The 115,343-nt window shown below is 47.6% G+C and carries 115 protein-coding genes and 1 other annotated feature (1 of these 116 running past the window's edge); of the genes, 62 read left to right on the top strand and 53 right to left on the bottom strand.

The window, feature by feature from the left end:
- The 22 genes from K6G33_RS07240 to ruvC form a co-directional block, all read right to left on the bottom strand.
- On the bottom strand, positions 1-378 hold the beginning of the coding sequence (locus tag K6G33_RS07240) for a hypothetical protein (protein WP_296777803.1). It extends 903 nt beyond the left edge of the window; 378 of the gene's 1,281 nt are visible here — the first part of the coding sequence; its start codon is at positions 376-378; the stop codon falls past the left edge of the window.
- 181 nt (positions 379-559) lie between these two features.
- On the bottom strand, positions 560-1,519 hold the full coding sequence (locus K6G33_RS07235) for a SprB repeat-containing protein (protein WP_296777802.1): 960 nt from the start codon (positions 1,517-1,519) through the stop codon (positions 560-562).
- Entirely contained in the window at positions 1,507-1,974 is a 468-nt protein-coding gene (locus K6G33_RS07230; RefSeq protein ID WP_296777800.1) for an immunoglobulin domain-containing protein, read from the bottom strand. Before K6G33_RS07230 ends, K6G33_RS07235 begins: the two co-directional genes overlap by 13 nt.
- A gap of 365 nt (positions 1,975-2,339) precedes the next feature.
- A complete protein-coding gene (locus K6G33_RS07225; protein ID WP_296777798.1) occupies positions 2,340-3,467 on the bottom strand; it encodes a DUF4317 domain-containing protein in 1,128 nt (375 codons plus the stop codon).
- Positions 3,468-3,545: 78 nt separating this feature from the next.
- Entirely contained in the window at positions 3,546-4,241 is a 696-nt protein-coding gene (locus K6G33_RS07220) for a cohesin domain-containing protein (RefSeq protein WP_296777795.1), read from the bottom strand.
- The gene (locus tag K6G33_RS07215) at positions 4,231-6,582 is read right to left on the bottom strand and encodes an ATP-dependent Clp protease ATP-binding subunit (protein ID WP_296777794.1); all 2,352 of its coding nucleotides are present in this window, start codon (positions 6,580-6,582) and stop codon (positions 4,231-4,233) included. The genes K6G33_RS07220 and K6G33_RS07215 overlap by 11 nt, the downstream gene beginning before the upstream one ends.
- An 83-nt stretch (positions 6,583-6,665) precedes the next feature.
- Positions 6,666-7,562, bottom strand: coding sequence for a hypothetical protein (locus K6G33_RS07210; RefSeq protein WP_296777792.1), 897 nt, complete (start codon positions 7,560-7,562; stop codon positions 6,666-6,668).
- Positions 7,563-7,630: 68 nt separating this feature from the next.
- Positions 7,631-8,794, bottom strand: coding sequence for a DUF5711 family protein (locus tag K6G33_RS07205; RefSeq protein WP_296777846.1), 1,164 nt, complete (start codon positions 8,792-8,794; stop codon positions 7,631-7,633).
- Positions 8,795-8,815: 21 nt separating this feature from the next.
- Positions 8,816-9,589: a tRNA pseudouridine(38-40) synthase TruA gene (truA, locus tag K6G33_RS07200; protein WP_296777790.1), complete on the bottom strand. Its 774-nt coding sequence runs from the start codon at positions 9,587-9,589 to the stop codon at positions 8,816-8,818.
- Entirely contained in the window at positions 9,582-12,461 is a 2,880-nt protein-coding gene (locus tag K6G33_RS07195; protein ID WP_296777789.1) for a YfhO family protein, read from the bottom strand. Before K6G33_RS07195 ends, truA begins: the two co-directional genes overlap by 8 nt.
- A gap of 23 nt (positions 12,462-12,484) precedes the next feature.
- A complete protein-coding gene (locus K6G33_RS07190) occupies positions 12,485-13,288 on the bottom strand; it encodes an energy-coupling factor transporter transmembrane protein EcfT (RefSeq protein ID WP_296777787.1) in 804 nt (267 codons plus the stop codon).
- Entirely contained in the window at positions 13,282-14,154 is an 873-nt protein-coding gene (locus tag K6G33_RS07185; RefSeq protein ID WP_296777786.1) for an energy-coupling factor transporter ATPase, read from the bottom strand. Before K6G33_RS07185 ends, K6G33_RS07190 begins: the two co-directional genes overlap by 7 nt.
- A gap of 40 nt (positions 14,155-14,194) precedes the next feature.
- On the bottom strand, positions 14,195-15,046 hold the full coding sequence (locus tag K6G33_RS07180; RefSeq protein WP_296777784.1) for an energy-coupling factor transporter ATPase: 852 nt from the start codon (positions 15,044-15,046) through the stop codon (positions 14,195-14,197).
- Between the two features lie 15 nt (positions 15,047-15,061).
- Positions 15,062-15,892 (bottom strand): hypothetical protein, encoded by an 831-nt coding sequence (locus K6G33_RS07175; RefSeq protein WP_296777783.1) that lies wholly within the window; start codon positions 15,890-15,892, stop codon positions 15,062-15,064.
- 48 nt (positions 15,893-15,940) lie between these two features.
- Entirely contained in the window at positions 15,941-16,138 is a 198-nt protein-coding gene (locus K6G33_RS07170) for a DUF6440 family protein (protein ID WP_296777781.1), read from the bottom strand.
- A 117-nt stretch (positions 16,139-16,255) separates the two neighbouring features.
- Positions 16,256-17,128: a class I SAM-dependent methyltransferase gene (locus tag K6G33_RS07165; RefSeq protein ID WP_296777779.1), complete on the bottom strand. Its 873-nt coding sequence runs from the start codon at positions 17,126-17,128 to the stop codon at positions 16,256-16,258.
- Positions 17,129-17,164: 36 nt separating this feature from the next.
- Entirely contained in the window at positions 17,165-18,517 is a 1,353-nt protein-coding gene (gene glmM, locus K6G33_RS07160) for a phosphoglucosamine mutase (RefSeq protein WP_296777778.1), read from the bottom strand.
- 109 nt (positions 18,518-18,626) lie between these two features.
- Entirely contained in the window at positions 18,627-19,154 is a 528-nt protein-coding gene (locus tag K6G33_RS07155; RefSeq protein WP_296777776.1) for a hypothetical protein, read from the bottom strand.
- A 34-nt stretch (positions 19,155-19,188) separates the two neighbouring features.
- A complete protein-coding gene (gene ruvB, locus K6G33_RS07150; RefSeq protein ID WP_296777774.1) occupies positions 19,189-20,247 on the bottom strand; it encodes a Holliday junction branch migration DNA helicase RuvB in 1,059 nt (352 codons plus the stop codon).
- Between the two features lie 34 nt (positions 20,248-20,281).
- Positions 20,282-21,016, bottom strand: coding sequence for an enhanced serine sensitivity protein SseB (locus K6G33_RS07145; protein WP_296777773.1), 735 nt, complete (start codon positions 21,014-21,016; stop codon positions 20,282-20,284).
- Positions 21,017-21,046: 30 nt separating this feature from the next.
- Positions 21,047-21,670: a Holliday junction branch migration protein RuvA gene (ruvA, locus tag K6G33_RS07140; protein WP_173449978.1), complete on the bottom strand. Its 624-nt coding sequence runs from the start codon at positions 21,668-21,670 to the stop codon at positions 21,047-21,049.
- Between the two features lie 28 nt (positions 21,671-21,698).
- Positions 21,699-22,187 carry a crossover junction endodeoxyribonuclease RuvC gene (ruvC, locus tag K6G33_RS07135; protein WP_296777771.1) on the bottom strand — a complete coding sequence of 163 codons (489 nt, stop codon included), beginning with the start codon at positions 22,185-22,187 and terminating at the stop codon, positions 21,699-21,701.
- Between the two features lie 239 nt (positions 22,188-22,426).
- On the opposite strand from ruvC, the gene K6G33_RS07130 reads away from it, so the two are divergent.
- The 3 genes from K6G33_RS07130 (at position 22,427) to K6G33_RS07120 (ending at position 26,237) form a co-directional block, all read left to right on the top strand.
- On the top strand, positions 22,427-23,542 hold the full coding sequence (locus tag K6G33_RS07130) for a bifunctional chorismate mutase/prephenate dehydratase (protein ID WP_296777769.1): 1,116 nt from the start codon (positions 22,427-22,429) through the stop codon (positions 23,540-23,542).
- A gap of 16 nt (positions 23,543-23,558) precedes the next feature.
- Positions 23,559-25,934, top strand: coding sequence for a homocysteine S-methyltransferase family protein (locus tag K6G33_RS07125; protein ID WP_296777768.1), 2,376 nt, complete (start codon positions 23,559-23,561; stop codon positions 25,932-25,934).
- A gap of 78 nt (positions 25,935-26,012) precedes the next feature.
- Positions 26,013-26,237 carry a hypothetical protein gene (locus tag K6G33_RS07120; protein ID WP_296777766.1) on the top strand — a complete coding sequence of 75 codons (225 nt, stop codon included), beginning with the start codon at positions 26,013-26,015 and terminating at the stop codon, positions 26,235-26,237.
- Between the two features lie 172 nt (positions 26,238-26,409).
- On the opposite strand, the gene K6G33_RS07115 is transcribed toward K6G33_RS07120, so the two are convergent.
- The 15 genes from K6G33_RS07115 to K6G33_RS07045 all read right to left on the bottom strand — a co-directional run bounded on the left by K6G33_RS07115 (position 26,410) and on the right by K6G33_RS07045 (position 42,636).
- Positions 26,410-27,357 carry a lysylphosphatidylglycerol synthase domain-containing protein gene (locus tag K6G33_RS07115; protein WP_296777765.1) on the bottom strand — a complete coding sequence of 316 codons (948 nt, stop codon included), beginning with the start codon at positions 27,355-27,357 and terminating at the stop codon, positions 26,410-26,412.
- The gene (locus K6G33_RS07110; RefSeq protein ID WP_296777763.1) at positions 27,347-28,501 is read right to left on the bottom strand and encodes a glycosyltransferase family 4 protein; all 1,155 of its coding nucleotides are present in this window, start codon (positions 28,499-28,501) and stop codon (positions 27,347-27,349) included. Before K6G33_RS07110 ends, K6G33_RS07115 begins: the two co-directional genes overlap by 11 nt.
- Positions 28,491-29,459, bottom strand: coding sequence for a glycosyltransferase family 2 protein (locus K6G33_RS07105; RefSeq protein ID WP_173449971.1), 969 nt, complete (start codon positions 29,457-29,459; stop codon positions 28,491-28,493). The genes K6G33_RS07110 and K6G33_RS07105 overlap by 11 nt, the downstream gene beginning before the upstream one ends.
- A 39-nt stretch (positions 29,460-29,498) precedes the next feature.
- Positions 29,499-31,967: a hypothetical protein gene (locus K6G33_RS07100; protein WP_296777761.1), complete on the bottom strand. Its 2,469-nt coding sequence runs from the start codon at positions 31,965-31,967 to the stop codon at positions 29,499-29,501.
- A gap of 9 nt (positions 31,968-31,976) precedes the next feature.
- A complete protein-coding gene (locus tag K6G33_RS07095) occupies positions 31,977-33,155 on the bottom strand; it encodes a glycosyltransferase family 4 protein (RefSeq protein ID WP_296777759.1) in 1,179 nt (392 codons plus the stop codon).
- Complete coding sequence (locus K6G33_RS07090; RefSeq protein ID WP_296777758.1) at positions 33,155-34,354, bottom strand: glycosyltransferase family 4 protein; 1,200 nt, start codon at positions 34,352-34,354, stop codon at positions 33,155-33,157. Before K6G33_RS07090 ends, K6G33_RS07095 begins: the two co-directional genes overlap by 1 nt.
- 11 nt (positions 34,355-34,365) lie before the next feature.
- Positions 34,366-35,451, bottom strand: coding sequence for a glycosyltransferase (locus K6G33_RS07085; protein ID WP_296777755.1), 1,086 nt, complete (start codon positions 35,449-35,451; stop codon positions 34,366-34,368).
- Positions 35,451-35,906 (bottom strand): hypothetical protein, encoded by a 456-nt coding sequence (locus K6G33_RS07080; protein WP_296777752.1) that lies wholly within the window; start codon positions 35,904-35,906, stop codon positions 35,451-35,453. Before K6G33_RS07080 ends, K6G33_RS07085 begins: the two co-directional genes overlap by 1 nt.
- 3 nt (positions 35,907-35,909) lie before the next feature.
- On the bottom strand, positions 35,910-36,926 hold the full coding sequence (locus tag K6G33_RS07075) for a class I SAM-dependent methyltransferase (RefSeq protein ID WP_296777749.1): 1,017 nt from the start codon (positions 36,924-36,926) through the stop codon (positions 35,910-35,912).
- A 3-nt stretch (positions 36,927-36,929) separates the two neighbouring features.
- The gene (locus tag K6G33_RS07070; protein ID WP_296777747.1) at positions 36,930-38,165 is read right to left on the bottom strand and encodes an ABC transporter ATP-binding protein; all 1,236 of its coding nucleotides are present in this window, start codon (positions 38,163-38,165) and stop codon (positions 36,930-36,932) included.
- Entirely contained in the window at positions 38,165-38,941 is a 777-nt protein-coding gene (locus tag K6G33_RS07065; RefSeq protein ID WP_296777745.1) for an ABC transporter permease, read from the bottom strand. Before K6G33_RS07065 ends, K6G33_RS07070 begins: the two co-directional genes overlap by 1 nt.
- A 171-nt stretch (positions 38,942-39,112) precedes the next feature.
- A complete protein-coding gene (gene rlmH, locus K6G33_RS07060) occupies positions 39,113-39,589 on the bottom strand; it encodes a 23S rRNA (pseudouridine(1915)-N(3))-methyltransferase RlmH (protein ID WP_296777844.1) in 477 nt (158 codons plus the stop codon).
- Entirely contained in the window at positions 39,586-40,371 is a 786-nt protein-coding gene (locus K6G33_RS07055) for an MBL fold metallo-hydrolase (protein WP_296777744.1), read from the bottom strand. The genes rlmH and K6G33_RS07055 overlap by 4 nt, the downstream gene beginning before the upstream one ends.
- A 330-nt stretch (positions 40,372-40,701) precedes the next feature.
- The gene (gene cysS, locus K6G33_RS07050; protein ID WP_296777743.1) at positions 40,702-42,120 is read right to left on the bottom strand and encodes a cysteine--tRNA ligase; all 1,419 of its coding nucleotides are present in this window, start codon (positions 42,118-42,120) and stop codon (positions 40,702-40,704) included.
- Positions 42,121-42,258: 138 nt separating this feature from the next.
- Positions 42,259-42,636, bottom strand: a complete 378-nt coding sequence (locus K6G33_RS07045; protein ID WP_296777742.1) for a hypothetical protein — start codon at positions 42,634-42,636, stop codon at positions 42,259-42,261.
- 492 nt (positions 42,637-43,128) lie between these two features.
- Here K6G33_RS07045 and htpG point away from each other — a divergent pair, with 492 nt between their 5' ends.
- Positions 43,129-45,030, top strand: a complete 1,902-nt coding sequence (gene htpG, locus K6G33_RS07040; RefSeq protein ID WP_296777740.1) for a molecular chaperone HtpG — start codon at positions 43,129-43,131, stop codon at positions 45,028-45,030.
- A gap of 123 nt (positions 45,031-45,153) precedes the next feature.
- Here the strand turns inward: htpG and K6G33_RS07035 are convergent, their stop codons facing one another.
- From K6G33_RS07035 to K6G33_RS06980, 12 genes are all read right to left on the bottom strand, one after another.
- Positions 45,154-45,873 (bottom strand): dockerin type I domain-containing protein, encoded by a 720-nt coding sequence (locus tag K6G33_RS07035; RefSeq protein WP_296777739.1) that lies wholly within the window; start codon positions 45,871-45,873, stop codon positions 45,154-45,156.
- 259 nt (positions 45,874-46,132) lie between these two features.
- A complete protein-coding gene (locus K6G33_RS07030; RefSeq protein ID WP_296777736.1) occupies positions 46,133-46,516 on the bottom strand; it encodes a metal-dependent transcriptional regulator in 384 nt (127 codons plus the stop codon).
- Between the two features lie 23 nt (positions 46,517-46,539).
- Positions 46,540-47,124, bottom strand: coding sequence for a CDP-diacylglycerol--glycerol-3-phosphate 3-phosphatidyltransferase (gene pgsA / locus K6G33_RS07025; protein ID WP_296777735.1), 585 nt, complete (start codon positions 47,122-47,124; stop codon positions 46,540-46,542).
- Positions 47,124-48,452, bottom strand: a complete 1,329-nt coding sequence (gene rimO, locus K6G33_RS07020) for a 30S ribosomal protein S12 methylthiotransferase RimO (protein ID WP_296777732.1) — start codon at positions 48,450-48,452, stop codon at positions 47,124-47,126. Before rimO ends, pgsA begins: the two co-directional genes overlap by 1 nt.
- 1 nt (position 48,453) lies before the next feature.
- Complete coding sequence (locus tag K6G33_RS07015) at positions 48,454-49,095, bottom strand: RecX family transcriptional regulator (protein ID WP_296777729.1); 642 nt, start codon at positions 49,093-49,095, stop codon at positions 48,454-48,456.
- Positions 49,095-50,273 (bottom strand): recombinase RecA, encoded by a 1,179-nt coding sequence (gene recA / locus K6G33_RS07010; protein ID WP_296777726.1) that lies wholly within the window; start codon positions 50,271-50,273, stop codon positions 49,095-49,097. Before recA ends, K6G33_RS07015 begins: the two co-directional genes overlap by 1 nt.
- Before the next feature lie 58 nt (positions 50,274-50,331).
- The gene (gene prmC, locus K6G33_RS07005) at positions 50,332-51,204 is read right to left on the bottom strand and encodes a peptide chain release factor N(5)-glutamine methyltransferase (RefSeq protein WP_296777724.1); all 873 of its coding nucleotides are present in this window, start codon (positions 51,202-51,204) and stop codon (positions 50,332-50,334) included.
- Entirely contained in the window at positions 51,198-52,217 is a 1,020-nt protein-coding gene (locus K6G33_RS07000) for a DUF1385 domain-containing protein (protein ID WP_173449127.1), read from the bottom strand. Before K6G33_RS07000 ends, prmC begins: the two co-directional genes overlap by 7 nt.
- A gap of 24 nt (positions 52,218-52,241) precedes the next feature.
- The gene (locus K6G33_RS06995) at positions 52,242-53,645 is read right to left on the bottom strand and encodes a HAMP domain-containing sensor histidine kinase (protein WP_173449126.1); all 1,404 of its coding nucleotides are present in this window, start codon (positions 53,643-53,645) and stop codon (positions 52,242-52,244) included.
- On the bottom strand, positions 53,645-54,346 hold the full coding sequence (locus K6G33_RS06990; protein ID WP_173449125.1) for a response regulator transcription factor: 702 nt from the start codon (positions 54,344-54,346) through the stop codon (positions 53,645-53,647). Before K6G33_RS06990 ends, K6G33_RS06995 begins: the two co-directional genes overlap by 1 nt.
- A gap of 53 nt (positions 54,347-54,399) precedes the next feature.
- Entirely contained in the window at positions 54,400-55,716 is a 1,317-nt protein-coding gene (locus K6G33_RS06985; RefSeq protein WP_296777718.1) for a hypothetical protein, read from the bottom strand.
- 18 nt (positions 55,717-55,734) lie between these two features.
- Entirely contained in the window at positions 55,735-57,093 is a 1,359-nt protein-coding gene (locus K6G33_RS06980) for a citrate synthase (protein WP_296777715.1), read from the bottom strand.
- A gap of 110 nt (positions 57,094-57,203) precedes the next feature.
- Between K6G33_RS06980 and spoIID the strand changes: the two genes are divergently transcribed.
- The 34 genes from spoIID to K6G33_RS06810 all read left to right on the top strand — a co-directional run bounded on the left by spoIID (position 57,204) and on the right by K6G33_RS06810 (position 87,210).
- Positions 57,204-58,226 (top strand): stage II sporulation protein D, encoded by a 1,023-nt coding sequence (gene spoIID, locus K6G33_RS06975; protein WP_296777713.1) that lies wholly within the window; start codon positions 57,204-57,206, stop codon positions 58,224-58,226.
- Between the two features lie 174 nt (positions 58,227-58,400).
- Positions 58,401-59,789, top strand: coding sequence for a sugar transferase (locus K6G33_RS06970; protein WP_296777711.1), 1,389 nt, complete (start codon positions 58,401-58,403; stop codon positions 59,787-59,789).
- Positions 59,786-60,850 carry a mannose-1-phosphate guanylyltransferase gene (locus K6G33_RS06965; protein WP_296777708.1) on the top strand — a complete coding sequence of 355 codons (1,065 nt, stop codon included), beginning with the start codon at positions 59,786-59,788 and terminating at the stop codon, positions 60,848-60,850. Before K6G33_RS06970 ends, K6G33_RS06965 begins: the two co-directional genes overlap by 4 nt.
- Before the next feature lie 31 nt (positions 60,851-60,881).
- Positions 60,882-61,919, top strand: a complete 1,038-nt coding sequence (gmd, locus tag K6G33_RS06960; RefSeq protein ID WP_296777705.1) for a GDP-mannose 4,6-dehydratase — start codon at positions 60,882-60,884, stop codon at positions 61,917-61,919.
- A gap of 85 nt (positions 61,920-62,004) precedes the next feature.
- Positions 62,005-62,277, top strand: a complete 273-nt coding sequence (locus K6G33_RS06955) for a hypothetical protein (RefSeq protein WP_296777702.1) — start codon at positions 62,005-62,007, stop codon at positions 62,275-62,277.
- Positions 62,278-62,455: 178 nt separating this feature from the next.
- Complete coding sequence (locus K6G33_RS06950; protein ID WP_296777699.1) at positions 62,456-62,719, top strand: hypothetical protein; 264 nt, start codon at positions 62,456-62,458, stop codon at positions 62,717-62,719.
- Between the two features lie 12 nt (positions 62,720-62,731).
- A complete protein-coding gene (locus K6G33_RS06945; protein WP_296777696.1) occupies positions 62,732-63,238 on the top strand; it encodes a hypothetical protein in 507 nt (168 codons plus the stop codon).
- A gap of 64 nt (positions 63,239-63,302) precedes the next feature.
- Entirely contained in the window at positions 63,303-64,451 is a 1,149-nt protein-coding gene (locus K6G33_RS06940) for a glycosyltransferase family 1 protein (protein WP_296777694.1), read from the top strand.
- The gene (locus K6G33_RS06935; RefSeq protein WP_296777691.1) at positions 64,448-65,569 is read left to right on the top strand and encodes a glycosyltransferase; all 1,122 of its coding nucleotides are present in this window, start codon (positions 64,448-64,450) and stop codon (positions 65,567-65,569) included. Before K6G33_RS06940 ends, K6G33_RS06935 begins: the two co-directional genes overlap by 4 nt.
- Positions 65,570-65,590: 21 nt before the next feature.
- Entirely contained in the window at positions 65,591-66,532 is a 942-nt protein-coding gene (locus tag K6G33_RS06930; protein WP_296777688.1) for a GDP-mannose 4,6-dehydratase, read from the top strand.
- A gap of 56 nt (positions 66,533-66,588) precedes the next feature.
- Positions 66,589-66,924, top strand: a complete 336-nt coding sequence (locus K6G33_RS06925) for a hypothetical protein (protein ID WP_173449112.1) — start codon at positions 66,589-66,591, stop codon at positions 66,922-66,924.
- Between the two features lie 234 nt (positions 66,925-67,158).
- On the top strand, positions 67,159-67,821 hold the full coding sequence (locus tag K6G33_RS06920) for a F0F1 ATP synthase subunit A (protein ID WP_296777685.1): 663 nt from the start codon (positions 67,159-67,161) through the stop codon (positions 67,819-67,821).
- Between the two features lie 26 nt (positions 67,822-67,847).
- Complete coding sequence (gene atpE, locus K6G33_RS06915; RefSeq protein WP_024861074.1) at positions 67,848-68,066, top strand: ATP synthase F0 subunit C; 219 nt, start codon at positions 67,848-67,850, stop codon at positions 68,064-68,066.
- Positions 68,067-68,091: 25 nt separating this feature from the next.
- Entirely contained in the window at positions 68,092-68,310 is a 219-nt protein-coding gene (atpE, locus tag K6G33_RS06910; protein WP_024861074.1) for an ATP synthase F0 subunit C, read from the top strand.
- 28 nt (positions 68,311-68,338) lie between these two features.
- On the top strand, positions 68,339-68,827 hold the full coding sequence (gene atpF / locus K6G33_RS06905) for a F0F1 ATP synthase subunit B (protein WP_296777681.1): 489 nt from the start codon (positions 68,339-68,341) through the stop codon (positions 68,825-68,827).
- Entirely contained in the window at positions 68,824-70,854 is a 2,031-nt protein-coding gene (atpA, locus tag K6G33_RS06900; RefSeq protein WP_296777680.1) for a F0F1 ATP synthase subunit alpha, read from the top strand. The genes atpF and atpA overlap by 4 nt, the downstream gene beginning before the upstream one ends.
- A gap of 14 nt (positions 70,855-70,868) precedes the next feature.
- Positions 70,869-71,777 carry an ATP synthase F1 subunit gamma gene (atpG, locus tag K6G33_RS06895; protein WP_296777677.1) on the top strand — a complete coding sequence of 303 codons (909 nt, stop codon included), beginning with the start codon at positions 70,869-70,871 and terminating at the stop codon, positions 71,775-71,777.
- A gap of 206 nt (positions 71,778-71,983) precedes the next feature.
- Positions 71,984-73,378, top strand: coding sequence for a F0F1 ATP synthase subunit beta (gene atpD, locus K6G33_RS06890; protein ID WP_173450575.1), 1,395 nt, complete (start codon positions 71,984-71,986; stop codon positions 73,376-73,378).
- A 15-nt stretch (positions 73,379-73,393) separates the two neighbouring features.
- Entirely contained in the window at positions 73,394-73,804 is a 411-nt protein-coding gene (gene atpC, locus K6G33_RS06885) for an ATP synthase F1 subunit epsilon (RefSeq protein ID WP_296777674.1), read from the top strand.
- A 316-nt stretch (positions 73,805-74,120) separates the two neighbouring features.
- Positions 74,121-75,530 (top strand): protein translocase subunit SecD, encoded by a 1,410-nt coding sequence (gene secD / locus K6G33_RS06880; protein ID WP_296777671.1) that lies wholly within the window; start codon positions 74,121-74,123, stop codon positions 75,528-75,530.
- A complete protein-coding gene (gene secF, locus K6G33_RS06875) occupies positions 75,527-76,498 on the top strand; it encodes a protein translocase subunit SecF (RefSeq protein ID WP_296777668.1) in 972 nt (323 codons plus the stop codon). The genes secD and secF overlap by 4 nt, the downstream gene beginning before the upstream one ends.
- Positions 76,499-76,737: 239 nt before the next feature.
- Positions 76,738-77,844: an FHA domain-containing protein gene (locus K6G33_RS06870; protein WP_296777665.1), complete on the top strand. Its 1,107-nt coding sequence runs from the start codon at positions 76,738-76,740 to the stop codon at positions 77,842-77,844.
- Between the two features lie 23 nt (positions 77,845-77,867).
- Positions 77,868-78,635, top strand: a complete 768-nt coding sequence (locus K6G33_RS06865) for a protein phosphatase 2C domain-containing protein (protein ID WP_296777663.1) — start codon at positions 77,868-77,870, stop codon at positions 78,633-78,635.
- Between the two features lie 64 nt (positions 78,636-78,699).
- Positions 78,700-79,293 (top strand): hypothetical protein, encoded by a 594-nt coding sequence (locus K6G33_RS06860; protein ID WP_296777660.1) that lies wholly within the window; start codon positions 78,700-78,702, stop codon positions 79,291-79,293.
- Positions 79,294-79,376: 83 nt separating this feature from the next.
- On the top strand, positions 79,377-79,616 hold the full coding sequence (locus tag K6G33_RS06855; protein WP_296777658.1) for a hypothetical protein: 240 nt from the start codon (positions 79,377-79,379) through the stop codon (positions 79,614-79,616).
- Positions 79,617-79,651: 35 nt separating this feature from the next.
- Entirely contained in the window at positions 79,652-80,314 is a 663-nt protein-coding gene (locus K6G33_RS06850) for a hypothetical protein (protein ID WP_296777656.1), read from the top strand.
- A gap of 6 nt (positions 80,315-80,320) precedes the next feature.
- On the top strand, positions 80,321-81,073 hold the full coding sequence (locus K6G33_RS06845) for a CPBP family intramembrane glutamic endopeptidase (protein WP_296777655.1): 753 nt from the start codon (positions 80,321-80,323) through the stop codon (positions 81,071-81,073).
- Between the two features lie 194 nt (positions 81,074-81,267).
- A complete protein-coding gene (gene purB, locus K6G33_RS06840) occupies positions 81,268-82,707 on the top strand; it encodes an adenylosuccinate lyase (RefSeq protein ID WP_028517789.1) in 1,440 nt (479 codons plus the stop codon).
- A gap of 312 nt (positions 82,708-83,019) precedes the next feature.
- Positions 83,020-83,625, top strand: coding sequence for a helix-turn-helix transcriptional regulator (locus K6G33_RS06835; RefSeq protein ID WP_296777651.1), 606 nt, complete (start codon positions 83,020-83,022; stop codon positions 83,623-83,625).
- A gap of 72 nt (positions 83,626-83,697) precedes the next feature.
- Positions 83,698-84,483 carry a hypothetical protein gene (locus K6G33_RS06830; protein WP_296777649.1) on the top strand — a complete coding sequence of 262 codons (786 nt, stop codon included), beginning with the start codon at positions 83,698-83,700 and terminating at the stop codon, positions 84,481-84,483.
- Between the two features lie 13 nt (positions 84,484-84,496).
- Entirely contained in the window at positions 84,497-85,000 is a 504-nt protein-coding gene (rimM, locus tag K6G33_RS06825) for a ribosome maturation factor RimM (RefSeq protein ID WP_296777648.1), read from the top strand.
- Positions 85,001-85,098: 98 nt separating this feature from the next.
- Positions 85,099-85,821, top strand: a complete 723-nt coding sequence (locus tag K6G33_RS06820) for a hypothetical protein (RefSeq protein WP_296777646.1) — start codon at positions 85,099-85,101, stop codon at positions 85,819-85,821.
- Positions 85,822-85,875: 54 nt separating this feature from the next.
- A complete protein-coding gene (trmD, locus tag K6G33_RS06815) occupies positions 85,876-86,574 on the top strand; it encodes a tRNA (guanosine(37)-N1)-methyltransferase TrmD (protein ID WP_296777643.1) in 699 nt (232 codons plus the stop codon).
- 363 nt (positions 86,575-86,937) lie between these two features.
- Positions 86,938-87,210, top strand: a complete 273-nt coding sequence (locus tag K6G33_RS06810; protein ID WP_173450498.1) for an HPr family phosphocarrier protein — start codon at positions 86,938-86,940, stop codon at positions 87,208-87,210.
- 56 nt (positions 87,211-87,266) lie between these two features.
- On the opposite strand, the gene spoIVB is transcribed toward K6G33_RS06810, so the two are convergent.
- Positions 87,267-88,493, bottom strand: coding sequence for a SpoIVB peptidase (gene spoIVB, locus K6G33_RS06805; protein ID WP_296777640.1), 1,227 nt, complete (start codon positions 88,491-88,493; stop codon positions 87,267-87,269).
- A gap of 107 nt (positions 88,494-88,600) precedes the next feature.
- Here spoIVB and K6G33_RS06800 point away from each other — a divergent pair, with 107 nt between their 5' ends.
- The 24 genes from K6G33_RS06800 to K6G33_RS06685 all read left to right on the top strand — a co-directional run bounded on the left by K6G33_RS06800 (position 88,601) and on the right by K6G33_RS06685 (position 110,560).
- Positions 88,601-89,062 (top strand): hypothetical protein, encoded by a 462-nt coding sequence (locus K6G33_RS06800; RefSeq protein WP_296777638.1) that lies wholly within the window; start codon positions 88,601-88,603, stop codon positions 89,060-89,062.
- A gap of 336 nt (positions 89,063-89,398) precedes the next feature.
- Complete coding sequence (locus K6G33_RS06795) at positions 89,399-90,382, top strand: biotin--[acetyl-CoA-carboxylase] ligase (protein ID WP_296777636.1); 984 nt, start codon at positions 89,399-89,401, stop codon at positions 90,380-90,382.
- Positions 90,383-90,432: 50 nt separating this feature from the next.
- Positions 90,433-91,107, top strand: coding sequence for a TIGR00266 family protein (locus K6G33_RS06790; RefSeq protein ID WP_296777634.1), 675 nt, complete (start codon positions 90,433-90,435; stop codon positions 91,105-91,107).
- Positions 91,104-91,247 (top strand): hypothetical protein, encoded by a 144-nt coding sequence (locus tag K6G33_RS06785; protein ID WP_296777630.1) that lies wholly within the window; start codon positions 91,104-91,106, stop codon positions 91,245-91,247. The genes K6G33_RS06790 and K6G33_RS06785 overlap by 4 nt, the downstream gene beginning before the upstream one ends.
- Positions 91,248-91,356: 109 nt before the next feature.
- The gene (locus tag K6G33_RS06780; protein ID WP_296777628.1) at positions 91,357-91,614 is read left to right on the top strand and encodes a hypothetical protein; all 258 of its coding nucleotides are present in this window, start codon (positions 91,357-91,359) and stop codon (positions 91,612-91,614) included.
- Between the two features lie 151 nt (positions 91,615-91,765).
- Positions 91,766-92,015 (top strand) — a binding site (T-box leader).
- Positions 92,016-92,088: 73 nt separating this feature from the next.
- Positions 92,089-93,753, top strand: a complete 1,665-nt coding sequence (locus K6G33_RS06775) for a 2-isopropylmalate synthase (protein WP_296777626.1) — start codon at positions 92,089-92,091, stop codon at positions 93,751-93,753.
- An 18-nt stretch (positions 93,754-93,771) separates the two neighbouring features.
- Positions 93,772-95,040, top strand: a complete 1,269-nt coding sequence (gene leuC, locus K6G33_RS06770) for a 3-isopropylmalate dehydratase large subunit (protein WP_296777624.1) — start codon at positions 93,772-93,774, stop codon at positions 95,038-95,040.
- On the top strand, positions 95,037-95,528 hold the full coding sequence (gene leuD, locus K6G33_RS06765; protein WP_296777621.1) for a 3-isopropylmalate dehydratase small subunit: 492 nt from the start codon (positions 95,037-95,039) through the stop codon (positions 95,526-95,528). Before leuC ends, leuD begins: the two co-directional genes overlap by 4 nt.
- 72 nt (positions 95,529-95,600) lie before the next feature.
- On the top strand, positions 95,601-97,301 hold the full coding sequence (gene ilvB / locus K6G33_RS06760) for a biosynthetic-type acetolactate synthase large subunit (RefSeq protein ID WP_296777619.1): 1,701 nt from the start codon (positions 95,601-95,603) through the stop codon (positions 97,299-97,301).
- Between the two features lie 10 nt (positions 97,302-97,311).
- Positions 97,312-97,812, top strand: a complete 501-nt coding sequence (gene ilvN / locus K6G33_RS06755; RefSeq protein WP_173450313.1) for an acetolactate synthase small subunit — start codon at positions 97,312-97,314, stop codon at positions 97,810-97,812.
- A 77-nt stretch (positions 97,813-97,889) separates the two neighbouring features.
- Positions 97,890-98,963 carry a 3-isopropylmalate dehydrogenase gene (leuB, locus tag K6G33_RS06750; protein ID WP_296777614.1) on the top strand — a complete coding sequence of 358 codons (1,074 nt, stop codon included), beginning with the start codon at positions 97,890-97,892 and terminating at the stop codon, positions 98,961-98,963.
- Positions 98,964-99,330: 367 nt separating this feature from the next.
- The gene (locus tag K6G33_RS06745) at positions 99,331-100,047 is read left to right on the top strand and encodes a hypothetical protein (RefSeq protein ID WP_296777612.1); all 717 of its coding nucleotides are present in this window, start codon (positions 99,331-99,333) and stop codon (positions 100,045-100,047) included.
- Between the two features lie 50 nt (positions 100,048-100,097).
- Positions 100,098-100,814, top strand: coding sequence for a hypothetical protein (locus tag K6G33_RS06740; protein WP_296777610.1), 717 nt, complete (start codon positions 100,098-100,100; stop codon positions 100,812-100,814).
- Entirely contained in the window at positions 100,811-101,188 is a 378-nt protein-coding gene (locus K6G33_RS06735; RefSeq protein WP_296777609.1) for a RidA family protein, read from the top strand. The genes K6G33_RS06740 and K6G33_RS06735 overlap by 4 nt, the downstream gene beginning before the upstream one ends.
- An 81-nt stretch (positions 101,189-101,269) precedes the next feature.
- Complete coding sequence (locus K6G33_RS06730; RefSeq protein ID WP_296777607.1) at positions 101,270-101,605, top strand: SdpI family protein; 336 nt, start codon at positions 101,270-101,272, stop codon at positions 101,603-101,605.
- 18 nt (positions 101,606-101,623) lie between these two features.
- Entirely contained in the window at positions 101,624-102,109 is a 486-nt protein-coding gene (locus tag K6G33_RS06725; RefSeq protein ID WP_296777604.1) for a hypothetical protein, read from the top strand.
- A gap of 175 nt (positions 102,110-102,284) precedes the next feature.
- Entirely contained in the window at positions 102,285-103,217 is a 933-nt protein-coding gene (gene nadA, locus K6G33_RS06720; protein ID WP_296777602.1) for a quinolinate synthase NadA, read from the top strand.
- A gap of 1 nt (position 103,218) precedes the next feature.
- Positions 103,219-104,256 carry a [FeFe] hydrogenase H-cluster radical SAM maturase HydE gene (gene hydE / locus K6G33_RS06715; protein ID WP_296777601.1) on the top strand — a complete coding sequence of 346 codons (1,038 nt, stop codon included), beginning with the start codon at positions 103,219-103,221 and terminating at the stop codon, positions 104,254-104,256.
- Between the two features lie 142 nt (positions 104,257-104,398).
- Positions 104,399-105,343, top strand: coding sequence for a hypothetical protein (locus K6G33_RS06710; RefSeq protein ID WP_296777598.1), 945 nt, complete (start codon positions 104,399-104,401; stop codon positions 105,341-105,343).
- 13 nt (positions 105,344-105,356) lie between these two features.
- Positions 105,357-106,325, top strand: a complete 969-nt coding sequence (locus tag K6G33_RS06705) for a hypothetical protein (protein ID WP_296777597.1) — start codon at positions 105,357-105,359, stop codon at positions 106,323-106,325.
- Entirely contained in the window at positions 106,322-107,278 is a 957-nt protein-coding gene (locus K6G33_RS06700) for a hypothetical protein (protein WP_296777595.1), read from the top strand. The genes K6G33_RS06705 and K6G33_RS06700 overlap by 4 nt, the downstream gene beginning before the upstream one ends.
- A gap of 13 nt (positions 107,279-107,291) precedes the next feature.
- Positions 107,292-108,230, top strand: coding sequence for a hypothetical protein (locus K6G33_RS06695; protein WP_296777593.1), 939 nt, complete (start codon positions 107,292-107,294; stop codon positions 108,228-108,230).
- A gap of 12 nt (positions 108,231-108,242) precedes the next feature.
- Positions 108,243-109,769, top strand: a complete 1,527-nt coding sequence (locus K6G33_RS06690; RefSeq protein WP_296777590.1) for a sialate O-acetylesterase — start codon at positions 108,243-108,245, stop codon at positions 109,767-109,769.
- 20 nt (positions 109,770-109,789) lie between these two features.
- Positions 109,790-110,560 (top strand): type III pantothenate kinase, encoded by a 771-nt coding sequence (locus tag K6G33_RS06685; RefSeq protein ID WP_296777588.1) that lies wholly within the window; start codon positions 109,790-109,792, stop codon positions 110,558-110,560.
- A gap of 270 nt (positions 110,561-110,830) precedes the next feature.
- Here K6G33_RS06685 and K6G33_RS06680 read toward each other — a convergent pair whose 3' ends face one another.
- From K6G33_RS06680 to K6G33_RS06670, 3 genes are read right to left on the bottom strand one after another with little or no spacing between them, the layout of a single operon-like run.
- The gene (locus K6G33_RS06680; protein WP_296777586.1) at positions 110,831-111,682 is read right to left on the bottom strand and encodes a hypothetical protein; all 852 of its coding nucleotides are present in this window, start codon (positions 111,680-111,682) and stop codon (positions 110,831-110,833) included.
- On the bottom strand, positions 111,654-112,946 hold the full coding sequence (locus K6G33_RS06675) for an AAA family ATPase (RefSeq protein WP_296777584.1): 1,293 nt from the start codon (positions 112,944-112,946) through the stop codon (positions 111,654-111,656). Before K6G33_RS06675 ends, K6G33_RS06680 begins: the two co-directional genes overlap by 29 nt.
- Positions 112,947-112,976: 30 nt before the next feature.
- Entirely contained in the window at positions 112,977-114,413 is a 1,437-nt protein-coding gene (locus K6G33_RS06670) for a restriction endonuclease (RefSeq protein WP_296777582.1), read from the bottom strand.
- Positions 114,414-115,343: the final 930 nt, after the last annotated feature.

Raw genomic sequence — 115,343 nt, 5'->3', positions numbered from 1 at the left:
ATCATATAAACGGCAGAAGTATTTTCCTGCTTTGGTTACTTCAATAGTAGGCTCTGTTTCACCTTTTATAATAGTGTTATCTCTATACCACTGGAACGCATACTTTTTCTTTTGTTCGTCAGTGATCTGCTTGAATAACTTGATTTCATTTTTCTTACCTGCCTGCACATACGTTCCAACTTTGAGAGTTACGGACTCAGATGATGTTATTTCGACATTGGTTTTATTGAGCTGGAATGAAGGTGCAACTTTTATATTTGCAAATCCCGGTATCTTGTCCCCCGGGAATGGTGTCGCACTTGCTGTCATAGTTGAAGCACCGCAGAGAAGGATCGCACTTGAAAGTAAACATAAAAGCTTTTTTGATACATTTTTCATAATATTACCTCCGTATAGTTATTTTGGGAATTTGGGGTTTATTCAAATCATTCAGCGCTGAATATCATTGACCTGTTTGGTATGGTCTTATTATATCATGCATTTTCGTGATTTATAAGGTGTCATTTGTCACTTCCACGGTTACATATGTAATTTCCTCGGTGACAAATGTAACTCGGGCTCAATGTCTGCTGCTACTAGATGAAGAAGACCAACTTTGTTCGGCTCTACTTACCTTTTTGATCTCCATTTCATTTGTGGTCCTATAATATCCCGATTTACCCTCATCGTCCACACAATATATCCTGCAACGATACTTTTTATCGGTCGAATACAGGTATATGTCGTAATTATAAGCTGGTGCATTTGTAGTCACGTCATCCATAGTGACCCAGTTATCGCTGCCCTTATCTGCTATCTGCCATACGTATCTGTAGGTTCCTGTACCGCCGCTTACTCTGACTTTAAAGTATTCAGTATAATTCAAATTATAGGTATAATAAATGCTTGGCAGCCCCTTATCAATGTTGAAGTAGTTTATCTTAACGTAAGCTTTTCTGCTTGTCGCTGTATCTCCGTACCTGTCTTTTACGACGCAATAATAATTACCTGGGTCATATACAGTTATCTCAGAATCCCTGCCAACGATCTTGCTTCCGTAATACCATGTATACGTATACGGAGAGCTGCCGCCGCTTACTCCGACAGAAAGACCAGCACCATATTTTGCGCTGCAAATAACAGCGTCCTTCGGCTGCTTATCTATACGCACCTTGACAGGTCTTACGTTAACTACTCCGCTGGTCTTCACACGTCCCCTGCTGTCCGTTACGATGCAATAATACTGATCGGGCGAAGTTACAGTTGTTGCCGCACTTGTTCCTACTACATTGCCGCTTGAATTTTTCCACTGGTACGAATACGGGGCACTTCCGCCGCTTACAGACACTTTAAGCTCAAATTTGCCATTGTCGTCGAGTGGTCCGCTGTTTGACAGTACTCTAACATTAAGATCGCTCACTCTCTTTACATAGGCTTCTTCCGTATTATAAACAGTTGGTTCGGATTCTTGTTCGCTGGGCTTATATTCACATACTTGCGAGAATGAACGATTTGATTCTGAGACAGTTACAGTTCCCAACTGATTTTTTCCCTTAATGCATCTATAAGTTCTTGGCATATATCAGCATTTTTTGCCGCAGTATTATTTGACGTACCCTCAAAACTGCTTTTTAAGATAGATTTGACAGTTACCTCGCAGGAATACCGTCCTTCTTCAGATGCCTCGTAGAATGAAGATGTTGCACCATTGATGATACTGCCGTTGCGATACCACTGATATGATTGGGCGATAAAATTTCTTCCGGCAACATGAGACATAGGAGTTCTGACCTCTATCCTTGCTTTTTCAGACCTTGTTATCTCGAAATAATCCTCATTCAGAGTATATTCCGTTGTTCCTAAATCAATAGTATTACCTGAAAACGCATCAGCAGGGAGCTGAAGCGGTTTAGCACTTGCAGGGATAGCAGAAGCACCGCAGAGAAGTATTGCGCTTGAAAGGGCGCACAAAAGCTTTTTTGATACATTTTTCATAATAACTACCTCCGTTTAATAAAATAATGGATAATTGGGGCGTAGGATCATAGTATTAAAAAAGTTCGGCGCCTGAACGTTTTTCCTGTTTGGTATGATCTTATTCTATCATGTTTTTGCATGATTTATAAGGTGTCATTTGTCACTTTCCCGATGACAAACGTCCTCTCCTAAATGACAAATGTAACGTCAGCAGCTATTATTGGCACAGCCAAATAAATTAGCCCCTGCGTATGCAAGGAGCTTATACAGAAGTTTTTACGTGAGATATTGAGGGGGGGAAACCTTTCATCAGAAAGGTTTCCCCCGATAATTTCGTGTAAAATTTCTATATGAGCACCCTGCCTATGCAGAGGCTTCTCTCATTATAAAGTAACAGGCAGTCCGTTTATCTCAATAGTAGGGTCGTCGATATCTATAAGGAGACATCTTCTGCCGTCAACTACGCTGGTACGGACTTTATCAGCAGCTGAGGGTTTGATATTGACAGTAATACCGGGAGAAGTGAGCACTGTCTTTGTTTCCACAAGATTAGCAGCTGTAAGGGGAGCGGTTCCGCAGACCTTCTCATAGACAGGCTCGACCATATTCACGCGCTCCTCGGGAAGTCCCACGTCCACGAGGATATCCTTCAGCTTTGCATTGTCGATGACCACCTTATCGGTATCGTCCTTGTTGTCATCAACGACCTCCTGTATCTTCTCGTTCACGGTCTTGATGAGCATATAATCGAGGTCGTCGCCCATAACGTTCTTGAGTATGCTCTGAAAGCTGCTTTTCTCGCTCTCGGCAGACATAACGAAGGTGCAGCCGAGGACGTTCTCAACCACCGATACGTTAGGGTCTTTCACGTTCTTTGTGTAGTACATAACGTGATTGATATCGGAGCTTCTGTTACTGAAAACAGGATACAGGAAGCCGTCCGACGGAGCTTTGCTGATGATAAGCTCTGTATTCAGCTTCTTTGTTATCTCGTTGTTGAAGCTGTCGAACACGAAACCGTCCTTGCTCGTATTCACAGGACAGATAGCCGTCAGGATATAGCGGTATATCTCGTCCTCACCGTCTGCGAACTCGTCATTCTTGTCCTTTTTGCGGATAGTATAGGTGCAGTAAGATGTGATAACTGCAAAAGGGCCTGTATAGGCGATATTATTTGCGATATGGTTGAGGAACTCCTCACATACCAAGTCGTCTTTAAGCTCGGAAGTGAGAAGCGTATAGAGAATATTCTGGGGCTGTCCCTCGTCGTAAGCCTCGTTCGGGAACTCATACTCGATAAAAGCCTTGCCCACATTGGTATTGAGCACCTTCTTCAAGGTCTCGTCGTACACATCATGCTCCTCGACGGGCATGGTGAGACATGAGTTCACATGGTGGTAGCGGAGGTTCTTTTCAGCGTCGATGAACGCTGTAAGAACTCTCTCCATTATGAAAAATCCGCTCTTGTCGGAAAAATTCTTTTTTATCTCTGCTGTTTCTTTTTTATTCATTATGTAACGTCCTTTCAATTATTCTGCCGAAATATATGGAGCTACAGCTCTTACCGCCGCAGCTCCCATATAATAGTTTTATCTTACAGTTATGCTGCCGTTTTTCAGGTGCTCGAAGGCATACTTTTCAAACGACATATCGTTCTCATAGTTGCGGAACATATCCGATTCCATATAGAAATACCCAAGCTTATAAACAGTACCGGGCTGAGCGTCGTCAGGAACTTTAAAGAAGAAAGTAGCTATATCGCCGTCCCTGCCCTCGTTTTCCTTGAACAGCGTAGTAAAGAACAGCGAGCGCTTTTTCTGTCTTACAAGCTCGTCGGCAAGGTTTTTCTGCCAGTCCATAGCCACAAACCCCGAGTTTTTAGCCGAAGCATCGCCCAGCTCATAATCAGCTGTAAGCTCATCTTCATCAAGGAGCCTGCATTCCAGAACATCGGGATATGTGATATGGATACCGCACATATTCCACTTTTTGTCCGCACCTGTCACAGATACCGTAACTTCCGCAGTACCGCCTGGTTTTGCCTCGGTATCGCTTATTTTTATAACAGGACCGTCATCTATATCAGGAACGTCCTGAAACTTTATGCGCATAAGCTCCATGCTCTCGGATATCTCATCGCCGTCCTCGTTAGTCACAGGCTCAACAGAAGCAGCAGTAGTAGGCTGAGGCTCACTCTTTTTGACTTTTCCTGAATCAAGGCAGCCTGTAGTGCCAACAGCTGCTATAAGCATTGCTGCAACAGCTGCTGCGAACTTACGCTTCATCTTCGGTATTCTCCTTTCTGCCCTCCACGACGAGCTCGCCGCTTCTTGCAGATATCTTGATATTATTTATTTCGGAAGCCTTCTCGATGATGATATCAGCTACCTTATCCTCGATCTCCTGACGGATAACACGGCGGATATCTCTTGCGCCGTAGGGCTTGCCGAATGACTTCTCGGCAATAAGCTCCAGAGCAGCCTTTGTATAATCAAGGGTGATATTCTTCTCGCCGAGAGGTTCCTTCATCTCGTCAAGGTTAAGGGCAGCTATCTTAGCGTAGTCCTCCTTGCTGAGCTCCTTGAATACAACTATCTCGTCGATACGGCTGATGAATTCAGGGCGCAGGAAGTCTCTCAGGCCCTTCATAGCCTTATCCTTTGTTATCTCCTCAGCGGTACGGTTGAAGCCGACACCGATGCTCTTATCGGTAGAACCTGCGTTAGATGTCATACAGATTATGGTATTCTCAAAGTTTACTGTTCTGCCCTGAGCGTCGTCCACCTTACCCTCGTCGAGTATCTGCATGAGAATATTCATAACATCAGGGTGAGCCTTTTCGATCTCGTCGAAGAGTATTACCGAGTAAGGCTTGCGGCGAACCTTTTCAGTGAGCTGTCCTGCTTCCTCGTAGCCTACATATCCCGGAGGCGAACCTATCATACGTGCAACAGAGTGCTTTTCCATATACTCTGTCATATCAAGTCTTATGAGCGGATCAGGCGAGTCGAAAAGCTCCTCGGAGAGCACCTTTACCAACTCCGTCTTACCCACACCTGTAGGGCCTACGAATATGAACGAAGCAGGTCTGCGGCGCTTACTGAGCTGTACTCTTGTACGCTTGATAGCCTTAGTGAGCACGCCCACAGCCTCGTCCTGACCGATAACACGCTTCTTGAGCGATTCCTCAAGTCTTGCTATCTTCAGGAACTCATTCTCTGCTATCTTGCTTGCAGGTATACCCGTCCAGCGCTCGATAACCTTTGTAACGTCTGACTCCTGAACCTCTACGCTCTCAGCCTTTTCCTTCAATGCAGGCTCATTTTCACGTATGTGTATGAGCTTGCCCTTGACCTCGGCAAGAGCCTTATAGTCGATCTCCTCCTGCTCGGAGATGGACTTCTCCATATCTTCAAGTACTTTTATTTCCTTTTTGAGCTTCTCGTACTCGCCTATTTCGGGGGAACGTATGGAAGCATAGGCGCAGCTCTCGTCAAGAAGGTCGATAGCCTTATCGGGCAGGAAACGGTCTGAAATGTATCTCTCTGAGAGAACAGCACAGGCTCTTACCAGATAATCGGAGATATGCACCTTATGGAATGCCTCATAGTATTTCTTTATGCCGACAAGGACATCAACTGTATCCTCGATAGTAGGCTCATTTACAGTAACAGGCTGGAAACGGCGCTCCAGAGCGGAGTCCTTTTCGATATACTTGCGGTACTCGCCGAAGGTCGTTGCACCTATCACCTGTACCTCGCCTCTTGAAAGGGCAGGCTTCAAGATATTAGCGGCATTCATGGAGCCCTCCGAATCGCCTGCGCCAACGAGGTTATGCACCTCATCAATAAAGAGTATGATATTTCCCTCTTTCTTAACCTCATCAACGAGACCCTTTACACGGCTCTCGAACTGTCCGCGGAACTGAGTACCCGCAACCAGTGCAGTGAGGTCAAGGAGGTATATCTTCTTGTCAGCAAGATTGAACGGTACATCTCCCGAGTTTATACGCAGAGCTATACCCTCAGCGATAGCGGTCTTGCCGACACCGGGCTCACCGATAAGACATGGATTATTCTTTGTACGTCTTGAGAGTATCTGTATTACTCTTGCGATCTCATTATCTCTGCCGATTATATTGTCGATCTTTCCGTCTGCTGCTTTCTGTGAAAGATTTGTGCAGTAGCTTCCGAGGAATTTGAGCTCCTTTGCCTTCTTATCCTTATTGCGTCCGAAAAGACCGCCTTTTTTCTCCTTGTTGTCGGTAGAGCTTTCATCTGACGAGCTGCTGCGGCTGCTGAAGATACTTCTCGGGTCGAAGTCGCCCTTGCTGTCATCGCTTTCATTGCTTTCGTTTCCGCCGAACATATTTGTGATGAAGTCAGGCAATACTCCCGAGCCGCCCATTTCAAAGCTGTCGCCGTCGAGCATACCCATCATCTGGTCAGAGAGCTGGTCGATCTCTTCGTCGGTTATACCGAGCTTATCCATATATTCCTTGATCTGCGGGATATTCTGCGCTCTCGCACATGAAAGGCAGAGTCCCTCGTTTTTCTTTTCGTTGCCCTGAACAGAGGTGATAAATACCACCGCTGGTCTCTTTTTGCATTTACTGCACATTATCATCAGGCAGTTCCTCCTGTCGGTTAGTTTATATATCGCTCCCCCGCATAACACGGGGGAACGCAAGGTATCATCATTCAGGAGCGTTACATATCCGCTACGAAGCTGTAAACGTACTTGAAGATGTAAGAATTGTCGATTGCCTCATGGTTGAAGAAAAGCATCTTGTTGCTTCCGAGAACAACATACAGACGTACCATTACTGCAATAAGGAATACTACAACGGCTCCCTTTGCGATTCCGATAAGTCCGCTTATCACATTGGTAACAAGGCTCGCTTCGATATGATCTCTTCTGTTTGCGATCGTTTCAACAAATATCGTGATAACAATGAAAACCACAAGCAGGAATATCAGGCAGACAAGTCTGACCTGTGTCTTGTAAGGCTTTTCAAGGTATGTATCAACGAGAAGCTCAGCAGCAGGTGTTTTATAATCAGGATCCTTTACAAGCTTCATATACTTGTAAATAGCTGTTGGCTTATTTCTTATCTGTTCTGCTGCATATTCAGCAGAATACTCACTTAGCTGTTTTTTTATCAGGTCGCTTATTACCGCAGCATAGCCCTCATGGAGCTTCTCCATGAATATGCCCTCGGGAGCGACCACTCTGTTATTGATATTATTCAGGTAAGTGTAGATCTGATTGTCGATATCCTCATCTGACCCGCCTATTGCCTCAAGTCTGAACTGATCGACATAAACGTCGTATCCGAGATTGTTGAGATAGGTGGCGAGGTCGCCGTAAAAATCACCATTTGATATATTATAGTCAAGTTTTTTGATATTGTTCGTTCTGACCGAACCCTCATAGAATGAATTTGCCACCGATGAACTTGCTGATAGTGCTATAACAACTGCAAGCACATATCCCACAAGGGATATGGCCGCTTTCATCAGACCTCTCTTTACGGTCAGAAACACACATACGAGCACCGCTGCAACAGCGATAACATCGTAAAACCACCAGAATTGTACTCCCATATATGTTGCGCCGCATCATGCTCTGCGACGCAGCCTCCTTTCGACTTGTAAATAATATGTATCAAAAGTCAGCTTTCATAATCTATACGATCTATTTTATTATAACCTTTCAGGAAAATATGATCTTCGCTTCTTACAAAACCTGTGTAGGAATCGCTTACATCAGCAACTGAACGCAGTCCGCCGTTGAAGTCATAAGCTTTTATTCTTCCCTCACACAGTACATAAGCAAGCTCATCATAGATAATAACGTCTATCGACGGTTCTTCAAGGTCAATGATAAGGGCTTCCGAGCTTCCGCCGCTGAACAGTGCCATGACGTATTTTCTTCTGTCATCGTTATTTATGATGACAGCCGATTTTCCGTCCTCACTTGCGCCTGCTGCGAGCACGCCGTCATAAGTATAGAATGAACTTATCTGACCGCTGCCGTCAACATATCCGCAAGCGTCATCGCCAAGCACAAAAGCGCCATTTCCAAAACCGTAAACGTCAAGACCAACAGTATTCAGCCCCGGAGAAGTCCAATGATCTCCTTCCTCGCTGAAGCTTATTTCCTGAACATTTGTAACGAGCTGACCGTTTTCGGCTGAGATAAAGCTCAGCACACATCCCTTGCTTCCGTTTATGAAGCTAAGGTCGCAGACTCTTTCGATACATTTCCTTTTGTATATGCCCTTTCCCCATTTATCATATACTTCAAGTTCGCAGCTATAGCTGTCTGAGGTAGTAACCACAGCAGTATAGCCCTGTTCACTTATTCTCGCAAATAGTATGAGCTTATCTGCATAAGTTTTAGTGAAGTAGACTTGTTCTTCGTCCTCAACACTAAGCTCTTTTCCGTTGTGCTCATACAGCAATGCACGTCCGCCTGCTGCACGGAGCACTGTATTTTTGTAGGTATGCTGACGGCGTTTCAGTCTCTTGCCGTCTGCATCGTAAAAGTAAGCATACGTATCACTTAGAACGATCACCCTCCTGTCCGTAAGTTCAAGCTGATAATCCGAACCTCCGCTTACCTCGATAGGGAAATTTCCCTCTGCGAGCTCACCGGAGTTAACGATAGTTCTGTACTGTTCTCCTATTCCCCTGAGTTTATTATACCAACTGTCACGGGTAAAATATAGCCCCGTGGCAAGTGCGGCTGTAAGCAGTATCGTAAGAAACCGTCTCAGCCTTTTGCGCCGCCTTTTTCGATTTTTAAGATCGACGATATCATCGGCGTCATACATTTTCGGCACGCTGATACCTCCTTAGCTTTGTTCTGCCGTCTCACCGAACATTTCTTCCTCGCTGTAGAATACGCGATTGAGATACAATCCGTGAGCCATTGCTGTTCTGCCTGCCTTCAGGCGGTCTTTTGCGTCCAGGATAGCGGGGATATCATCGGGAGCGAGCCGCTTCTCACTCACGTCGATAAGAGTGCCCACCATTATCCTAATCATATTATACAAAAAACCGTTGCCTTTTACAAGCATTATCACAGAATCTCCACTTTTTTCTATTTTGAAAGAATAAATAGTTCTTACCGTTGTTGAAACATTTGTACAATCGGCACAAAATGATGAAAAATCATGCGTTCCCACGAAATACTGTGCAGCCTTTCTCGCTGCTTCCACGTCGAATTTCCTTCTGTAATGCAGCATAAGGTCTGCTGCAAAGGGATTTTTTGATTCGCTGCAATGCATTTTGTAAACATACTCCTTGCCTTTGCAGTCGAATCTTGCGTGAAAATCAAGCGGTACGTCCTCACAGCTCAATACAGATACATCATCGGGCAGTTCTCCGTTCACTCCCCTGCAAAAGCCGAGGCAGTTTATTTTGCTGTTCGTTTTCACATTGAAGCAGAACTGATTGGCATGGACACCTGTATCCGTCCGTGAACAGCCCGTTATGGTTATCGGCTCATTGAGCACCTTTGAAAGTGCTTTTTCAAGCACCTCCTGAACCGTTACTGCGTTGCTCTGCCGCTGAAAGCCATGGTAAGCAGTTCCTCTGTAAGCTGCCATTACTTTCAGATTACGCATCTTCCGCCTCCTTTTCATCTGATTTGGTTCCGTCATAAAGAACGACCTCTGAGTCCTCTACCCTGCCGATATCCTCGGCGAGGAGCGACTCGCTGACCTGATCGTATATCTCTGCTTTATTGCCATACGGGAATTTCGGATAATTCTCTTCTGCCTGCCGCGCCTCAGCAGCTGCCTGAGCTGCCTGTCTGCGTCTGAGCTGCCTGCGCTTTCTTTCGCATACCATAAGAAGTACGATAAACAACAGGCTCAAAAATGTGAATGTAACACCCAGCCAGAAGCCTTCAGGCGTATACTCTATCCTTATGTCATGTTCGCCGCTTCCGACCCTGAATCCCAGCAGTGACTGCATGAGCTTGAAGGTCTCCGCCTTTTCGCCGTCAACATATACCTTCCAGCCCTTTTCGTAAGGCATGGAAAGCATCATGATGCCGTCCTTCTTTGCATTTACCTTTCCGCATATCTTGGTATCAGAAAAGCTTGATATTTCGAGCTGTTCATCTGCAAGTGCGTCATAGGCTCTCTCAAAGACATCTTTATTCAAAGCGTAGATCATGAGCTTAAAATTGCCTGACTTATTTTTTTCGTTAGACGTTAATCTGACAGTAGAGGTGCTGCCCTCCTGTCCGTTGCCCATGGGGAACACTAAAGGATAGCTTTCGATAAGCTTTCCCGAATCGACAAGATTGCCGTCGCATCTTATCTCAAGGGAATCGCAGGTGCCGCCTGTGCCGTTAGCATAACCGTAGAGGTAGCTTCCGTCGATGCAGCTGTATGAATAGGTAGCGCTTCCTGTTACTCTGTTTTCCTCAGTCTGGAAGGTGTAATTTCCGTAACCGTTCTTGGTCACTTCAAGTCCTTCGTACTCGACCAGTGCCACAGGCTGCGGAATGAAGAGGCTGTCTTCAACGCCTGTTGCACGGCGGACGAGGTCGTTCTGGTACTCAAAGGGATTAGCGCCGCCGTTGTCTTCCATCATAAGTATCTTCTCATTGACCATATAGCCCAGCGACAATGGGTAGCGGTTCTTATACAGCTGAGAATCATCGGCTGTATGAACATTGTCGAATACCCATTCCTCTGTGTTGAGGTCGCCGTTCTTTTTGATGAGGTACTTTATTCCGAAAAGTGAATTAACTACAGGAGTAGATGTTCTGTAGTAATATCTGTTTCCTGCCTCTGAAGCGTATAGACCAAGTCTCTTGCACAGCGTCGTCACGGAGACATTTGCTGCTGAGGAGAACTGTGACAGACCGCGGTAGCCGTAAAGGGCGCTGTCATTGAGAGTATATGTCTGTGTCATCTCACTTCTGTAGAACAGGTCTTTGTCTGTGTTCCTTTCGTATTCAAGGAGCTCCTGGACCTCTGCGTTTTCGGCAGGGTAATCACTGTAGCCGGTGGTATCAACTGTCTTGACACCCATCTGAGCATTGCTTATGAACTCGCTGAAAACAGCTGCCGCAAGGGCAAAAGTCATGAGCACGTTGCGCTTGTTCTGGGTCCTGAAGGGGAATATCTTCGCCGCTATGAATACCAGCCAGTACGCTCCCGTGATTATTGCGGAGCTCTTTACTGCTCCTTCAAATTCGTAATCCACACCGCCTGTCATACGATTAAGTACGAATACTGCCGCAGGAACTATGAGCATCAGCACCAGCTGGTACACCTTTATACCCTTTGACAGGATAATGTCGTATGCCCTGAAAGCCGCTGCTGCGAGCACAAAGCTGAATATGAACGCAAAGCGGTACGGTATCTGGTTGGTGAAATGGAAGCCGTGCCAGATGTAGTTGAGGATATTCATGTTGCAGCTCACAACTATGAGTGCAAGCATGAGCAGTGAAGCGATCTTCTCCCTTATCTTTATGCCGAATGAGAACAGGAACACGCCGAAAAGCAGCACTGCAAGCATTCCGCAGGCGTAGTTCGGGAGTCCGTCCACCTTTGTAGGCGCATCGTAAGAAAGTACATGGGAGATTATCTTCTTCCAGTCCTCGTAGAAGGTCACAACAGTCGGCATGGTGTTGTTTGCGCTGTATGTGAGTTTCAGTCCGAAGTATGCGGGCAGGAGTATGAATCCGCCCAGCCATATTCCGAGTATAGATGAACGCAGCATAAGGAACAGCTTTTTGAACCAGTCCTTGATGCCCTTGCACTCGATAATGCTTGCCGCAGCAAACATGAATATCGAGAACACACAAGTGAAGTAGCCGATGTAGTAGTTGGATATGAGGGAAAATGCCAGTGCAAAGGTGAATACCTTCCATTTCCCTTCGCGGCATATAGCCACAATGCCCATCATTACCAACGGGAACAGTGCTATAGTATCGAACCACATTACGTTCCAGTAGTATCCCAGCGTATAGCTGCAAAGAGCATACATCACCGAGAACATACATATCGAAAAGTCCTTGCGCTTGTAGGTATATCGCAGGAATGTGCTGAAAAACGCTCCCGCAAAGCCTATCTTTGCCGCAAGTATGAACGTGAGCGCATCACGCTCGTTCCCCTCGCCGAAAAATACCGACAGCAGGTTCAGCGGACTTGCTGCGTAATAAGATATCAACGACAGGAAATTCGTACCAAGTCCGTTTTCCCACGAATACAGCATCGAGCCGCCTGTGGTGAGCTTTTCGCGCAGCACCCTGAAAAACGGATAGTACTGATGCCAGAGGTCAACGACAAGTATCTGCCTGTCTCCGAAAGGGTGTATCCCGTACTGACCAAAGGCATAAAGTATTATCGAAAATGGGATAAGGAACGAAAGGATAAAATAGAATACTCCCTTTTCGTACATTATCCGATAGAATTTACCTTTCCTGAACCGCTCCATACGACTGTGTGCAGCGGTCACTTTTTCCTCATTGTTCATTTTTTCCCTCTCTTTTGTTCTGCTCAGGCGATCTTGCCGAGCACGATCACTCCCACAAGGAAAAGAACCGTTATCGCAAGTGCGATATAGTCCCTCGGAGCAGATCTGAGTTGTCTTAATCTTGTTCTTCCGTCTCCGCCGTGATAACAACGGCACTCCATTGCTGTTGCGAGCTCATCTGCGCGTCTGAATGCTGATATGAACAGCGGCACCAGTATGGAGATGAGATTCTTAGCTCTTGTTGTAAAGCTGCCTGTGTCTATTTCAGCTCCGCGAGCTTTCTGTGCAGACATTATCTTGTCGGTCTCCTCAATGAGTGTCGGTATGAAGCGAAGTGCGATCGACATCATCATTGCCAGCTCATGCACCGGGAATTTCACCTTGCGCAGCGGCGAAAGGAGCCTTTCAATAGCGTCTGTAAGTGTTATTGGTGAGGTGGTATATGTCAAGAGAGAGCTTCCCATGATGAGGAGCACTATCCTTATGACCATGAATAAGCTGGTGTTCAGACCGCTTTCGGTTATTTTCAGAAATTTCCACTGCCAGATCACATCGCCTGTGTTCATGAGCAGCAGGTTCAGCACCGCCGTTATTATCAGGAACGGCAGCAGCGGTTTTACACTCTTCCAGAACATCCTGACGGGTATCCTCGAAAGCAGGATAGCTCCGAAAGTATAGACAGCTCCTACAACGAGGCAAAGGTAACTGCCTCCCGAAAAGAGCATTACGATGTAAAGGAGCGTTATCACGATCTTGAATCTTGGATCGAGCTTATGGATAATGCTGTCCCCGGGGAAGTACTGTCCGATAGTTATATCTCTCAGCAATTCAGCGTACCTCCCTTTGCGTTCAGGTGCTTCAGAAGCAGGTCGCGGGCATATCCCACGGTATAGACTTCCTTGCCGAAATCAAGTCCCCTGCGCCTTAGCTCTCCGAAGACCTTGGTTATCTGAGGTACATCAAGACCTATGTCCGATATCTCATCAGCTCTTGCGAACACATTCACTGTCTCATCATAGCAGAAGAGCTTAGCCTTGCTCATGACAAGTATCTTGTCGGCAAATGTGGCAATGTCCTCCATGCTGTGGGAGACTATGAGTATGGTATTCTTTGTGCGCTCGTGATAGCGCTTGATATGGGAGAGTATCTTATCTCTGCCGGCAGGGTCGAGACCTGCGGTAGGCTCGTCCAGTATGAGCACTCTCGGCTCCATAGCCATTACGCCTGCAATAGCAACGCGGCGCTTCTGACCGCCTGAGAGCTCAAAGGGCGAACGCTCCATAAGCTCCTCTTTAAGTCCGATATCACGGGCTGTTTCGTATACACGGCGCTTTATCTCGGCTTCGTCAAGTCCCATATTCTTAGGTCCGAAGGCGATGTCCTTGAATACAGTCTCCTCGAATATCTGATATTCGGGGTACTGGAAAACAAGTCCCACCTTGAAGCGGACATCTCTTATCTTGTCCTTGTCTGCCCATATGTCCTTGCCGTCAAGGAGCACCTTGCCCGAAGTCGGTCTGAGCAGTCCGTTGAAATGCTGTATGAGCGTGGACTTGCCTGAGCCTGTGTGACCCATTACGCCCACCATCTCACCCTCGTCTATTTTAAGGCTCACATGGTCTACAGCGGTCTTCTCAAAGGGAGTTCCCATGCTGTAGGTGTATGTAAGCTCCTGTGTTTCAAGGATAGCCAATTCTATTCTCCTTTTCTTTCTTGTGCGAGTACGTCCGTACTCAGTCTGCAAAAAGCTTCTGTATAGCTGCCACGCACTCTTCCTCCGAGATTATCTCGGGGGATATGTCGCAGCCTGCCTTGCGAAGCTCCCATGCAAGCTCTGTGACCTGCGGTACATCAAGCCCGATAGCTTTCAGCTTGTCCACCTGCGAGAACACCTTCTCAGGCACATTGTCAAGGACTACCTGCCCCTTGTCCATGACCACAACGCGGTCACAGTTTGCGGCTTCGTCCATATAATGAGTTATGAGCACTATTGTTATGCCCTGCTCTCGGTTCATGCGGTGTATCGTCGCAAGGACTTCCTTGCGTCCCTGGGGGTCGAGCATAGCCGTCGGCTCGTCAAGGATTATGCACTTTGGCTGCATTGCGATAACGCCTGCGATAGCCACTCGCTGCTTCTGTCCGCCCGAGAGCTGGCTGGGCGAATGGAGTCTGTACTCGTACATTCCCACGGCTTTAAGGCTCTCGTCCACTCGTTTGCGCATCTCCTCATAGGGTACGCCGAGATTTTCCAGAGCGAAGGCTACGTCCTCCTCGACTATCGAGGAAACTATCTGGTTGTCCGGATTCTGGAATACCATTCCCGCGCGCTGACGCAGCTCGAACAGCTTTTCCTCGTCCTTTGTATCTATCCCGTCCACCGTGACCGTTCCCTCAGTGGGGAGCAGTATGGCGTTCAGGTGCTTTGCGAGGGTAGATTTTCCGCAGCCGTTATGCCCAAGCACTGCTACGAACTCACCCTGCTTTATGTCAAGGTCTATTCCTTTGAGTACTTCCACGGGCTTTTTGTCCTCGCCGTCGGACTCATAGGCAAAGTGCAGACCTCTTATTTCGATTATATTTTCCATATTTATACCTGTTCTTTAACTAAAGGATAAAGTTGAGCAAATCATGAGTAACTCTTCCTTTGTAGGAGCCTCTACTCTTACACTATACTCCTTGTTGCTGTCGGCGAAAATGAGCGCATAGGCAACTCTCATCTCGTCCTCATTCATGTATTCGCCGAATCCTCCTTCTATATAAACATCATGTCCGTCTGACAAATTATGAAAGAGCGATCCATAATATCCTAATTCGATTCCCTTTTCGATCGAAGCTATTCTGAAGGCTTTCTCATTTTCAGCTGTCTTATCGTCACTTGTGAAAGAGGATATAGCCTTCAGGAATGAAGCTCTTGAACCGTCGTAATCAACTCCAAGCTCTGAAAAAGCTGCCTTAACGTCCTCTCCTGTAAGATCCGGGTAGGATGGATGATAAACCCAGCCCTCATCCCATTCGTCCAAATAATGGAAGATTATATGTACGCTGTTATCTTCATTCTGATACTCATTTTCAACAGATACCGAATCCGTCTTTTCCTTTTCCGTTTCCGATACTTCGGGCGGCACAAGCATTTTAAGTGTTCCGTTATTTATTTCTTTCCAGTCAGTTGGAATATCATACTTGGGAAGCTCCTGCAAAGTGATATCGACACATCTTTCGATATTCTCCTCCAGCTTTTCTCTGAGGTGTTTTGTCAGTTCGTCCTCAGTTTCTTCCTCTGTTGCCGCCTCATCAGTAACATCTTCCGTTGAAACAGCTTCGGAAGCCGTTGTGTTCTCGGTTTCCGAAGGTTTGTCTTCCTTTTTATCACTGCATGACACTGCGGCAAATGTCATTGCAGCCAAAACTGCTGCTATAATAGTATTTTTCATTCTATTATCCTTTCCTTCAAACAGAAGAAAATTTCCGCCTGTAATATATTATTTCTTTAAAGCTTCTATCTCCGCAGGAGATGATATAACAGGCTTGCCGTCCTTGTCGAGAAGAACTGTCATTCCGCCTGCGTAGCCGTCCTCATGGAAGAAATAGTTCACACCTGTAACTGTGTCTACCCATATCTGTGAAACGGTGAGCTTTCCCTGTGAATATACTTTTATGAATCTTTCGTCTTTTGCCATAATTATTACTCCTTTTTTAGTGTATCACGGGCGGATGATATCCGCCCTTACATGGTTGATCACACGGAACGCCGAAGGCGGCGTTCCCTATAAGCGGCGCAGTCGCGCCCTAACAGCTTAAACGTCACGCTGCTGCCAGATAGCAGTCGAGCCGCATGGCAGCGTCATTCCCGTGGACTTTACGGGAAGTCCTATCTCGTCGAAGCTTACGCTGCCGCCGAATTTATCCGTGAGAACTGTTCCCAGTATATAGCCCATTACCGAGGGAGAAAGTCCTGTGGTATAGCTGTTTATCAGGAAGAACAGCGGATCGTCGGAGAGAACTCCCGAGCAGAGCTTAACGAGGTCGTAAACGCAGTTTTCCAGCTTCCATACCTCTCCTCCGGGCCCTCTGCCGTAGCTGGGCGGATCCATGATAACTGCGTCGTACTTACGTCCGCGGCGTATCTCACGGGCGATGAACTTCTCGCAGTCGTCCACTATCCAGCGGACAGGCTTCTCGGTAAGTCCCGAAGCTGCGGCGTTTTCACGCGCCCACTGCACCATGCCCTTTGAAGCGTCAACATGGCACACCGAAGCACCTGCTGCTGCACAGGCAAGGGTAGCTCCGCCCGTATAAGCAAACAGGTTCAGTACATTTATCTCTCTGCCCGCACTGCGTATCTTATCCGCCATAAAGTCCCAGTTTACAGCCTGTTCGGGGAAAAGTCCCGTATGCTTGAAGCCTGTGGGGCGGATATTGAACGTCAGGTCGCCGTAGCTTATATTCCATGATTCGGGAAGCTTTTTGCGGAACTCCCACTGTCCGCCGCCCTGATTTGAGCGGTGATAGTGTCCGTCTGCATTCTTCCAGAGCGGATCTTTACGCTCGGTCTTCCAGATTATCTGCGGATCGGGGCGCACGAGGCTGACATCGCCCCATGTTTCCAGCTTTTCTCCGTCAGAGGTATCTATTATCTTGTAATCCTTCCAGTTATTTGCTGTTCTCAAAGTAAATACTCCTTATAAGAATTCTCCTGCGCAGGTTCAGTATGCGCAGCTATCCTTGATACACTGTGCTATTGCAACAGCCATATCATTTATCCTGCCGAAGTCGCTTCCCTCGGTCATAATGCGAACTATTGGCTCTTTGCCGCTCTCGCGGACAAATATCCTGCCCTCGCTGCCAAGCTCCTTCTGATATCGCTCTATCAGCTCCGTGACAGCCTTCTCGTTTTTCCACAGTTCCCTGAACTTTGGCGGTATCCTCACATTGAGCTTGACCTGCGGATATGCAGGCATATCTCCTGCGAGCTCGCTGAGCTTTCTGCTGCCTGACTTTAATATTTCCAGCAGCCGAACTCCTGCAAGCTGTCCGTCGCCCGTCTTACACTCATCAAGGAAGATGATATGTCCGTTCGGTTCGCCGCCCAGCTTGTAGCCGCTTTCGAGCATACGCTCCAGCACATACCGCGCTCCTGCGCCTGCGCTGACCAGCTTTATACCAACAGAATCCGCATACTTCCGCAGTCCAAGACTGCTCATGACAGTTATCACGGCTGTATCGCCTTCAAGCCTGCCCCGAGCTTTCATATTCTCGGCGAATATGGCTATTAGCCTGTCGCCGTCGATTATGCAGCCCTTTTCGTCAACTGCTATGCACCTGTCTGCATCGCCGTCAAAGGCAAGTCCGCAGTCGCAGCCCTGCTCCACTACGTACTCCATGAGGTGGTGGATATGGGTGCTTCCGCAGTCTTTGTTGATATTCGTACCGTCGGGCTTGTCGGCTATGACAAGCACCTCCGCGCCAAGTGCTGTAAACAGCTTTTCGGCTGTATACGAAGCGCAGCCGTTGGCACAGTCTATTGCGACCTTCAGACCGCTCAGGTCTGTTTCAGCCGCTTCCTTTAAGCTTTCAATATATTCATCAGCAGCATTTTCGCCGTGTATGACCCGTCCCACTTCATCATGGGAGCAGAGCTTCATCTCCTCGGGAGAAGTGAGCACCAGTCTTTCTATCTCGTCCTCGGCTTCTTCCATGAGCTTATGTCCCTTTGCGGAAAAGAGCTTCAGACCGTTATACTCGGCGCTGTTGTGGCTGCCTGATATCATTATACCGCCGTCTGCACCGTATTTCACGATAAGCCGCGCAAGTGCAGGCGTGGGGACTACTCCGAGCAGTTCAACGTCCGCGCCCACAGAGCATATCCCCGCACATACAGCTGCTTCCAGTGCGTCCGAGGAAAGTCTCGTGTCCTTGCCGATGAGTATTTTAGTTTTTCCGCCGTCCTTCTTCGCAAGCACAAGAGCAGCAGCTCTTCCCGTCTGCATCGCAAGCTCGCAGGTGAGGTCGGTCACCGCAATACCTCTCGGACCGTCGGTCCCGAACAGTTTTGCCATCAGTAGTCTCCTTCTTAGTAAGTTCAGAGTTAAAAGTTGAGGATATTAAAGGGGACGGCGTTATCGACGTCCCGACAAATGCCAACTCTCAACTCTGAACTCACAACTCTCAGCTTATTTTGTATATCGCTATGGGTCGGCGCTTTCCTGCGACCTCCTCAAAGCTTCTGCACATCTGCGCAGCCGAACAGCCGTTATACCTGTTGTACACCTTTATGCTGCTGCCCTCGCGGACGCAGAATACAGTGTGTATAGACGACAGGAACGGTCTTTTCGTCCAGAATGTGACAATGAACGCCTTTGCGTCAGTTATATCATTCACTCGCTCATACTCCGCACCGAAGTATGCAAGCGCTTTCCCTATTTTATACGCATTGCAGCCGAAAAATCCCAGCAGCATACGGAAGCGCTCCATGTAAAAAGCTATCTCGCCAAGCGGGTGCGGCTTTTTCAGGTAAACCAGCGCGTTGTGAACAGCTATGACCTCACAGCCGTTGAAACTCATACGGCATATCCCGTATCTCAGCTGCGAGACCTTTCCCACGCCCTGTCCGTTTATCATTCTGCCGAATTCGGGCTGCTCAGTCCTCTCGGTGTTATGTCTGAGATTATATCTCCTCGAACCCTTTATCAACATCTTTTATCCCTCGTGTCCGCTTTTCGGGAAGGTTTCAGAAGGTCATCTGCCCGTCATCTGATGCCGAAGACTGCTCGGGAGCGGCTATGCCAAGATGCTCATACGCCAGCCTTGTGGCAACTCTGCCGCGTGGAGTTCTTCCGAGGAAGCCCAGCTGCATGAGAAACGGCTCGCAGATATCCTCAAGGGTAACGCTTTCCTCGTTTATGGCCGAAGCAAGCGTTTCAAGCCCTACAGGTCCGCCGCCGTATCCTTTGATTATCATTTCAAGCATACGTCTGTCAAGTCCGTCAAGACCGAGATCGTCTATATCGAGCCTGCTCAGTGCGATAGAGGCTATCTCCTTCGTTATCTGACCATTGCCCATTACATCTGCGAAATCGCGGACACGTTTGAGCAGACGGTTGGCGATACGCGGAGTACCTCTTGCTCTGCCTGCTATCTCGGCAGCTCCGTCAGATGTACAGGGGATACCGAGTATCATAGCACTTCTTCTCACGATATCCGTGAGCTGTTCCTTAGTATAAAGTTCAAGGCGCTGTATAACGCCGAAACGGTCGCGGAGCGGTGCAGAGAGTTGTCCTGCTCTGGTGGTGGCTCCGATAAGTGTGAACGGCTTCAGATCCATGCGTATGGAACGCGCCGAAGGGCCCTTGCCTATGATGATATCAATAACTCTGTCCTCCAATGCGGGGTAGAGTATCTCCTCGACCGCTCTTGACAGGCGGTGTATCTCGTCGATGAAAAGCACATCGTTGTCCGAAAGGCTGGTCAGGAGCGAAACGAGGTCGCCGGGCTTTTCAATGGCAGGACCTGTTGTAACGCGGAGATTCACTCCCAGCTCATGGGCGATTATCGAAGAAAGGGTAGTCTTTCCAAGTCCCGGAGGGCCGTACAGAAGCACATGGTCGAGAGGTTCGCTCCTGCGCTTTGCAGCCTCGATATATATGGCAAGATTCTCCTTCACCTTGTCCTGTCCGATATACTCATGGAGGGTCTGCGGTCGGAGACTTATCTCCACATCGCTGTCCTCTGTGGTATTCTCGGGCGAAATTATTCTCGGAGCGAACTCCATATCCTCTGTCTGTATCAAATAAACACCTCTTGAATCATGTTGATATTACGAATTATTTCTCGAAGAATCGCTTCTTGCGGACATAGAACGGCTCAACGGTCGACGCTGCCTTCTTGCCCATGTCCTGCTCATAGCTTATGAAGCAAAGATGCTCGTTAGCCTTTACGGTCTTTGAGAGGTACTTTGACAGCGGCACAAAGAGCTTCCTTGTGCTGCCCATCATATCGAGAACTATGAGTATCTGCGGCTTTTCGCAGCCTTTTATCATCTCCATAATATAAGCTCGGTCAACATTCGGCTGTTTGGACAGGAACTTTGTCGCTGCCTTTATCAGGTGGTCAACAGAATGCTCGGCAGGGCGATAGGAGATGATATCCGCTTCGTTATACGAAATAGCCTTTATCTTCAGGTTTCTGGCTATCATCAGTATGCTCTTTATCTCATGGGACGAGAATTCCTTGCCGTAGGAATTGGGATTAAGCACCGCAGATACGGACTGTATAAGGTCAAAAAGTCTCAGACAGTTGATCTTATAGCAGTCAACATAGCGCTTTGCAAACTGCTGGAGCGCACGATAGCTGGTAAAAAACGGGATAAAAATATCACCGTCGGGGTTCTGGGTAGTGACCAGTTCCAGCTGAACTCCTCCCTCTGACCTGTCGCGCTCCTGCTTGACGGGATTTTTGCATATGACGTAAACGTCGCTCTTTATCAGTGTCTGTAAGAACGTTGAACGATAGGAGGGGTCTTTTATAGCCGCTTTCAGCAATTCGTCAAGATTCATCATAACAGTAACCATCCTTATAAAAAATTATTTTCAACGCAAATTCTTCGCTGCCATCAGTCTCAATGTTTCTTTTATAAGATCCTGTGTACTCAGTGAAGGATCAAGCTTCCCGAGTATGGGAGCAGCCTCGCCCTGCGAATATCCCAGTACCATAAGGGCTTCGAGCGCTTCCGATACAGATGAAGATGCCGCTCCGTCAACTGTACGGGAAAACTCGGCAGCGTCACTGCTTATGCTGCCGCTTATGGACTCAGAGGATATCTTGTCCTTCAGCTCAAGAACGAGTCTCTGGGCAGTTTTTGCTCCGATGCCCTTTGTCTTGGTGAACGCCTTGCTGTCGCCTGACGCTACAAGAAACGCGAATTTTTCGGGCGTTACGTCCGAGAGTATCGCCGTTGCAGCCTTCGGGCCTACTCCCGATACGGATATGAGCAGCTTGAAGCAGCTCAGTTCCTGCAATGTAGCAAAGCCGAAAAGCTCCACAACGTCCTCTCTCACATAGAGGTACGTATAGAGCATAGCTTCGCTGCCTATATCTCCGAGCTGTGCCACTGTATTGTAGGAGGTCTTGCAGCCGTAGCCGACCCCTCCGCATTCTATTACCGCAAATCCCAGCTCTTTTACTATAAGCTTTCCTTTTACGCTGTATATCATTGTATTTATTACCTCTTCTGCTCCGATGCTACAGATTGAAGCGTGTGCTGTGCCCGTGGCAGATAGCTATTGCAAGGGCATCTGCTGCGTCGTCGGGCTTTGGTATCTGCGCAAGCCCGAGGAGCTGCTTCGTCATTTCCATGACCTGTTTCTTTTCAGCCTTTCCGTAGCCTACCACAGACTGCTTTACCTGAAGCGGGGTATACTCAGATACGGGGATATTCCTTGTTGCTGCCGACAGGACTGTTATTCCGCGAGCCTGTGCGACATCTATCGCCGTTTTCTGGTTGGTCGTGAAGTAAAGCCGCTCTATCGCCATACAGTCGGGTGCGAACTTGTTGAATATAAATTCTATGTCCTCATGGATAGCCTTGAGCCTTTCCGGAAAAGGCGTTCCTGCTTCTGTGAGTACCGCGCCGTATTCTATCGGAGTGAACCTTATGCCGTCATAATCAAGTACTCCGAAACCAACTATGGCATAACCAGGGTCTATGCCCAATATTCTGACTTTTTTCACTGTTTTTTACCCTTTTGTCCGTTAAAAAGTTCATGTGGATATAGTTACTCACTATATACTGTATTATTATAACATAAAACAAGTGCCGTTTGCAATATATTTCCCCCTTTTTTATTGATTTCTACAAAAAAAAATGATATAATATGTAAGGTATATCAATATGAGCCTTTAGCCCTCAGCAATTAGCCTTTACAAGCTAACGGCTGACACCTGACGGCTCAAATCGGAGGTTATTTTTTATGGATATTAAACAGCTGCGTGACGGTATAGATGAAATCGACAGCGATATTCTAAAGTTCTTTATGGAGCGCATGAAGCTCTGCAAGGGCGTTGCGGATTACAAGAAAGAGCACGATATGCCTGTCTTTCAGGGCGGACGTGAACAGGAGATCATCGACCGCATCACAGAGCTGACTGCTGATAAAAGGCTGGAAAAAGGCACAGCTGCGCTCTTTACGACTATCATGGATATCAGCAAGATATTGCAGAATCGTCTGATACTCGCGGATACAACAGAGCACGATTATCCTGCCCCCGACTTTGCAGGCGCTAAAAGCGTGGGCTGTCAGGGTACTTCGGGCGCTAACTCCGAGGTGGCTGCACGTTCCATATTCGGCGACAGAGAGTTCACCTTCTTCCGCTCCTTCGAGGACGTTTTCAAGGCTGTCCATGAAGGCGTTATCGACTACGGCGTTCTCCCCGTTCAGAACTCCACCGCAGGCTCTGTCAGCAGCACCTACGATCTCATGGCTAAGTACCCCGTTTACATAGTCAAAGAGGTCATCATCGAAATAAACCACTGTCTCGCGGCTAAAAACGATATCCCTCTCTCCGAGGTGAAAAAGGTCTACTCTCACCCTCAGGCTCTTGCTCAGTGCGATTCTTTCCTGCGTGACAACGGTCTGAAGACCTCGGAGTACGGAAACACCGCAACAGCTGCCGTAAAGGTCATGGAGAGCGATGAGAATATCGCCGCTATCTGCTCGGTACAGTGCGCACAGCAGATGGGTATGAAGATACTCGCTACGGATATCGCAGACGTTTCCGTAAACCGCACTCAGTTCATCGTTATTTCCAAGGAGATGCAGGTAGCCCCCGAGTCCGATTCAGTATCGGTAATGCTCTCTATCCCTCATAAAGAGGGTAGTCTTTACCGTCTTCTTACAAAATTCTACGTCAACGATATGAACCTTATCCGTATCGAGAGCCGCCCTATCCGCGACGGAAGCTTCAATGTAATGTTCTTCCTCGATTTCAGCGGCAAGCTCACCGATCCGACAGTACAGGCAGTTATGCGCGATCTCAGTGAGAATCTCGAAACATTCAGGTGTATCGGCACATTCAAGTCCGAATGACGATAAGGAGTTAATTATGTCCCAAAAATTCTTTTCCCTGCTTGAAAACAACAATTTCGTGTTCCTCGACGGCGGCATGGGCACTATGCTGCAATCTCACGGCATCAAGACCGAACACGTCCCCGAGCTGCTGAACCTCACCGACCCCGAGGCTATAATGAAGATCCACCGCCTTTACGTTGAGAGCGGTGCTGACATAATCTACGCCAACACCTTCGGCGCTAACCGCTATAAGCTCGCAAACAGCGGTCATACCGTCGAAGAGATAGTCTCCGCAGGCGTTGAGAACGCTAAAAAAGCTGCCGCAGGAAAGGCTCTTACGGCACTCGATCTGGGACCTATAGGTCAGCTTCTCGAACCTGCCGGCACACTTAAATTCGAGGAGGCATATGAGGTATACAAGGAACTCGTACTCGCAGGAAAGGACGCCGATGTTATCGTCATCGAGACCATGACCGACCTCTACGAAGTCAAAGCCGCTATCCTCGCAGCTAAGGAGAATTCCGACAAGCCCGTTCTCGTCACCATGACCTTTGAGGAGAATATGCGTACATTCACAGGCGTTTCCCCTGAGTGTATGGTAGCCGTTCTGGAGGGTCTGGGCGCGGACGCTATCGGCGTAAACTGCTCCCTCGGCCCTGACGAGCTCTTCCCTGTACTGGACAGGATATGCTCCCTTACATCTCTCCCCGTTATTGCTAAGCCTAACGCAGGTCTTCCCGACCCTGTTACCAATGAATACAACGTTGATGCTCACGACTTCGCTGCAAGCGCCGTGAAACTTGCTGAAGCAGGCGTTACCGTATTCGGCGGCTGCTGCGGAACAACTCCCGAGCATATCTCCGCTATGATCGAAGCTCTTTCGGGCATGGAAAGAAAACCACGTAAAATCGTCCGCGCAAGTATCGCTTGTTCCGCAGTGAACTGCGTAAACATAAACCAGCCCCGTGTTATCGGCGAACGTATCAACCCTACAGGCAAAAAGCGCTTCAAGGAGGCTCTCCTTGCTCATGACGTGGACTATATTCTCGGTCAGGCTGTCGAGCAGATACACGCAGGCGCGGAGATACTCGACGTAAACGTCGGACTTCCGGGCATAGACGAAAAGGAAATGATGGTAACAGCTGTAAAGGCTATCCAGAGCATATGCGACACCCCCTTGCAGCTGGATTCAACTATACCAGAGGTACTGGAAGCAGGTCTGAGAGTATACAACGGCAAGCCTATCGTAAACTCGGTAAACGGCGAGGACGATTCCCTCGAAAGCATACTCCCCCTCGTCAAAAAGTACGGCGCTGCTGTTGTGGGACTCGCTCTCGACAAGGGCGGTATCCCGAAAACTGCCGACGGACGTTTCGCTATCGCAGAAAAGATACTCCGCCGCGCTATGGAGTACGGCATACCAAAAGAGGACGTTTTCATCGACTGTCTTACGCTGACGGCTTCTGCCGAACAGGACGGCGTTATGGAGACCCTCAATGCTCTCCACAGAGTCAAAACAGAACTGGGACTTAACACAGTCCTCGGTGTATCGAACATCTCCTTCGGTCTGCCGAACCGCGAGCTCATCACACGTACTTTCCTTACTATGGCACTTCACAGCGGTCTTACGCTGCCTATCATAAACCCAAATATCGAAGGCATCATAGGAGCTGTCCGCGCTTACAGGCTGCTTGCGGGCATCGACCGAAATTCCGCAGACTTCATCAGCATATACGCAAATGACGACAGTGCGCCGAAAGCTCCTGCTCCTGCGCAGGACAAGGGAGCTCCCGATATAATGTACGCAGTGGAGAACGGTCTGAAAAATCAAGCCGTGAAAGCTGCCGAGGAGCTTATGAACACTGTTGGCCCTATGGAGATCATCAACAGCTACCTCATACCAGCTCTGGACAACGCAGGCGCTAAGTTTGAAAAGGGCAAGATATTCCTGCCTCAGCTCATTCTCACAGCCGAAGCTGCTCAGGCTTGCTTCGAGGTCATAAAAACAAAGCTCTCGGCTTCAAACGGCGAGAGCGTATCAAAAGGAAAAGTCGTGCTTGCTACTGTTCACGGAGATATCCACGATATCGGAAAGAATATCGTAAAAGTTCTGCTTGACAGCTACGGCTTCACAGTTATCGACCTCGGTAAGGACGTGCCGCCGGAGACTATCGTCGAAGCCGCTATCCAGCACAAGGTCAGTCTTGTGGGACTCTCCGCGCTTATGACTACTACCCTCGGCGCTATGGCTGAAACTATACGTCAGCTCAACGAGAAGTACCCCGAGTGCAAGACCGTCGTCGGCGGAGCTGTCCTCACCGCTTCATACGCCGAGCAGATAAACGCTACATACTATGCTAAGGACGCTAAACAGACCGTGGATATAGCTTCACAGGTATACGGCGCGTGATGAGCCGTTAGCTTGTAGGGGCTGCCTTTGGAAGTCTGCGCCATAAAAACTAAATTTCTGATTTATGAGGATAAACTCATGGAAAAGATCACACTACACGAACTTGATATGCACTCCCGAAGTGAAGTACTCACCTTTCTGAAAAAGCTATGGAACGGCGAGGGGGCTCCATGTCCGCTATGCGGCAGTGCTCTTGAATTGCTCCATAAGAAGACAAAAAAGAGCGACTGTGACTGGCAGTGCAAGAAATGCGAAAAGATATTCAGGACACTCGACCTTCTGAATGAACTAAACGAACAATAACACAAAAAGCAGTCCACTCGGACTGCTTTTTCATATCATTATTACGGGCGAACAATGTTCGCCCGTACATTTTGTTTCATGCTACGTGCTTTGTATAACACGGGCGGCGAAACGCCGCCCCTACATGGCTAATGGCTGTGAACTTGCGGAACGACGAGGAGACGTTCCCTGCTTAATTCTTAGCTCTTACATATTTTGCAGCGTAAAGCTTACCGATGATAAATGCCGCTACGTCAGCAAATACCGATGCTATGCGCATTACCAGCACGAACAGCACTATCCTGTCTGCATATTGGTCGCCGCACACGAAAAGCATTACTCCCTCACGTATGCCGATGCCGCCCGGAGCTCCCGGAGTTACAAAGCCGATTATCCACGCAAACAGAAACGCTCCCGTAAGCGCGAAAAGCTCCTTTGTTCCCGCCTGCGGAACTATGAGGGCTACACAGCCGAGGTACATGGCTGCCGACACGCAGTTGTGTGCAAAATAGTAGAATATGCCGCTTAAAAGCTGCGGGCGGTTGCTCTTTTCAAAAGCCTTTGAATACCGCGAAAGATAGCCTTTTACCTTGTCGCTGAATTTAAGCTTTACGATCATGACCGCCGCTATCAGGAAAAGTACTCCTGCTGCTCCCACGATGAGAAGGTTCCTGCCGTATTTTCCGAGAAGCTCCGCTATCTTGCCGCCGAGGAGTATAACAGACACAACTCCCGTCCAGAACACGCAGAAAAACACGTCGAGAATGGTCGCGCAGGCTACGTCCACATGGCTTATGTCCATATCAGCCGCAAGCTTGTTGCGTCCCACGTACTGGAACACGTTTCCGGGAAGATACTTGTATATATTGGACTGAGTATACACGGGCATCGCCGCCGAGTAGGGTATCTTTCTCCCCGAAAGCGACCTCGTGAACATCAGCCACGGATAGCAGGCTATGATTATCTGCGCAGCCTGTATTACAAGGCTCAGTGCAAAAGCTCCTATGACACGCGGCGAACTCAGGTCGCTCAGCTTAATGTCCATGTCGATGATCTTCTTGACCACAAATGCCAGAGCTGCGATAACTACAAGGTGTCCTGCCAGCTTCAGCAGCTTCTTTAAGTTAAGTTTATCTTTCATGAGCACCCGTCTTTTCTGTAAGGCGCTGAACTACCTCGTTCATTCTGTCCCATGAATACCTGTAGGCTTCCCTGCGCACGTTCTCGGTGAACTCCTCCGCTTTTTCCTCTCGGAAGAAGCGGCATACAGCCTCAGCAAGTGCATGGTGATCCTTCGGCGGAACGATATATCCTGTCTTTCCGTCGAGCACCACCTCGGGAAGTCCACCGACCCTCGTAGCGATAACAGGCTTCTCGAAGCCGTATGCTATCTGAACGATACCGCTCTGTGTTGCGGATTCATAGGGAAGAACAACTATGTCCGCAGCCGCAAAATACTTCTCGATGCCGCTGTCGGGGATATAGCCGTCAACCAGTCTGATATTTCCCGATACTCCGCACTTTTTGATCTGCTCAAGGTAGCTGTCCTTGTCATTTCTGAACTCGCCTACCACCCACAGCTCGATATTCGGGTCGTACTTAACTATCTCGGGCATTGCGCTGATAATATGGCGAAGTCCCTTATAATCACGGATAAAACCGAAAAACAGGAGCATTTTCTTCTCGGGAGCTGCACCTGCCTCACGTTTAGCCTGCTCCTTGCTCATATTCTGTATCTTGAATGCATTATGCACGGGCAGGACTGTCGTTTCGTATACGGGCGACTTCGTTACCTGTTTCAGGTCAGCAGCATCTTTCTCCGAGTGAGTAATATATGCCGCGCCTCTTTTCAGCACCAGCTTCGTGAGAAAGCGATCCATAGGGAAACGCTCGTGTGGAAAGACATTATGACATACAAATATCTTCGGTATCTTCCTCAGCATAAGCGATAATGCCGTATAACACGGCGAAAAATAAGGATGCCACCACTGCACGATGATACGGTCGGGGTGCATCTTCTTGATCTTATATGCAGATATTATCCAGTTCAGCGGATTTGCCGTATTGATAAGGAACTGTGTTTCGGGTATCTTGAAAAGGTCGTTGTCGAAGTCCTTTTGCTCATTCTTGAACAGAAGCTTCGGGTACTGCATCTTGTAGGATACTGTCTCAACATCGAAATCCTTTTTCAGGCTTTTGACCATTGCGCCCGTATAATGCGATATTCCGCCTTTATACGGGTACACAGGCCCTATTACGACGATCTTTTTCTTCTTATTCTTCATTGCGCTTTTCCTCGTCGCTCTTGCCGCACTCCATCTTTCTCACTCTGTACTGAACGTCTTCAAGGAGTTTCCTGTTGGCGGATATAGTATCGCCAAGGAGTCCTATGGTTATGGTCTGGAAGCCCATCATTATCAATATCGCAGTGAGTATAAGGGACTGTACGTGTCCGTCGCCTTCGCCCATTCCCATGAGCACAAGGAATCTCACGCCGAGTACAGCTCCCAGCAGAAGCAGTACCGCACCGATAGTCATGAAGAATTTCAGCGGCTTGTACATTACGAAGGAACGTGTGATAACAGTCGATGAACGCTTCATATAGCGCCACATACTCGAAAACAGGCGCGAAGGTCTGGTCTCGGGATTTGTCCTTATCGGCACCGAAGTCATGGCAGTCTTGTTATTTCCTGCCTGTATTATAGTCTCAAGGGTATAGGTGTACTCGTTCACTACATTGAGCCTGAGTGCAGCCTCACGGGAATACGCTCTGAATCCGCTGGGAGCATCAGGGATATCTGTCCCCGAAGCCACGCGGACTACCCAGCTTCCGAGGTGCTGGAACTTTTTCTTCTTCCATGAGAAGTGCTCTGTCTCGTCTATGGGACGCTCGCCGATGACGATATCCGCCTTCTGGTCGAGTATCGGGCGGACTATCTTCTCGATATCCGCGCCGCAGTACTGATTGTCGGCATCGGTATTGACGATGATATCAGCTCCCAGGTGCAGACAGGCATCTATTCCTGCCATAAAGCCCTTTGCAAGGCCCTTGTTGCGCTTGAACGAAACTATATGATGAAATCCCAGCTCTCTCGCACGGGCAACAGTGTTATCCTGGCTTCCGTCGTTGATTATCAGGTATTCTATGGTGTCGATACCGTCAATATGTCTGGGCAGGTCGTTGTAGGCGAGCTCCAGCGTCTTTTCCTCGTTATAACATGGTATCTGTATGATAAGCTTCATATTTCAGTTCCTTTCAAATACTTTTCCTCGTGAGAGGCTTCATGACGCAGGCGAAAAACGCACTGACTTTATCGGTATGCCCAGTGTACGGGTATCGGCAGGATTCAGTACAGCCGCTTTCCATAAAGGTGTCTGTATCTCCAGAACATTTTCTCCGTCCTTTATCTTGTCTTCATCAACTCTGTAGTGCAGCTTTCCGCCGTTGTTATCGGCTGTTATGAACTGTGTTCCCACTTTCTCGCCGTCAAGAAGCAGTGTGACCTCAAAGCTGTCCGTACCTATCATATCCAGCGGAAGTGCGCCGCCCAGCTCCAGGGTGATGTTGTAATCATCGGGATAGAGCAGACATTCCACCTGAGCTTCTTCACTGTCTGTCCAGCAGAAGCTGCTTTCCAGTCCCGAAACGCCGCTCATTCTGTCGTAGTCCTCCGCGGCTGTATACATGAAGCGGTATTTATCGTAGAAATATATCCTTATGTCCTCATCTACCGACCAGTAGCCCAGCGACATGGGAGCTATCTTTCCCGTGGTATTGAGGTCGTCCTCGATATGGTGGAGCACATTGGAGTAAACAAGGGTATAGTCCTCGGCATAAAGGCTCTTATCTGTCAGCACAAGTACTCCGCCGTATCTTGCCGCAAGTCTTTCGATCTGTTCGGGATCGTTCTCGTCCTCGGGAACGATCTTTGCGCCTGTCATGCTGCGCATCGGCAGCCATAGTCTCGAAACATAGCCGCGTGATATTACGATACAGTCATTTTCGTCCACAAAGTCTGTAAGGTCGGAAAGTATGCTCCATTCGATGCGTGAATCGTCCTTGTTCTGCATCAGGAACGTATCATACGGCACAAGATATATTATGCCTGCCGCTGTGACAGGTATAAGGAGCTTTCCGCCGAAGCGGTCCAGCACTGCCGCACAGAATATCATAGCTATCGGGATAAACGGTGCAAGATAGCGCGAATAGTAGTAGTAGTGCTGTATCTCTAAGCGCAGGAACATGGAATAGAACAGTATACAGTAGAAGAACATGATGAACAGCACCAGCTTCTGGGGACGCTCAGCAAAGAACTTCGGCGATATACAAGCGAATACGACACCCAGTGGGAAGAGTATGAGCCCTGTATTTACCGCAAAGCCAACCAGTGTAAGGTGACTTGCTTCGCTCCAGCCGCTGTACTTCAATACAGCTCTTACGATGATAAATGCGGTCGGAAGTATCAGCATGAGCCTGAGAAGCATATTGAACACCTTTGAATCTCCTGCTCCTCTTGCGAACTTCGTTGCACTGAAGTTACTGGGAGTACGCTTATTTACAATGAACACAAACAGGAGAACTGCCGCAAATGCTGCTGCGGATACTATAGTAATGACTGTTGTGATATTGTTGACGTTTACTCCTGCAAAGAACACAGGACTGTAATTGTTCATGGTGTACATGGGCTGTATCTGACGCATCATGAAGTAGCTTCCGAGATAGCCTGCCACTGTTACGGGCATCAGCACTGCATACTGACGTTCTCTTGTGAATACGTACATACCGCCGTATATCAGCACGAACATTGGCAGCATGGTATACAGCGAAACATGATAGCAGCCGAACACTGCTATGGGTATTACCGAAAGCCACTTGCTGTCGGGAGCTTCGTCGTCCGTAAGGAAGTAGAGGAACAGCACGGGTATGAGTGAGAGGATCATCTCCGTAAGCGATGACTTTGCGACCCATATCACTACAGGTGCAGCAGCTGTACCCACACAGGCACAGAACGAAGTAACGTCTTTGAGTTTAAGGTTGCGGCATATAAAATGCACAAGGAAAATAAGGCAGATGTAAATTATTGTCTCAAAGCCCTGCATATTTTCCATGCCGAAAAGCGTTCCCCACATGGCAAGGAGTGCCGAATATGTGGGTATTCCGTGGATAATGCCCGATACATCGCTGACACTTCTGTCGTATACTGTATCAGAATAATCCTCATTGGGAATATCGTATCCGCGGAGCTCCTCCTCCACGTCATGTCTGAACATTTCGCGCTCATGGTCTGTTTCAAGGTCGGAATACTCGGAAAGATCCTTCTGACGCTTGGTATCGCCGTTCATAAACAGTATTGCCTGGGTCTGGTATACGCCCTGATCCTGTCCCATGCCGAAGAACTCGTTCTTCGCGGAAACGAACGGTACTGCGATAAGACTTATGAGTATAGGTATGAGCATATTCCTGATAGAATACTTATCCTTTATCATGTGATGCAGGCGGAAGGGCTTGCCGTTATACCTAAACAGCATAACTGCGAAGACCGCCGCACTTATGGCTGCTGCTCCGCAGCCTGCACGGAATATGGTGTATCTGTCGATGACGAAAAGTCCCATGCTCGCAACAATATGTGCAAAGAACCACATGATGACTCCCATGACAAAAGCTTCAAGAAAGTTCTTCTTTCTGAACCATGCCAATGTACTAAGAACTGAAAATATTACTCCGACTAAGCAGACCAACGCAAATATCATTCTTTATGCTCACTCCCCGCAGATTTTATGGATAAGATCACTGAAATTACGCATTATTACTTCCCAGCGGTAATTTTTCTCTACGTATGCCTCCGCATTTTTACGCAGCTGTGCATACTCCGCGTCGTGTGAGAAGATATAATCGAGGATACCCTCGAATTCAAAATAATTCATGTAGTAAAGTCCGCCGTTGCTCTTTATGCAGTGTCCTTTCAGGACTTCACATATGCCGTTTACGATAACAGGCACGGAAAGGGTCATTGCTTCGAGCACGGATATGGACAGGCTCTCGAACTTTGACGGCAGTATAAGGCATTTTGCACCTGATATGCCGCTGAACTTGTCCTCCTCGCTGACGAAGCCGAGGCTGATTATGTCCTTGTGCGCAGGTATCTCGCAGACAGGCTTGCCCATGAGCACCAACTTCAGCTTATCGTCGGGACGGCGCTTCTTGTATTCAAGGAAATACTTGAACATGGTCGGACAGTCCTTGCCCTCGTCGATACGTCCCACATAGATGATGTAGTCGCCCTCTATGCCGAATTTGCTGCGGAAGCCTGCTTCATCGGGCTCGCAGGGCACTTCAACGCCCGTACCCATTACGCGGCAGGGGATGTCCTCACAGTGAAAAAGTCCCTGTACAAGGGCTTTTTCCTCATCGGTAAGGAACACATAAGCCTTCGGGAGCTTGAAAAATGTCTCATAGGTCTTGAAATGTATAAAGGGCTCTTCGTGAGCTGTGGGTATGAATACCGCCTTGTCAGCCACCTCGGGAAGTCCCTTTACTGTAAGATAATAGAGGTAGGTAACGAAGATAAAAACGTCATACTTGTCCTTGTTCTCGCGGATATAATTTATAGCCGCAGGAGAGTACGGCCCCTGCTTCTCGAACCACTTTTCCTCTGTTTCAACGTTATAGCTGCCTGAACTGAGGTATTTTCCGTTGAAGTCGTTGAAGTCCTTCGCACGGGGCTTTTCAACGGGGAAACGCAACACGCGCACTCCGTTTATCACCTCTTCGTCTTCCTTGTAGTGATTTTCCCACGTTGTATATTCAAGAGCCTTTGTAGTTATGACATCGACTTCAAACTCTCCTGTGAGCCTTTCCGCGATGAGCCGCGTATAGTACTCCGAGCCGCCGTTTACTTCAAGTCCGTATCTCTGATTGACGAGCGCTATCCTCTTCATTATTCCTTATCTCCGCTTACTTCTCTGAAAAACTTCATATATTTATCAACGATAACGTCCCATGCAAAGTTGCTGCGGACGTAATTTCTGCCATTCTGTCCCATCTGTGCAGCCTTTTCCTTATTGTTCAGGAACCAGTCCGTGCAGCCCTCGAACTCGAAATAGTCGCCGAAATAAAGTCCGCCGTTGGACTCTGATGCGAAATTCCGAGTTACTGCACAGCCGCTGTGTACCAGCACAGGTCTGCCGCACAGCCAGCTCTCCATGATAACAAGCGAGAAGCTCTCGTTCTTTGACGGCTGACAGAGGAATTCCGCTGCTGCCTGAGCGTTATACTTGTCCTGAAGGTCGATGAAGCCCAAGTCGATGATGCGCTTCTGCTTCACAAGGTCATCGGGGAGGTCGATATTTCCGCCGCCGATGAGTAAGAGCTTCAGGTCGGTATCGTGTCGCTTGACGTACTCGGAATAGTACTTCACGAGGGTGTGGACGTTCTTTCCCTCGTCCTTGCGTCCCGCGTAGATGATAAAGGGACTGTCGATGCCGAATTTGCTGCGGAAAGCAGCCGCATCGCTGGTAAGATCGGTATATACGCCCTCTCCGAGGCAGCCCTGCTTCACACGGCTCATGTCGAACACGCGGTTAGCAAGCTCGTACTCGGGCTTTGCATGGTATATGATACCGCCTATGTTCTCGAAAACAGGCTTGAATACGTCCATATACACATAGGATTCGTCATGGAAACACGGTATGAGCACCGATTTTTCGGGACACACCTGCAATCCGTGGTAGGTGGTGCCGAACATATACGGAATGAACACGAAAAGGCTGTACTCGTCGCTGTGAGTTTTAATATACTCGCAGAGGTCGGGACTGTTCACCATTTCCTCAACATATGTGCGCTGCTCATCTGCCGACACGGGCATATTCTTCATGAGCTTTGCATTTACCGCGTCAAACGCCTGTACATTGCGCTTTCTCACCTTGAAACGCCTTATGGGGAAGCCGTGGACCGTATCTGTTCCCTCGCTGAAATAGTTCTCGTTCCAGTCCGCAGAGAACTCCTTTACACAGGTACTGAGCATTTCTATCTCGATGCCTGCTTCATGCAGATGTGTGGTCAGTCCGCGAAGCTCCATTTCAGCGCCTCCCGGTATCTTTTCACTGTACCACGGAATAACAAATCCTATCTTTTTCATTTCAGTATCCTTTATTCAGTAGCTTTTTTTCCGTTTATATAATCTGTGAGCTGCTTATCGAACGTCGCCTTGATGCGCTCATAGGAGAAGTCTTCCAGTCTCCTGCGCTGTCCTGCGATGATGCTCTCGCGGAGCTTCTCATCAGTGAGCACACGGTCGATGACAGCTGCTGCAAACACAGGATCGTTGTTGTCAAGGAGCACTCCGCTGCCGCCGAGAGTGTCTGATATGGCACTGGTATCGTATGCGATAACGGGAACGTTGAAAAACATAGCCTCCACAAGAGGTACGCAGAAGCCCTCGTGCTCGCTCATACAGACGAAAGCGTCTGCAAGGCGGTAATACGCCAGTATCTCGCTGAACTTTATATGTCCGGGGAAGATAACGTCGTCGCCTATACCGAGAGCGTTGGCATACTTCACAAGGCGCTCGTGGTAATTCTCCATACCAGTCGGAGAGCCCACAAGTATCAGCCTTGAATCGGGATTGAGCTTCTTGTAGCAGAAAAAGGCGCTTATAACGTTCTCCTGCTTCTTGTTGGGAGCTATCCTGCCCACGAAAACAAGGTTCTTCTTGCCGTCGCTGTACTTCTTTATGGTAGCTTCGTCGGGAGCCTGATTGTAGTCCTCGAACTTTATGAGTATGGGTCTTACGTCTATGGGACAGCTGTAGCCCATTTTCAGCAGCTCGCCCTTATTGAATGATGAATCCGCAAGAACGTAGTCCACCTTGTCGCGCAGGAACTTTACGCCCTTGTAGCCGTGCTCGGTGAGCTGTGTTGCAGCCGTGCTGTAGGGGCGGAAGAACTCGGGCGGCGTGATATTGTGGTATACCATTATCCTGCGGCATTTGAATTCCTCTATCCTGAAGGTGAGGTCTGTGCCTGTGGACTTGTGATATATGAGCACATCGTCCTTTTTCAGGTCGCGGAGCTTGTCCACCTTCTTTGCAATGCCCTCGGGGAGCCTTTTGTCGATATTCTCGGCGTATATCTCCGTAGAATATCCCAGTTCCTTTATCGCTCCCATAAGAGCGATAGTGTCATTGCCTATTGCGTCGCCGAATGAAAGAGTTGGAAGAAGCTGTATAACGCGCATTATGCATTCTCCCCCGAAAGCTTGCTGCGAAGCTCGTTATTCTCGCGCTCAAGCTTGTCGAGACGGATCATCAGCTCCTTCTGTGCGAGCTCCAGTGTCTCGACCTTGCTTGTGAGGTCGGCTGTCTTTCCGTCGGAAAGTGATCTCATGACAGTTACCGCATTTGCGTTGAAGTCGTTCTGCTCAAACACAACAGGCTCTATATAGAACTTCATGAGCTTGCGCAGGGTCTTTTTGATGAAAACCTTTATGGGATTGCCCTTCAGCTCCTTGTATGGCTGTATATAATAATGAGATGTGAGATAATCCATTGCCTCGGCAGCAGAGCCGCCCTGCGCAGTCTTTCTATAGGGGACATCTTCAAAGCTGAGCATATTCGCTGTAAGTCCCTGTTCCTTGATATTGCGCTTTATTTCAGCCATTATCTCCTCAATATTGATACTTCCGTTTTCCATATTTTAACCTTCCTTTATGGCAACTATCGCATAATCCTGACTTCCGAATATCATGTCGGATACTTGCTTCATAGCTGCATTGAATTCCTCCGTATTCTCGGCGCTTTCACATTTCAGCGCAGGTATCCTGAACGGAGGTCTGCTGTTCTCAGTAAAAATGATCTCTATATTGGTAAAGCCTGCCTTTTCGAGGTAATACTGCATCGTCAGCGGATGCACAGGCTTTATATGCGACGGGTCGATGTAAAATGCATTGGTATATATCGACAGCGATGTGGGATTAGGAGTCTCGATAACTATGCAGCCGCCGTTTTCAAGGCGCTCATAAGCCGTATTGCAGAGCTGTATTATCTGATACGGTTTGAGGTGCTCCACGACCTGTCCGACGAATATGCCGTCCACGCCCTCCGTCTTTGCAAGGAATTCCGAGCCGTCGCCGCAGGTCGCTTTCAGCCCCTTCATATTGCAGTAATCCGTGTACGGCTCGTAGATATCCACTCCCTCAGCCGTTATACCGTTCTCCTGCATGAGCAGGAGAAATTCTCCTCTGCCGCAGCCGACATCAACGACCTTTTTCTTGCCGCTGAAGAATTTCAGGTAGAACTCCTGAGACTTCTTTACGCTGTCTATCGAACCTCGGAAATGGTTCTCGAAGTCGAAATAATCTATATCATCGTAGTCCGAACCGCTGCTGTCAGCAGGAGCTGCCGACGCTGCGGGCTGATCTGCCGACGGCGCAGCAGGCTGCATCGGCGCTGATCTCAGTTTCTTCTCCATGCCCGAGAGCTTTGTTTTTATAAGCTCATCATCGCTTGTCAGCCGTTCTATGCGAGCGTTATTGTTTCTAAGGTTTATGCAGGCATTCTCAAGGTCATCTCTCACGCTTTTTTCCAAAGCCCCGATATCCTTTTCCACAGCTTCGAGCCCTTCAAATATCAAGCCGAAAAGCTTGCGCTTCACCGCGCCCTTCAAGCCCTGCTGTTTCTTTAATTTATCTAAAAACTGCGATATATTGCTCATTTTTTACCTCTGCAAATTCCATGTATGTTCGATACGCGCTATGCCCGCATCACCGTAAGCCGATAACATCTGTATTTTATAAGCCTGCCTGTAGTAGTCCACAGGTATGCCCTCTCCGCGTTCTATCGCAACGTCGATCATATATTCACCTGCAAGAAGCTTTACGTCCTTCAGCAGTATCTCTGCGGTACCGCTTTTGCTCAGATCAAAATCCGAGACTTTGTCTATCCTTGTATTGGTACCGTAGCACTGAACGCCGTTCATATCGAAGACTCCGAAGCCAAATACCGCGTCATGAACAGGCTTGTTCACGTTATAGTCAAGGACGAGCTTTATATCCTCGCCTGTCCTGAAGGTATTCTGCTCGCTGCCGTCCGCAGACAGAGTGCGCACACGCTTGATACGCGCCTCACCGCTGCCCCAGCGCTTGCCGCTCTGTGCAGCAGCCTCCTCGTCCTCAGCACCGCCGTCATCGGACTTCTTGTTCTTGTCCTGCATTTTGCGGCTCATATAGTCAAGGTATTCAAGGTCTATCTCCTTCGGAGCGCCCTCAGCTTTTATAAGGCCCTCATGTATCCATATGGAGCGGTCGCATATCTGCTCTATCTGTCCCAGAGAGTGGGAAACGATAACTATAGTAGTTCCCTGAGCCTTGATCTCTCTCAGCTTGTTGAAGCACTTCGACTGGAAGTTGGCATCGCCTACTGCGAGTATCTCGTCGATAAGAAGTATATCCGCGTCAACGTTTATAGCTACGGAGAAAGCCAGTCTCATATACATTCCCGAAGAATAGGTTCGGACAGGATTGTCGATGAACTCAGCAAGCTCGGAGAATTCCACGATGCTGTCAAGACGCGCATCTATCTCCTTTTTGGTAAGACCGAATATAGCTGCATTGGTGTAGATATTCTCCCTGCCGCTCATATCGGGGTGAAAGCCTGCTCCCAGCTCGATAAGGCTGGATATCCTGCCGTTCATCTTTATTGTTCCGCTGTCGGGGTACATTATCCTCGTCAGCAGCTTCAATGTAGTGCTCTTGCCGCAGCCGTTGTGACCGATAAGTCCTATGGCTTCGCCCTTCTTCACATTAAAGCTTATGCCGCGGAGCACCTTGCGCTCCTCATATCGGCAGCGCTTGCGGAAAAGCAGGCGTTCCTTCAGCTGTGCGCCCTTGTCGAGATATACCTTGAAGCTTTTGGTAACATCTCTGACTTCTATTGCATTTTCTATTTCTGCCATTACAGTTCCTCCGCAAAGTGCTTTTGCAGCTTATTGAATATGACTGCACCGAATATCAGGAAAAATACGCCCAGTCCCGCTGCCCAGAGCAGTGTTGTGAGATCAGGTACCTGCTTCTCATAGAGGACCGTTCTGTAGCACTCGATTATTGGTGTCATCGGGTTGAGGTCATAAAGCTTATGGTATTTCACAGGAACTATATCCTTTGAGTATACTATAGGCGTAAGGTACATCCACGCCATGGATACGATGCCGAGGATATGTTCAAGGTCTCTGAAATAGACCGTTACAGCCGAAGCTATCATAGCCATGCCAAGTGAGAAGATATACTCCACTATCATTATTACAGGTAGCGTCAGCACCGCAAGGAAGTTGATCCCCGTGCCCGTCACTATTATTACCGAAAATATTACTATGAAACACAGCAGCATATTCACAAAGCAGCTGGTCACATAGGATATCGGTATCACCATTCGTGGGAAGTATATCTTTTTGACAAGGTCTTTCTGCGCCACAATGGACGATGCACCGACCGTTATGGACGATGAGAAGAATATCCACGGTATCAGCGCCACAAACAGATACAGGTAAAACTGCGGTATATCATTATGCAGTATCTTCGAGAAAACTATCGTATAGACTATCAGCTGGAAAAGCGGATTGATGAACGTCCACAGAAAGCCCAGCACCGAGCCTTTATAGCGTCCGCGCAGGTCTTTTTTCACAAGGCTGAATATCATCTGTCTGTAAGCATAAAGCTCTTTTATCGTACTCATTTATTACTCCTTGTACGTCGCAAAAGCGGTATTTTCCGCTAAATGCGCATAAAAATCCATAGTACCTTACATTATACCACAGGTGCTATTTACTGTCAAGTACAATGCTGCTATTCATCGGTATGAAGCAAAAAAACGGACATTTCAGTCCGCTTTTTTGTTAACTATATTTTACTTATGATACTTTCCGCCCTCGGCTATCTGGAATGCGCGGTATATCTGCTCCAGCAGCATTACTCTTGCCAGCTGGTGAGGGAATGTCATTTTCGACATCGAGAGCTTCAGCGCTCCCATCGCCTTTATCTCGGGGTCAAGTCCGAAAGAGCTGCCGATTATGAATGTAACGGTACTCTGTCCGCTGACACCCGCAGAAGTTATCTTCTCCGACAGTTCGGGACTTGTGAGCTGCTTTCCCTCTATACACATTGGTACTATCATGCCCTTTGCATACTTCTTTATCTGATCGGCTTCCTTTTTCAGTGCAGCAGATATCTCCTTATCCGACGGAGAATCGCTGAGCCTGCACTCGTCGAGCTCATGCAGCTCAAATGTGCAGTACCTCCCGAGCCGCTTTATGTACTCTGCACAAGCGCTGCGGAGATACTCCTCTTTGAGCTTGCCTATGACTATAAGATTGATATTCATCAGAAAATAACAGCTCCTCCCTTTGTTTCCACGGGAGCTACTCCGAGGAGATAGTCCCTTCCGCGCGTGAACTGCGGCAGACCGTTCTGAACTGTCCTGTCCGCGATATCGGGGCGATTGTTGTCCTGACTGAGATGTCCCAGCAGGAAATGCGTAGTTCCGCGCTCTATGAGCTTTCCCACCTGCACGGCGCAGTCGTCGTTGGAGAGATGACCGTTCATGGAGAGTATACGCTCCTTGAGATACAGGGGATACGGACCTGTGCGCAGCATATACTCATCGTAATTTGCTTCGATAAGCACCATTCGGCAGCCCGTCAGCGCTTCGTCCACCTCTGGGGTAATGTGTCCGAGGTCGGTGCATATGGCGCAGTACTTGTCGTCCTCGGTATGTATGCGGTAGCCGCAGCTCTGTATAGCGTCGTGAGGCGTATTGAAGCAGCTCACCTCGCTGCCGCCGCAGCTTATGGTCTTGCCCGTGATGTCGATGACGTGAGAGCTTACTGCTATCTTTCCGCTGTCGCAAAGCCTTTGCAGAGTGCGCTTCTGTCCGTACACGGGAAGTCCCGTCTTTTTTGTGAGCATTGCAAGTCCTGCAACGTGATCGGAGTGCTCATGGGTTATGAATACTCCCTGTATCGCACTCAGGGGGATGCGGTTGACTTCGAGGGCTTCGCTGAGCCGCTTGAAGCTTACTCCGCAGTCTATGAGTATACCGCCTTTTTCGGTGCCTATGAATGAGGAATTCCCCTTGCTGGAGCTAAAAAGGGGATAAAGTCGTGCCATTGGATATTCTCCGTTCTATATATATTGACAAATAACGATAATGCAGATATAATGATAAAAGAGCATACTGTAACGGTAGGCGGTCAATTCCTGCTCCCCGAAAGGGGGGAGTCTGACCATGACATGGAATGATTTCTTTCAATTCATTATTGCATTATCCAATGTACTTCTGGTATATAAGGCTTTTAGCAATTGTGATAACACAAGGAAATAACCGCCCTGCTTGCCATTAGGACGGTTATTTCAATAACTAACTAATTGGGAGCGACCGTCTATCGGTATGCTCTTTCTTTTATTATATGCCTTTTTTCAGCTTTTGTCAAGATTCTCTCAAAGCTTGTTTATTTCAGTTCCCTGTCTTGTTTCCTTGACTTCATAGCCGAGAGCCGCTATCTTGTCGCGGAGCTCGTCTGCAAGTGCGAAATTCTTGTCCTTACGTGCAGCCTTGCGCTGTTCAACAAGTTCGAGGACCTCAGCAGGGATATCAGCAGAAGCCGCACCGACATTGTCAGCAAGCTCCTTAGCATTTGCGATAAGGTCAAGTCCGAGAACCTTGTCGAACTCTGTGATAAGCGCGAGCTTTGTTGCAGCATTTGCCTTTGATTTCAGCACGTCATATATAACAGTGATACCCATAGCGGTATTCACATCATTGCCGAGAGCTTCGTTGAAATCTCCCATAAGACGGTCATACTCAGCCTTGTCGATATCTCCGCCGTTCTCCTTTGTGAGAGAAGCTATCTTCTCGATGAGCTTGTCGTATGCAGTCTTTGCATTGTCGAGGTTCTCCCATGAGAATACCAGCGACTTTCTGTAGTGGGACTGCAAGCAGAAGAAGCGGTATATAACAGGCTTGTAGCCCTTCTCTTCAAGGAGAGATACTGTCAGGAACTCGCCCTTGCTCTTGCTCATCTTGCCGCTGTTGGTGTTGAGGTGGAGTATGTGGAACCAGTAATTGCACCACTTATGTCCGAGATAAGCCTCAGACTGAGCAATTTCATTGGTATGGTGCGGGAAAGCGTTGTCGATACCGCCGCAATGGATATCAAGGTACTCGCCTAAGTTCTTCATACTGATGCATGAGCACTCGATGTGCCAGCCAGGGTAGCCAACTCCCCATGGTGAATCCCATTTGAGCTCCTGATCGTCGAACTTTGACTTTGTGAACCAGAGCACGAAGTCTGCCTTGTTGCGCTTGTTCTCGTCAGCCTCTACGCCCTCACGAACTCCGACAGCGAGGTCTTCCTCGTTGAAGTCGTTGAATACATAGTACTTTTCCAGCTTAGAGGTATCAAAGTAGATATTTCCGCCTGCTTCGTATGCGTAGCCCTTTTCCATAAGGCTGCTGATAACGCGGATAAATTCGTCGATATATGTAGTTGCAGGCACTACAACGTCAGGCTTCTTGATGTTGAGCTTTCTGCAATCCTCGAAAAATGCGTCTGTGTAGAACTTTGCTATCTCCATTACTGTCTTGTGCTCACGCTTTGCGCCCTTGAGCATCTTGTCGTCACCTGTGTCGCCGTCGCTGGTAAGGTGTCCCACATCTGTGATGTTCATTACACGCTTAACGTCATAGCCTGTGAAGCGCAGGTACTTTTCGAGAACATCTTCCATGATGTAGCTTCTGAGGTTGCCTATGTGTGCGAAGTGGTACACAGTAGGTCCGCAGGTGTACATACTTACCTTGCCCTCCTCATGGGGAACGAACTCTTCTTTCTTGTGTGACAATGAATTGTATAACTGCATATTTTTCCTCCAGAATATATTTTTACAGGGACGTACACTGTGCGTCCACAATTTTTTTTACGTATTTATCGGGCGGATAATATCCGTCCCTACAAAGCTGACAGCTTTCGGAACAGCGGTAACGGCGTTCCCTACATATCAGAACTCCCATATTTCAGGGGGAGCATTCTTTATTTTAAGCTTTGAAAAATATCCGAACATCACCAGAAACTCGGGGATCAGCCGCAATCCGTCGCGGTAGTATATGTCCATGCGCTCTTTTTCTGAGAATATCCCGTTATAATTGCGCGGACATGAGAATATCCACTCGGCAGTCAGACTGTCAAAGCTGAGTCTGAAAAAGCCTGCGGGACTGAACTCGTCAAAGGCTTCAAGCAGCGAGATATGATCGCCTACGGTCTCGGCTGCTCCGACATAAGCGGTCACGCCGTCAAGACTTACAGCTCCGAGAAGCTTTTTGTCTGCTTTTACAGCTTCATTTACAGCCTCGTCCGAGGGATACTTTATTATATTCATGCAAGCCTCCTTAATAATAAAAGCCTCCGAGGGTATACCTCGGAGGCGCAAATGCTCGTTTCCACTCCGTCTTGAACTCATCTTATCCTTAACGCGGACGATACGCCGACAGATACTCACGCTTATGCGCTTCCCTGCCGAAGCTGACAGCCGCACTTCACTTTTCCCGACTATGTGCTCACACCGCCCGCACACTCTCTGTAAGTCCGCAAAAAAGCTACTCTGACTGCTATGCTTTTGAGTTATTAACTGTTAGTGCATAGTGCTTAGTCCTGATCACTATGCGCCGATCACTAAAAACTATTATATACTATCGTCGGTGGGGTTGTCAATACTATTAACGGCGATTTTTATGCCTTTCGCTCCACTGCACAAATATGAACAAATTGTAAACATTTCTTTTCGCACTTGACTTTGTACATCTAAAAGTTATATACTTGTTTTAGCACTCTAAGTGAGAGAGTGCTAAAAACTACTACGGAGATGTTTTATATGGAAACAAAACAGTTCAAAGCAGAGTCCAAAAGACTGCTGGATATGATGATCCACTCTATCTATACTCATAAGGAGATCTTCCTCCGCGAGCTTATCTCCAATGCAAGTGACGCTATTGATAAGCTTTACTTCAAATCCCTTACCGACGACAAGGTCGGACTCAATAAAGATGATTTCGCTATATGGATTTCAGCCGACAAGGACAGCCGTACCCTTAAAATTACCGATAACGGTATCGGCATGACCGAGGAGGAACTCGAAAACAACCTCGGTACTATCGCTAACAGCGGCTCATTCAAGTTCAAGAACGAAAACAAACTCGAAGAAGACACCCAGATAATCGGTCAGTTCGGTGTCGGCTTCTACTCGGCATTCATGGTAGCTAAGAAGGTCACTGTCATCTCCAAGGCTTACGGCAGCGATAAGGCTTATCAGTGGGAGTCCGAGGGCGTTGACGGATATACTATCACTGAGACCGAAAAGAAGAACGCAGGTACCGAGATAATCCTCGAACTTCTCGACGACACAGGCGACGAGAATTACGGCGAATTCCTCGACCAGTACAGAATAAAGTCACTCATCACCAAGTACTCCGACTATATCCGCTTCCCTATCAAGATGGAAGTTTCCCACAGCCGTCCAAAGGAGCAGACCGAGGAGGAAAAGGAAGCTAAAAAGCCCCTTGAATACGAGGATTACATCGAAGTTGAAACTCTCAACAGCATGACTCCTCTCTGGAAGAAGAACAAGAACGAGCTCAAAGAGGAAGATTACAAGCACTTCTACACAGAGAAGTTCTTCGATTATAACGCTCCTCTCAAATATTCACACATCAGCAACGAGATGCCTGCATACAATGCATTGCTCTATATACCGTCAAAAGCTCCTTTCGACTACTACTCAAAGGAGTACGAAAAGGGCTTGCAGCTCTACTCAAACGGTGTCCTCATCATGGACAAGTGCGCAGACCTGCTCCCTGACTATTTCAGCTTCGTAAAGGGTCTTGTTGACAGCGAGGATCTGTCCCTCAACATCTCCCGTGAGATGCTCCAGCACGACAGACAGCTCAAAACTATCGCAAAGAGCATCGAAAAGACTATCAGCAACGAGCTGAAAAAGATGCTCAAGAACGAGCGTGAGAAGTACGAGGAGTTCTGGAAGGCTTTCGGTTTACAGCTCAAATACGGTATCTACAGCGACTTCGGCATGAACAAGGAAAAATTACAGGATCTGCTCATGTTCACTTCTTCAAACGAGCAGAAGCTGGTAACTCTTGACGAGTACGTTACAGGTATGCGTGAGGATCAGAAGTACATCTACTACGCTACAGGCGAGAGCGCTGCACGTATAGAGCAGCTCCCGCAGACCGAGCTCGTAAAGGAGAACGGCTTCGAGATACTCTACCTCACAGACAATATCGACGAGTTCGCTGTAAAGTCTCTCGGTCAGTACAAGGAAAAGGAATTCAAGTCTGTATCTGCTGACGATCTCGGTCTTGAAACTCCTGAAAAGAAGGAGGAGATCAAGGCTAAGGAGGAGGAGAGTGCAGACCTTCTCGGCGAGCTCAAAGAAGCTCTCGACGGCAAGGTAACTAAGGTTACGCTCTCACAGAGACTCAAATCCCACCCTGTATGCCTTACAAGCGAGGGCGAGATATCTCTCGAAATGGAAAAGGTTCTCAATTCTATGCCTACCGACCAGAAGATACACGCACAGCGCGTACTTGAGATCAACCCCGATCACGAGATCTTCGGCAAGCTTCAGGCTCTCAGCAAGGACGGCGACAAGGACAAGCTCGGTAAGTATGCTAAGCTCCTCTACGATCAGGCTCTCCTTATCGAGGGTATGAGCATCGAGAATCCTGTTGAATTCTCAAACCTCATCTGCGAGCTTATGTAATTAATATGTATACAAAAAGGGACTGCAAATGCAGTCCCTTTTTTCACATAAATATCCCCCTCATCGGGATAAGACCCGATAGGGGGTATATTTTTATATGAGAAACGAATCCAATGTTATGGATCAGCAGTTCCAGTCGAAGTAATGACGTCCTTCATATCTTACAAGCCATAATACATCATCAGTATCAACATTGCCGCTAAGATTGAGATCTGCTCTTCTGAATTCAGCATCTGTGAAGCGAACTGATGAATCTTCTGCACATAATCTTGCGAGCTTCTGTGTGTCAGCTTCGTTTATAACGCCGTTGCTGTCAACATCGCCCCATCTTACATAAAGAGTAGGAATCATGTCCTGATCGTAACGAGCAATAAGAACATGGTCAACAGTATTTACCTTACCGTCGCCGTTAACATCTGCTGCAACGAGATTGATCTGACCAACATAGCTGCCACTGTGAACATACTCATACACCATGTATGCGTCTGACATATTTACTCTGCCATCGCCGTTAGCATCGCCATAGACCTTATTATGACATACAACTTCATCTGTATAATATGCAAGAATCTTATTTGCATCAGCAACAGAGATATTTCCGTCACCGTCAACATCTGCGCGCTTCTTCTTATCTGCGCTTACGCCAACTACGCCGTTGTTTGCCCATCTGAGAACAGTCTGAGCGTCTAATGATGTGATTTTTCCGTCAAGATTTACGTCACCGAAATAGTATTTTACCGTATCATCTGCAAGTGTTCTTGATGCTGCATTTGCTGTGAGAGAACCTGTCATAGGGAGTGCGCCGAGGATAGATGCTGAAATAACAGCTGCGATTTTTTTCATAGAGTTTTTCATTTTTATTATTCCTTTATCATTTCATATTTTTTAGTCATTAGCGAGAGTGCGCAATCTCTATAAAAAATTATAGCTTTAATATGTCAATATTGAACAGATGTTGCACGCGGTTAACATTTTTTTGTTCAACAAGCTATACGGCGTTATACTATATTCAGCAATTTAACTAAAAATCATCGTATATGATGTGTTTTGACTCACTTTTGTTAACAAAAAGTAAGAGGTACACTTATGTGTACCTCTTTGTTTACTTATTCTTATTGAGTGTACGCTTTACGAGCGCTTTAAGACGGTCGCAGGTATCATGCGGAAAATCGGTAATAAACTTTATAGCCTGTTCACGAGCTTCCTCCTTGGGCAGCTTCAGGAACTTATTGAAGAATATATTTACCTCTCTGAATGATGAGAATATCTCATCTACTGCCGCTTCACCCTCCGGTGTAAGGACTACACTGTTGCAGAAATCCTCATACACATAGCCGCTGTTCACCAGACAGCGCAGCATCTTGCTCACGCTCGGTCTTGATACGCCGAGATGACGTGATATATTCACACAGCGAACGTACTCGTCCTTATCCGAAAGCTCCTTTATCGCTATCAGATATCTTATCTGACCGGAACAATGTGTCATACTTTTCTCCTTTCGGGAATGTCTTACTTATCCGAATCAATAAGGTGCCAGTAGCCTTTGAGGTATACACCGCCTGAGATTATGGTAAGAACTGTGGATATCCATATAAGAACAGGCACTGCCACGTTATCTACTGCCGACTTTACCGAATCAGCTATTGAATAATCAAAGTCATAGCATACCGACAGCCAGAGGAGTATCACAACTATAGCCACCATGGTAAATGCTGTTTTGAGCTTGCCCCAGATGCCTGCCGCTACTACTATGCCGCTGTTTGCAGCAAGAAGGCGCAGTCCGGAGACCATGAACTCTCTTGCGATGATTATGATGAGCGGTATCGCGCTCATATTTACTTCCGAAAACTCAACACACACTGTCAGGGCTGCGATAACCAGCACCTTGTCAGCCAGCGGATCGAGGAATTTTCCGAAATTCGTTACAAGATTCCTTGCTCTTGCGATCTTTCCGTCAAGTGCGTCTGTTATTGAAGCCGCCGAGAATATGAGCAGCGCTATCAAAAAGTGGTACGGGATATCCAGATACATAAAGAGCAGAAAAAACGGTATCAATACAACTCTCAGTAATGTTAATTTATTTGGCAGGTTCATTAGCCGATCACCTCTCCTATCAAGTCATAATCAAGTGTATCTGTTATTCTGATCTGAACGTATTCGCCTATTTCAAGAGGCTTTTCTGATGTAAAGAACACTTTTCCATCTATGTCGGGGGCATCGAGGACTGTACGTCCGAACCAGCATTCGCCGAACTTGTCAAAGCCCTCGACTACTGCGGTGAACTCACTGCCCATGAGCTTTTCGTTATTCTCACAGCTTATGAGCATCTGCTGCTCCATGATTATATCAGCACGGTGTGCTGCAACTTCTTCCTCGATCTGATCGGGATAATCGTATGCCTTTGTGCCTTCCTCGCGTGAATACGCAAAGCAGCCCAGTCTGTCGAAGCGGACTCTCTTGACGAATTCCGCAAGCTCCTCGAACTGTTCCTCTGTCTCCCCGGGGAAGCCTGTGATGAGGGTAGTTCTGAGGGTTATGCCCGGCACTTTCTCGCGGATATGAGCAAAGAGCGCTTCAAGCTTTTCGGTATCTCCCCAGCGGTTCATGCGTGAGAGTATCTCGCCGTTACAGTGCTGTATCGGTATTTCGAGGTACTTCACCAGCTTTTCCTCGCGGGCGATGACATCAAGAAGCTCGTCGGTGATACGCTCGGGGTAGCAGTAAAGTGTGCGTATCCAGCGCAGACCGTCTATCTTGCACAGTTCGGTGAGAAGCTCGGCAAGCTTCGGCTCGCCGTAGAGATCATTGCCGTAAAGTGCGGTATCCTGTGCTATGACCACAAGCTCTGTAACGCCGTGCTCGGCAAGGAAACGCGCTTCCTTCAGAACGTCCTCCATGGGGACGCTGCGGAACTTTCCTCTGATAAGAGGTATCGCGCAGTAGGTGCAGCAGTTGGAGCAGCCCTCTGCCACCTTCAGGTATGTGAAGAACGGCAGTGTGGAGATTATCCTTTCGCCGCAGAGCTCCGCATCGAGCTTAGGTGCAAAGCGCACAACTCTCTCGTTTGCAAGAACATGGTCAAGGACATCAACGATATCCTTTGTATCACCTATGCCGATAACGGCATCAGCTTCGGGAAACTGCTCGGCTGCCTCCTCCTTGTATCGCTCCACAAGACAACCTGTGATTATGATCTTTTTAAGAGTACCTTCCTCCTTGAGCTTACCCAGTTCAAGGATAGTGTCTATCGCTTCTTCCTTTGCAGCCTTTATAAAGCCGCAGGTATTGACTACCGCAACATCGGCAAGTCCGGGTTCGGTAACAAGCTTGTAGCCGTGGCTTTTCAGCTTGTGGAGCATACGCTCCGAATCTACCAGATTCTTCGAGCAGCCAAGGGATACCATACCCACCTTGATCGCCATGTCAGTTTTCCTCCTCAAGCTCCTCTGCGTTCTCGAAATAGTCCTTAACGGCACGGTTTATCTCTGTGAATTCATAACCGTAACGCACAAGAGCACTTTTTACTTTTTCTATTGACCTTTTATCTTCGCGGTCTGTTAAATATCGGGAATGTTTTGTCCTGAGAAGCTCCATGAGGTTCTCCTCAAAGACTTCGGAATAAGGTGCAAGAGCGTCCTCTGCGATGAAATCGCTTATGCCCTTCTGCATGAGCTCGCGCTTTGAACGCCTCCTGCCGAAACGCTTTATCTCCACGAGTTTACGCGCCATACGCTCGGCATACCGCACATCGTCGATGAAGCCGTGCTCCGTGAGCCGCTTCATGACGGCAGTACACAGAGCCTCGCTCTTGTAGTTTTCGACAAGCTTTTTGAACATTTCCGAATATGTGTAATCTCTGTAATCCAGCAGGTAGAGTGCCCGCTGATAGGCTCTGCGGAAATTAGAGGCATATATTATCTTTCTGAGCGTTTCACGGTCGGTCTCCATACCTGCGTGTATGCCGAAATCGGTGATGATATCCGCATGGAGGTACAGCTTCCGTCCGTCGTCCAGCTCCGCCTCATAGGTCGAGCCTTTATATCGGGTGACCGATGTTATCTTCATTATTCCTCAGCAGGAGTGAACTCGTCAAAGTCCTCGTCAAAGCTTGCAAGAACGTCCTCGCTTTCTGCTTCTCCGCTGTTTTCGGCAGCAGTCTTTTCGGCAGGAGCTTCCTCCTTCTTGCTCTTCTTTGGTGCAGCAGCCTTCAGCTCATCCTTATGAGCGAGTATCTGCTCCTCTATCTCCTTCATGAGTGCTTCGTCATTCTGGAGAAGCTCCTTGACGTTATCGCGTCCCTGTCCCAGCTTCTGATCCTTGTAGCTGAACCATGAACCGCCCTTCTTTATGATATCAAGGTCTACAGCAAGGTCGAGCACCTCGCCTGTACGGGAAATGCCCGTACCGTACATCAGGTCGAACTGGCACTCCTTGAACGGCGGAGCTACTTTGTTCTTGACTATCTTGCACTTTGTGGTAGCACCGATAACGTCTGTGCCTGATTTGAGTATCTCGCCCTTTCTGACCTCGATACGTACCGATGAGTAGAACTTCAGAGCGCGACCGCCCGGAGTAGTCTCGGGATTGCCGTACATAACGCCGATCTTCTCACGTATCTGGTTGATGAAGATAGCAACACAGTTGGACTTTGATATAGCTGCCGTGAGCTTTCTCATAGCCTGAGACATAAGTCTTGCAAGCTGTCCTACGTGGAGATCGCCCATTTCGCCGTCTATCTCTGCACGGGTAGTCATAGCTGCAATGGAGTCAAGAACGATAACGTCGATAGCTCCCGAACGTATAAGAGCTTCGGCAATTTCGAGAGCCTGCTCGCCGCTGTCAGGCTGTGATACCAGCAGATCGTCGATGTTTACGCCAAGAGCCTGCGCATATACAGGATCAAGAGCGTGTTCAACGTCGATGAATGCAGCTTCGCCGCCTGCCTTCTGAGCCTGTGCAACAATGGAAAGAGCTACAGTAGTCTTACCTGAGCTTTCAGGTCCGTATACCTCAACGATACGGCCTCTCGGAACTCCGCCGATACCCAGAGCCATATCCAGTGTCATAGAACCGGTAGGTATAGCGTCCACATTCAGCGTCTTTGTCTGTCCGAGGCGCATTACCGCACCTGCACCGTATTTCTTCTCTATCTGCTTGAGAGCACCGTCGAGGGCTGTTTTCTTGTCTTCCTTTGTTGTTACCCTCACAACAGTTGGTTTCTTAGCAAGTTCCTTTTTTGCCATTAGGTTTTTCCTCCGTCCTGTACTTATATATTGATATCAGGTTTACATAGTTATTGTATCAGGAACCGAAACTGCTCCTGATGATATTTTTCGCTGCGGCTGTCCTGATTATGCCGCCGCCGTCCCTGCGAAGCTCCACATCTGTGAAGCCGCTGCTTTCGAGTATAGCTTTGACAGCATCGTGCTGTCCCATACCGTATTCATAAGCGATATAGCCGCCGTCCTTTACGGAAGTTTTCCACAGCTCGGTGATAGCTCTGTAGAATCCCAGACCGTCCTCGCCGCCGAAAAGCGCTGAAGCAGGTTCGTGTCTGACCTCGGTCATAAGCTCGCTCATATCCTGAGAAGTAAGATACGGAGGGTTGCTGACAAGGATATCAAGTCCCATGACAGCACGGGCAGTTTCCTGCCGAAGCACATCGCCGCTTATAATATGTATGTCACCGCAGCCGTTGAGCACGGTATTCTGCCTGAGATAATAAAGTGCCTTGTCCGAGAGCTCTACCGCCCAGACATCAGCCTGCGGCAGTTCCTTTTTCAGGGCAACTGCGATACAGCCGCTGCCGCTGCACAGGTCTGCTATCTTCGGCGCTGTGAGATGCTCACGGCGGCAGATATCCAGCACCTGCTCCACAAGAGTCTCGGTATCGGGACGGGGTATGAGCACGCCCTCTCCCACCTTGAAATTGCAGCCCCAGAACTCCCACTGTCCCAGGAGATACTGCAACGGATAGCCCTCCGAGCGTCTTTTCGCAAGGGAGCGTATCTCTGCTGCCTTATCATCGGGAACAGGCTCTTTCGGTGCAAACATGGGAAATTTATCCCCAAGCAGATCCTGAAAGATGCAGGTGGTATCGAATTCTGCTGTCTCGTCATCGCGCTGTGCGATAAGTTCGCGGCACTCCGCAAAGAGTTCGCCCCGACTTACCACTTGTCCTCCTCCTTATCCTGAGGGATACACGGAGTCATTGCTGCGATGGCTATTTCTATCATACTATCGTCAGGTTCACGGGTAGTTATGCGCTGCATAGCAAGTCCGGGAGCTGACAGTATACGTGTGAATGCGTTATCGTTATTGCCCGCAAGTCTTATGAACTCATAGGAAATGCCGACTATAAGCGGGAGCAGTATCAGCGAAGCCACTATACGCTGCCATGTAACTGTGAACGGAACGAAGCACATCACAAATATGCTTACAAGAAGCACTATGAATATGAAGCTCGTTCCACAGCGCTTGTGGAAGCGTGACTGCTTGCGGATATTCTCCACAGTAAGGGGAAGCTCCGCTTCATGGCAGGCAATGGTCTTGTGCTCTGCACCATGATACATAAATTGTCTGCGTATGTCCTTCATAAGGCTTGTGAGGTACATATACAGCACAAAGAGAACTATCTTTACTACGCCTTCAAGAAGCGAGCGCAGGATATTATGTGATTTTATGTTGGGGATAAAAGCAACTATCCACTTCGGCAGCATTACGAAAAGTCCGACCGCCATGACAACTCCGATAAGGATACCGAGATACATAGCTATATCATAGCCCGAGCTTTCCTTTTTCTTCTCGTCGGGAGCTTCCTTGCTGCTTGTCTCTGCTGCGTTCACTTTTTCCTCAGCAGCCGCACCGTCCTGAGTCTGCTCCTTTTTCTTGTCCTTATCGTCTTCCTCGTCCTCGGGCATCTGCTTCTCAGCAGACTTCATCATATACTTATAGCCCTTGACGAGGGATATAGCAAAGTTGGTACAGCCTCTTACCAGCGGCACTTTTCTGTACCACGGAGCGCTCTTGCCGTTATTCTCCTCCCATGTTTCCAGGTCGATAGTACCGTCGGGGAGTCTGCAAGCCATTGCGCCCTTGCTCGGCCCGAGCATCATTATTCCCTCAATGAGAGCCTGACCGCCTATTTTTGATTTAAATTTTTCCTGTGAAGTATCGCTTTTTCCCATTTTTTCACCTTATAGAATATAATATTACTGCTTAACGGCAGGCAGGGTTATGATAACAGTTGTTCCCATGCCTTCGCCCTCACTGGTGATCTCCATAGTACCGCCGTGCATACTGATTATCTCATCAGCCACGGCAAGACCTATGCCTGATCCTCTGCGCGTATGATTAGCCTTGTAAAACTTGGTCTTTACCTTTGAAAGATCCGACTGCTTGATGCCGCAGCCCGTATCCTTCACCGTTATAACGACGCTTTCGCCGTTTTCGTATGCTTTTATGGTAACGGTATCCCCTGCCGAGGAATACTTTACCGCATTGTCGATAACATTTATGAATACCTGACGTATACGGTTCTTGTCGCCGTAAACGAAGGGCAGCATCTCCGGCTCATTGTAGATTATCGCCTTCTCCTCACGCCTTGCCTTGTCGCTGTATATGAGCACCGCATCGCCCAGTTCGGCAAGTATGTCCATATTTGCGTTCTGGAGGGTGAAGTGACCGTTCTGCATACGCGAGAAATCGAGGAGCTCCTCAACCATCTGCGAAAGTCTTTCAGTCTCGTTGACGATAACGCCTACGCCCTTTTTCATGGTATCGGGACTTCCGCCGCCGTCTATCATGAGAGTTTCTGCCCAGCCCTTTATAGCTGTGAGCGGCGTTCTCAGCTCATGGGAGACTGAGGATATGAACTCATTCTTCATAGCCTCGGCAGTTGAAAGCTCGTCCGCCATATTATTTATAGCTGTACACAGCTCGCCTATCTCGTCATCGCTCTCGCTGTCGATACGTGTAGAGAAGTCTCCCATTGCGAATTTATGGGCGATACCGCTTATCTGACGTATCGGGCGGACTATAGAGCCTGCAAAGTACAGACCCGTTATTACGATAATGAGGATAATGATGACGCATACCAGCGTTACAGCTGCTGTATAACCTTTTATGGTATTGTCGATCTCGGTCAGTGATGTGACCATTCTTACGGCACTGTACTCGTTGCTCATTGAAGAAATGGGCACGGACACTGCCATAATTTTCTCGCCGCCGCCTATTTTTCTTACATCATAGCCCTCATTCTGCTCCATAGCCTCTTCATAGTCAGGCATCGGCACGTCCTCGTCGGGAGAGAATCCCGATGAAGTCAGCACTACTCTGCCCTTTGAGTTGATAGCCATGAGCTCTATCTTGTCCTTCTCATTGAAGTTTTCGAGCATTTTTCTCATCTCTGCGGAGAAATTTGCGGAGCTGTCCTGAGAATGCATACTCAGAACACTTGTTACTGCGTTTATCTTCGAGATAAGGTACTGCTTTGCGGAACTGTAGAAGTAATTCTGTATAGCATAGACGATCGCCATATCTATAACCAGCAGCGCAAGTACAACAACGCCGAGATTGTTGAATATCCAGCGCTTGGTGATACTCTTTTTAGCCATTACTGCATATCATTCCATTTATAGCCGTAACCCCATATAGTAATGATGTATTTGGGGTTAGAAGGTTCTTCCTCTATCTTCATACGGATACGTCTGATATTTACATCGACGATCTTATCGTCGCCGTAATAGCTCTCGCCCCATATGTGGTTGAGTATGCTTGCACGGTCAAGAGCCGTATTCTTATTGTTCATGAAGAATTCGAGTATCTGGTACTCGACCTGTGTAAGCTCTATAGGTGTACCGTCCTTGGTGACAGTCCTGCTTTTCAGGTTGAGGACGAAAGGGCCGCTCTCTATAAGCGACTGCTTCTCGGTCTTGATAAAGCTCATGCACACACGGCGGTATATCGCATCGACGCGGGCAGTAAGCTCAGAGGGTGAGAAGGGCTTTGTGATGTAGTCATCAGCACCTATCATAAGACCGCTTACCTTGTCCATTTCCTGGGTCCTCGCGGTGAGCATTATGATACCGATGGTAGAGCTTTTTTCACGTATCTTTTTGCAGACCGTAAAGCCGTCTATACCCGGCATCATTATATCAAGGAGAACGATATCGAAGTTGCCGTGTTCGGTCTCAAAGGTCTTGAGAGCCGCTTCGCCGCAGTTGACATCAACTACATCATAGCCTGCACGTTTCAGGTTTATGACAACGAATTCACGGATAGTATCCTCGTCCTCACATATGAGTATACGTTTCATCAGAGTTTCACTCCTTATGTATGGATTTGTATGTATTATAAGCAGCCGCAGTATCAGTCTCTTGTCCTGAAGCCTATGGCTGCATCGCCTGCTGTTATTGAAAGTCCGTCGGGGTCGTTATCGGCGGGGATAAACGCCAGATAAGACGCTTCGCCCTTGGTATGCATGAGCATATATCCGCCGGATATCCTGTCCTCGCGTGAAGGAAGATCCTCGGCGCAGAAGATACGCAGGAGCTCGCGCCCCATGCCCTCATCGCTGTACTTGCAGAACACGATCTCATCGTTGACGATATCACGCATTACCGAGACTTTTCCCACCCACTTTTCGGGAAATATGAAAATATAGCCGTTATTGACGCTGTAATACGAGGTATACCGCTTTTCGAGCCTGTAATCGTCGGTCACCTGCATCCAGTCCGTGAGCCTGAGCTGTTCGCTCTCGCCCTTTGCCTCATATCCCGGAGCTGTGGTCTGTATAGGTATCTCTATACTTCCGTCGCCGTCAACATCAAAGGACATACAACCTGCGGGACGGATAGTTCTTGCCGACTCCTCGGGAGTCTGAAAGACCTTTTCCATGCCTTTTTCGTCCATATAAACGATATCGGACTGTACGTAGCCTGTTCCCGAAACTGCATCTATATACAGTCCCTTGCGGCTGCCCACCATGCCGTAGCTTATACTGTCGAAATCGGTAAAGCTGCCGCTGAGGGACTGTGCCAGCTTATGATACATACCCTCGCTGTCCAGCTTATAGGCTTCTGCGGCGGCAGGTTCACCGTTCGATGCACCTTTCAGGCGCAGGAACTCATTTTCGCCGTCATTGTCAAGGTCGGAAACTCCGATGAAGGAGTATGACTCGGAAAAAGTAGGATTTTCCAGTATACCGTTGGCATAGTTGTATATATATACGTTCTTTTCCGAACGGTTGATAAGGCTGGTACCGATTATGATATTTATACGGTCATTGGAGCCGAGCTTCGATATCATTACTTCTTCAAGCTCGCTTCCGAAAACCGCGTCGTCAACTACCGAACGCCAGCGTCCGCCCTCTTTGTCAAGAATGTTTATACGCAGCGGATTTTCGTCAGCCGAATGATTCCTTCGCTCATAGAACACTATTGCCTCGTTGCCGCCGTCGCCGTCTATATCCTCGATTATGAATGCCGAGAGATACTTTCCCGATTTCGGATATTTAAGGCTGATGTTCGATGCTCCGAGAGAATCTGTCAGCTTTGTATATATCTGTTCCTGCTCCAGACCGAGCTTAGGCGGAGTCATCAGTGTGTCGATGCTCGCGCCGAAGGTGCAGCCCGTAAGTGCGGCTGTCGTACAGACAGCCGCAGCAAGCTTTAATAGTTTTTCCATATCAGCATGATCTGAGCATCATTCACGCTCAGAGAGCTTTATATAAGCCTTTTCCTTTGCAATAGCCTTATATGCGGGACGGATTATCCTGCCGCCTGTGAGTATCTCCTCCATACGGTGAGCAGCCCAGCCCGACATACGAGCGATAGCAAACAGAGGTGTGAACAACTCATCGGGGATACCGAGCATACGGTAAACAAGTCCCGAATACATATCCACGTTTGCGCACATAGCCTTTGTGCTGCCCTTCATTTCGAGGAATATCTCAGGTGTAAGGCGCTCTATGGTCTCAAGGAGACGGAATTCAGCTTCGATATCCTTGCCGTGAGCAAGCTCGAAAGCCTTCTTCTTGAGTATCACTGCACGGGGGTCGGAGATAGTATATACTGCGTGGCCCATGCCGTAGATAAGACCCGAATGGTCGTTAGTCTCCTTGCGTATCGTCTTGCGCATATAATCAGCGACTTCGCCCTCGTTATCCCAGTTCTTGATATTAGCCTTGAAGTCATCGAGCATATGTATGACCGCAAGGTTCGCACCGCCGTGACGGGGACCTTTCAGTGAGCATATAGCCGATGAATAAGCAGAATACGGATCTGTGCCCGATGATGTGAGTACACGGCAGGTAAATGTTGAGTTGTTTCCGCCGCCGTGCTCAGCCTGTAACATGAGCAGTCTGTCCAGCATCTGTGCCTCTTCCTTGGTGTACTGTCTGTCGGGACGAAGCAGTGAAAGGATACACTGTGCGGTGTTCTCCTCATAGTTGATAGGGTGCATTATCATGCTCTGGTTATCGAAAACTCGGCGCTTTACCTGATAAGCGTTCGCCATGATGACAGGCATCTTTGCGATAAGGCTCACAGCCGTGCGCATCTCGTTTTCAAGCCCCTTGTTCTCGCACTCGTCATCGTAGGAATACAGAGCCAGTACCGAACGTGCCAGCTTGTTCATGATATTCTTCGACGGAGCTTTGAGTATCATATCCTCAACGAAGCCGTTGGGGAGGTCTCTTTTTACCGAAATATAGGAACTGAAAGTCTTGAGCTCCTTATCATTCGGAAGATGTCCGAAAAGCAGAAGAAATGCAGTTTCCTCATAGCCGTAGCGGTCATCAGCTTCAACATTCTCAACGAGGTCGTTGATATTGTAGCCTCTGTAGATGAGCTGACCCGGAATAGGCTCCTTTTCGCCCTCATTCACCACGTATCCGTGAACATTGCAGATATTTGTGATACCTGCCATGACACCTGTGCCATCACTGTTGCGAAGACCTCTCTTAACGTGATATTTCTCATAGAGTTTTGGATCTATTGCGGTATTATCTGCAAGTCTCCCGCATAAATCTGTAATATTAGCGCCTGAAATGAATGACGGCATTGCGATCACACTCCTAAAACATATTCATATCCAATTATACACCAAATCACGCTTAATGTCAAATATAATTTAAAATATAAAATAAGCAGTTCAAACGAAAGGAGAAATCTATGAAAAAACTAATTGCTGCCGCATTATTGCTTGCGGCTTCCGTTACCGTACTGCCCGCTGTTCCTGCCTGTATATCGGGAGATTCACACATTTCGGCAGCTTCGCGTTCACCCGAGGACGAAGCTGCCGCCCCTGCGCTGAAGGTAAAAAATCCGAAAGAGAGCTTTTCCCCAAAGCCGTACAAAGTGCTCGATACTGTGAGCGGACAGGTGATAGAAGTGCCTGTACGTGACTACGTGATAGGGGCAGTCTGTGCGGAAATGCCTGCTTCATTCGAGCCCGAAGCCCTGAAAGCACAAGCCGTCGCAGCTCATACCTACGCTGAAAGACAGCGTATGCGCAGAGGAGACAGCTCTGCCGCTGAGCTGAATGGCGCCGATTTTTCCAACGATCCATCAAAGTATCAGGGCTATTACACGAAGGAACAGGCAAGAGAACATCTCGGAGACAGCTTTGCCGAAAGCTACCAAAAAATCGCCGCAGCTGTGGACGAAGTTCTCCCGTACATAATAACCTACGACGATACGCCTATTATCGCCGCTTTCCACTCCATGTCATCAGGCTTTACGGAAAGCGCCGAGAACGCATGGGGCGCACCCGTGGAATACCTTGTGGAAGTGGACAGCCGCTCCGACCTCACTGCTCCGAAATTCCGCGAGGAAAAGCGCTTCACCATAGACGAGATGAAGACCTCTCTCGAAGCCGCCTTCCCCGATGTCACCCTGAGCGAGGATACGGACGCATGGCTCGTACCGCAGACCATTTCCGACGCAGGAACAGTCCTGACCGCTTCCGTGGGAGACCGTACCGTCACGGGAAACGATATCAGAACTGCTCTTTCCCTTCGGTCTGCTGCCTTTGATGTGCGCTGCGAGTGCGGAGAATTCGTCATAACCACAAAGGGCTTCGGACACGGCGTGGGCATGAGCCAGTACGGTGCCAATGCAATGGCTGCCGACGGCAGGAACTGGCGGGAGATACTTCAGCACTATTACCCCTCCTGCACCATATCCGAATGCTGATATTTTTGTGCAAAACGCTACAAACTCCTTTCATTTATTGCCAAATACGTCAATTTATATTGACAGAGCGATATTGATTTGTTATAATGATTTTGTGCCGCTATTTGCGGAATTCACAGAGGAAACAAACAAAACACACAAAGGAGACTGTCCGCCGTCAGGCGGATAACAACTATGAATAAAAACAGAGACTTATATAAAAGATTCGTAACTTTCGTCTCGGGCATATTCCTTCTCGCAATGCTCACGGGTATTTTCGCCTATGTCTGGTACAAGGAATACAGCAAGGAGATCATATTCCCGTACTACAGGCGCGGAAACTGGGTCCTCATCGCTATATACTGCCTTCTCGTGCTCCTGTTTTTCAGAGCATACGGCGGCTTCAAGCTGGGCTACCTGAAAAAAACGGATATGCTGTACTCGCAGATGCTGTCCATGGCTTGCGTAAATGCTGTATCCTACTTCGTTATCAGCCTTATCGGACGACATTTCATGGCTTTTATGCCCGTAGTGTATATGACCTGCTTCGATTTCGGCATCATCGCCCTGTGGACGCTGTTTGCCGGCAGGCTTTACTTCATGATATACCCTCCGCGAAAACTGGTCATCATCTACGGAAGCCATCAGGCTGCCTCGCTTGTCCTGAAAATGAGCCAGCGCGTTGACAAGTACATGATATGCGAATCCATAAGCATAAACGAGCCCGAGGATAAGGTCAAGGAGCTTATAATGAAATACGAGGGCGTTATAATATGCGATACTCCTGCCGAGCTGCGAAACGATTACCTGAAATTCTGCTTTGCACACTCAAAACGTGCGTATATAGCTCCTAAAATATCCGATATTATAATAAGAGGAGCAGATGATATCCGTCTGTTCGATACTCCTCTCATGCTCTGCCGCAACTACGGCCTCGACTTTGAACAGCAGCTTTTCAAGCGCGTCTTTGACGTCGTATTCTCGCTGATCGCACTTATCCCTGCTGCTCCGTTCATGATAATATCCGCCATCGCGGTAAAGCTCTACGACGGCGGCCCCGTGCTGTACAAGCAGAAGCGCCTGACCCTCAACGGCAGGGAATTCTTCGTGTACAAGTTCCGCAGCATGATAGTCGACGCGGAAAAGGACGGCAAAGCCCGTCTTGCTTCCGAGGAGGACGACCGTATAACTCCCGTGGGAAAAATACTGAGAAAATTCCGCGTGGACGAGTTCCCACAGCTTCTCAATATCCTCAAAGGAGATATGTCAGTGGTAGGTCCGCGCCCCGAACGCCCCGAGCTTACGGCTGAATACGAAAAGGATATGCCTGAATTCGGCTTCCGCCTTAAAGTAAAGGCTGGTCTTACAGGCTATGCGCAGGTAACGGGTGCTTACGACACCACCCCCTATGACAAGCTGAAAATGGATCTGATGTATATAGAAAATTACTCTATACGTCTTGACCTTCAGATAATTCTAATGACTTTAAAGACCATGTTCTTCCCACCAAAGAATAACGCAGAAATTGAAGAAGCTCTGCTCGTGCCGAAGAACAGCGATAAAAAAGGAGAACACAGCAAATGAAGACCACAGCAGTTATCATGGCCGGCGGACGCGGTGAACGTTTCTGGCCCAAGAGCAGAAATGCCACACCAAAACAGTTTCTCTCGCTCACAAAAGACGGCGAGACCATGATACAGAAAACCGTAAAACGACTCCTCCCCTTAGTGGAAGCCGAGGACATTTTCATCGTTACCAATGCAGCTTACATTGATCTCGTGCTCGAACAGCTCCCGAACATCCCCCGCGAGAATATCCTCGCAGAGCCATGCGCAAGGAACACAGCTCCGTGTATTGCCTTTGCGGCAGCTGTTATCGGCAGGAAGTATGAAGATGCGATCATGATGGTGCTCCCGTCAGACCACCTCATCGGCTATGAGGATATATATATAAATACCCTCAAAAAGGCTATCAAGGCTGCCGAAAAAGGCAAGCGCCTCGTTACTATCGGTATCACTCCCGAGTATCCCGAAACAGGCTACGGCTATATCAATTTCGGCGAGGAAAAGGGCGATGTCTACGCCGTTGAACGCTTCGTCGAGAAGCCCGATCTCCCTACAGCCAAGGAGTACCTCGCTTCGGGCAAGTACCTCTGGAACAGCGGTATGTTCGTATGGAAGGTTTCCTCCATCATGTTCAACCTCCAGAACCTCATGCCCGATATCTATGAGGGCGCTGTACGCATAGGACAGGCTTTCGGCACACCTGAGTTCACGGATATACTCGTCAAGGAGTTCACTGCCTTCAGAAGCGAGTCCGTTGACTTCGGCATCATGGAAAAGGCTAAACACATATATACTATCCCAGGCAGCTTCGGCTGGGACGACGTGGGAAGCTGGCTCGCTGTCGAGCGCATCAACGAGACCGACGACGACAAGAACTTCATCGACGGCGACGTTATCACCGTAGACTCAAAGCGCACGACTGTCTGCGGCGGAAAACGCCTTATCGCTGCTGTCGGAACACGCGATATCATCATTGTGGATACCGACGACGTTCTCCTTGTTTGCTCAAAGAACAACACCCAGGACGTTAAAAAGGTCATTGCTCAGCTCAAAGAGCAGAACAGAAACGAACTTGTATAAAAGTAATTATTATAAAGGAGAAAAATAATAAATGAAAAACGCACTTATTACAGGAATCACAGGTCAGGACGGCTCTTATCTTGCAGAGCTCCTTCTCGAAAAGGGCTATAACGTATACGGCATCTGGAGAAGAAAAGCTACTGCCGATTACGGCAACATCGCTCACCTCAAGGACAAGGTAACTCTTATCTATGCCGATATGACCGACCCTGTTTCCCTTATATCCGCTATGAAGATATCTCAGGCTGATGAGGTATACAACCTCGCTGCTCAGTCCTTCGTTGCAACAAGCTGGGACACTCCTCTCGGTACAGCTGATATCGACGCTATCGGCGTTACAAATATGCTCGAGGCTATCCGCATAGTTAAGCCCGAGGCTCGCTTCTATCAGGCTTCTACATCAGAGATGTTCGGTCTCGTTCAGGAGATCCCGCAGAAGGAGACAACTCCTTTCTACCCAAGAAGTCCATACGGCGTTGCAAAGCTCTACGGTCACTGGATCACCAAGAACTACCGCGAGAGCTACGGCCTTTTCGCTTGCTCGGGAATCCTTTTCAATCACGAGTCCGAGCGCCGCGGAATCGAGTTCGTAACACGTAAGATCACTGACGCTGTTGCTCGTATCAAGCTGGGCGTTCAGGAGTACATGGAGCTCGGAAATATGGACTCAAAGCGCGACTGGGGCCACTCAAAGGACTACGTCCGCGCTATGTGGCTCATGCTCCAGCAGGATAAGCCCGATGACTACGTTATCGCTACAAATGAGACAAGAACTGTCCGCGAATTCGTTGAGACTGCTTTCAAGCACGTTGATATCGAGATCGAGTGGAAGGGCGAAGGCGTTGACGAGATCGGCATAAACAAGGCTAACGGCAAGACTATCGTTAAGGTAAACAAGAAGTTCTTCCGTCCTGCTGAGGTAGATATCCTCCTCGGCGATCCTTCAAAGGCTGAAAAGGCTCTCGGCTGGAAGCGCGAGATAAACTTCTCACAGCTCGTAGAGCGCATGGTCAAGAACGATCTCGCACTCGTTGAAAAGGAAATAAAGATCAAAGAAGTAATCGGCTGAAACGCCGTATCATAAACAAACAGTCAAGGGAGCGCCTTTTTTCGGCGTTCCCTTCTGCCTAAGGTCTAAAAGGAGGGGCTTTATCATGGAAAACGAGGTGCTTAGAACTGTAAGAGGCGGTTACGACAAAGGTGCTGTAATTTCAAAGCTTGACAGCTATAATACGCTTTTGCTCATGATAGAACAGGGCGCTTTATCTGACGCAGCGATCAACGCTGAGCTTGCAAAGATAAGAGCCTCTCCGATCCCAAAGGCAAAGGGCGGTCTTATCCTGAAGGGAAGTGGTTTCTCTGTCGAGGATACCGATAAATATATAGCCGATCTGGAGAAAAAAATATCAGAGAAGATAATGCTCTGATACACCTTGTCATATTCTTAGGCAATAAAACAATATCTGCATAATGCGGCAGTCTGCCGTTCAGAGTTCACACGATCACAGACATTTTTATAAGACAGCTTAACAAAGTTTCGTTCATTTCAATCAATATAAACATATATCAGTCAAATAATCATCATTTTTCAGAGGGAGAATAAATATGGAAGCAGAGATCTTGAGAAGTGTAAAAGGCGGTTACAACAAAGAATCATTCATAACCAAACTTGATGCATACAACAAGCTTATCACAGCTATGCAGAACGGTATGCCAAGCGAACAGGCAAGGCTTGAACTCGCACAGATCCAGCAGAAACCAATGCATAAAGAAAAAGGCGGCTTCTTCGGGAAGGTGGGCTACTCTATCGAGGACGCTGACGCATATATCGCAGACCTGGAAATGAACATTGTCAGAACTTTCAAGTAAGGAGTCGATTTCATGGACTTTACGGTACTCAGACAGATCCGCAACGGATATGACTGTCAGGAAACTTTGCAGCTCATAGCCAAATATCAGGCGATCATAAGTGATCTGCAAAAAGGCAATACAACTGTTGACAATGCCATTATGGCCGCAGAACAGCTCAGAGAAACTCCTCTGCCCATAAGCGCAAGGGGCTTTGAGCCTCAGGACGTGGAAAACCTGCTGAACAAGCTGGACAAGGAGCTCAGACGATATAATATATCAGACTATTATGCCGTTAAAATGGTAAAGGGCGGCTACAATAAGGCAGCCTTCACAGCAAAGGCTGACGCTTACAACAACCTTATCATCAGCATAAACGGCGGCATGAACAAAGCTCAGGCAATGTCTGATCTGGAACGCATAAGAAATATGCCGCTGCCTTGCGAGAAAGCAGGCTTTTTCGGCCAAAAAGGCTGCGAGCAGTCTGCTGCCGACGCTTACATCGCAGACATCGACGCTTATGTCTCCGATCTGATATGACCTGCCCCTACAGCAGGGCTCGTCATTTATCCCTTTGCATTATTTTACATTGTTAGGAGCAATTATGAAGATCACTTTCGACGCTGTACCTATTTGCAGCGATAAGATCACGGGTATCGGCTGGTGCGAGGTCGGACAGACCCAGACCCTTGCTCAGCTCCACCCCGAACATGAATATGAGTACAGCTTCTTCACAAGCGGCAACAAAGAGCGCATAAAGCGCGTGAAAAAGTTCGCAGGGAAGCGCATAAAGCTCAATACCTCCGACTTCTCGGGCTATCTTTACCGCGCTGCAAGTACGTTTCTCCCTATACCGTACTCCTTTTTCTTCGGCAGGAAAAGCAATATAACACACTTTTTCAATTACATCGTTCCGCCGTTCGTTCACGGAAAAAAAGTCGTGACCGTTCATGATATGGTTTACAAGGCTTTCCCGGAGACTGTCCGCGGAAGAACACGCTTCATGCTCGAAACAGGGCTGAAACGCTCCATGAAACGTGCGGATATCATAGTTACGGACTCTGAATTCTCAAAGTCTGAGATAATCAAGTACTTCCCCCAGCATGAACACAAAATAAAGGTAGTTCCCTGCGGCGTTGACCTTGAGCGTTTCCACCCATGCACCGAGCCCGAGCGTATACCCGAAGTAAAGAAGTCGCTGGACATCGAAGGCGATTACTTCCTCTATCTCGGTACTATCGAGCCGCGAAAGAACCTCGAACGCCTTATCACTGCCTATGCAGCATTCGCAAAAAAGGTCGGCGGCAAAGCTCCTAAGCTGGTCCTTGCAGGCGGCAAGGGCTGGCTCGACAACGGCATCTACAGCCGTGTTGAGAAGCTGGGCATGACTAAAAACGTGATATTCACGAAGTACGTTCCCTCCGAGGACATGAACCCGCTCATGTGCGGCGCTCTGGCATTCGTTTTCCCGTCGATATACGAGGGATTTGGTATGCCGCCGCTGGAAGCTATGGCTTGCGGTGTCCCCGTGCTGGCTTCAAGTGAAGCTTCTCTCCCCGAGGTCACAGGCGACTGTGCCGTTATTTGCGACGCTTATTCCGTAAAAAGCATCGCACAGGGACTCTACAGACTGTACAGCAGCCCGAAGCTCCGCGAAGAACTCAGCCGAAAAGGTCTTGAAAGAGCCAAGGGCTTTACATGGGAGCGCTCGGCAGAAATGCTTCTCGATATCTACAGGGAGCTTGAAAAATGAGTAAGAAACTGAACATACTTGAAGTCAATAAGGCTTATTACCCCCATATAGGCGGAATCGAAACGCTGATAAGACAGTATTCCGAGGAACTGGGCAAGCTCGGCGGCGTAAACGTCAGAGCTCTCGTCTGCCGCGACGGCAGGGGCGGTACTATCAGGGAACGCATGAACGGCGTTGAACTGGTGCGCTCGGGCAGTCTCGGAACATACTTCTCATGTCCGCTGTCACTGTCATTCATACGGCATTTCAGAAAAATGGCGAAAAAAGCCGACGTTGTGCATATCCACGTCCCGTTCCCTCTGGCTGACGCAGCCCTGCTGCTGTCGGGCTATAAGGGCAAGGTGGTCGTTTCGTGGCACAGCGACATCGTGAAACAGAAGAAGCTCATGCTTTTCTACAAGCCATTCATGCGCTATCTGCTCAAAAGAGCTGATGTGATACTCACGGCAACAGAGGGCCACGTAAAGCACTCCCTCTATCTGCCCGAATTTGCGGAGAAGTGCAGAGTGCTCCCCTACGGCATAGTCCCCGAGGAATACCTCTCTGTGCCCCGAAAGCCCGTCCTCACAGAAAGAGCTGCCGACAAGAACAGCGTAAAGGTGTTCTTTACGGGAAGACTTGTCTACTACAAGGGCGTGGACGTGCTCCTGAAAGCTTTCACCAGAGTCGAGGGCTGCGAGCTCTTTATCGCAGGCACAGGCGAGCTCGGCGATAAGCTGAAGCACTACTGTGCAGAACATAGAATGGACAAAAAGGTGCATTTTCTGGGATTTCTCCCCGATGTGGAGCTGCGTCAGGCTTATGCCGACTGCGATATATTCGTACTCCCGTCGGTAGCCCCCAGTGAAGCGTTCGGCATCGTCCAGATAGAAGCTATGGTCTACGGCAAGCCCGTGATAAATACATCTCTCAGCTCGGGAGTTCCATATGTAAGCCTTCACGGCAAGACGGGTCTCACCGTTCCGCCGTCATCGCCAAAGGCTCTCGCTCAGGCGATAAACCACCTTGCAAAGCACAAGGAGCTTCGTGAAAAATACGGAAAAGCTGCCGCAGAGCGCGTTATAAGCGACTTCAACGAGAAAAAGATACTCGGCAGACTGTACGATATACTAAAATAACTGTAAACGGAGGGCAGACTATTGAAAGCATTGATAATCGGTGCGGCAGGCTTCGTGGGAGGCTATCTCATAAGAGAGCTTAAAGCCGCTGAATGGGAAGTTCACGCAACTTGTCTGTCAAATGAGAAAATAAATGAGGACTGTCCCGTGCATACACTGGACATACTGCAAAAAGACGATATATCGGCACTTCTTGACGAGGTATCCCCCGATATCGTGTATCATCTCGCCGCTCAGAGCTCGGTATCCGTATCATGGAAAAGACCTCAGCTCACCGCCGAGATAAACGTCATCGGCACTATAAACGTGCTGGAAGCTGTCAGAGAAGCGCAGAAAAAGGATATCCGCGTGATACTCATAGGCTCTGGCGAGGAATACGGCTATATCCGCGAGGGAGCTTGTCCGCTTTCCGAATCGGAGCCGCTCAACCCGGGCAACATCTACGCAGCTACAAAGGCGTGTCAGGGTATGCTCGGAGAGATATATTCCCATGCCTATAAAATGGATATCGTAATGGTACGAGCTTTCAACCACTCGGGTCCGGAACAGAGCGATCTTTTCGTGATCTCGGATTTCTGCCATCAGATCGCAGAGATTGAAAAGGGTCTCCGCGAACCCGTCATGAGCGTAGGTAATCTCTCGGCAATGCGCGATTTTACCGATGTACGCGACGTTGTGAGAGCCTACAGGCTCCTCGGCGAAAAGGGCAAAAGCGGTTCTGTATACAACGTGGGAAGAGGAAAGGCTGTATCCATACAGTTCATACTCGATACGGCGCTGTCCTTCGCAGAATGTGACATCAACGTAAAGCAGGATCCCGCTCGTATGAGAGCTTCGGATATACCTATAATAGAGCCCGATGTTTCGCATATCCTCGCTGACACAGGCTGGTCCGCAGAGATAAGTATGGAGCAGACCGTCAGGGATACCCTCGACTGCTGGCGTAATAAACTCATGTCCTGAGATGCGTCAGCAGGCAAATGACCTCTGTTCTAAGTTCAAAAAAAGGAGTGAACAAATTGTCCGATCTAAAGCTTACAAATGAGAAAATGAAGACCTTTACGGGACATCAGAAAGTCGGAACGTTCAAGGCAGGCGAAAAGCTCACGGAGTTCGGCGAAAAACAGAACTACGCCAACGAGATACTCGCAGCAAACGTCAACGACCTCATAAAAAGAGTGTGCGCCCTCGAAGAAAAACAGCTCCAGAACGAGGATATCATGCGCAAGATCGCCAATGAGCTGGGCGCATTCAAAAAAGAACTGGACAGGATAAGGCTTTCGGAAAAGCTCAACTCGGGCGCTATCGAACGTCTTGACCGCGCTGTCAAGCTTGCAGAAGGCGACGGAAAATGACGATTTATATATGTTATCATTCCTAAAATGATTATGTGTTTTTTCGTCAAACTCTTGACAATATATGTTTTTTGTTATATTATATAATAGTGTGGGACAGAGTATTCCCGCTTCTTGAAAAAGTCCGCAGGGACGTATATCTGTACCTCATCAAGACTCAATCAACGGAGATTTGTGTAATTGCAGTCTCCGTTTTATTATTTGGCGATATGCCAACTGAAAGAAGGTGTTATCATGGACAATATCATGGAGGATCTGGAATCCAAGACCGCGTTTACGATACCTATATTCGGCGGGATACCTGTTGCCGATTCATGTGTTGTAACATGGATAATAATGGCGGCAGTAGTTCTGTTGTCCATAATCCTGACACATAAGCTGAAAAAGGTTCCCACAGGTTCTCAGTGCATACTTGAGGGCGTGATAGACTGGCTGGACAATTTCTTTACGGGAATTCTCGGACATAAGGGCAAAAAGTATCTGCCCTTCCTTGAAACGCTGATAATTTACATAGCCTTTGCGAACCTGATAGGTCTGTTCGGCTTTGTACCGCCTACAAAGGACGTTAACGTTACGGCTGCTCTGGCAGGCATTGCGATCATATTTGTTCAGCTCGCCTTTGTGATCGAAAAAGGTTTCGTAAAATGGCTGAAAAGTCTGCTCAATCCGATAAACCTGCTCGACCTCGTAACAAGACCGCTGTCACTCTGTATGCGTCTTTTCGGTAACGTACTGGGTGCATACGTCGTTATGGAGCTTGTCAAGAAGGGGATCTGCGCAATAGGCGTGCCCGTCATCGCAAGTGCTTACTTCGATATTTTCGACGGACTTCTTCAGGCATACGTATTCGTATTCCTTACTTCTCTTTACATGGCTGAAGCCATTGAAGAAGAATAATATCAACTTCACGGAGGTATAAATTTATGGGACTCATCGCAATAGGCGCTGCTATCGCTGTTCTTACAGGTGCAGGCGCAGGTGTAGGTATAGGAATCGCTACAGCTAAAGCTACAGAATCCATCGCTCGTCAGCCCGAAGCTAAGGGCGATATCAGAACAGCGCTCCTGCTGGGTTGTGCCCTCGCAGAAGCTACTGCTATCTACGGATTCGTTATCGCTATCATGATAATCGGTAAAGCATAAGACTATATATGGAGGTATATAAAAAATGGGACTCATCGCAATAGGTGCTGCTATCGCCGTTCTTACAGGTGCAGGTGCAGGTGTGGGTATCGGAATCGCTACAGCCAAAGCTACAGAATCTATCGCTCGTCAGCCGGAGGCTAAGGGCGATATCAGAACAGCGCTCCTGCTGGGCTGTGCTCTCGCAGAAGCTACCGCTATCTACGGCTTCGTTATTGCCATTATGATAATCGGTAAAGCCTGAGAGCAACTTGACCTAAGGAGGGCACATAATGCTTAAATTTGAATTCTGGAGTATTTTCGAGGCAGTTGCAAACGTTCTGATACTGTTTGTGCTGCTGAGGATCTTCCTTTTCAAACCTATTAATAAAATGAAGGCAGAGCGCACACAGACTATTCAGGATAACCTTGATTCAGCCGAAAAGGCAAAGGCAGAAGCAGAAGAGCTTCGCCAGCAGTATGAGGATTCTATCAGCGTTGCAAAGGAGAAGGCTAACGCTATCATCATGAAGGCTCATGAGGACGCTGAATCCGAGCGCTCGGCTATTATCAAGAAGTCTCAGGAGGAAGCTGAAAAGATCGTTTCCGACGCTGACAAGACAATAGAAAACGAGAGAAAGCGCGTTCTCCGTCAGGCTCAGTCCGAGATCGCCGACCTCGCTATCGAGGCTGCTTCAAGGATCGTCGGTGAAAACCTCGACGACGAGAAGAACCGCCGCCTTGTTGACCAGTTCCTTTCTGATGAGGAGGGCAAGAAATGAGAGATACAGACAGAGAACTGCTGAAGGAGCTTGTCCGTCTTGATGTATCCCAGACAGACTGCTCCGAAACAAGAAAGGTACTCGAAACTTGTTCCGATGTTGCGGATACTCTCGCAAATCCGCTCGTTACATACGACGAAAAGCGCGGCATAATCAGCAAGCTTTTCCCCGAATCCATGCATAAATTCATGCTCAATACCATCCGCAGCGGTGCTGTTGAGCATATCGGCGATATCCTCGATGAATATGAGGAGCTCCTCCTCGACAGACAGGGCAGCATCAAGGCTGTAGTCCGCTATGTTACGCCTCTTACAGAGTCGCAGCAGGCTGACCTCCGCAAATTCATCATGGAGAAATTCGTAAAAGAAGACGTTGATATCGAGTATAAGCACGACCCCGACATCATAGGCGGCTTCATACTCAATGCAGGCGACCTCGAATACGATAAGAGCTTCCGCACCAGCCTCCGCCTTATGAAGGATACCCTTCAGACTAAGGCTGCTGAGTACGTTGACAGCGGAAGTGCTGCTAAAACAGGCAAAAACAGCGATATCATCTCTGTCCTCAAAACAGAGGTGCGCGACTTTGAAGTAAAATCGGGTGCTACCGAAACAGGCTTCGTTACCCGTCTTGGTGACGGTATCGCAAGAGTTTACGGCATGAATTCCGTAATGTACGGCGAACTCGTGGAATTCGAGACAGGTATCAGAGGTATCGTTCAGAACCTCGAAGAAAAAACCGTCGGCGTTGTTCTTCTCGGCGACGATCACGGTCTTACAGAGGGATCTTCCGTTATCAGAACAGGCAAGAGAGCTGGTATCGGCGTAAGCGACGAGCTCCTCGGACGAGTTGTTGACGCTCTCGGTTCGCCTATCGACGGTCTGGGACAGATAAAGGCTGACGACTACTTCCCTATCGAGCGCGAAGCTCCGGGCGTTATCGAGCGTAAGCCCGTAAACGTACCGCTCCAGACAGGTATCCTCGCTATCGACTCCATGTTCCCTATTGGACGCGGACAGCGTGAGCTCATCATCGGCGACCGCCAGACAGGTAAGACCTCTATCGCTGTTGATACTATCATCAACCAGAAGGGTCAGGACGTTATCTGTATCTATGTTGCAATAGGTCAGAAGTCCTCAACTGTTGCACAGATAGTAAATACACTGAAAAAGTACGGCGCTATGGATTATTCCGTAGTTGTATGCGCTTCTGCAAGCGATCCTGCGCCGTTCCAGTATATATCACCGTATTCGGGTACAGCTATCGCCGAATACTTCATGTCAAAGGGCAAGGACGTGCTCATAGTATACGATGATCTTTCAAAACACGCTGTTGCCTACAGAGCAATGTCACTCCTGCTCCACCGTCCGCCGGGACGTGAAGCATACCCCGGTGACGTATTCTATCTCCATTCGAGACTTCTCGAACGCTCAAGCCGTCTTGACGACGAACACGGCGGCGGTTCGCTGACGGCTCTCCCTATCATCGAGACCCTTGCAGGCGATATCTCCGCTTATATCCCGACCAACGTAATATCCATTACCGACGGTCAGATATTCCTCGAAAGCGAGCTTTTCAACTCAGGTCTCCGTCCTGCGGTAAACTACGGACTTTCCGTATCCCGTGTCGGCGGCGCTGCTCAGACAAAGGCTATGAAGAAGGCTTCGGGAAATCTCCGTATCGACCTTGCTCAGTTCAAGGAAATGGAGATATTCACTCAGTTCTCGTCAGAGCTTGACCAGTCCACAACAGAGCTTCTCGACCACGGCCATATGCTCACAGAGCTGCTCAAACAGCCGCTCTACAATCCGCTCCCGCACTATGAACAGGTAATACTCCTGTATGCGGCTCAGCACGGATTCTTCAAGGGCATACCGCTGAAGGAGCTGCGCGAATACCGCACAGACCTCATGACATACATCAGAAGCTACGGACAGGATATCATCGCCGAGATCGAGGAGAAAAAAGTCCTCACGGACGATCTCGCCGAGCGTATCGAAAGAATTCTCACAGCTTTTGAAGAATAAGGCGGTGGATCACTATGCCTAACATGAGAGAGATCCGCGAAAGGATCGGAAGTATCCAGCAGATACTCAAAATCACCAATGCTATGTACCTCATGTCGTCTTCCAAGCTCAAAAAAGCAAGGAAATCCCTTGAGTGTACAGAACCTTACTTCTATAAGCTCCAGTCCACTATCGAAAGCGTTCTGGAGCATACTCCGCACACCCGTCAGTTCTACTTCGACAGACGTAAGGATATCCCCGAGGATAAGCGTAAAAAAGGCTATATCGTCATAACGGCGGATAAGGGTCTGTGCGGAAGCTACAACCATAATATGCTGAAATATACCGAACAGAAACTGGACGAGGCTGCCGATATCGACAACTGCTACCTGTTCGTTATGGGGCAGGTGGGAAGAATGTACTTCCAGCGCCGTAATAAAAACGGTAAAAAAGCTGTTGTGGACGGCGAATTCCTCTACACCACCCAGAACCCTACGCTCTACAGAGCAAGTGAGGTGGCTGAGCTGGTGCTCGACAAGTTTGAAAAGCGCGAGCTCGACGAGGTATACCTCATCTATACCGACATGATAAGCTCAAATGTTCAGGAGCCAAGAACGCTTCGTCTGCTCCCCTTTGAGCGAAAACACTTCGGAAAAGCTGCCGACGGTACTATGAAGAAGCTCCCGAAAGCTTCCTTTATGCCTTCCCCTGAGGAGGTAATGAACTACCTTATCCCTCAGTACGCAAAGGGCATCATCTACGGCGCTATGGTCGAAGCCTTCTGCTGTGAACAACAGGCTCGCATGACCGCTATGGACGCTGCTACTACCAGTGCAAAGGACATGATAAAAAACCTTTCACTGCTCTACAACCGCGCAAGACAGGCGGCTATCACTCAGGAGATAACTGAGGTATGCGGCGGCGCGCAGTCTCTCGTTGAATGACTGTAGGGACGCGCATTGCGCGTCCGCATACAACAAACATAAAACAATATATGTAGGGGCTGATGCCCACATCAGCCCGTCAAATTTACACAATACCCACGGGGCGATGCTCACATCGCCCCCTACAATACGTTTCTTTTTATTTATCCGAAAGGCACGGACGCCCATTGGGCGTCCCTACAAGTTCTCTTAAAAAGGAGAAAAAAATGGAAAAAGGCAGAATCACTCAGGTCATAGGACCTGTTATAGATGTCGAATTCGGCGCCGGAAAGCTCCCTATGATAAGGGACGCTCTCACTGTCGAAGTTGACGGCAAAAAGCGCGTTATGGAAGTTGCTCAGCATATGGGCAACCACATAGTCCGCTGCATCATGCTCGCGTCCAGCGAGGGACTGAGCAAGAATATGGAAGTCACTTCCACAGGCTCTTGTATCAAAGTACCTGTTGGCGAACAGACCCTCGGACGTATGTTCAACGTTCTCGGCGAGCCTATCGACAAGAAGGGCGATGTCGAAACAGAAGAAAAATGGGAAATACACCGCAAAGCTCCTACCTTTCAGGATCAGAGCCCTGTTGTCGAGGTCCTCGAAACAGGCATCAAGGTCATCGACCTTATCGCTCCTTACGCTAAGGGTGGTAAGATAGGTCTTTTCGGAGGCGCCGGCGTTGGCAAGACCGTCCTCATTCAGGAGCTTATCAGAAATATCGCTACCGAGCACGGCGGATACTCCATATTCACAGGTGTCGGCGAGCGTTCCCGTGAGGGCAACGACCTCTGGAACGAAATGCAGGAATCGGGAGTTATCTCCAAGACCGCTCTTGTTTTCGGTCAGATGAACGAGCCCCCCGGATCACGTATGCGTGTTGCTCAGACAGGTCTTACTATGGCGGAATACTTCCGTGACCGCGAGCACAAGGACGTTCTTCTCTTTATCGACAATATCTTCCGTTACGTACAGGCAGGCTCGGAGGTATCGGCTCTTCTCGGCCGTATGCCTTCTGCCGTTGGCTATCAGCCTACCCTCGCTACAGAAGTCGGCGAGCTGCAGGAGCGTATCACCTCTACGAAAAACGGCTCTATCACTTCGGTACAGGCAGTTTATGTCCCTGCGGACGACCTCACTGACCCTGCACCTGCCGTTACATTCGCTCACCTTGACGCTACGACCGTTCTTTCCCGTAAGATAGTTGAACAGGGTATCTATCCTGCCGTTGACCCGCTTGAATCGAACTCCCGTATCCTCGAACCCGAGATAGTCGGCGAGGAGCACTATACCGTTGCAAGACGTACTCAGGAGCTTCTCCAGAAGTACAAGGAGCTGCAGGATATCATCGCTATCCTCGGTATGGAAGAACTGGACGAGGACGACAAGCTCGCTGTATACCGCGCAAGAAAGATACAGAAGTTCCTCTCGCAGCCTTTCAACGTTGCCGAGAACTTTACGGGTCTCAAGGGTAAGTACGTTCCCCTCAAAGACACTATCGAGGGCTTCAAGGCTATCATCGACGGTGATATGGACAAGTACCCCGAGGCTGCATTCCTCATGGCAGGAACTATCGACGACGTTATCATGAAAGCACGTCAGATGGACGAGGCATAAGGGAGGCGGCTGACTATGGCTAAGACCTTTCACCTTGAAATAATCGCTACCGACCGCGTTTTCTTCAGCGGAGAGACCGAGCATCTCGTTATAACTGCTATAGACGGACTTCTCGGTATAATGGCAGGTCATGAACCGCTCGTAACCTGCCTGCCTACAGGCGAGCTGAAATACCTCGTGGACGGCGAATGGAAGTATGCCGCGATCTCAGAGGGATTTATACAGGTAATGCCCGATTCTTCCATAATACTCGCAGATACCTGTGAGCTTCCCGAAGAAATAGACATCAAACGCGCTCAGGAAGCCAAAGAACGTGCCGAGGAGCTCCTAAGGCAGAAACAGAGCATCAAAGAATACTATGAGACTCAGGCTGCGCTCAACCGCGCTATCAACCGCCTGAAAGTGTCTCAGAAACACTTCAAATAAGTACGAAAGCACTCCAATGGAGTGCTTTTTTGTAGTGCGGATAGTATCCGTCCCTACAGTCGTTCCATATTACTTATCCGAATATATTTTGCCAATGGCAAAAGCTATGGACTTAATTTGTTCATAATTCCGAAATTTTCTCCGCGTTATTGTGCATATTCTTGAAATGGCAACATTTTCAGGTCAGATGCTTGACTTTTTTATAAAAATATAGTACAATAATTGTAATTGTCAATGAGACAGGAAATAAAAGTCCTACGCCGTTTCCGCAAACACGCAGAACAGCTGAAAAGGGCTTATTTTAGGAGGCATGACTGTGAAAAAGACAGGCAAAAAAACTTTCTTCATCGTCGTTGCTTTTATCGCAGTGTTCGCGGTTACGTCGGTAATGGGTATTGATAAACTGTTCGGCGATACCAGAACTACTTACGTCAAGGGCGTTGACGATATCCGACTTGGTATAGATATCAAGGGCGGCGTTGACGTTACTTTCGGTCCCGCAGACGACTTCGATGCTGACAAAGACCAGCTCGCTTCTGCTACCGAGGTCATCAAGACCAGACTTTCTTCACTCGGTATCACCGATAACGAAGTCTACAGCGATGAAAAAAGCGACAGAATTATCGTTCGTTTCCCTTGGAAGGTCGGCGAGACCAACTTCGACCCTGAATCTGCTGTAAAAGAACTGGGCGAAATGGCTGAGCTTACATTCCGCAAGGGCACCGATACCGAAAAAGATGAGGACGGAAATGACATACCATCAGGTGAGATCGTTATCAAGGGCGACGATATCGCTTCTGCAAAGAGCGCTTATATCCCCGACGACAACGGTGATCCTCAATACGTAGTATCCCTTGAACTCAATGATTCAGGCAAGGATAAGTTCGCTGAGGCTACAACAGAGCTTGCAGGTTCTTCGACACCTATCTCCATCTGGATGGACAACACCATGATCTCAGCTCCTACTGTAAATACTGCTATTACAGACGGTAAGGCTCAGATCACAGGCAACTTCGACCTCGAGTCTTCAACAAAGCTCGCTAACCAGATCAATTCAGGTGCTCTCCCGTTCAAAATGGAGACAAAGAGCTTCAAGACTATATCCCCTACAATGGGTGAAGGCTCACTGGACGCTATTCTCCTTGCAGCTCTTATCGCTTTCATCGGAATAGCTGTCTATATGGTATTCCTTTACAGACTCCCGGGCTTTGTTGCTGTTATCGCTCTCTGCGGTCAGATCGCAGGCTCTATAGCAGCTATCACAGGCTGGTTCGGATTCATGAACGGCTCTACACTTACTATCCCGGGTATCGCAGGTATCATACTTGCTGTCGGTATGGGCGTTGACGCTAATATCATCACGGGCGAGCGTATCAAGGAAGAGCTCAGAACAGGCAAGTCCCTCGACGCTGCTATCAAGATAGCTTACAAGAGAGCTTTCTCCGCTATCCTCGACGGTAACATCACAAACGTTATCATCGCTGTTATCCTTATGGGTGCGTTCGGAGTTCCTGACAGCTTCTTCTCAAAGATACTCAACAAGACTATATTCTTCGCATTCGGCGCTACAGCTGAGGGCGTTGTTTACTCCTTCGGATTTACCCTGCTCGCAGGTGTTGTCTGCAACTTCATCTTCGGAGTATTTGCTTCAAGACTTATGGTAACTTCACTCTCCAAGTTCAAGTGCTTCAAAAACAGAAAGCTTTATGGAGGTGACGAGAAATGAGCAAGAAAAATACTCAGAAAGAAACCGTTGCAATTCCCGCTAAAGTTTACAACTTCTGTTCAAAGAAGAAGCTTATCCTCGGCGTTGTGATCGCAGTTGTACTCGTATTCATTTGCGGTGCGATCATCAGAGGCATTCACCTCGCTATCGAATTCAAGGGCGGTACGCTCATTACTTATTCGTATCAGGGCGATATCAATTCAAACGATGTCGCTTCAACTGTAAAGGACGTTGTTGGTTCATCTGTTACAGTAAGAACAGGTGAGAGCCTCGATTCAGGCGGAAAACAGCTCACTATCTCCTTTACTTCGGATCAGGGTCTTACAGCTGACAGACAGACTGAGCTCACTTCAGCTCTCAGAGACAAGTTCGCTGATAACGCTCTTGAGATCTACGATTCAAACGATGTAAGCCCTTCTTCAGGACGTGAGTTCCTTCTCAAGTGCCTGATCGCTGTACTCTTTGCAGCATTCATCGTTATCATCTATATCGCTATCCGTTTCAAGAATATCGGCGGCTGGTCAGCTGGTGTATGCTCGATCTTCGCACTCTGCCTTGATCTTCTCGTAGCATTCACCGCTACAGTGGTATGCGGCTTCAATATCGACTCGAACATCGTTGCCGTATTCCTTACTATCCTCGGTTATTCTATCAACAACACTATCGTTATCTACGACAGAATCAGAGAAAACCGCAAGCTTATGCCAAAGGCTTCTCTTAACGAGCTCATAAACGCAAGCTGCACACAGTCTCTTACACGTTCTGTCAGAACATCTATTACAACTATCGGCACAATGCTCATCGTTACAATAGTTGTTATCGTAACAGGCTATGATTCGCTCCTCAGCTTCTCAGTACCGCTTATGATGGGTCTTATCTCAGGTACATTCTCATCACTCTTCGTTGCACCTGTAACATGGTCATGGTGGAAGAATAAGTCAGCAGCTAAAGCAAAGAGCAGCAAGTAATTTTCAGGACCGTCCTTCGGGGCGGTCCTTTTGTATTATTTAGTAAGTAGTTTATAGGAGTTCATGTTGCGCGTCGTGTAAGGCACGGGCGCACACTGTGCGCCCCTACAATCTACTTACTGCTTTCTACTCACTTACCCGCCCCGACAGGCGGCAAAAGGCGTAACAATTAACAATTGACTTTGAGAATAGAATATTGTATAATAATATTGCAAATAGTAAAAAAGGGGCGAAAAAACGTGGCAAAGCTGAAATTTACGGAAAAGAACGGCGAGGTGTGCATAAAATGCCGATTTACAGGCAATGAAATGCTCAACGATGCCGAATACAGATACTTCATAGACAACAGTATAAAGGGCTGGCTCGTCCCGTACTCAGAGGGCGAGGGCAAGCTCGAATTCACAGGCGCATCAGGCGTTCCTCTCATGTCTGTCCTCAAAAGCAGGAGCCTCGACAAGGAATGCTACTTCACTATCGTTCTCAGTCTCCTTGAACATATGCGGCTCGCAGAGAGCTGCGGCTTCAATATGCAGAATATCGTTCTCGCACCTGAATTTATAACCATAGATGTCGATTCACTGGAGCTCTACCTGTTCTATCTGCCGCTGTGGTACAACGAGAGCGTCAACGACGGCATAGTGAACTGCCTGCGCCGTATATCCACCTACGCGACCTATACCTCGCAGGAGGACTTCAAGAGCGTGGACGGCTTTATGAACTTCGTGTGCCGCGCCAACGGCTTTACCGTCACCGAAGCCGAGGAGTATATCCGCAGAGATGCTCCGTCTGTGTTCCCGCAGACACCTCTGCGTCCACAGCCGCAGGCTCAGCCGAAGACACAGTACTTCACCAGACCTGAGCCCCGTCCTGTACAGCAGCAGAACGCTGCACAGACCATTATAAACGAAATAAACAAGGGCTCTCAACAGTTCATGCATTCCCCTGCACCTGTTATCCCTGAGCCTAAGATAATCCCCGCCCTCGATACCGCAAGCAGGAACGCTCTCCCAGAACTCATGAGGAACAGCCATCAGCCGCACACCGAGGTGAATTACCCTAAGCTGAAAAGACGCGCTACAGGCATTACCGTCAATATTGATAAGCCTGTGTTCAGGATCGGCAAGGAACGCGACCGCGTTGACTTCTGCGTCACCGAAAACAGAACTATCAGCCGCCTTCACGCAACTATCTATTACCGTGACGGCTCATGCTTCGTTGAGGATAACAACTCAACAAACAGAACATATATAAACGGCACTCCCGTTCTGCCCGACAGAGAGATCAAGCTGAAAAACGGCGACGTTCTCAAGCTTTCGGACGAGGAATTCGACTTCATCGACGCATAAGCATCTGCACTAAGGGGGAATATATGGAATATATTGCAGCCTGCGATACCGATATCGGTATCACTAAAAAGAATAATCAGGACAGCGTCTGCCTGAAGATCGCTCAGACAGCTAACGGCAGAGCTGCTCTTATGCTGGTCTGCGACGGCATGGGCGGTCTCTCCCGCGGAGAGCTTGCAAGTGCCGAGGTGGTCAGAAGCTTCGCGGAATGGTTCGACAACGAGTTCCCCTTCGAGCTTCCCGACTGGGACTGGCAGACCGCTGCCCACAACGTTATAAGCCGCCTGAGAAGACTCAACGCGATGCTCATCGACTACGGTGCAAGACACGAGATTCAGCTTGGAACTACCGCAACGGGTCTCATCGCTGTTAATTACGATTTCATGACCTTCCATGTGGGCGATACACGTATATATAAAATATCCGATAAGCTCAGCCAGATAACCGACGACCATACCTTCGTCAACCGTGCAGTCAAAATGGGGAAGATGACCCCTGAGGAGGCTCGCACAGATCCGCGCCGCAATGCCCTCGTTCAGTGCATCGGCGTTACAGGCGATATCTCTCCCGAGATAAGGCTGGGAACGCTCGAAAATAACACCGCTTATATGGTGTGCTCGGACGGCTTCCGCCACGTTCTCACGGAAAAGGAGCTCTACGAAGGTCTTTCCGCCGAAAATACCTCGACAAAGAAAGATATGCAGAAAAGAATCCGACAGCTTATCGAAACTGTAAAAAAGAGAGAAGAACGCGACAATATCACCGTCGCAATGCTGCGTGTAATGCCTTGACCGCAGCACCGTTCCGCAGATCACATCAAACGCCGAAAGTACCTTGTTTTTGAAGGAGGCTGACATGAAATTCAGGATCAAACATACTACTCCCGCTCTGTGCTATGGGACAATCATACCCTGGTTCATCGCAATAGCTGCATTACTGTTATTTGTATTTTTAGATTTTACTATCAATGATAAATACCCTACGATTATTTTTGGCGGTATACTTGCTCTCTGCCTCGTAGTTGATACCGTATTCGTCCTTCTTCTCGCAATTGAAAAGATCTTCGGCACAAAAATAATCGTCGAAGCCGATCATATCAAGATACATACGCTGCTTCGCCGCCGAAAAATTTATTACGACAATATCTCTGATGTAAAATATTCTCATTATGAATGTTCAAAAAGCCGCAAGTACCGCAAAGACAGGTCAAGCTCACTGTTATATAAGTTATTTCAAGATGATGAAGATGTCTGGATACGTGCTCAGCTCACTATTTATCCTGTTTTGGGCAAGGTCATAGAACTTAATGACGATGCTGCAAATTATGAACAGAAACGTAAACGCTGGATAACCGACCCGCATCTCGACCCCGACGAGGACGTAAAGCTGTATCAGGCATATCTATGCTACAAAAGCGCATACCGTCAGTACAATAATATGATACGGTAACATGGGTCACAAACAGAGGAACACGGCAATATCACCGCCGCTGTGTTCCGTATAAAGTCTTAGCATCAAAGAGGTGGATACCTATGACTAAAAATGAGATGATGATCGTCGCAATAGCTGCTGCGGTATTCATCATAGCAAATATAATTATGTGGAGCGTTATCATCAGGAAAGAACGAAAACGCCGCGAGGCAACTACTCCTCCGCCCGATCTCGGCATAAGACTGCCCGACGGAGTTCCCGATGCCGCAAGCGCTCTCGGATTCAAGCTCTTAGAGAGTACCGTCATAGTCCACACCGAAGACAGGCTCAACGACGGCTGATACCCTCATATACTAAAAAAGAAGGACTAAATATCATGACAAATTATGAAGAATTAGCGTACAACCGTAACCTGAAATCGCAGGAATTCGCGCATAACCGCACTCTTATGAACAAGATAAACAAGACACGCTCTGTACTGTTTTTCTTGTATTTCGTGCCTATGATAGTGTATATCCCCACTGCCTTTTTCATGGGATTTATCACAAATATCTCAGTTGCAGGACTCGACGCACTGATAGTAATACCTGCGGTAGGCTACTGCGCATGGAGAGGCTGCTACAGCTACAGAGACTTCATGGCACTGCTCGTCTTGGTCATACTTTTCCTCAATCAGCTGCTGCTGATGTTCCTCAGCCCGTATGAGAACAGTATGTTCCACAAGTTCAATATATTCCATAAATGTGCTGTTATACACCTGGTACTGCTCGTAATATGCGGTGCAGCTGCTGTTATCAACCTGAAAATAAACATTCAGTACCATAAACTCGAAGCAAGTGACGGCTTCCCGCACTTCAACGAGCGCTTCTTCGATCAGGAAATGGATACTCAGCAGTCAAAGATCAAAGACCCCTATCAGGACAAGATCGACCGAAACCGCAAGTATTCATCTGACGAGATGACAGATATAGACTTCAACGATCAGAAATACAAGGAATACCCTAAGCATGACGGTCCGGATACTATGGACAGTTTATAAGCTGCCATGAAGAAACATAGCTGTATCATTTATTATCTGCTCATAACATTTTTGCTCTCGTTCGTATCAATGCTCGCACAAACAGCTATCCAAAACGAGGCTGTCCGCTTCCTGCTTTTCGGTGTACAAGCAGCTTCACCAACGATAACGGCGATCGGTATCCTCGCTGTAAATAAAGAGCTGAGAGCAAACCTTTCTGCGATATTTCACACAGAACGCCTGTTTGCTGCGATCTTTCTTCCCGTTGTCATCGCATTAGGGACTATGTTCGCTTCAAAATATATCTATTGCATATGCAGCGGGAACGCTTTTTCCTGCGGACATATACCTACAAAGCAGTTAATCGTCATACTATGGGCGCTTATTGCTGAGGAGATCGGCTGGCGCGGCTACCTTGAACCCAAACTCAGAACGTATAAGCTTCACAGTGCTTCTGTTCCGCTCATCGTAGGCACTATATGGGGAGCATGGCATTTCCATTACTTCATACAACAGCGTACAGAAGTACCGATACTCCTGTTCTTTGTGGGCTGCATTGCCGAAAGCTATATTTACAGCTTTATGATGAAGTACACTCGTAATATATTATCGGCAATGATATATCATTTCTCATGCAATCTGTGTCTGCATCTGTTCATGGTGAATCCTGCGGATAACAACGGCATCTGCACACCCTATATCATACTTACCGCACTTGAAGCAGTAACGGCATTGCTGCTGAATATCAGACAAGCTAAAAAATCGCATACCTGCTCATAGTTCAATTACTGTGAAGAAGCTGTACTGCCAATTCTTTGTCAATGTGTAATTTTCACAGAAAAACAGCAAAATTTAATCAAAAACTAAGGCGGCTAAGAGCTGCCTTTTTTATTGACATGAAAGAGGTAAGATGCTATAATTATTGTGATGTACTATCGAAGTACGAGTATTGTTATAAAGGAGAACTTTTGAAAATGAGCGGTAATATCAACAGCTATGAAAGCCCATTCTGCACACGTTATGCAAGCGAGGAAATGCAGTATATTTTCTCTGCGGATAAAAAATTCACGACCTGGAGAAAGCTCTGGGTAGCTCTTGCAAGAGCTGAAATGAAGCTCGGTCTTCCTGTCACAGAGGCACAGGTAAAGCAGCTCGAGGAGCATATCAACGATGTAGACTACGAAATGGCAGCTGAACGCGAAAAGATCACACGCCATGATGTTATGGCTCACGTTTTCACATACGGACAGGCTTGCCCCGATGCAGCAGGTATCATTCACCTCGGTGCTACTTCCTGCTATGTAGGCGATAATACCGACGTTATCATCATGCGCGACGCTCTGAAAATTGTCCGCAGAAAGCTCATAAACGTTATGAACAACCTCGCTAAGTTCGCTGACGAGTACAAGAACCTCCCTTGTCTGGCTTATACTCATCTTCAGCCTGCTCAGCTCACTACAGTGGGCAAGAGAGCTACTCTCTGGCTCAATGAGCTCCTCATGGACTTCAACGACCTCGAATACCGTATGTCTACATTGAAGCTCCTCGGCTCAAAGGGCACAACAGGTACTCAGGCTTCATTCATGGAGCTCTTCGAGGGCGACACTGACAAGATCAAGAAGCTGGAGCAGATGATCGCAGAGGAAATGGGCTTCGATGCAGTAGTTCCCGTATCAGGTCAGACCTACTCACGTAAGGTAGACTCAAAGGTGCTGGAGCTCCTCAGCGATATCGCTCAGACAGCAAGCAAGTTCTCAAACGATATGCGTATCCTCCAGTCCTTCAAGGAAATGGAAGAACCAAGAGAGAAGAAGCAGATCGGTTCTTCTGCTATGGCTTACAAGCGTAATCCTATGCGCTGCGAGAGAATCACTTCCCTCGCTCGTTACGTAATGATAGACAGCCTTAACCCTGCATTCACAGCAGGCACACAGTGGTTCGAGAGAACTCTCGACGACTCCGCAAACAAGCGTATCAGCGTTGCAGAGGCATTCCTTGGCGTTGACGCTATCCTCAACATCATGATGAACGTTACAAACGGCATCGTGGTATACCCTGAAATGATCCGCCGCCGCGTTATGGCAGAGCTCCCCTTCATGGCAAGTGAGAACATCATGATGGACGCTGTTAAGAAGGGCGGCAACCGTCAGGAGCTCCACGACCGTATCATGGACTACTCTATGGAAGCAGGCGCAAACGTTAAGGTAAGAGGTCTTGACAACAACCTCTGCGAACTCATCGAAGCTGACCCGATGTTCATGGTAACAAAGGAGGAGCTTGACGCTGTTCTCAAGCCCGAAAACTACACAGGCAGAAGCTCACAGCAGGTGGACGAGTTCCTTGCTGAGTGCATCAAGCCTATCCTCGATGCTAACAAGGATATCCTCGGCGAAAGCTTTGAAATGAAGAACTGAGCAGCGTGACGCTGCACCCTTGCCCCGATGTCGCTCGTAAGCTCACTATTATTAAATCGGTTACTTGTACATCGCTTTCGGCACATTATACAATTATACCATGTAGGGGCTGATTCCTACATCAGCCCGATAAATTTTCCGATGATTTACGGGCGCACAATGTGTGCCCCTGCAAGCTAACGGCTAAAGGCTAATGGCTTAAAACCGCACTCTACGAAGCGTAGACTCCGCTATATACCATGATTCTACGCCTCATGGGTGTACTTTTTCTCCGCAGCATGATACACTTTTCTCAGAAAGGAGGACACATGAATGGATCAGATCAAGATCGGCAAGTTCATCTCTCAGATGAGAAAAGAAAAGGGACTTACACAGAAACAGCTCGGCGAAGAACTGCTTATCAGTGATAAGACAGTTTCCAAGTGGGAGACAGGAAAGGGTCTTCCCGAAGTATCGCTCATGCTTCCTCTCTGTGAAAAGTTAGGTATCAATGTAAACGAGCTCCTCACGGGCGAGCGTATCCCCGACGAGGACTACAAGAAGAAAGCGGAGGAAAATATTATGAATATCATGCGCGAAAAAGAAGAAAACATCAAAAAAATAATCATCGAAGCAATAGTCTGCGGCGTAACTATACTTGCAGGCTGTACACTGATTACAGTCGCAGGTCTTGCGGAAATGAAAGCATGGCAGAGGGTACTGCTCATCGTAATAGCGATCATCGTCATGACAGGCGGTATAGCAGTTGCCGCTATAGAAGATATGAGCGCAGGTACGTATGAGTGCAGTCACTGCGGAGCACGTTTCGTTCCGTCTGCAAAGAGCTATATTTTCGGCGCTCATACTATTACAAAGAGAAAGCTCACCTGCCCCAAATGCGGCAAGCGTTCATACTGCAAGCGCAGACTTACTCACTGAATCTAAACTATTAGCTTGTCGGGCGGCGAAATGCCGCCCCTGCAATGAAATATCAAGCAAGGAAATAATACAATGAAAAAAACCCTTACTATCGGCGGAACTGTTCTCGGCTTCCTGCTCATCTCAGCACTGGTCATATCCGTATTCTTCCCTGGACTGCCCACTTATCTGAAAGTCAAGCACAGATATGACCATATAGACGATCTCGTCCCCGAATTTGAAAAATCGGAAGTTCCATCTGATTTCGCAAGCCACTCGCTGAAAGGCGTGTCCTTCCGTATCCCAGCTGACTGGGAAGGAAGCAGCCCTATCAAAGGCGGAGAAGCAAGCTCCTACAAATCGGGAAAAGAATACAGAATATTCGTATTAACTGCCGACTATAAGGAACTCGCAAAGCTTGATGAAGAATACAAGAATATGCTCAGCGACCAATACGATAAATCTGACCTCTATGACCCGTGGGAATATTATAAGTTCAAAGAAGCTGATTACAGACATTTCTACAAGACGATAGGCGTTGACCTGCCGCAGTACGGTCTTTCATCGACTATGGTGTTTTATACAAGAAACTGCCTCACAGCTAAAAAATGCCTGAAACTCCGCGGCAAGGACAAGGACGTATTTCTTGACCTTGCTCAGACCAAGGAGGAAGCTGTTGGCATAGAAAAAATGTGGAAAACAAAGATCAGCGGCTTCAATACATATATCGGACAGGAAGTATCCCCGGGATACAACGGAAATCTCTGGGTCGCAACTATATTCTCCGATAATACCCCTGACAAAGTATATACCGTTACTTTGAACTGTCCCGACGAAACAATGGCAAAGCAGATAATAAGCTCTGTTGAGCTTGAATAATAAAGGAAAAGATATGAAAAAAGAATTTCTCGAAGCAGGCAAGATAGTCACTACCCACGGTATCCGCGGGGAAGTGAAGATAATGCCCTATACCGACAGCCCCGAACTTCTTGCGGAGTTCGACAGGCTTTTCATAGGAAAAAATCACGAGGAAGTGAACATAGAGCGCTCCCGAGTGTTCAAAAATACAGTTATTGCAAAGCTCGAGGGCATCGACACTCCCGAAGCTGCGGAAGCTCTCCGCAACAAGGTGCTGTATATGCACCGCGATGACCTTGAACTCGACGACGATACATACTTCATTCAGGACCTTATCGGCATGGAGGTACGCGACGCAGATACTCAGCAGGTATACGGAACTATCGCCGATGTTATGCAGACAGGTGCAAACGATGTCTACGTGATAAAGGGCGCGGACAGAGAATATCTCGTCCCTGCCATCGCCGATGTCGTAGTTTCCACGGACATCGACGGAAATATTATGACTATCCGTCCCCTTGACGGACTTTTCGACTGATAAATAAATAATAGTTCAAAGCTCACAAAAAAAGATATAGAAAAAATAATGTAGAACAATAGAAAAATGGCGATACACTGCCAAAGGAGGCACTTTTCATGAAAAAATTCTTAGGCATACTATTTTTGCTCGTAATTATCGCAGCTGGTGTCTGCGCATACGTATTCCCCGGTACGCCCTATTATTACAAATGTACTCACGAACTCGATCTCACCGACAATATATGGGAAAACGCTCCGACAACTCCCGAAAAACTCCCCGATGACTACGAAAACTATTCGGGCTTCGACCTGCGAATAACCGCATGGGGAGATATGAGATCCGAACGTACAAACAACAAGGAGCAGCTTACGTGGAAAAACGATGACGGTTCGCACACTTTAAGTATTTTCAGCGAAAAGCTCAACGAGAACTCCGATTTTCTCGACAGAACGGGCATCACCAAAGAGGCTCTTGAAAAATACTGCAAGACAGCCGAAAAAACTACGCCTGAGAATGCCTATGAGTTCATAAAACTTGTCACATCGCTGACTATGGACGATTTCGACATTCATAACTTCAAGAATGCCAAGACCTTCTATCAGCTCATGAAGCTGAAAGAGGAGTACTACATGGGTGATGGCTACCCTGCGCGATTCTACGCTGTTGACGGAGTTGGTTTCCGCGGATTCCTTATTACCGCAAAATCTCCCGACAATAACAATTATGCTATGGTGAATATCTACCCCGAAAAGGACAAGCGTACGTGCTATCACATCGACCTCAGCGTTACCGATCAGGAAGACGTTGTCGCTGTTGCAGAGTCGATCAAACTTACATAAAATACTTCGAGACCGCTGTTTTCCGCGGTCTCAAATTATAAAAGGAGAAAAACTATGCATATCGAAATAGCTACTTTATTCCCCGAAATGTGCGAAGCGGTACTCGGTGAGAGTATCATCGGCAGAGCAAGAAAAGCAGGCAAGATAAGCCTTCACTGCCGACAGATACGGGAATATACTCAGGACAAGCACCGCCGTGTTGACGATACTCCCTACGGAGGCGGTATGGGCATGGTCATGCAGTGCGAGCCTATCTACAACTGCTACAAGGCAGTATGTGATGAGCTCGGCGCCCCCCCCCACACTATATATATGTCCCCGAAGGGAAGCATCTTCAACCAGCAGAAAGCCATAGAGCTCTCAAAACTGGACAATATCCTTATCCTCTGCGGTCACTATGAGGGCGTTGACCAGCGCGTGATTGACAAGATAGTCGATGAGGAGATATCTATCGGCGATTATGTTCTCACAGGCGGCGAACTGCCTGCCATGGTTGTCGCCGATACAGTAGCCCGTATGTGCGACGGAGTTCTCTCCGACGAGGTATGCTTTACCGACGAAAGCATATACAGCGGTCTTCTGGAGTATCCGCAGTACACTCGTCCCGAAATATGGGAAGGTGAAGCCGTTCCGCCTGTCCTGCTCACAGGTCATCACAAAAATATCGAAAACTGGCGGCACGAACAGAGCCTGAAGATAACTGCCGAACGCCGTCCCGATCTTCTTGAAAAATACAAAAACGACATAAAATGACATCTTTTTCCGATCGCAATTTTCAACTGTTCCACAGCTGTTCCACACATTAACTGCAAGTATATACGAAAAAGCTTTTTCCGTTTAGAAAAAATAACCATAATATTGCGTTGAACAATGTGCAACTTCAACAATTACTCTCAACATTCTTTTGTAGTGATAATCAACAAGCAAGTTGATAGAATTTCATTCACATTTAACCTAAATGTAGAATTTAATGAAATACGGCTCTATAAACGCAAAAATCCGTTGACTAATAATCGAAATGTATGTATAATAAAATCAGCAAGTAAAACAATTGCAAACATCAACACAGTCCATTATAGAGAGGGGCTGTAACTACAGAGAATAGGAGAGTTGTTTATGTTTGTTAGAGAAGTAATGGTTAAGAATCAGGTTGGACTTCACGCTAGACCAGCAACCTTCTTTATTCAGAAGGCAAATGAATTCAAGTCATCAATCTGGATCGAAAAAGAAGAACGCAGAGTAAACGCTAAGAGCTTACTCGGTATCCTTTCACTTGGTATCGTAGGCGGTACAAATGTAAAGGTTATCGCTGACGGCACTGATGAAAAGGCTGCTGTTGATGCACTTATCGAACTCGTTGACAGCGGATTCAGCGAAGAGAACAGATAATTTTTAACAATACTTGGGCGTTACCATCGTAACGCCCGCTTTTATTGTCTGAGGTACTATCCCATCTCATCATACATAGTCTCCGCAAATATGCCATATCCCTGAGCAGGATCGGCTACGAATACATGAGTGACTGCTCCGATAAGCTTACCGTTTTGAATTATCGGACTGCCGCTCATGCCCTGCACTATTCCGCCGACAGCTTCTATAAGCCGCTCATCGGTTATGCGTATGACCATGTTTTTTGACGTTCCTGCGCTGCTGTAATCAACGCTGACTACCTCCGCAGCATATTTCTCGGGTCTTTCTCCCGATATCGTAGTTATCACTTCGGCAGGGCCGACTTCGATCTCCTGACGAAATGCCATTTTGTATTCTTCACATTCCTCAGAAAGCTCCGCCGCCGCTTCCGCTGAGAGACTGCCGTATATACCGCTGGTCTTGTTGCGCGAAAGGCTGCCGAAGCTGTCTCCTGCCGAAAAGCTTCCCCGCAGCTCACCCGGTATGCCCCGTGCGCCGCGCTTTACATCAGTTATTTCAACAGGTACAGCTTCTCCGCTGTGAACAGGAACTATGCCGCCTGTGTCGGAATCGCATATGGGGTGCCCAAGTCCGACAAAGCTGCCGCTTTCCTTATCGAAGAATGTCATGGTGCCGATGCCAGCAATGCTGTCACGCACCCACATACCTCCCTTCCAGCCGCCGCTCCTGCGCGAAAGGACTGGCTGAAGGAGCGCCGAAAATACATCTCCGTCACGTTCGACAGACAGCTCCACCGTCTTTCCTCCGGAGGAGGATATCAGCCCCTGAAGCTGATCGTTCGAGGTGAGAGTCTCTCCGTCTGCAAGACGAATGATATCGCCCCTGCGGATACCTGCTTTCTCGGCAGGACATACAACAGTACCGCTTTCACATTCCACATCGCCAAGCCCCGTCACCATAACGCCTTCCATAAGGAGCTTTATACCAAAGGGTATACCTCCAACCGCGTAAACAGGAGCTTCCGCCCTGTGGATCTCAACATTTTTAACGGGAATAACTCCGAACAGCGAGAAGGTCACCTGCTCTGCTGCGATACCTCTGCCAAGTGCTGGTATTGCATCTCCGCGGGAACAGGTACATTTCAGTTCGGAAAATCCCGCTATTTTTATTTCATCGGTCTGTTCCGCATTGATGACCGACGGCAGTCTCGACGAGTAATATCCCGCCGTGCCGTATAAACCAACAAAAGCAGCAGATAATAACGCCGCAGCTGTTTTTATTATTTTTCTTTTCAAACGCATTTTTATTTCCTTTCGTGTTCCCGAGGGAACATTTTTATTATGCTTCGGCTGCATAAGTTTATAACTGATAATCACTGACAGCCGAAAACTACATACGGAGTAAAAAAATGAGAAAAAATAATGTAAGTTCTTTCCATAAAAAAAGCTCGCCGCTCATGAAAGCCGCAAAGCTCGTGATGATACTGCTCAGTCTTTATTTCTCCTGCGCAATGCCCGTGCTCACGGGAGCGGGACTTGTGTACAACCGTGAAAGCTACGGCGGCAGCATAGCTTCAACAGGCATTCTTATGATACTCTCGGCAGTCCTCATGACATCAGGCGCTTTCCTGTGCCTTCCCGGAAAAAAGCTGCTCGATAAGCTCTCAGTCCCGATGTCGGCAAGCGGACTCGCCTTGTGTATGTTCATGCTGAAACGCCTGACTGCTCACGCCGATTCAAGCGGCTGGACGGACAAATATACCCTCGAACCTATAAGCAGTATGTACTGCTCACGTATACTGCCGTGTATCGCTCCTGTAGCCATTGCCGTTGTGATCGCTGCGGCGCAGATCTTCTCAGGCGACGATTGAATCAGCAATGCTATATGCAGAGCCGACAGCCCCTACAGTTGGATCCATGTTGCGTTTGGCAGTTTGTTCCGCAAGCGAAAGCAGATCAACGTTTACGTACAGAGTTAGTGCGTGGAACAAGCGCAACGGGACAAGTGTGCAGCGTCACGCTGCCTGACGACTGAAGGCTTAATAATTATATCTCAGGACGGACGGGAAAACCGTCTTTTTTTGTCGTGCAGCAAAAAAATTTACAACTTGATACGACTTTTTACGACTTTTAATACTTTTTTAACTTGCATTATCGTTTTTTTTGTGCTACAATGTTATCAATATTACCGAAAGGAAAGGTATGTCATGAACGTCAGATCCGAATTGCTTGCAACTCTCGCCGCCGCAGAAGGCAGCTATATATCGGGAGCTGCTCTTGCGGATAAGCTTGGTGTCAGCCGTAACGCCGTTTGGAAAGCTGTACGCGCTCTGGAAGCCGACGGTTTCTCCATAACATCAGTTACGTCAAAAGGCTACAAACTCAACGAAGATAACAATAAGCTTTCGGCAGCTCTTATTCTGCCGCTGCTCAAAACCAAAGAACTCGGACGCACTCTCAATGTTTACGACACCGTAGAATCCACCAACAATATCACAAAGGAGCTCGATTCCAACTCCGCCCCCAACGGTACTACCACCGTTGCCGACCAGCAGACCGCAGGCAGGGGCAGAATTGGCAGGAGCTTCGTTTCGCCGTCAGGCAGCGGACTTTATATGAGTACCCTCGTCCGCCCTAAATTCAGCCTTGAATACGCCCCTATGATAACAGCCGCCGCAGCCTGTGCTGCTGCCGAAGCCGTGGAGCACCTCTGCGGAGAAAATGTCATGATAAAATGGGTCAACGACCTGTACATGAACGGCAAGAAAATATGCGGCATACTCACAGAGGCTTCCTTCGGGCTCGAAATGCGTACCCTCGACTGCGCCGTTATAGGTATCGGCATAAATGTGCGCAGCGTAAAGGATATCTTCGATGAGGAGCTCCTCAAAACAGCATCTTCCATCGAAGACGAAACAGGCAAGATCATCAACAGAAACAAGCTCTGTGCAGAAGTCCTCAACCGCCTCGAAAACTACATGGGCAGGATCGAAAACAGGACCTTCATTGAAGAATACCGCCGCCGTGAATACCTCACGGGCAACATGGTCACAGCAAATATCGGAAATAAGACTATTGTCGGCGAAGCTCTCGGCATAGATGATAATGCGAATCTCATCGTATGCACTCCCGACGGAGAGAAGATACACCTTAACTCGGGAGAAGCCAGCCTTTGCAGAATAGTCAGGTAATCCCGCTCTAAACGGAATAAATATATTATCAATACAAGGAGGTATGTCAAATGAGATATACTATAATCGGAGACACTGTTCCTGCTGTTGAATGTGAACTCAACGCAGGCGAATCAATGTACACACAGTCAGGCGGCATGATATGGCAGTCCGAAGGTATCAAAATGTCAACAAATGCCCGCGGCGGTATCGGCAGAAGCCTCGGAAGAATATTCACAGGCGAATCTATATTCATGGCTAACTATACCGCTGAAACAGCAGGCGCAAAGATCGCTTTCGGCGCAACAGTCCCTGGTGATATAGTGCCTGTAAGCATCACTCAGAACGGTCTTATATGCCAGAAACACGCTTTTCTCTGCGCAGAACAGACCGTTGACCTCAAGGCAATATTCACAAAGAGAATAACCTCGGGATTATTCGGCGGTGAAGGCTTTATCCTCCAGCAGCTCTTCGGTCAGGGCATGGCTTTCCTCGAAGTTGACGGCGATAAGGTAGAACGCTACCTTAACCCGGGTGAAGTCCTCAAAGTTGATACAGGAAACGTCGTTGCATTTGAACCTACCGTAAAGTATGAGATCGAAACAGTAAAGGGTCTCGGTAATATACTCTTCGGCGGCGAGGGACTCTTCCTCACACGTCTTACAGGTCCGGGAAAGGTCATTCTCCAGACTCAGAACTTCAACGACTTCGCAGGTGCTATACTTGCAATGGGAGTAAAGCGTTGAAACATTGGCTGATAGCAACTGCTGTTGCTGTAATATACCTGCTTTTCAGCGTATTTACAGGACTCTGGCAATTATCATGGATAATCTGGGTATTCTACGGGATATACAGGATAGCCGACTATATAAAATCACAGCAGTAAGCCGAGCGATGCTGCACTTTATCCACGTTGCCGCTCGCAAACCCGCTTACTCTCAACAAAACCGTTCCGCTTACAGCACTTTTTGTCAACAGATAATGAGGTGACGCTTATGTTTATATTCGGTTTCCCCGTTGTGGGCTTGCAGTATATGACAAACGGCATGGAAATGTTCCGCATGGCTGCCGAAAACAAGGCTGTTCCCGCATGGAACGGCAATAAATGGCGCTGCGTATGCGGACAGGAGAACAGTACCAACTTCTGTCCCGAGTGCGGTGCAAAAGCACCCGTGAAGCCGTGGAAATGCTCCTGCGGCAGAGAATGCAGCACTAATTTCTGCCCCGACTGCGGCAGTAAAGCCCCTGTTTAATGCATAACTGATGTATCCGCTGACGACCAATGGTCGTCCCTGCACAGTGTTTCATCATACAATTGTGCTGTGAGCGAGCGGCAACGCTGCAAAATTTCGGCAGGGTCTTGACAAAGTTGGATTTTCCGTGTATAATAACGTTATAATATTTAAAAATGCGATGAAGGGAATAAAAACTCTTGCCATGCTTCACAGAGAGCTGCCGTTTGGTGAAAGGCAGTACCCATGTATGAGAAATAACTCCTCCCCGAGCAGCCGACCCAAAGAAGCAGCGCTTCAAGTAGGCTCGGACGGGCGCTCCCGTTACAGAGATATGCGTTGATCCGACGCGGATAAGTGGGTGTAATTCTTACATCAAGAAGAGTGGTACCACGGAGTATTATCAAAACTTCGTCTCTTCCATGCCAGCGCATGGAGGAGACTTTTTTATTACCCTCCTGCATTGAGCAAACGGATCGGAATGGAGGTTTTTATATGAATAATGTCAACAAGTACACAAGACAGTTCTTTGAAGCACCGCAGACCGAAATGAAATGGACAAAGAAGTCCTATATCGACAAAGCTCCCCAATGGTGCAGCGTCGATCTCCGCGACGGCAATCAGGCTCTCGTGATCCCCATGAGTCTCGGCGAAAAGCTGGAATTCTTCCAGAAGCTGGTGGATATCGGCTTTAAGGAGATAGAGATCGGCTTCCCTGCTGCTTCCGAGACAGAATACGACTTCTGCCGCACCCTCATCGAGCAGGATCTCATTCCCGACGATGTTGCCATACAGGTGCTCACCCAGTCCCGCGAGCATATCATCGAAAAGACCTTCGAGGCGCTCAAGGGCTGCAAAAACGCTATAGTACACCTCTACAACTCCACATCTGTAGCTCAGCGTGAGCAGGTCTTCCGCAAGAGCAAAGAGGAGATAATAGATATCGCGGTGAGCGGAGCCAAGCTCTGCAAGGAGTACCGCGAGAAATACGAGGGCAATTTCCGCTTTGAGTACTCTCCCGAGAGCTTTACAGGCACAGAGCCCGATTTCGCTTTAGAGATCTGTAATGCAGTCCTCGATGTGTGGCAGCCTGCTCCCGACGACAAGGTCATAATCAATCTCCCCGTAACGGTACAGCTCTCAATGCCGCATATTTACGCAAATCAGGTGGAGTATATGTGCGAGAACCTGAAATACCGCGACAACGTCATAGTATCGCTCCACCCCCACAACGACCGCGGCTGTGCTGTCGCAGATACGGAATTCGGACTCCTTGCAGGTGCAGAGCGAGTTGAGGGAACTCTTTTCGGCAACGGCGAACGCACAGGAAATGTGGATATAATCACTCTCGCTATGAATATGTACTCGCAAGGCGTTGAGCCTGATCTGGATTTCAGCGATATACCTTCACTCTCCGAGACTTACTCGCGCCTGACCCGCATGGGTATTTACGAACGTCAGCCATATTCGGGCAAGCTGGTATTCGCAGCCTTCAGCGGCTCTCATCAGGACGCTATCGCAAAGGGTATGAAATGGCGCGAAGAAGGACACGACCGTTACTGGACAGTACCGTATCTCCCTATCGACCCTGCCGACCTCGGAAGAGAGTACTCCGCAGACGTTATCCGCATCAACAGTCAGTCGGGCAAGGGCGGCATAGGCTATATCCTCGAAACACGCTTCGGCTACGACCTGCCTAAGAAGATGCGCGAGCACGTCGGCTATCTCGTCAAAGGCATCTCCGACCGCAAGCACAAGGAGCTTCTCCCCGACGAGGTCTACGATATCTTCAAGAACAATTATGTGGATATAACAGCTCCTATCAACATCAGCGAGACCCACTTCATACAGCGGAACGGCATCGAAGCGACTATAAGCTTCGATTACAACGGCAGAAAGGTAACTGCTACCGATACGGGCAACGGTCGTCTTGATGCTGTCAGCAACGCTGTACGCTCGTATACAGGCGCAGACTACAGTTTAAACAGCTACTCCGAACACGCCCTTGAAGTGGGCTCGGCTTCAAAGGCTGTATCCTATGTGGAGATAGTCACAAAGGACGGCAGGAGCTTCTGGGGAACGGGTATCGACAACGATATCATAACATCTTCAGTCAAGGCTCTTGTCAGCGCTGTAAATAATATGCTCAAAACCGCATGATAAAGGAAGTGTGAAAATATGGCAATGACAATGACGCAGAAAATTCTTGCGGCTCATTCGGGAAAAGAGTCCGTCAGCGCAGGAGAGCTTATCCTCGCAGACCTCGACCTCGTCCTCGGAAATGATATAACCTCTCCCGTAGCTATCAAGGAGTTCCGCAAGCTCGCAAAAGACAGCGTGTTCGACAAAAACAAAGTCACCATGGTCATGGATCACTTTGCTCCGAATAAAGACATAAAAGCCGCCGAGCAGTGCAAGATGTGCCGCGATTTCTGCAATGAAAATGATATCACTCATTTTTATGATGTGGGAGAAATGGGCATCGAACACGCTCTGCTCCCCGAAAAAGGACTGGTCAGCGCAGGAAACGTAGTTATAGGCGCTGATTCACACACCTGCACCTACGGCGCTCTCGGAGCTTTCTCAACAGGTGTGGGCTCAACAGATATGGCTTGCGGAATGGCTACAGGCAAGGCGTGGTTCAAAGTTCCCTCAGCCATAAAGTTCAACCTCACAGGCAGTCTCCGCAGATACGTTTCAGGCAAGGACGTTATTCTCCACATAATCGGAAAAATAGGCGTTGACGGAGCGCTTTACCGCTCTATGGAGTTCACAGGCGAGGGACTTTCCTCACTGACTATGGCTGACCGCCTCTGCATTGCGAATATGGCTATCGAAGCAGGCGCGAAGAACGGCATATTCGAGGTGGACGGCATCACCCTCGAATATATCCGCGAACACGGCGGCGCAGAGCCTGTTATATACAAGGCTGACCCCCATGCGGAATATGATGAGATCATAGATATCGACCTCTCGGGAATAGAGCCTACCGTAGCTTTTCCGCATCTTCCCGAAAACGCCAAGACCTTCTCCGAGATAGGCGAAGTGAAAATAGATCAGGTGGTGATCGGCTCTTGTACCAACGGCAGACTCGAAGACCTCATTGCCGCTGCCGAGATAATGAAGGGACACAAATGCGCGAAAAATGTCCGCGTTATCGTTATCCCCGCAACTCAGCAGATATACCTTGACGCTATGGAAATGGGACTTATCCGCACATTCATCGAGTGCGGCGCGGTAGTCTCCACCCCTACCTGCGGCCCTTGTTTAGGCGGATATATGGGTATCCTCGCAGCAGGCGAAAGAGCTGTTGCCACTACGAACCGCAACTTCGTGGGACGTATGGGTCACCCCGAGTCAGAAGTGTACCTTGCAAGTCCTGCAACAGCGGCTGCAAGCGCTGTAACAGGCAGGATAACAAGTCCATGGGAGGTTATGGGAGTATGAAATACACTGGAAATGTTATAAAGTACGGCGACAACGTGGATACCGACGTTATTATCCCTGCACGTTACCTCAATACCAGCGACCACGCAGAGCTTGCGAGCCACTGCATGGAGGATATAGACAAGTCCTTCGTGAACCGCGTAAAACAGGGCGATATCATGGTCGCAGGCGAGAATTTCGGCTGCGGCTCGTCCCGTGAACACGCTCCTATAGCTATAAAGGCAAGCGGTATATCGCTGGTCATCGCAGGGAGCTTTGCGCGTATCTTCTACCGCAACGCTATCAATATCGGTCTTGCTATCGTGGAATGTCCTGCGGCTGCCAAGGAGATAAGCGAGGGCGACAAGGTGGAAGCAGACCTCGATAACGGCATTATCCGCGACCTCACCACAGGCAGGGAATACAAAACAGCTCCTTTCCCCGAATTTGTCCAGAAGATTATCGAAAACGGCGGACTTATGCAGTCTATCGTCAATGGAGTGATATAATTGCAGGGAACGCCGAGGGCGGCGTTCCCTGCAAAAAATCCATATTTACACCAAAGCAAAGGACGTTTTAATATGAAAATATCAGGTGCAAAAATTGTCGTTGAGACCCTCATCGAGCAGGGCTGCGACACTATTTTCGGCTACCCGGGCGGTCAGGTCATAGATCTGTTTGATGAGCTTTATACCGCCCGCGACCGCATAAAACAGATACTTACCGCTCACGAACAGGGAGCTGCTCATGCTGCGGACGGCTATGCCCGTGCTACAGGCAAGGTGGGCGTGGTCATAGCTACATCGGGTCCTGGTGCTACAAACCTCGTAACAGGAATAGCTACGGCTTTCCTCGACTCTATTCCTATGGTGGCTATCACGGGAAATGTCTCCTGCGACCAGATAGGTCGGGACAGCTTTCAGGAAGTCGATATCGTCGGCATAACCATGCCCATAACAAAGCATAACTTCATCGTCAAGGACATAAACGAGCTTGCGGATACTCTCCGCACAGCCTTTAAAATAGCCAAATCAGGCCGCCCGGGCCCTGTCCTCGTGGATATACCCAAGGACGTTCAGACTGCTCTGTGTGAATTTGAAGCCAATACTCAGCCTGTTATCCCATATCCCCTCACTCTTGCTTCGGAAAAGCAGCTGCAAATGGCTGCGGATATGATAAACAGCTGTGAAAAGCCTTATATCTACTTCGGAGGCGGTGTCATCACAGGCAAGGCTTCCGAGCAGGTAAAAGCTCTCGCAGAAAAGATTGATGCACCTATGGGCTGCTCTCTCATGGGACTTTCGGCTATTCCCCATAACGAGCCGCACTTCCTCGGTATGCAGGGTATGCACGGACACTTTGCTTCTTCTATGGCTAAAAACGAAGCCGATCTCATTATCGCTCTCGGTGTGCGTTTCAGCGAACGTGCTACAGGAAATACGGAACATATCAAGAGAACTCACAGTATTATCCACATAGACATCGACGGCGCAGAGCTCAACAAGAACATCTCCGCCGACCTCACTATCCGCAGCGATATAAAGGACTCCCTTGAAAGGCTGCTGTTCATGGTCGAGGAGAAAAAACACCCTCAGTGGCTGGAGTGCATCGCTCAGCTCAAAGATGAGGAGCTGAAACGCACCGATTCCGCGCTGAAGCTCGCCAGAAAAAAGCGCAGCAGCCGAACCGAGCTCAGTCCATACGATATAGTCGATACTGTCAGTGCAAGAGCTGACGAAAATACTCTCATCGCTACCGATGTGGGTCAGCACCAGATGTGGACTGCTCAGCGGTATCCCTTCAAAAAGCCCCGTACCTTCATAACAAGCGGCGGTCTGGGCACTATGGGCTACGGACTTGGCGCAGCTATCGGCGCTTCCATAGCTACAGGCAGAAAAACAGTTCTTTTTACAGGCGACGGAAGCTTCGGCATGGACCTCAATGAGCTTGCAACGGCTGTAACTCAGAAGATACCCGTGGTGATCGTTGTAATGAACAACAATGTTCTGGGTATGGTTCGTCAGTGGCAGACCCTTTTCTACGACAAGCGCTATTCCAGCACTACCTTCGACCGCATGACAGATTTCGTAAAGGTGGCTGAAGCCTTCGGCGCTAAGGGGGGCAGAGCTTCCACACTGTCCGAGCTGGAAAAACTGGCGGACGAAGCCTTTTCCTGCGATACGCCTTTCATTATAGACTGCATGGTGGACAGCGACGAAATGGTTCTTCCTATGATGCCCCAGGGCGGTTCTATAAACGATATGATAACGGAAATAAAGTGAGGTGGCATTAATGGATCAGTATGTTATAGGAGTTATAGTTGCAAACGTTTCAGGTGTGCTTTCAAGAGTATCGGGTATGTTCACGCGCCGCGGCTTCAATATCGACAGCCTTACCGTGGGTGAGACCGAATCAAGCGGCTTTTCGCGCATCACTATCGCTTTCCACGGCGACGAGGACATAAAGGAGCGTATCCTACAGCAGCTCCAGAAGCTCCACGATGTCAGGGAAGTCGAGGTCCTCGACAACAAGGACACCGTTATACGCGAGCTTCTCCTCATAAAGGTCAGAAACAAGGCTGACGTGCGTCAGGACATAATGACTGCCGTTGAGATATTCCGCTCAAAGATTGTGGACTACTCCCCGACCTCTCTCACCTGCGAGCTTACAGGCGAGACTTCAAAGATCGACGCATTTATAGAGCTTCTCAAACCCTTCGGCATCATGGAGATGTGCCGCACGGGTATCGTGGCTATAGAACGCGGCGAGAACTGTCTCAAAACCGTCAAATAATCAGTGAGCCGTGTCGCGGTCGATGTTGTGCGCCCCTACACTGCTTTATACTCTCAACTAAAAAAGGAGATACTAATATGGAGTTCAACATAGCTCTTTTAAAGGGCGACGGCATTGGCCCGGAAATAGTGGACAGCGCCGTTGCAGTGCTCGAAAAGACAGCAGATAAGTTCGGACATAAATTCAATTTCACGCCTTATCTCATCGGCGGCTGCGCTATCGACGCAACAGGTATGCCCCTGCCGCAGGAGACCGTGGACGGCTGCCTTGCTTCTGACAGTGTGCTTCTCGGAGCTGTGGGCGGTCCGAAATGGGACGACCTCGCAGGCGATATCCGCCCCGAAAAGGCTCTCCTCGGGATACGCTCCGCACTGGGACTGTATACGAATCTCCGTCCTGCAAAGCTCTACCCTGCGCTGAGAGCAGCTTCTCCGCTGAAAGACGAGATAGTTGGCGGCGGCTTTGATATACTCATCGTCCGCGAGCTCACAGGCGGTATCTACTTCGGCGACCGCGGCTTCCGCGAGGGCAGGTACGGTCACGAGGCTTACGACACCGAGGCTTACAGCGTCACCGAGATCGAGCGCATCGGCAGAGCCGCCTTTGAAGCCGCTGTAAAGCGCAGCAAGCGACTTTGCAGCATCGACAAGGCTAATGTCCTCGAAACATCAAGGCTCTGGCGCAAGACTACGCACAAGCTCGCTGAGGAATACCCCGAAGTGAGCTATACGGATATGTTCGTGGACAACGCCGCTATGCAGCTCGTCCGCGACCCTCGTCAGTTCGACGTTATTGTAACGTCCAATATGTTCGGAGATATACTTTCAGATGAAGCATCACAGATAACTGGCTCTATCGGTATGCTGGCTTCGGCTTCTCTGGGAGCGTCAAAGCGCGGTCTTTACGAGCCTATACACGGCTCAGCACCTGACATTGCAGGTAAAAATATTGCCAATCCTATAGCTACCATACTTTCGGGAGCTATGATGCTAAGATACTCCTTCGGACTCGCAAAGGAAGCCGATGCTATCGAAGCTGCTGTGGATAAGGTGCTGAACGACGGCTGCCGAACAACTGACCTTATGGGAACGGACAAGGGTACGCCTCTCACCTGCACGGAGATGACCAAAAGGATACTTGAAGTTCTTTGATTCTCGTCACAAGTTCAAGCGAACCTATCTATAGTTTTTCAGAATATGTACATTCCGTTTCACCCACTTTTTCACTCTCCAAACATTACAAAGAATGATATTTTCTATCCTTGATTATAATTTTTTTCTATAGCTCATGATAATTCAAAAGTGTCATATCTCCCCGTATCACGAGAAGATCTCGTTGCAGTCGGTGAAAGAGTTATGCTGTGTAATGTGAAAATATATCATAATATGCTGATGTATATATGTTGCAGGATTTGGGATGATTTTTTAATTTTATCCTCTTGACAAATCTCAGCAAAAAGATTATCATATGCATATACTCACGATACAAATATTTCGCTAAACTTCAAGGAGATATATCATGAAAAGGGAATTATTTGGGTTTTCAGCTTTTATTTTCGCAGCAGCGCTCGTGGGGTGCGGCGCTGACAAGGAGAAAAATGCGGACAATAAAGACAAAGCTGAAACAACTACTGTTGCAGAGAATCCTGCTGATAGTATACAGTCCGCAACCATTGATAGCAACATTGAAATAACTACCGTAGAAGAGAATACCGCTGAGGAAGACAACATCGTTTCTAAAAGCGCTCCTGACATAAAAGAGTATGCAGGTGAATTAGTCTTGACAGGCTTCGGCACAATCAATGACGGTTACCCTGATATAGATGCCAATAAAATTATCGACGCAAGCGAAGATGACCCTGCAACTATCTCAGAGGACGGAACGCTCCATTTCAACGGAAAGGATTATAAGCTTATCCCCGAGGGCGTAATCAAGCCGCAATATTCTGATAAAGACTTAATAGTCTACAGTATTGAGGGAAGCGGATTCGATTTCGACAAATATTCTAAAAATGTCTACTCACTAACTTCAAGAAAATGTCTGGATAAGGATTATGAAGGTCCTGCATTTCTGACAATATCACAATGGGACACACATTCCGGTGATGAGGACTATTCATATAATTTATATTCATTGCAGATCACGGAAAAAGGCGATGATGACAGTGCTTTAGACATATCGTCCGCTTTAAAGGGCAGCCACGGCGATCCCCACTGTCAAATAAGAGATACGTAAATCGTCGATTGACCCAAAAAAATTTCTTACCGATCCAAGGAGAATATAAAATGAAAAAAGGATTATTGGGACTCTCAGCTTTTATTTTCGCAGCAGCGCTCGTGGGGTGCGGCGCTGACAAGGAAAAAAATGCGGACAATAAAGACAAAGCTGAAGCAACTACCGTGGCAGATGAAACTACTGCGGCAAAAGACGACGCTGAAGACAGCGCCAAAGAAAATACCACAAGCCAAAAGGACAAGGAAACTGCCGACCCTGTCAGCATAAAGGATATTGCAGGAACTTATCACAAAACAGGTCATGCATATATGGGAGATTACCCCGATGATCTGAAAAATATCGACGATAAGCTCAAGGAAGATCCTCTTACTGTATCAGAGGACGGAACGCTTCACTTCTGCGGAAAGGACTACAAGCTCAACGAAGAAGGCGTAAAGGAAGAAGCAAATATTTTCAGTATCGAAGGCAGCGGCTTTGACACTTCAAAATATACGGGCGTATTCAGCTGCAAGGCTGATAAGGACTATGAGGGACCTTGTGCATTTATCAAGACAACAACTCATATGACCGTAAATGACGTGGACTGCCCTTACGATACATATATGCTCCTCCTTAAACAGTCAGGCACCGAAGAATGCTTCGGCTATATCTCTTTTGATACGGGCGAGGCAAGCGAGGACACATGGAGCTTCGACTGGGACGACGAAGATGACAGCGATGAGGTTTCCGAGTCTGAAGTATTAATACAATGGAGGAATAAGTCATGATAAAGATCCACACAGAAAAAGCTCCCGCAGCCGTGGGACCGTACTCACAGGCAATAGTTTCACGCGGAATGGTATACACAAGCGGTCAGATCGCTATCGACCCTGTTACAAATACCGTCACCGCTCAGACTATCGAGGAGCAGACCGAGCAGGTCATGAGGAATCTCGGTGCTGTACTCGCAACAGCAGGTTCTTCATTCGCAAAGGCTGTAAAAACTACCTGCTTCCTTGCAGATATGAACGACTTTGCAGCATTCAACGAGATATACGGCAAATACTTCACATCTCTCCCTGCAAGAAGCTGTGTGGCTGTAAAAACATTGCCTAAGGGTGTACTTGTAGAAGTTGAAGTCATTGCAGAAAGCGAACTGTAATAGATCTTTCTGTAAAATATTGCAAGTATATACAGCGGGCGGATCCTATCCGCCCCTGTATTTTATATGGGAGGATAAATCATGGACGTTGTTATTATCGTCAATATCATAGTTTCACTCAGCATCATGCTGGGCGGTCTATGTATGAAAAAATACGCGGACAACACCGAAGATCATTCCATAGGCTTCAAAACCGCAAGAGCTATGGCAAACAACGATACATGGCGCTTTGCAAACAGCAAATGCGGCAATATCTGGAGCATTATCGGTATAGCTGCTTTTGTTCTGACTATCGCCTGCCTGTTCATGCTGCCGAAACTTTGCTTCGCGGTGCTCATACTCCTGTTCGCAGCCGTGATGATATCGGCTGTATGGGTGGAGATACAGCTGAAAAACATTTTCGACACGGATAAATAACAAGAAAAGAGATGCTCTATGTCTTACAAGATAAAAAACGAAAAATTAAGCTCCGCTTTATGGTTTATCGCTGCCTTCTTACTCTTATTCACCGCTACTTATTATTCTGCTATCAGGGGAATGCATTTTAATATCATGTGTACCACAGCCTTAGGTATCGTAGGTATGCTCTTCTTTTTCGTCGCACAAACTGTCCGCACCGTTGTCACTATCAATGATGATAACATTACAATAAAACACCTCTTTTCAAATAAGATCATTCCATTCAGCAATATCTCAGATGTCAAGATAGAACGCTACAAAAGAAGGCACAAAAATGCCTATATCGAGCAGCGTATGCGCATGAAACTGTTCCTTGCCAATGGTAAAAAAATCGTGCTGAACGATACCGCTATGGACACCAACGGCGCTTTGGACCTGTTGGTACGCAGCTCAAGAGTCCTTCCCGATGAGAAAGTTGTGCTCTATAAAGTCTTTCAGGCGATAAGCGAAAAAATATTCTGACAATGTTCATACACCTCTGTTCACTGCGGACAGAGGTGTTTCTTTTTTACTTGAAATTATATCATATTTGTGGTATAATCAATAAAATGGGCAAATTATAATCACAGTCCTTAGCCATTAGCTGACGGCTGGATCATTATTCACCGCCCCCGCAAGTCGAAAGGAAGTTTTCATCATGAACGTTCGTGAATTACAGGATCAGATCATAAAGCTAAAAAAGGAGACAAACACCGCTATACTCGCACACTGCTATCAGGCGCGTGAGATATGCGAAATAGCCGATTTCGTCGGTGACAGCTACAAGCTCAGCGTTGACGCAAAGGGCGTTTCACAGGAGAATATCCTCTTCTGCGGTGTCCACTTCATGGCTGAGACTGCCAAGATGCTCTCGCCTCAGAAGCGCGTATTCCTCTCCAACAAACACGCAGGCTGCCCTATGGCTGAACAGATGGACAGAGACATGATAAGCGCTGTTCGCGCACAGGAGCCCGACCGTACTGTTGTTGCTTATATCAATACCACAGCTGCTCTCAAGACCGTTTGTGATGTATGCGTCACTTCGTCAAGTGCCCTGAAAATAGTCAAGGCTCTCGACAGCGACAAGATACTTTTTATCCCCGACTGCAATCTCGGCGACTATATCAAAAAGCAGTGCCCCGACAAGGATATCAAGCTCCTTCATGGCGGCTGTCCAACTCACGCAAGGATAACCACTAAGGAGGTGCTCGCTGCTAAGGAGGAGCACCCCGACGCGCTGTTCCTCGTACACCCCGAGTGTACTCCAAAGGTGGTCGAGCTTGCAGACTACGTTGGCTCAACTACGGGCATCATGAACTTCGCTAAGAAGTCCGACAAGAAAGAGTTCATCATCGGCACAGAGAATTCTATCGTGGAGCATCTTCAGTACGACTGTCCCGACAAGAAGTTCTACCCCGTTAGCCGTGACCTTGTCTGTCACAATATGAAGCTCACCACTCTCCCCGATATATACAACACTCTCGTTGGTATCGGCGGCGGCGACGGTGACGCTTTCGAGATTCTCATGGACGACGAGCTCATTGCACAGGCAAGAAAATGCATCGACGAAATGATAAGGCTGGGCGGCTGATATGACTGATATCGTTGAAAAACTCCGCAATACCTCAGACCTCTCCGATGAGGAACTGGCTGCACTTATAGAGACCGATGACAGGGACGCTGCCGAACTCCTCCGCAGATACGCCGACGAGACACGACAGAAAAACTACGGGAAAAAGGTCTTTCTCCGCGGACTTATCGAGGTCTCCAGCTATTGCAAGAACGACTGCCTTTACTGCGGTATCCGCCGCAGCAACAAGGACGCTGATCGCTACCGACTGTCCCGCGAGGAGATAATGAGCTGCTGCGAAAACGGCTACGGACTGGGATTCCGCACCTTCGTTATGCAGGGCGGCGAGGACGGCTCCTTCACGGACGATCTCATGTGCTCTGTTATATCCGAGATAAAAGAAAAGTACCCCGACTGCGCCGTGACGCTCTCCCTCGGTGAGCGTTCTTTCGAGAGCTACAGGCGCATGAAGGAGGCCGGCGCGGACAGATACCTGCTCCGCCACGAGGCTGCTTCACAGGAGCTGTACAGCAAGCTCCACCCAAAGGAGATGAGCCTGCAAAACCGCAAGGACTGCCTCTTTGCCCTGAAAGAACTGGGCTATCAGGTGGGCGCGGGCTTCATGGTGGGAGCTCCTTATCAGTCCACAAAACATATCGTGGCTGACCTTCGCTTCTTACAGGAGCTTCAACCCCAGATGATCGGCATAGGGCCTTTCGTACCCCACCATAATACGCCTTTCGCAGAAGAAAAAGGCGGCACTCTTGAACTTACCCTGCGGCTTCTCGGAATACTCCGACTGATGTTCCCGAAGGTGCTCCTGCCCGCTACAACTGCTCTGGGCACTATCGCTCCAAACGGCAGGGAGCTGGGTCTGCAAACGGGCTGCAACGTTGTAATGCCGAACCTTTCACCTGTAAAGGTGCGCAAGAAGTACGACCTCTACGACAATAAGATATGCACAGGCGAAGAAGCTGCCGAGTGCCGCGGCTGTCTGCAAAGAAGAATAGAGTCCGCAGGCTACGAGATAGCCTCTGAGCGCGGCGATTGCATAGATTAAATTTATATTTGCAGGGGACGGCATCCTCGTCGTCCCGTTGTAGGGGCGGATATTATCCGCCCGTTAAGGGACGATCTCTCTTGCAGGGCGTTCCTCTACAAACAGCTCAACTGACAATTTATTGAATTTTAAGGAGAATATAATGCGAGTACGTTTTCATCTTCCTGATTTTTCGGGAAATTTCAAGCTTAATCTGCTGTTTGCCGAAATGCTCACGCACCGTCCCGAATTCTTCCGCGAGGGCGTTGAGATCGCTTCGTTCTACGGAGTTTTCCCGCCTTCCATCTGGAACGGCGGCAGAACTCAGGGCGGCGTGTGCGACAAGACCTTCATAAAGCACGTTATAAAGGCTTTCAACGACAGAGGTATACCGCTCCGATTTACATTCACTAACCCTGCTCTCGAAAAGAAGCACCTCAGCGATCAGTTCTGCAATATGGTGCTGAATCTTGCCAACAACGGCTTGAACGAAGCTATCGTCATGTCGCCTATGCTGGAGGACTATATCCGCAGGAACTTCCCGAACTACAAGCTCACAAGCTCTACCTGCAAGCGCCTTGACTCTATCGAGGGACTTCTTGAAGAGCTGAAAAAGGATTATCACATCGTCGTTATGGACTATGACCTTAACAACAGGTTCGAGCTTCTGGAGCAGATACCTGCGGAGGACAGACCTCGCATCGAGCTGCTGTCAAATGCCTGCTGCGAGCCTAATTGTCCTCGCCGTTCTGCACACTATCACTCCATAGGCGTTCAGCAGATAGCCTACAACGAGCATATCAAAAAATACCCCAACCTGCCTTTTGACGCTTCAAAATACGACCCCGACCACTTCCGCGACTGCCCTTACTCACAGAGAGGTCTGTTCGAGATAAGAGGTCTGCGCACACATATCTCCCCTGATGATATCTGGGAAAAATACGTGCCTATGGGCTTTGAACAGTTCAAGATCGAGGGCAGGACTGCAAGCCCTATCAATGTACTCGAAACTTATATGTACTATATGGCAAAGCCCGAATGCCGTGACGAAGCACGTTTCACGCTGCTGAAATCAATGGAGAATACGGGTGCGCTAACTTTCAAATAACAGGAGGGATAATATGAAAGTCAGGTTCCATTTACCCGATTTTACAGAACACTTCAAGCTCAACTATGTTTTTGCACATATGCTCAAAGCTCGTCCCGATTACTTCCGCGAGGGAGTTGAGATAGCGTCCTTCTACGGCGCTTTTCCGCCTTCCATCTGGAACGGCGGCAGAACTATCGGCGGTCAGTGCAGCGAGAACTTCGTTAAAACTGTCATCAAGACCTTCAACGATATGGGCATACCGCTCCGATTCACTTTCACTAATCCCGTTCTGAAAGAAGAACATCTCTATGACCCGTTCTGCAACATGGTCATGCGCCTTGCCGATAACGGCATGAACGAGGCTATCGTCAATTCTCCGCTCCTTGAGGACTATATCCGCAAGACCTACCCCAACTACAAGCTCACAAGCTCTACCTGCAAGCGTCTCGACAGCATAGAGGGTCCCATTAACGAGCTGAAAAAGGACTACAGCATCGTTGTTCTCGATTACGACCTGAACAACCGCTTCGACCTGCTGGAAAAGATCCCTCCCGAGGACAGAGGAAGGGTGGAGCTCCTCGCAAACGCCTGCTGCGACCCGGGCTGCAAAATGCGCAAGGAGCACTATGACCTCATAGGTCAGCAGATGATATACTACAACCAGCACCTAAAAGAACACCCTGATGTACCCTTCGACATCAACGACTATACCGACAACAGCATCACCAATAAAATAAAGTGCGGCTGCCGTGAGCGTACCCTCTACCAGACCACGGGACTGAGACACCATATCACTCCCGATGCTATATGGGGAAAGTACGTACCTATGGGCTTCGAGCAGTACAAGCTCGAAGGAAGAACAGCAGGCAATCTGTACATCATCGAATGTTATATGTACTACATGACAAAGCCCGAACTGCGCGACGAGGCAAGAATGATGTTCTTCTACAACCTCGATGCCAACGGCGTTATACAGTACGAGTCAGGAGGCAGAAAATGAGAGCACGTTTCCATTTACCGGGTATTTCCAAAAATTTTGCATTTAATGTAGTATTCGCTCAGATGTTTAAAAACTGCCCCGATTACTTCCGTGAGGGCGCTGAGATAGCTTCGTTCTTCGGTACATTCCCGCCCGCAGCTTGGAACGGCGGCAGAAGCGTAATAGGCAGATGCGACGAGGGCTTCATAAAACAGGTATTGAGAGTATACAACAACCTCGGCATACCTGTCCGATTTACTTTCACAAATCCATGCATCACCGAGGAGCTCCTCCACGATGAGTTCTGCAATAAGATACTGGAGCTCGCTTATAACGACATGAACGAGGTCATCGTCAATTCACCGCTCCTTGAGGACTATATCCGCGATAAGTACCCGAACTACAAGCTCACAAGCTCTACCTGCAAGCGCCTTGATACTATCGACGGCCCTATCAACGAGCTGAAAAAGGACTACCATATCGTCGTCCTCGACTACGACCTGAACAACAAGTTCGATCTCCTCGAAAAGATACCCGCAGAGGACAGAAACAGAGTGGAGATACTCTGCAATACCCTCTGCAACCCAAAATGCAAAAGACGTAAGGAGCACTACCGCCTTATCGGTGAATTCTCCATAGCTTATAACGAATACGTAAAGAGCGGCAAGACAACGCCTTTCGATATTAATGAATACTATGAGATCAACGAGGCAAATACTATTCACTGTGAATGCTACGGCAGAAACGCCTTTGATATAAGAAAGCTCGCTAATCATGTAAGTCCTGATGATATCTGGGATAAGTACATACCTATGGGCTTTGAACAGTTCAAGATCGAAGGCAGAATGGCAGGAAGAGTATTCCTCACCGAGAACTACCTCTACTACATGGTGAAGCCCGAATGCCGTGACGAAGCCCGTCTTATGCTGCTCTACAACCTCGAAAAGAACGGCATAATCCGTATTGATAAATAAGGTGGGACGATAAATGAAAGCAAGATTCCATCTCCCGGGCATATACACCCATTTCAAGTTCAATCTCATATTCGCAACCGTCCTCGAACAGTTCCCGCAGTACTTCCGCGATGTGGAGATAGCTTCGTTCTACGGTGCTTTTCCCCAGTCCATATGGAACGGCGGCAGAACTCAGGAGGGTCTGTGCGATAAGAAGTACGTGAAAATGGTGCTCAATGCCTTCAACGAAAAGGGCATACCCGTAAGGTTCACATTCACAAACCCTGCCCTTGAAAAGAAACATCTCAACGATAAGTTCTGCAATATGGTCATGAGCCTGGCAAACAACGGTCTTAATGAAGCTATCGTGGTATCGCCTCTCCTCGAAGACTATATCCGCAAAAACTATCCGGAATTCAAGCTGACAAGCTCTACCTGCAAGCGCCTCGACGACGGCGAAAGACTTGCCGCAGAGCTGGAAAAAGACTACAGCATAGTCGTGGTCGATTACGACCTGAACAATAAATTCGATATCCTTGAAAAGCTGCCCCACAAGGACAAGTGCGAGTTCCTTGTGAACTCAAACTGCCGCCCTGCCTGTCCAAACAGAGCACAGCACTACTACAACGTGGGCGTTCAGCAGATAAACTATGCAAACCATATGCGCAAATACCCCGACCAGCCCTACGATCCTATTATCTTCGGCGACGGCAAGGATCAGAACTGCCCGTTCTTTACGCGGAACATCTTCGATGTACGCGACCTGAGTACCAACATAAGGCCCGATGATATATGGGACAAGTACCTGCCTATGGGCTTCAGTCAGTTCAAGATAGAGGGCAGGACCGCATGGCTTTTCAACCTCATCGAAACCTACGTCTATTACATGGCAAAGCCGGAATTTGCCGATAAGACGCGTTATACCCTTATCGACTTCTGCAACGCCAACAACGTCATAACCGTCAACGAATAAAGGAGACAGCAAATGAAGATCGCATCTGTTTTCAGCGACAACATGGTGCTCCAGAGAAACAGGAATGTCCGCATCTTCGGCACCTGCACCGACAATGAAAAAGCTATAACCGTTACCCTGCACGTTTTCGGACAGGATATCTCTGCCCGCGCTGTAATAAAAAACGGCTCGTGGGAAGCCGTCCTGCCGCCTACGAAGGAATGCAGCTCCTGTACACTTGAGGTGTCATGCGGCGCTATAAAAAAGGTATTCAATAATGTTGCCATAGGCGAGGTATGGCTGGCAGGCGGTCAGTCCAACATGGAGTTCGAGCTTCACAACGACAAGAACGGCGCAAAAGAGCTTGCAGAGTGTTCGGCTGAAAACGTAAGATACTACTACACGCCGAAATGTCCCATAGAGAGCGAGCTCGCAGAAGCCGAAAAGGATACGGGCTGGACTCTCGCATCGGAAAAGTATTCACAGGCATGGTCGGCTGTGGGCTATTACTTCGCTAAGGAGCTGAGCCGAATTCTCGGCGTTACCGTCGGTGTTATCGGCTGCAACTGGGGCGGCACATCCGCTTCTGCATGGATAGACCGTCAGTACCTCGTGCAGGACAGCCGCCTGCGTCCATATATCGACGAGTACGAGGCAGCAATAAAAGGAAAGTCCGACGAGGAAATGATCGCGGAGTACGATGAATACTGCAAATATCAGGAAAAATGGCAGAAGAACGTCGCTGACTGCTTCGCGGAAGACCCATGTATGGAATGGGACAAGGTCGTGGCAAGATGCGGCGAAAACCGCTTCCCGGGTCCTCACGGCATAAAAAACCCCATGCGTCCCTGCGGTCTTTATGAGACTATGGTCAAGAGGATAGCTCCCTACACTCTCGCAGGTGTGCTCTGGTATCAGGGCGAGTCCGACGACCACCGTCCGCACACGTATGAAGTCCTGCTGAAAGCTCTTATCGAGAACTGGCGTGAGCTGTGGAAGGACTGCGGACTGCCGTTCATGATAGTTCAGCTGCCTATGTTCAGATACGATGACGTTCCCGACACAAAGAGCTGGGCTTATATACGTGAGGCTCAGGAGAACGTATACCTCACCGTGCGCAATACGGGTATTGCATACGCACTGGACTGCGGAGAACTCAACAATATCCACCCTACGGACAAAGCTCCTGTAGGTCACAGACTTTATATGCAGGCTATGACAGAGGTCTATGGTCTTATGAGCAGGAGTATGTCATTGCCGCCGATGTACGAAAGCTATGAGGTACAGGGCTGCACCATGCTCATCAAGCTCACAAATCATGAGAAGGGTCTGGGCGGCAAGAACGAAAACTGCCTTGACGGCTTCGAGCTTGCAGGCGCTGACGGCGTGTTCTGCCCTGCAAAGGCAAAGGTAGCTCTGCCGTACATCGAGCTGACCTGCGACGAGGTGAAGATACCTGTCGCCGCTCGCTTCAAATGGATCAACTACGCAGATGTGAACCTTTTCGGCGTGAACGGACTTCCTCTGCCGCCGTTCCGCACGGATAAGACTCTAAACTGAACTCAATAAGGAGGCATTTTATGCTTTTAGCAGTAGATATCGGCAATACAAATGTAGTTTTCGGTTGTGTTGACAGCAATGACAAGGTGGTGCTCTTCGAGCGTATAAGCACTAACCACAATGCAACTGCCGCTGAGTATGCCGTACTCATAAAGACTATCCTCGAAATGAACAGCTTCAATGTAAAGGATATCGACGACGCTATCATGTCATCGGTCGTTCCGTCCGTCACAAATACGGTCAAGGAGGCTATCCGCAAGCTCTTCGGCGTTGAAGTCATGGTGGCAGGCCCTGGCGTGAAAACAGGTCTGAATATCCTCATCGACAACCCTGCGCAGCTGGGCAGCGATCAGGCTGTTGACGCTGTTGCGGCTATAAATCAGTACCCCGTTCCGCTCATTATCATCGACATGGGTACAGCTACGACCCTCTCGGTCGTTGACAGCAAGAAGAACTACCGCGGCGGTCTTATACTCACAGGTATGAAGGTCGCTGCCGACGCGCTCACAGCACGTACAGCTCAGCTCCCAAAGGTCAATTTTGAAGTTCCGCCCCATGTTATCGGCACGAACACTATCGACTGCCTGAAAAGCGGCATACTCTACTCCAACGCAAGTGCTCTCGACGGCATAATCGAACGCATCGAGGAGGAGCTGGGCGAGAAGTGTACTGCTGTAGCTACAGGCGGTCTCTCGGAACTTGTCGTGCCGCTCTGCAAGCGCGATATAATCCTCGATAACAACCTCCTTATAAAGGGACTTGCTATCATCTACAGAAAGAACAAGAAGTAATATCAAAAAAGTTGATTTATCTATGAATGGGATTCCAAAGGGACTGTGTTCCTTTGGTCAGGTCAAGGGCTGACAGCCCTTGTGGGGTGTGGGGCAAAGCCCCACATATAACCTCCAAGCGCTTCGCAAAGGGTGAATTTTAAAACAGTCCAGTGGACTGTTTTAAAAGAGGGAACGCCTTGCAACGTAAGATTTCCTTATCAAAGAATATCAAACCGAATAGGAAGACAGCCGTCTCTTACGAGGCGGCTTATTATGTATCATATCTAGTTATACAAAAGTTCGACTTTGATTCATTCTCAATAATCTAACCCCTGTGTTTGCTGAATAATTGGTTAATCTTTCATAAAGTTGGCTTTTCTCAAAATCATCTAATCTGTATGCACCTCTTAATACTTGTCCAATAGTTTTAATAATTATGCCTTTCCTTCCATCACAGATACATTTAAAATAGTTAATAAAATCATGACCTTGGGTAAAGAATGGCAAATCGTCATTATCGAAAAAAGCTAAGTGTCCGTCAACATCAGTTTTGCATTGAAATAATCGCTCCTCTTGTTTGTCTGCATTGATATTCTTTAATTCAATAAATACTAATTCGTTATCAAAAAAGCATTCATTTTCATTCCAAGCATTTGAATATGAAAAGCCATCGAACCTTATTCCCCATTCTCTTTCGCTATTAAGTTTTCTAAACAATGTTAACCATTTAAGATCATAAAAAATTTTAGATCTTAATTCGTCAATACTCAACTCACCATCATAAAACTGATAACATAATGATTGCCAAGTCATATCATTCATAATCATCATTACTTCAAGACAAGAATAATCATAATAAAACATTCTCTGATGTTCGGTTACTGGATCGCAGTCTTTATCTCGTATCCCAATTACTCTATCATCATTAATTTCAGATATAATCTCTAAGACACCATGCTTTCCAGAAAAAGATTCGACAATATCCACATCTTCGTTTAATTTTCCTTTAAAGAAACGGCAATCGTCTTCACCTTCAACAACAATAAATGATTTTTTATGCTCATAATCACTGTATAGTAGTAATCTGATCTCAGAAATTGCTGTTTCTTTATCAAGATAATTCCTTATTGAGTTGCTCATGATATTTATCTCCTAAATCTATTTGAATATCCCAATGATTATTAATAATCTGAGGTGAATGAGTTGCAACTACTATTTGAATATTATTATCTTCAGCAACTTTTAACAAATCATCCATAAACTTTTTTTGCCAAGATATATGCAGAGATATCTCTGGTTCGTCAATCAGAAGTAGCAATTCAGATTTTGTATTGAAAATGAGATCATAAAATAGAACTATCTCTTGTTTTTCTCCAGAGGATAATTGAGAGAGTCTTAATTTGTGATCTTTATTATCTGAATCAACCACTTCAAATCCTTTTTGACGTGAAATATTTATCTCTTTAAAAGACAATCTTTGATTGATAATCTGTGTAAAAAGATCAAGTTTTTTTATTAATTTCTCAAACACAGCATACTTTTTGGTAAAATCATCAAAATAGATTTTTAAAGCTTCTGCAAATTTATCAGTATAACTTGTGTCTTCTATTATTTTCATGTCAACTAAGCCATATTTAATTAGTTTCTTTAACTTAGAATTTGTCTCATCAAGTTTTTCATTAAAATCCGTCTCATTCGATATTCCTTCTTTTGCAGCAAACAGTCTTTTAGGATATGAACCATCTAAGGAATTAGCAACTTTTGAATATTCAGAATAAACAATGTTTATTTCTTCTTTTAGTTGATTGGGCAATTCTGATATAACATCTATGATTCTTTCTTCGTCACGCCTTATATTTTCTCTCTTTATTAATCTTTGTTCTGAAATAAAACGTACTTCTCCACACCCAACTTTATATTTGTCAAATGAGTTGTTCAATTTTTCATATCTATCCAGCGTTTTTAAATAATTTAAGGAAACGCTATTATTAGCTATAATATTATCTAACATTCCACCATAAAAATTACTATTTTCATTTGTACGGTCTATATAAAAATCTTTTTTGTGTTCAGAAGAATTTCTTATCAATCTACTATAATTATCAAGTAAAGTTTCATCGCTCATTAACTTTCTATTACTGACTATAATTCCATTAAAATTAATATAGTTATTCTCTTTTTTCACCTTAAATGAGTCGCAATTATCAAATTCAATTTTAATTTCATCAAATTTAATTTGATGAAAAAAATAATAATTTTTACTACTAAGTGCATCAATAACTCTTAATATTGTGGATTTTCCAAATCCATTTGGTCCAGTTATTATAGTCACACCTCCGTCTTTAAGAGTAATGTCATAACAAAACCTTCCAAAAAGATTATTTATAGTTATTCGCTTTATCATTTTTTACCTCCATTAATACATAAGAATAATTTACTGATTAAGATACATAAGCTTTTCTTTGAGAATATTCCTGTCCCAAAGTACTACACCGTTTGATTCGGCAAGTTTTATTGCAGATTTAGTAAAGAAATTATTAGTAACAACAATGGCTTTATTCAAGGAATAATATGTTTTACCTGCAACAACTTCTTGAATTGCAGAATTGCCAACTTGTCCAGAATAGCATTTTGCTTGAATGCCGTATTTGAAGCCGTTTTTAGTTGCAATTACGTCAACTCCTTGATCTCCTGTAGCTTTTGTTACTTCCGCATCATAACCCATTTTCCTAAAGAGTTTGGCAATGAGTTCTTCAAATTCAGTTCCGTCCATTAAATCAATATCGTCAATTGAGGTGAATAATTTTTTGTTGCTTGAACTATTAGACGAGAAAAGCAAATTCTCCATTGATTTTAAAGATGTATCCTTTGACACTTCTTCAATGCAAGAAAGAATTTCATTTACGGTTTTTATGTCAGGTTGATTAATAGGATCATTTAGCTTGTAACAATAGTAATAGATGAACGTAGATACAGCTTCTTTGTTCCCAAGAGAGATCATATCATTATTATAACAATCCTGTATGTAGTCTTTTAAATTCCTGTCACCAATATCGCCACATACGCAGTATTCAAGCCATTTATCATGGTATAGTCTCATCAGGTTTTGATTAAATAGTAGCCAAGCCAAATCCGAAGAATCAGAATCTGAGAGAGAATATCTTTGCTGAATAATCTTTTTGAAGTTTTCAAGCATATTACTTGCATCATCTAATGGTTTTATTATTTCTTTGTTTGCTTTTTGAAGGCTTGGATTACTATATAAGAATTGATATCTGAACCCAATAATCATTTTTTTATATCTGTATAAATCATCATACTCAATACCAAATCTTTTAAGAAATCTTTGAATATTGCGTTCATTAGAACTATTATTTAATGGAACAAGATTCCTAAGAATAGATTCTTTATTTCTTATGTAATTGTTTTTTAACGAAAGATATAATTCGATATCATTAACGACGTTTTTGTCAAATAATGATATGAGATTAGAAACAGCATTTCTTATTTCATCAAAGTCATATGTGACCAATTCATTCCTTAATGTATTAATATATCTTTCTTTTTTTACAGTATCGAAAAATATGATCTTATCATACCCCTCAATAACTGCTTGTTTAAGTTCGTTATATTTGACTTTCCAGCTTGTATCATTATCATCTTTTAATAAAGAATCAATTTTTGATTCCAAGAACTTATTGCTTAAACCATAGCTTTCTTCATCTGGGTAACAATATGGACAATAAAGGTGTTTTGATGTATCAATAACGGTAGTTGTATCTGTTCCTTTATCGAATACTTCAATTTTATCTATTGAAGTAGAAACGATTCTTTCATCTGACTCAATGACTATTTTATCTTCATATACCATAAAATCACCTCGTAATGATTGATAGGATGTGAATTTTCAAAGGCTACAACCATTATATCATAACTGCACACAGCAGTCAACATCAAGAGCGATAATTGTCGTTTTTGCACAGCCTGGATTAATTGTTGTGAATATTAAAATAAGATGTCTTCATTTATATAAATGAAGATTAGTTCCCATAATAAATAATAGAGATCCATACAGCGCTTGTGACTTAAATAGTTGCAGGCACTGTTTTTTTGTTCAATATGAATGCCGCAAACGCACACACGATTGTACAACTATACAAATCAATGTGAAAATTATGTGAAATGGGTATGCAAAACGCCCTTCCCAGTTCCCTATAAGTAGAGGGGCAAATCAGGAACTTGAAAATTGAATATCCTGCGCAGGAGTGATACACAGCAGTTAAGTGCGCCGCGACAGCTTGGAGGGGCTTAGCGCATCGAGCTGTGAAATACTTCTCTCACGTCACGCAAGGCGGAATGAAAGGAACGGTACTGCGCAATGGCAAAAAATGTATTTAAAAACAGGTCAATTTGCAATAAGGATACTGCTCCCACATTTTTCCTCAGAACGTTGAAATGTTACGTTGACAGGGACAGCAGCGGCAGCAAATTGATGTGCAATAAAATAATGTCCCTGCCGCCCCTGAGATGTTTTTAAACGCTGATATATCTTCGCAAACGCTCAATTGTAGTCATAACAGTTCTCATAATTATGCTGTCCCTGAGTTTAATAATTGTCGTTTTGAAAGAATTGAAATTGTTACCTGATTTTATGCAAAACTATGTATGCTAAAATAAAACTGAGCCAGTTAGCCTCAAAATGATAATAAAAAAATGAGCCACTAAAATAAAAATCCTGTATAATAAGAGAAAGAGCTTGTGTACAGGAGGAACAAGGAGCGGCAATAGCAATGGAGATCTA

This window comes from Ruminococcus sp., from assembly GCF_024691275.1.
Classification (GTDB): Bacteria; Bacillota; Clostridia; order Oscillospirales; family Ruminococcaceae; genus Ruminococcus.
This window is presented reverse-complemented; position numbering and strand designations above follow the sequence as displayed.

Excerpts from the sequence above, each read along its gene's own strand:
- K6G33_RS07230 (WP_296777800.1), bottom strand. The coding sequence starts at position 1,974 with ATGAAAAATGTATCAAAAAAGCTTTTGTGCGCCCTTTCAAGCGCAATA.
- K6G33_RS07225 (WP_296777798.1), bottom strand. The coding sequence starts at position 3,467 with ATGAATAAAAAAGAAACAGCAGAGATAAAAAAGAATTTTTCCGACAAG.
- K6G33_RS07220 (WP_296777795.1), bottom strand. The coding sequence starts at position 4,241 with ATGAAGCGTAAGTTCGCAGCAGCTGTTGCAGCAATGCTTATAGCAGCT.
- K6G33_RS07215 (WP_296777794.1), bottom strand. The coding sequence starts at position 6,582 with ATGATAATGTGCAGTAAATGCAAAAAGAGACCAGCGGTGGTATTTATC.
- K6G33_RS07210 (WP_296777792.1), bottom strand. The coding sequence starts at position 7,562 with ATGGGAGTACAATTCTGGTGGTTTTACGATGTTATCGCTGTTGCAGCG.
- K6G33_RS07205 (WP_296777846.1), bottom strand. The coding sequence starts at position 8,794 with ATGTATGACGCCGATGATATCGTCGATCTTAAAAATCGAAAAAGGCGG.
- truA (WP_296777790.1), bottom strand. The coding sequence starts at position 9,589 with ATGCGTAATCTGAAAGTAATGGCAGCTTACAGAGGAACTGCTTACCAT.
- K6G33_RS07195 (WP_296777789.1), bottom strand. The coding sequence starts at position 12,461 with ATGAACAATGAGGAAAAAGTGACCGCTGCACACAGTCGTATGGAGCGG.
- K6G33_RS07180 (WP_296777784.1), bottom strand. The coding sequence starts at position 15,046 with ATGGAAAATATAATCGAAATAAGAGGTCTGCACTTTGCCTATGAGTCC.
- K6G33_RS07175 (WP_296777783.1), bottom strand. The coding sequence starts at position 15,892 with ATGAAAAATACTATTATAGCAGCAGTTTTGGCTGCAATGACATTTGCC.
- K6G33_RS07170 (WP_296777781.1), bottom strand. The coding sequence starts at position 16,138 with ATGGCAAAAGACGAAAGATTCATAAAAGTATATTCACAGGGAAAGCTC.
- glmM (WP_296777778.1), bottom strand. The coding sequence starts at position 18,517 with ATGGCAAAACTGTTCGGGACCGACGGTCCGAGAGGTATTGCGGTGACC.
- K6G33_RS07155 (WP_296777776.1), bottom strand. The coding sequence starts at position 19,154 with ATGTTGATAAAGGGTTCGAGGAGATATAATCTCAGACATAACACCGAG.
- K6G33_RS07145 (WP_296777773.1), bottom strand. The coding sequence starts at position 21,016 with ATGATGAATCTTGACGAATTGCTGAAAGCGGCTATAAAAGACCCCTCC.
- ruvA (WP_173449978.1), bottom strand. The coding sequence starts at position 21,670 with ATGATATACAGCGTAAAAGGAAAGCTTATAGTAAAAGAGCTGGGATTT.
- K6G33_RS07130 (WP_296777769.1), top strand. The coding sequence starts at position 22,427 with ATGGATATTAAACAGCTGCGTGACGGTATAGATGAAATCGACAGCGAT.
- K6G33_RS07125 (WP_296777768.1), top strand. The coding sequence starts at position 23,559 with ATGTCCCAAAAATTCTTTTCCCTGCTTGAAAACAACAATTTCGTGTTC.
- K6G33_RS07120 (WP_296777766.1), top strand. The coding sequence starts at position 26,013 with ATGGAAAAGATCACACTACACGAACTTGATATGCACTCCCGAAGTGAA.
- K6G33_RS07115 (WP_296777765.1), bottom strand. The coding sequence starts at position 27,357 with ATGAAAGATAAACTTAACTTAAAGAAGCTGCTGAAGCTGGCAGGACAC.
- K6G33_RS07110 (WP_296777763.1), bottom strand. The coding sequence starts at position 28,501 with ATGAAGAATAAGAAGAAAAAGATCGTCGTAATAGGGCCTGTGTACCCG.
- K6G33_RS07105 (WP_173449971.1), bottom strand. The coding sequence starts at position 29,459 with ATGAAGCTTATCATACAGATACCATGTTATAACGAGGAAAAGACGCTG.
- K6G33_RS07100 (WP_296777761.1), bottom strand. The coding sequence starts at position 31,967 with ATGATATTTGCGTTGGTCTGCTTAGTCGGAGTAATATTTTCAGTTCTT.
- K6G33_RS07095 (WP_296777759.1), bottom strand. The coding sequence starts at position 33,155 with ATGAAGAGGATAGCGCTCGTCAATCAGAGATACGGACTTGAAGTAAAC.
- K6G33_RS07090 (WP_296777758.1), bottom strand. The coding sequence starts at position 34,354 with ATGAAAAAGATAGGATTTGTTATTCCGTGGTACAGTGAAAAGATACCG.
- K6G33_RS07085 (WP_296777755.1), bottom strand. The coding sequence starts at position 35,451 with ATGCGCGTTATACAGCTTCTTCCAACTCTTTCATTCGGCGACGCAATA.
- K6G33_RS07080 (WP_296777752.1), bottom strand. The coding sequence starts at position 35,906 with ATGGAAAACGGAAGTATCAATATTGAGGAGATAATGGCTGAAATAAAG.
- K6G33_RS07075 (WP_296777749.1), bottom strand. The coding sequence starts at position 36,926 with ATGAGCAATATATCGCAGTTTTTAGATAAATTAAAGAAACAGCAGGGC.
- K6G33_RS07070 (WP_296777747.1), bottom strand. The coding sequence starts at position 38,165 with ATGGCAGAAATAGAAAATGCAATAGAAGTCAGAGATGTTACCAAAAGC.
- K6G33_RS07065 (WP_296777745.1), bottom strand. The coding sequence starts at position 38,941 with ATGAGTACGATAAAAGAGCTTTATGCTTACAGACAGATGATATTCAGC.
- K6G33_RS07055 (WP_296777744.1), bottom strand. The coding sequence starts at position 40,371 with ATGGCACGACTTTATCCCCTTTTTAGCTCCAGCAAGGGGAATTCCTCA.
- cysS (WP_296777743.1), bottom strand. The coding sequence starts at position 42,120 with ATGCAGTTATACAATTCATTGTCACACAAGAAAGAAGAGTTCGTTCCC.
- K6G33_RS07045 (WP_296777742.1), bottom strand. The coding sequence starts at position 42,636 with ATGAATATAATAAAGTATCCCTCGGACGAGGCTGTAAATGAAGCTGTA.
- htpG (WP_296777740.1), top strand. The coding sequence starts at position 43,129 with ATGGAAACAAAACAGTTCAAAGCAGAGTCCAAAAGACTGCTGGATATG.
- K6G33_RS07035 (WP_296777739.1), bottom strand. The coding sequence starts at position 45,873 with ATGAAAAAAATCGCAGCTGTTATTTCAGCATCTATCCTCGGCGCACTC.
- K6G33_RS07030 (WP_296777736.1), bottom strand. The coding sequence starts at position 46,516 with ATGACACATTGTTCCGGTCAGATAAGATATCTGATAGCGATAAAGGAG.
- pgsA (WP_296777735.1), bottom strand. The coding sequence starts at position 47,124 with ATGAACCTGCCAAATAAATTAACATTACTGAGAGTTGTATTGATACCG.
- rimO (WP_296777732.1), bottom strand. The coding sequence starts at position 48,452 with ATGGCGATCAAGGTGGGTATGGTATCCCTTGGCTGCTCGAAGAATCTG.
- K6G33_RS07015 (WP_296777729.1), bottom strand. The coding sequence starts at position 49,095 with ATGAAGATAACATCGGTCACCCGATATAAAGGCTCGACCTATGAGGCG.
- recA (WP_296777726.1), bottom strand. The coding sequence starts at position 50,273 with ATGGCAAAAAAGGAACTTGCTAAGAAACCAACTGTTGTGAGGGTAACA.
- K6G33_RS07000 (WP_173449127.1), bottom strand. The coding sequence starts at position 52,217 with ATGGGAAAAAGCGATACTTCACAGGAAAAATTTAAATCAAAAATAGGC.
- K6G33_RS06995 (WP_173449126.1), bottom strand. The coding sequence starts at position 53,645 with ATGGCTAAAAAGAGTATCACCAAGCGCTGGATATTCAACAATCTCGGC.
- K6G33_RS06990 (WP_173449125.1), bottom strand. The coding sequence starts at position 54,346 with ATGAAACGTATACTCATATGTGAGGACGAGGATACTATCCGTGAATTC.
- K6G33_RS06985 (WP_296777718.1), bottom strand. The coding sequence starts at position 55,716 with ATGGAAAAACTATTAAAGCTTGCTGCGGCTGTCTGTACGACAGCCGCA.
- K6G33_RS06980 (WP_296777715.1), bottom strand. The coding sequence starts at position 57,093 with ATGCCGTCATTCATTTCAGGCGCTAATATTACAGATTTATGCGGGAGA.
- spoIID (WP_296777713.1), top strand. The coding sequence starts at position 57,204 with ATGAAAAAACTAATTGCTGCCGCATTATTGCTTGCGGCTTCCGTTACC.
- K6G33_RS06970 (WP_296777711.1), top strand. The coding sequence starts at position 58,401 with ATGAATAAAAACAGAGACTTATATAAAAGATTCGTAACTTTCGTCTCG.
- K6G33_RS06965 (WP_296777708.1), top strand. The coding sequence starts at position 59,786 with ATGAAGACCACAGCAGTTATCATGGCCGGCGGACGCGGTGAACGTTTC.
- gmd (WP_296777705.1), top strand. The coding sequence starts at position 60,882 with ATGAAAAACGCACTTATTACAGGAATCACAGGTCAGGACGGCTCTTAT.
- K6G33_RS06955 (WP_296777702.1), top strand. The coding sequence starts at position 62,005 with ATGGAAAACGAGGTGCTTAGAACTGTAAGAGGCGGTTACGACAAAGGT.
- K6G33_RS06950 (WP_296777699.1), top strand. The coding sequence starts at position 62,456 with ATGGAAGCAGAGATCTTGAGAAGTGTAAAAGGCGGTTACAACAAAGAA.
- K6G33_RS06945 (WP_296777696.1), top strand. The coding sequence starts at position 62,732 with ATGGACTTTACGGTACTCAGACAGATCCGCAACGGATATGACTGTCAG.
- K6G33_RS06940 (WP_296777694.1), top strand. The coding sequence starts at position 63,303 with ATGAAGATCACTTTCGACGCTGTACCTATTTGCAGCGATAAGATCACG.
- K6G33_RS06935 (WP_296777691.1), top strand. The coding sequence starts at position 64,448 with ATGAGTAAGAAACTGAACATACTTGAAGTCAATAAGGCTTATTACCCC.
- K6G33_RS06920 (WP_296777685.1), top strand. The coding sequence starts at position 67,159 with ATGGACAATATCATGGAGGATCTGGAATCCAAGACCGCGTTTACGATA.
- atpE (WP_024861074.1), top strand. The coding sequence starts at position 67,848 with ATGGGACTCATCGCAATAGGCGCTGCTATCGCTGTTCTTACAGGTGCA.
- atpE (WP_024861074.1), top strand. The coding sequence starts at position 68,092 with ATGGGACTCATCGCAATAGGTGCTGCTATCGCCGTTCTTACAGGTGCA.
- atpF (WP_296777681.1), top strand. The coding sequence starts at position 68,339 with ATGCTTAAATTTGAATTCTGGAGTATTTTCGAGGCAGTTGCAAACGTT.
- atpA (WP_296777680.1), top strand. The coding sequence starts at position 68,824 with ATGAGAGATACAGACAGAGAACTGCTGAAGGAGCTTGTCCGTCTTGAT.
- atpG (WP_296777677.1), top strand. The coding sequence starts at position 70,869 with ATGCCTAACATGAGAGAGATCCGCGAAAGGATCGGAAGTATCCAGCAG.
- atpD (WP_173450575.1), top strand. The coding sequence starts at position 71,984 with ATGGAAAAAGGCAGAATCACTCAGGTCATAGGACCTGTTATAGATGTC.
- atpC (WP_296777674.1), top strand. The coding sequence starts at position 73,394 with ATGGCTAAGACCTTTCACCTTGAAATAATCGCTACCGACCGCGTTTTC.
- secF (WP_296777668.1), top strand. The coding sequence starts at position 75,527 with ATGAGCAAGAAAAATACTCAGAAAGAAACCGTTGCAATTCCCGCTAAA.
- K6G33_RS06865 (WP_296777663.1), top strand. The coding sequence starts at position 77,868 with ATGGAATATATTGCAGCCTGCGATACCGATATCGGTATCACTAAAAAG.
- K6G33_RS06860 (WP_296777660.1), top strand. The coding sequence starts at position 78,700 with ATGAAATTCAGGATCAAACATACTACTCCCGCTCTGTGCTATGGGACA.
- K6G33_RS06855 (WP_296777658.1), top strand. The coding sequence starts at position 79,377 with ATGACTAAAAATGAGATGATGATCGTCGCAATAGCTGCTGCGGTATTC.
- K6G33_RS06850 (WP_296777656.1), top strand. The coding sequence starts at position 79,652 with ATGACAAATTATGAAGAATTAGCGTACAACCGTAACCTGAAATCGCAG.
- K6G33_RS06845 (WP_296777655.1), top strand. The coding sequence starts at position 80,321 with ATGAAGAAACATAGCTGTATCATTTATTATCTGCTCATAACATTTTTG.
- purB (WP_028517789.1), top strand. The coding sequence starts at position 81,268 with ATGAGCGGTAATATCAACAGCTATGAAAGCCCATTCTGCACACGTTAT.
- K6G33_RS06835 (WP_296777651.1), top strand. The coding sequence starts at position 83,020 with ATGGATCAGATCAAGATCGGCAAGTTCATCTCTCAGATGAGAAAAGAA.
- K6G33_RS06830 (WP_296777649.1), top strand. The coding sequence starts at position 83,698 with ATGAAAAAAACCCTTACTATCGGCGGAACTGTTCTCGGCTTCCTGCTC.
- rimM (WP_296777648.1), top strand. The coding sequence starts at position 84,497 with ATGAAAAAAGAATTTCTCGAAGCAGGCAAGATAGTCACTACCCACGGT.
- K6G33_RS06820 (WP_296777646.1), top strand. The coding sequence starts at position 85,099 with ATGAAAAAATTCTTAGGCATACTATTTTTGCTCGTAATTATCGCAGCT.
- trmD (WP_296777643.1), top strand. The coding sequence starts at position 85,876 with ATGCATATCGAAATAGCTACTTTATTCCCCGAAATGTGCGAAGCGGTA.
- K6G33_RS06810 (WP_173450498.1), top strand. The coding sequence starts at position 86,938 with ATGTTTGTTAGAGAAGTAATGGTTAAGAATCAGGTTGGACTTCACGCT.
- spoIVB (WP_296777640.1), bottom strand. The coding sequence starts at position 88,493 with ATGCGTTTGAAAAGAAAAATAATAAAAACAGCTGCGGCGTTATTATCT.
- K6G33_RS06800 (WP_296777638.1), top strand. The coding sequence starts at position 88,601 with ATGAGAAAAAATAATGTAAGTTCTTTCCATAAAAAAAGCTCGCCGCTC.
- K6G33_RS06795 (WP_296777636.1), top strand. The coding sequence starts at position 89,399 with ATGAACGTCAGATCCGAATTGCTTGCAACTCTCGCCGCCGCAGAAGGC.
- K6G33_RS06790 (WP_296777634.1), top strand. The coding sequence starts at position 90,433 with ATGAGATATACTATAATCGGAGACACTGTTCCTGCTGTTGAATGTGAA.
- K6G33_RS06780 (WP_296777628.1), top strand. The coding sequence starts at position 91,357 with ATGTTTATATTCGGTTTCCCCGTTGTGGGCTTGCAGTATATGACAAAC.
- K6G33_RS06775 (WP_296777626.1), top strand. The coding sequence starts at position 92,089 with ATGAATAATGTCAACAAGTACACAAGACAGTTCTTTGAAGCACCGCAG.
- leuC (WP_296777624.1), top strand. The coding sequence starts at position 93,772 with ATGGCAATGACAATGACGCAGAAAATTCTTGCGGCTCATTCGGGAAAA.
- leuD (WP_296777621.1), top strand. The coding sequence starts at position 95,037 with ATGAAATACACTGGAAATGTTATAAAGTACGGCGACAACGTGGATACC.
- ilvB (WP_296777619.1), top strand. The coding sequence starts at position 95,601 with ATGAAAATATCAGGTGCAAAAATTGTCGTTGAGACCCTCATCGAGCAG.
- ilvN (WP_173450313.1), top strand. The coding sequence starts at position 97,312 with ATGGATCAGTATGTTATAGGAGTTATAGTTGCAAACGTTTCAGGTGTG.
- leuB (WP_296777614.1), top strand. The coding sequence starts at position 97,890 with ATGGAGTTCAACATAGCTCTTTTAAAGGGCGACGGCATTGGCCCGGAA.
- K6G33_RS06745 (WP_296777612.1), top strand. The coding sequence starts at position 99,331 with ATGAAAAGGGAATTATTTGGGTTTTCAGCTTTTATTTTCGCAGCAGCG.
- K6G33_RS06740 (WP_296777610.1), top strand. The coding sequence starts at position 100,098 with ATGAAAAAAGGATTATTGGGACTCTCAGCTTTTATTTTCGCAGCAGCG.
- K6G33_RS06735 (WP_296777609.1), top strand. The coding sequence starts at position 100,811 with ATGATAAAGATCCACACAGAAAAAGCTCCCGCAGCCGTGGGACCGTAC.
- K6G33_RS06730 (WP_296777607.1), top strand. The coding sequence starts at position 101,270 with ATGGACGTTGTTATTATCGTCAATATCATAGTTTCACTCAGCATCATG.
- K6G33_RS06725 (WP_296777604.1), top strand. The coding sequence starts at position 101,624 with ATGTCTTACAAGATAAAAAACGAAAAATTAAGCTCCGCTTTATGGTTT.
- nadA (WP_296777602.1), top strand. The coding sequence starts at position 102,285 with ATGAACGTTCGTGAATTACAGGATCAGATCATAAAGCTAAAAAAGGAG.
- hydE (WP_296777601.1), top strand. The coding sequence starts at position 103,219 with ATGACTGATATCGTTGAAAAACTCCGCAATACCTCAGACCTCTCCGAT.
- K6G33_RS06710 (WP_296777598.1), top strand. The coding sequence starts at position 104,399 with ATGCGAGTACGTTTTCATCTTCCTGATTTTTCGGGAAATTTCAAGCTT.
- K6G33_RS06705 (WP_296777597.1), top strand. The coding sequence starts at position 105,357 with ATGAAAGTCAGGTTCCATTTACCCGATTTTACAGAACACTTCAAGCTC.
- K6G33_RS06700 (WP_296777595.1), top strand. The coding sequence starts at position 106,322 with ATGAGAGCACGTTTCCATTTACCGGGTATTTCCAAAAATTTTGCATTT.
- K6G33_RS06695 (WP_296777593.1), top strand. The coding sequence starts at position 107,292 with ATGAAAGCAAGATTCCATCTCCCGGGCATATACACCCATTTCAAGTTC.
- K6G33_RS06690 (WP_296777590.1), top strand. The coding sequence starts at position 108,243 with ATGAAGATCGCATCTGTTTTCAGCGACAACATGGTGCTCCAGAGAAAC.
- K6G33_RS06685 (WP_296777588.1), top strand. The coding sequence starts at position 109,790 with ATGCTTTTAGCAGTAGATATCGGCAATACAAATGTAGTTTTCGGTTGT.
- K6G33_RS06680 (WP_296777586.1), bottom strand. The coding sequence starts at position 111,682 with ATGAGCAACTCAATAAGGAATTATCTTGATAAAGAAACAGCAATTTCT.
- K6G33_RS06675 (WP_296777584.1), bottom strand. The coding sequence starts at position 112,946 with ATGATAAAGCGAATAACTATAAATAATCTTTTTGGAAGGTTTTGTTAT.
- K6G33_RS06670 (WP_296777582.1), bottom strand. The coding sequence starts at position 114,413 with ATGGTATATGAAGATAAAATAGTCATTGAGTCAGATGAAAGAATCGTT.